Source organism: Pontimicrobium sp. MEBiC06410 (genome assembly GCF_053601615.1).
Genome location: NZ_JBSHNT010000155.1, coordinates 57672 through 173014 on the forward strand (window position 1 = coordinate 57672; position 115343 = coordinate 173014).

96 protein-coding genes (2 of these 96 cut by a window edge) are annotated in these 115343 nt (G+C 31.6%); 29 read left to right on the forward strand and 67 right to left on the reverse strand.

The features are described from left to right. From ACVC08_RS11335 to ACVC08_RS11355, 5 genes are all read right to left on the reverse strand, one after another. Positions 1–839 carry the 5' portion of a T9SS type A sorting domain-containing protein gene (locus tag ACVC08_RS11335; protein WP_452602109.1) on the reverse strand. It extends 733 nt beyond the left edge of the window, so only the first 839 of its 1572 coding nucleotides appear in the window; it begins with the start codon at positions 837–839; the stop codon falls past the left edge of the window. 107 nt (positions 840–946) lie between these two features. Then, positions 947–4837: a LamG-like jellyroll fold domain-containing protein gene (locus tag ACVC08_RS11340; RefSeq protein ID WP_452602110.1), complete on the reverse strand. Its 3891-nt coding sequence runs from the start codon at positions 4835–4837 to the stop codon at positions 947–949. 224 nt (positions 4838–5061) lie between these two features. Continuing rightward, positions 5062–5718 (reverse strand): peptide-methionine (S)-S-oxide reductase MsrA, encoded by a 657-nt coding sequence (gene msrA / locus ACVC08_RS11345; RefSeq protein WP_452602111.1) that lies wholly within the window; start codon positions 5716–5718, stop codon positions 5062–5064. A gap of 214 nt (positions 5719–5932) precedes the next feature. Continuing rightward, positions 5933–6712 carry a zinc ribbon domain-containing protein gene (locus tag ACVC08_RS11350; protein WP_452599354.1) on the reverse strand — a complete coding sequence of 260 codons (780 nt, stop codon included), beginning with the start codon at positions 6710–6712 and terminating at the stop codon, positions 5933–5935. 3 nt (positions 6713–6715) lie between these two features. Next, positions 6716–7810 carry a Nif3-like dinuclear metal center hexameric protein gene (locus tag ACVC08_RS11355; RefSeq protein ID WP_452599353.1) on the reverse strand — a complete coding sequence of 365 codons (1095 nt, stop codon included), beginning with the start codon at positions 7808–7810 and terminating at the stop codon, positions 6716–6718. A 67-nt stretch (positions 7811–7877) separates the two neighbouring features. Between ACVC08_RS11355 and lpxK the strand changes: the two genes are divergently transcribed. Beyond that, positions 7878–8891, forward strand: coding sequence for a tetraacyldisaccharide 4'-kinase (gene lpxK, locus ACVC08_RS11360; RefSeq protein WP_452599352.1), 1014 nt, complete (start codon positions 7878–7880; stop codon positions 8889–8891). Here the strand turns inward: lpxK and ACVC08_RS11365 are convergent. The 7 genes from ACVC08_RS11365 to ACVC08_RS11395 form a co-directional block, all read right to left on the reverse strand. Next, the gene (locus ACVC08_RS11365; RefSeq protein WP_452602112.1) at positions 8888–11098 is read right to left on the reverse strand and encodes an ATP-binding protein; all 2211 of its coding nucleotides are present in this window, start codon (positions 11096–11098) and stop codon (positions 8888–8890) included. The two genes, lpxK and ACVC08_RS11365, sit on opposite strands and share 4 nt — an antisense overlap. Before the next feature lie 49 nt (positions 11099–11147). Continuing rightward, positions 11148–12143 (reverse strand): type I glyceraldehyde-3-phosphate dehydrogenase, encoded by a 996-nt coding sequence (gap, locus tag ACVC08_RS11370; RefSeq protein ID WP_452599350.1) that lies wholly within the window; start codon positions 12141–12143, stop codon positions 11148–11150. Continuing rightward, complete coding sequence (gene lipA, locus ACVC08_RS11375; protein ID WP_452602113.1) at positions 12143–13024, reverse strand: lipoyl synthase; 882 nt, start codon at positions 13022–13024, stop codon at positions 12143–12145. The genes gap and lipA overlap by 1 nt, the downstream gene beginning before the upstream one ends. Before the next feature lie 77 nt (positions 13025–13101). Then, a complete protein-coding gene (locus tag ACVC08_RS11380; protein ID WP_452602114.1) occupies positions 13102–14349 on the reverse strand; it encodes an NRAMP family divalent metal transporter in 1248 nt (415 codons plus the stop codon). Beyond that, a complete protein-coding gene (locus tag ACVC08_RS11385; protein ID WP_452599347.1) occupies positions 14350–14898 on the reverse strand; it encodes an RNA polymerase sigma factor in 549 nt (182 codons plus the stop codon). It abuts the gene before it with no gap. Next, positions 14889–16001: a glycosyltransferase gene (locus ACVC08_RS11390; RefSeq protein WP_452602115.1), complete on the reverse strand. Its 1113-nt coding sequence runs from the start codon at positions 15999–16001 to the stop codon at positions 14889–14891. The genes ACVC08_RS11385 and ACVC08_RS11390 overlap by 10 nt, the downstream gene beginning before the upstream one ends. A 6-nt stretch (positions 16002–16007) precedes the next feature. Next, entirely contained in the window at positions 16008–16211 is a 204-nt protein-coding gene (locus ACVC08_RS11395; RefSeq protein ID WP_452599345.1) for a membrane or secreted protein, read from the reverse strand. Positions 16212–16417: 206 nt separating this feature from the next. Between ACVC08_RS11395 and aqpZ the strand changes: the two genes are divergently transcribed. Further along, complete coding sequence (gene aqpZ / locus ACVC08_RS11400; protein WP_452602116.1) at positions 16418–17104, forward strand: aquaporin Z; 687 nt, start codon at positions 16418–16420, stop codon at positions 17102–17104. Positions 17105–17177: 73 nt separating this feature from the next. Here the strand turns inward: aqpZ and ACVC08_RS11405 are convergent, their stop codons facing one another. From ACVC08_RS11405 to ACVC08_RS11420, 4 genes are read right to left on the reverse strand one after another with little or no spacing between them, the layout of a single operon-like run. Continuing rightward, complete coding sequence (locus ACVC08_RS11405; RefSeq protein ID WP_452602117.1) at positions 17178–17975, reverse strand: anti-sigma factor domain-containing protein; 798 nt, start codon at positions 17973–17975, stop codon at positions 17178–17180. An 11-nt stretch (positions 17976–17986) separates the two neighbouring features. Next, the gene (locus ACVC08_RS11410; protein WP_452599342.1) at positions 17987–18517 is read right to left on the reverse strand and encodes an RNA polymerase sigma factor; all 531 of its coding nucleotides are present in this window, start codon (positions 18515–18517) and stop codon (positions 17987–17989) included. A gap of 58 nt (positions 18518–18575) precedes the next feature. Then, positions 18576–19589: a UDP-N-acetylmuramate dehydrogenase gene (murB, locus tag ACVC08_RS11415; protein ID WP_452602118.1), complete on the reverse strand. Its 1014-nt coding sequence runs from the start codon at positions 19587–19589 to the stop codon at positions 18576–18578. Continuing rightward, positions 19589–20779 (reverse strand): pyridoxal phosphate-dependent aminotransferase, encoded by a 1191-nt coding sequence (locus ACVC08_RS11420; protein WP_452599340.1) that lies wholly within the window; start codon positions 20777–20779, stop codon positions 19589–19591. Before ACVC08_RS11420 ends, murB begins: the two co-directional genes overlap by 1 nt. A 200-nt stretch (positions 20780–20979) precedes the next feature. Here ACVC08_RS11420 and ACVC08_RS11425 point away from each other — a divergent pair, with 200 nt between their 5' ends. Further along, the gene (locus ACVC08_RS11425; RefSeq protein WP_452602119.1) at positions 20980–22242 is read left to right on the forward strand and encodes an aspartyl protease family protein; all 1263 of its coding nucleotides are present in this window, start codon (positions 20980–20982) and stop codon (positions 22240–22242) included. 71 nt (positions 22243–22313) lie between these two features. Here the strand turns inward: ACVC08_RS11425 and ACVC08_RS11430 are convergent, their stop codons facing one another. After that, on the reverse strand, positions 22314–22739 hold the full coding sequence (locus tag ACVC08_RS11430; RefSeq protein WP_452599365.1) for a DUF1573 domain-containing protein: 426 nt from the start codon (positions 22737–22739) through the stop codon (positions 22314–22316). 185 nt (positions 22740–22924) lie between these two features. Here ACVC08_RS11430 and ACVC08_RS11435 point away from each other — a divergent pair, with 185 nt between their 5' ends. Next, positions 22925–25558 (forward strand): valine--tRNA ligase, encoded by a 2634-nt coding sequence (locus ACVC08_RS11435; RefSeq protein WP_452602120.1) that lies wholly within the window; start codon positions 22925–22927, stop codon positions 25556–25558. Between the two features lie 162 nt (positions 25559–25720). Here ACVC08_RS11435 and ACVC08_RS11440 read toward each other — a convergent pair whose 3' ends face one another. From ACVC08_RS11440 to ACVC08_RS11480, 9 genes are all read right to left on the reverse strand, one after another. Further along, on the reverse strand, positions 25721–26302 hold the full coding sequence (locus ACVC08_RS11440; RefSeq protein ID WP_452602121.1) for a hypothetical protein: 582 nt from the start codon (positions 26300–26302) through the stop codon (positions 25721–25723). A gap of 4 nt (positions 26303–26306) precedes the next feature. Next, entirely contained in the window at positions 26307–28124 is a 1818-nt protein-coding gene (locus ACVC08_RS11445) for a S8 family serine peptidase (protein ID WP_452602122.1), read from the reverse strand. A gap of 1 nt (position 28125) precedes the next feature. Then, positions 28126–28860, reverse strand: coding sequence for a hypothetical protein (locus ACVC08_RS11450; RefSeq protein ID WP_452602123.1), 735 nt, complete (start codon positions 28858–28860; stop codon positions 28126–28128). A gap of 23 nt (positions 28861–28883) precedes the next feature. Continuing rightward, entirely contained in the window at positions 28884–30920 is a 2037-nt protein-coding gene (locus ACVC08_RS11455) for a M64 family metallopeptidase (RefSeq protein ID WP_452602124.1), read from the reverse strand. An 8-nt stretch (positions 30921–30928) separates the two neighbouring features. Continuing rightward, entirely contained in the window at positions 30929–31393 is a 465-nt protein-coding gene (locus ACVC08_RS11460; protein WP_452598192.1) for a hypothetical protein, read from the reverse strand. Positions 31394–31397: 4 nt separating this feature from the next. Next, positions 31398–34841 (reverse strand): T9SS type A sorting domain-containing protein, encoded by a 3444-nt coding sequence (locus tag ACVC08_RS11465; protein ID WP_452602125.1) that lies wholly within the window; start codon positions 34839–34841, stop codon positions 31398–31400. Between the two features lie 162 nt (positions 34842–35003). Next, entirely contained in the window at positions 35004–35813 is an 810-nt protein-coding gene (locus ACVC08_RS11470) for a T9SS type A sorting domain-containing protein (protein WP_452602126.1), read from the reverse strand. A 95-nt stretch (positions 35814–35908) separates the two neighbouring features. Next, the gene (locus tag ACVC08_RS11475; protein ID WP_452602127.1) at positions 35909–39928 is read right to left on the reverse strand and encodes a hypothetical protein; all 4020 of its coding nucleotides are present in this window, start codon (positions 39926–39928) and stop codon (positions 35909–35911) included. 97 nt (positions 39929–40025) lie between these two features. Further along, the gene (locus ACVC08_RS11480; RefSeq protein ID WP_452602128.1) at positions 40026–42143 is read right to left on the reverse strand and encodes a helix-turn-helix domain-containing protein; all 2118 of its coding nucleotides are present in this window, start codon (positions 42141–42143) and stop codon (positions 40026–40028) included. A gap of 280 nt (positions 42144–42423) precedes the next feature. On the opposite strand from ACVC08_RS11480, the gene ACVC08_RS11485 reads away from it, so the two are divergent. Beyond that, on the forward strand, positions 42424–43230 hold the full coding sequence (locus ACVC08_RS11485; RefSeq protein ID WP_452602129.1) for a DNA/RNA non-specific endonuclease: 807 nt from the start codon (positions 42424–42426) through the stop codon (positions 43228–43230). On the opposite strand, the gene ACVC08_RS11490 is transcribed toward ACVC08_RS11485, so the two are convergent. The 5 genes from ACVC08_RS11490 to gcvP form a co-directional block, all read right to left on the reverse strand. After that, positions 43231–44076, reverse strand: coding sequence for a glycosyltransferase family 2 protein (locus tag ACVC08_RS11490; protein ID WP_452602130.1), 846 nt, complete (start codon positions 44074–44076; stop codon positions 43231–43233). It abuts the gene before it with no gap. A gap of 34 nt (positions 44077–44110) precedes the next feature. Then, positions 44111–44959: a glycosyltransferase gene (locus tag ACVC08_RS11495; protein ID WP_452597318.1), complete on the reverse strand. Its 849-nt coding sequence runs from the start codon at positions 44957–44959 to the stop codon at positions 44111–44113. 70 nt (positions 44960–45029) lie between these two features. After that, positions 45030–45554 carry a methyltransferase gene (locus ACVC08_RS11500; RefSeq protein WP_452597319.1) on the reverse strand — a complete coding sequence of 175 codons (525 nt, stop codon included), beginning with the start codon at positions 45552–45554 and terminating at the stop codon, positions 45030–45032. Positions 45555–45623: 69 nt separating this feature from the next. After that, complete coding sequence (locus ACVC08_RS11505; protein ID WP_452602131.1) at positions 45624–46682, reverse strand: 3-oxoacyl-ACP synthase III family protein; 1059 nt, start codon at positions 46680–46682, stop codon at positions 45624–45626. Between the two features lie 112 nt (positions 46683–46794). After that, on the reverse strand, positions 46795–49644 hold the full coding sequence (gene gcvP, locus ACVC08_RS11510; protein WP_452602132.1) for an aminomethyl-transferring glycine dehydrogenase: 2850 nt from the start codon (positions 49642–49644) through the stop codon (positions 46795–46797). 175 nt (positions 49645–49819) lie between these two features. Here gcvP and ACVC08_RS11515 point away from each other — a divergent pair, with 175 nt between their 5' ends. Continuing rightward, positions 49820–50623, forward strand: a complete 804-nt coding sequence (locus tag ACVC08_RS11515; protein ID WP_452602133.1) for a hypothetical protein — start codon at positions 49820–49822, stop codon at positions 50621–50623. Here the strand turns inward: ACVC08_RS11515 and ACVC08_RS11520 are convergent. From ACVC08_RS11520 to ACVC08_RS11570, 11 genes are all read right to left on the reverse strand, one after another. Then, entirely contained in the window at positions 50579–50839 is a 261-nt protein-coding gene (locus ACVC08_RS11520; RefSeq protein ID WP_452602134.1) for a glycine dehydrogenase, read from the reverse strand. The genes ACVC08_RS11515 and ACVC08_RS11520 overlap by 45 nt on opposite strands. 2 nt (positions 50840–50841) lie before the next feature. Next, a complete protein-coding gene (locus tag ACVC08_RS11525) occupies positions 50842–51396 on the reverse strand; it encodes a sigma-70 family RNA polymerase sigma factor (RefSeq protein WP_452597324.1) in 555 nt (184 codons plus the stop codon). 37 nt (positions 51397–51433) lie between these two features. Further along, the gene (locus tag ACVC08_RS11530; protein ID WP_452602135.1) at positions 51434–52708 is read right to left on the reverse strand and encodes a methyltransferase family protein; all 1275 of its coding nucleotides are present in this window, start codon (positions 52706–52708) and stop codon (positions 51434–51436) included. 6 nt (positions 52709–52714) lie between these two features. Beyond that, complete coding sequence (locus ACVC08_RS11535) at positions 52715–53596, reverse strand: hypothetical protein (RefSeq protein ID WP_452602136.1); 882 nt, start codon at positions 53594–53596, stop codon at positions 52715–52717. Positions 53597–53607: 11 nt separating this feature from the next. Continuing rightward, complete coding sequence (locus ACVC08_RS11540; RefSeq protein ID WP_452602137.1) at positions 53608–54510, reverse strand: TIGR01777 family oxidoreductase; 903 nt, start codon at positions 54508–54510, stop codon at positions 53608–53610. A 4-nt stretch (positions 54511–54514) separates the two neighbouring features. Further along, positions 54515–55336, reverse strand: a complete 822-nt coding sequence (locus ACVC08_RS11545) for a hypothetical protein (RefSeq protein ID WP_452602138.1) — start codon at positions 55334–55336, stop codon at positions 54515–54517. 342 nt (positions 55337–55678) lie between these two features. Continuing rightward, complete coding sequence (locus ACVC08_RS11550) at positions 55679–56182, reverse strand: GbsR/MarR family transcriptional regulator (protein ID WP_452597329.1); 504 nt, start codon at positions 56180–56182, stop codon at positions 55679–55681. Positions 56183–56230: 48 nt separating this feature from the next. Beyond that, positions 56231–57010 (reverse strand): hypothetical protein, encoded by a 780-nt coding sequence (locus ACVC08_RS11555; RefSeq protein WP_452602139.1) that lies wholly within the window; start codon positions 57008–57010, stop codon positions 56231–56233. 61 nt (positions 57011–57071) lie between these two features. Continuing rightward, the gene (locus tag ACVC08_RS11560) at positions 57072–59102 is read right to left on the reverse strand and encodes a M3 family metallopeptidase (protein WP_452602140.1); all 2031 of its coding nucleotides are present in this window, start codon (positions 59100–59102) and stop codon (positions 57072–57074) included. 364 nt (positions 59103–59466) lie between these two features. Beyond that, positions 59467–59949 (reverse strand): 5-(carboxyamino)imidazole ribonucleotide mutase, encoded by a 483-nt coding sequence (purE, locus tag ACVC08_RS11565; RefSeq protein ID WP_452597332.1) that lies wholly within the window; start codon positions 59947–59949, stop codon positions 59467–59469. A 65-nt stretch (positions 59950–60014) separates the two neighbouring features. Beyond that, positions 60015–61169, reverse strand: coding sequence for a 5-(carboxyamino)imidazole ribonucleotide synthase (locus tag ACVC08_RS11570; RefSeq protein WP_452597333.1), 1155 nt, complete (start codon positions 61167–61169; stop codon positions 60015–60017). A gap of 126 nt (positions 61170–61295) precedes the next feature. Here ACVC08_RS11570 and ACVC08_RS11575 point away from each other — a divergent pair, with 126 nt between their 5' ends. Genes ACVC08_RS11575 through obgE form a run of 3 tightly spaced genes read left to right on the forward strand, consistent with a single transcriptional unit; the run spans position 61296 to position 63704 of the window. Further along, positions 61296–62405, forward strand: coding sequence for an adenylate kinase (locus ACVC08_RS11575; protein WP_452597334.1), 1110 nt, complete (start codon positions 61296–61298; stop codon positions 62403–62405). Positions 62406–62415: 10 nt separating this feature from the next. After that, a complete protein-coding gene (locus tag ACVC08_RS11580) occupies positions 62416–62646 on the forward strand; it encodes a PLDc N-terminal domain-containing protein (RefSeq protein WP_452602141.1) in 231 nt (76 codons plus the stop codon). Positions 62647–62705: 59 nt separating this feature from the next. Further along, entirely contained in the window at positions 62706–63704 is a 999-nt protein-coding gene (gene obgE / locus ACVC08_RS11585; RefSeq protein WP_452597336.1) for a GTPase ObgE, read from the forward strand. Positions 63705–63835: 131 nt separating this feature from the next. On the opposite strand, the gene ACVC08_RS11590 is transcribed toward obgE, so the two are convergent. From ACVC08_RS11590 to ACVC08_RS11610, 5 genes are read right to left on the reverse strand one after another with little or no spacing between them, the layout of a single operon-like run. Continuing rightward, entirely contained in the window at positions 63836–64561 is a 726-nt protein-coding gene (locus tag ACVC08_RS11590; RefSeq protein WP_452597337.1) for a LytR/AlgR family response regulator transcription factor, read from the reverse strand. After that, positions 64561–65598 (reverse strand): sensor histidine kinase, encoded by a 1038-nt coding sequence (locus tag ACVC08_RS11595; protein ID WP_452602142.1) that lies wholly within the window; start codon positions 65596–65598, stop codon positions 64561–64563. Before ACVC08_RS11595 ends, ACVC08_RS11590 begins: the two co-directional genes overlap by 1 nt. Positions 65599–65611: 13 nt before the next feature. Further along, positions 65612–66070: a hypothetical protein gene (locus ACVC08_RS11600; RefSeq protein ID WP_452602143.1), complete on the reverse strand. Its 459-nt coding sequence runs from the start codon at positions 66068–66070 to the stop codon at positions 65612–65614. A 39-nt stretch (positions 66071–66109) separates the two neighbouring features. Continuing rightward, positions 66110–66457, reverse strand: a complete 348-nt coding sequence (locus ACVC08_RS11605) for an SdpI family protein (RefSeq protein WP_452597340.1) — start codon at positions 66455–66457, stop codon at positions 66110–66112. A gap of 10 nt (positions 66458–66467) precedes the next feature. Beyond that, on the reverse strand, positions 66468–67577 hold the full coding sequence (locus ACVC08_RS11610) for an alpha/beta hydrolase family protein (RefSeq protein WP_452602144.1): 1110 nt from the start codon (positions 67575–67577) through the stop codon (positions 66468–66470). 132 nt (positions 67578–67709) lie between these two features. Here ACVC08_RS11610 and ACVC08_RS11615 point away from each other — a divergent pair, with 132 nt between their 5' ends. Continuing rightward, complete coding sequence (locus ACVC08_RS11615; RefSeq protein ID WP_452602145.1) at positions 67710–68231, forward strand: DUF4136 domain-containing protein; 522 nt, start codon at positions 67710–67712, stop codon at positions 68229–68231. A gap of 120 nt (positions 68232–68351) precedes the next feature. Here ACVC08_RS11615 and ACVC08_RS11620 read toward each other — a convergent pair whose 3' ends face one another. The 3 genes from ACVC08_RS11620 to ACVC08_RS11630 form a co-directional block, all read right to left on the reverse strand. After that, positions 68352–69260, reverse strand: coding sequence for an IS3 family transposase (locus ACVC08_RS11620; RefSeq protein ID WP_452602207.1), 909 nt, complete (start codon positions 69258–69260; stop codon positions 68352–68354). Beyond that, positions 69188–69565 carry a helix-turn-helix domain-containing protein gene (locus ACVC08_RS11625; protein WP_452602146.1) on the reverse strand — a complete coding sequence of 126 codons (378 nt, stop codon included), beginning with the start codon at positions 69563–69565 and terminating at the stop codon, positions 69188–69190. Before ACVC08_RS11625 ends, ACVC08_RS11620 begins: the two co-directional genes overlap by 73 nt. Before the next feature lie 204 nt (positions 69566–69769). After that, the gene (locus tag ACVC08_RS11630; protein ID WP_452602147.1) at positions 69770–70141 is read right to left on the reverse strand and encodes a DoxX family membrane protein; all 372 of its coding nucleotides are present in this window, start codon (positions 70139–70141) and stop codon (positions 69770–69772) included. Positions 70142–70411: 270 nt separating this feature from the next. Between ACVC08_RS11630 and ACVC08_RS11635 the strand changes: the two genes are divergently transcribed. Together ACVC08_RS11635 and ACVC08_RS11640 are read left to right on the forward strand one after the other, a co-directional pair. After that, entirely contained in the window at positions 70412–70888 is a 477-nt protein-coding gene (locus ACVC08_RS11635) for an Hsp20/alpha crystallin family protein (protein ID WP_452602148.1), read from the forward strand. A 113-nt stretch (positions 70889–71001) separates the two neighbouring features. Further along, positions 71002–71490 carry a hypothetical protein gene (locus ACVC08_RS11640; protein ID WP_452597345.1) on the forward strand — a complete coding sequence of 163 codons (489 nt, stop codon included), beginning with the start codon at positions 71002–71004 and terminating at the stop codon, positions 71488–71490. A gap of 136 nt (positions 71491–71626) precedes the next feature. Here ACVC08_RS11640 and ACVC08_RS11645 read toward each other — a convergent pair whose 3' ends face one another. Next, positions 71627–78031, reverse strand: coding sequence for an alpha-2-macroglobulin family protein (locus tag ACVC08_RS11645; RefSeq protein ID WP_452602149.1), 6405 nt, complete (start codon positions 78029–78031; stop codon positions 71627–71629). 238 nt (positions 78032–78269) lie between these two features. Between ACVC08_RS11645 and ACVC08_RS11650 the strand changes: the two genes are divergently transcribed. Both ACVC08_RS11650 and ACVC08_RS11655 read left to right on the forward strand, forming a co-directional pair. After that, the gene (locus ACVC08_RS11650) at positions 78270–79217 is read left to right on the forward strand and encodes a tetratricopeptide repeat protein (protein ID WP_452602150.1); all 948 of its coding nucleotides are present in this window, start codon (positions 78270–78272) and stop codon (positions 79215–79217) included. Positions 79218–79296: 79 nt separating this feature from the next. After that, on the forward strand, positions 79297–80652 hold the full coding sequence (locus ACVC08_RS11655) for a UDP-N-acetylmuramate--L-alanine ligase (protein WP_452597348.1): 1356 nt from the start codon (positions 79297–79299) through the stop codon (positions 80650–80652). Positions 80653–80665: 13 nt separating this feature from the next. Here the strand turns inward: ACVC08_RS11655 and ACVC08_RS11660 are convergent, their stop codons facing one another. After that, entirely contained in the window at positions 80666–81100 is a 435-nt protein-coding gene (locus ACVC08_RS11660; RefSeq protein ID WP_452602151.1) for a MarR family winged helix-turn-helix transcriptional regulator, read from the reverse strand. Positions 81101–81411: 311 nt separating this feature from the next. Here ACVC08_RS11660 and ACVC08_RS11665 point away from each other — a divergent pair, with 311 nt between their 5' ends. Beyond that, on the forward strand, positions 81412–82068 hold the full coding sequence (locus ACVC08_RS11665) for a hypothetical protein (protein WP_452602152.1): 657 nt from the start codon (positions 81412–81414) through the stop codon (positions 82066–82068). 117 nt (positions 82069–82185) lie between these two features. Beyond that, positions 82186–84156, forward strand: coding sequence for an ATP-binding protein (locus tag ACVC08_RS11670; protein WP_452597351.1), 1971 nt, complete (start codon positions 82186–82188; stop codon positions 84154–84156). Here the strand turns inward: ACVC08_RS11670 and ACVC08_RS11675 are convergent. Both ACVC08_RS11675 and ACVC08_RS11680 read right to left on the reverse strand, forming a co-directional pair. Further along, entirely contained in the window at positions 84143–84745 is a 603-nt protein-coding gene (locus ACVC08_RS11675; RefSeq protein WP_452602153.1) for an FMN-binding negative transcriptional regulator, read from the reverse strand. The two genes, ACVC08_RS11670 and ACVC08_RS11675, sit on opposite strands and share 14 nt — an antisense overlap. 10 nt (positions 84746–84755) lie before the next feature. Then, on the reverse strand, positions 84756–85199 hold the full coding sequence (locus ACVC08_RS11680) for a DUF1569 domain-containing protein (protein WP_452602154.1): 444 nt from the start codon (positions 85197–85199) through the stop codon (positions 84756–84758). Positions 85200–85290: 91 nt separating this feature from the next. Here ACVC08_RS11680 and radC point away from each other — a divergent pair, with 91 nt between their 5' ends. The 6 genes from radC to ACVC08_RS11710 all read left to right on the forward strand — a co-directional run bounded on the left by radC (position 85291) and on the right by ACVC08_RS11710 (position 90907). Then, positions 85291–85989: a RadC family protein gene (gene radC / locus ACVC08_RS11685; RefSeq protein WP_452602155.1), complete on the forward strand. Its 699-nt coding sequence runs from the start codon at positions 85291–85293 to the stop codon at positions 85987–85989. A gap of 79 nt (positions 85990–86068) precedes the next feature. Then, positions 86069–87367 carry a polysaccharide deacetylase family protein gene (locus tag ACVC08_RS11690; RefSeq protein ID WP_452602156.1) on the forward strand — a complete coding sequence of 433 codons (1299 nt, stop codon included), beginning with the start codon at positions 86069–86071 and terminating at the stop codon, positions 87365–87367. Continuing rightward, positions 87360–88046, forward strand: a complete 687-nt coding sequence (locus ACVC08_RS11695; RefSeq protein ID WP_452602157.1) for a YjjG family noncanonical pyrimidine nucleotidase — start codon at positions 87360–87362, stop codon at positions 88044–88046. The genes ACVC08_RS11690 and ACVC08_RS11695 overlap by 8 nt, the downstream gene beginning before the upstream one ends. A 47-nt stretch (positions 88047–88093) precedes the next feature. Next, positions 88094–88657, forward strand: coding sequence for a hypothetical protein (locus tag ACVC08_RS11700; RefSeq protein WP_452602158.1), 564 nt, complete (start codon positions 88094–88096; stop codon positions 88655–88657). Then, entirely contained in the window at positions 88654–90072 is a 1419-nt protein-coding gene (locus ACVC08_RS11705; RefSeq protein ID WP_452602159.1) for a DUF5723 family protein, read from the forward strand. Before ACVC08_RS11700 ends, ACVC08_RS11705 begins: the two co-directional genes overlap by 4 nt. Then, positions 90059–90907: a hypothetical protein gene (locus ACVC08_RS11710; protein ID WP_452602160.1), complete on the forward strand. Its 849-nt coding sequence runs from the start codon at positions 90059–90061 to the stop codon at positions 90905–90907. Before ACVC08_RS11705 ends, ACVC08_RS11710 begins: the two co-directional genes overlap by 14 nt. Here the strand turns inward: ACVC08_RS11710 and ACVC08_RS11715 are convergent. Then, positions 90904–92181: a replication-associated recombination protein A gene (locus ACVC08_RS11715; RefSeq protein ID WP_452602161.1), complete on the reverse strand. Its 1278-nt coding sequence runs from the start codon at positions 92179–92181 to the stop codon at positions 90904–90906. The genes ACVC08_RS11710 and ACVC08_RS11715 overlap by 4 nt on opposite strands. Positions 92182–92313: 132 nt before the next feature. Between ACVC08_RS11715 and ACVC08_RS11720 the strand changes: the two genes are divergently transcribed. Beyond that, a complete protein-coding gene (locus ACVC08_RS11720) occupies positions 92314–93087 on the forward strand; it encodes a rhomboid family intramembrane serine protease (RefSeq protein WP_452597361.1) in 774 nt (257 codons plus the stop codon). Here the strand turns inward: ACVC08_RS11720 and rlmB are convergent. The 12 genes from rlmB to ACVC08_RS11780 all read right to left on the reverse strand — a co-directional run bounded on the left by rlmB (position 93082) and on the right by ACVC08_RS11780 (position 110852). Continuing rightward, positions 93082–93816 (reverse strand): 23S rRNA (guanosine(2251)-2'-O)-methyltransferase RlmB, encoded by a 735-nt coding sequence (gene rlmB / locus ACVC08_RS11725; RefSeq protein ID WP_452602162.1) that lies wholly within the window; start codon positions 93814–93816, stop codon positions 93082–93084. The genes ACVC08_RS11720 and rlmB overlap by 6 nt on opposite strands. A gap of 68 nt (positions 93817–93884) precedes the next feature. Next, positions 93885–95504 carry an aryl-sulfate sulfotransferase gene (locus ACVC08_RS11730; protein WP_452602163.1) on the reverse strand — a complete coding sequence of 540 codons (1620 nt, stop codon included), beginning with the start codon at positions 95502–95504 and terminating at the stop codon, positions 93885–93887. Positions 95505–95577: 73 nt separating this feature from the next. Next, a complete protein-coding gene (locus ACVC08_RS11735) occupies positions 95578–96342 on the reverse strand; it encodes a hypothetical protein (protein ID WP_452602164.1) in 765 nt (254 codons plus the stop codon). Between the two features lie 16 nt (positions 96343–96358). Beyond that, positions 96359–97240, reverse strand: a complete 882-nt coding sequence (locus ACVC08_RS11740; RefSeq protein ID WP_452602165.1) for a hypothetical protein — start codon at positions 97238–97240, stop codon at positions 96359–96361. Between the two features lie 18 nt (positions 97241–97258). Further along, positions 97259–98785 carry a SusD/RagB family nutrient-binding outer membrane lipoprotein gene (locus ACVC08_RS11745; RefSeq protein WP_452602166.1) on the reverse strand — a complete coding sequence of 509 codons (1527 nt, stop codon included), beginning with the start codon at positions 98783–98785 and terminating at the stop codon, positions 97259–97261. A gap of 15 nt (positions 98786–98800) precedes the next feature. Next, positions 98801–101584, reverse strand: coding sequence for a SusC/RagA family TonB-linked outer membrane protein (locus ACVC08_RS11750; protein WP_452602167.1), 2784 nt, complete (start codon positions 101582–101584; stop codon positions 98801–98803). Further along, positions 101511–101912, reverse strand: a complete 402-nt coding sequence (locus ACVC08_RS11755; protein ID WP_452602168.1) for a carboxypeptidase-like regulatory domain-containing protein — start codon at positions 101910–101912, stop codon at positions 101511–101513. The genes ACVC08_RS11750 and ACVC08_RS11755 overlap by 74 nt, the downstream gene beginning before the upstream one ends. Before the next feature lie 401 nt (positions 101913–102313). After that, positions 102314–103387: a hypothetical protein gene (locus tag ACVC08_RS11760; RefSeq protein WP_452602169.1), complete on the reverse strand. Its 1074-nt coding sequence runs from the start codon at positions 103385–103387 to the stop codon at positions 102314–102316. A gap of 8 nt (positions 103388–103395) precedes the next feature. Further along, positions 103396–104205: a hypothetical protein gene (locus ACVC08_RS11765; RefSeq protein ID WP_452602170.1), complete on the reverse strand. Its 810-nt coding sequence runs from the start codon at positions 104203–104205 to the stop codon at positions 103396–103398. Between the two features lie 15 nt (positions 104206–104220). Continuing rightward, positions 104221–105753 (reverse strand): SusD/RagB family nutrient-binding outer membrane lipoprotein, encoded by a 1533-nt coding sequence (locus tag ACVC08_RS11770; RefSeq protein ID WP_452602171.1) that lies wholly within the window; start codon positions 105751–105753, stop codon positions 104221–104223. 4 nt (positions 105754–105757) lie between these two features. After that, on the reverse strand, positions 105758–108871 hold the full coding sequence (locus ACVC08_RS11775; RefSeq protein WP_452602172.1) for a SusC/RagA family TonB-linked outer membrane protein: 3114 nt from the start codon (positions 108869–108871) through the stop codon (positions 105758–105760). Between the two features lie 286 nt (positions 108872–109157). Beyond that, positions 109158–110852 carry a POTRA domain-containing protein gene (locus ACVC08_RS11780; protein ID WP_452602173.1) on the reverse strand — a complete coding sequence of 565 codons (1695 nt, stop codon included), beginning with the start codon at positions 110850–110852 and terminating at the stop codon, positions 109158–109160. A 179-nt stretch (positions 110853–111031) separates the two neighbouring features. On the opposite strand from ACVC08_RS11780, the gene rpsL reads away from it, so the two are divergent. The 6 genes from rpsL to rplD form a co-directional block, all read left to right on the forward strand. After that, a complete protein-coding gene (gene rpsL, locus ACVC08_RS11785; RefSeq protein ID WP_013869047.1) occupies positions 111032–111406 on the forward strand; it encodes a 30S ribosomal protein S12 in 375 nt (124 codons plus the stop codon). A gap of 23 nt (positions 111407–111429) precedes the next feature. After that, complete coding sequence (gene rpsG / locus ACVC08_RS11790) at positions 111430–111906, forward strand: 30S ribosomal protein S7 (RefSeq protein ID WP_452597373.1); 477 nt, start codon at positions 111430–111432, stop codon at positions 111904–111906. A gap of 6 nt (positions 111907–111912) precedes the next feature. Beyond that, on the forward strand, positions 111913–114039 hold the full coding sequence (fusA, locus tag ACVC08_RS11795) for an elongation factor G (protein WP_452597374.1): 2127 nt from the start codon (positions 111913–111915) through the stop codon (positions 114037–114039). Between the two features lie 11 nt (positions 114040–114050). Then, a complete protein-coding gene (gene rpsJ / locus ACVC08_RS11800; protein WP_007650482.1) occupies positions 114051–114356 on the forward strand; it encodes a 30S ribosomal protein S10 in 306 nt (101 codons plus the stop codon). A gap of 262 nt (positions 114357–114618) precedes the next feature. Beyond that, positions 114619–115236 (forward strand): 50S ribosomal protein L3, encoded by a 618-nt coding sequence (gene rplC, locus ACVC08_RS11805; RefSeq protein WP_452597375.1) that lies wholly within the window; start codon positions 114619–114621, stop codon positions 115234–115236. Next, positions 115236–115343, forward strand: partial view of a 50S ribosomal protein L4 gene (rplD, locus tag ACVC08_RS11810; RefSeq protein ID WP_452597376.1) — the 5' end (the start) only. 522 nt of this gene lie beyond the right edge of the window; the window shows 108 of its 630 coding nt (coding positions 1–108); it begins with the start codon at positions 115236–115238; its stop codon lies beyond the right edge, outside the window. The genes rplC and rplD overlap by 1 nt, the downstream gene beginning before the upstream one ends.

Sequence of the window (115343 nt, forward strand, 5' to 3'; positions counted from 1 at the left end):
GAAAAAGGCCGAGTGTCATCACAACTTGAGTTCCCATAATCCGAATTACTTGGAATGGCCCTATAGCCTGTAGTTCCATTTCGTGTGCATCCTGGATAATTTTGATTAGCATAAAAATCACTATTTGGATGGTAGTCGGCGTTTTGAAATAATTCTCCTAAGCTGTTAATACCTCTAATTAATTCTTCATGAGATAGGTTGGTAATATTATTAGATTCAAGGTTTTTAATCGTTGAATTAGTTATAATTGCTGCCGTGTTTAAGTTTGAAGAGTTTAATTGCGAAGCAGTAATATTATATCCTATTTCTATTCTTGGGATAGAATGACTTTGACCATGTAAATCTATATACAATCCTTTACCCCAATTAGTTTCAACTGCTGTGCTTGCTTGATCTATAAAGCTATGCCATGCATTCCAGTGGTCTAAAGCATCAGGATCTCCACATGTAGCTTCATTTTGTTCTCTGTTTGGATCTAGTTTTGAGCGATGTAAATTATTTATAATAACATGTGCATAGCATCCTGTAAGATTAAATATCTCTGTTTGGATTTCTCTTATTAATATATCTGTATTATCGTCTCTTTCATTAGTGCCACAATTTCTATCATTTAAACTACTGTCGTTATCAGGATAAAAAACACCGCCTACGGTTGCTCCAGATTGTTTTACTCCTCCATGTGGCGCAGAGATTATAATAGGGAGGTTTCCTGGGATATATTCTATATACTCTCTTGTGTCTCCTGAAAATTGTTCGTAGAATATAGATACTCCAGGGGTTTGAGCATATAATGAAATTTGGAATAATATAAAAAGGATAATGAGTAAGCTCTTTTTCATTTAATGTAATTATTGATTGTATAGAAGTTTTAAAGATACTTTTTATTTGATGATGAATTAATTTTATGTTTTGATCTGGTTTTATTAAAATGTAGGCCTAAAGAATGCTAATTGATAATTACTTTCTTAGCTAGAGCGGCTCCGTTTTCTAGCTCTAGATTTATAATATATACACCTGAACTTAGTTTGGCTGTAGTTAAACCTTGGTTTAATTGTTGGCTGTTTAATTTTCTGTACTCTACCACATTTTGACCTAGTATATTAACTATATGTAATTTTTTTACATTTTCGTTAAGCCCTTTAATATAGAGTTTGTCTTCTGTATTGTTTATATATACAAGTATAGAATCTAAATTGTGCTCTAGGGTTGATAGTGTTTCTTCTGCTTTAAACACTAGTTTAAATCGTGTTGTGTTTTCTTCTGTTAGTGCTGTAAAACTATAATCTCCAGTTCTTAAATTATGGTATATGTTTTCTTGAACATCCCATAAATAAATCTCTTGAGATTGATCTATGTTTTCAGTGTCTATCATACTAATTGTGTAACTTAAATTAGCATCGCTGTTTAAGGCTAAATCTATTTCTTTATCGTCATGAATTGGTGAAAATGCTTGAATAGCATATTTTTTGCCCTCTAGAATTGTTGCTAAATCACTTTCATTAAAGTTATCGATATTTGCATCGTAACCATAATCAAAATCATCAGAGGTACTGTCACTAAATCCTAATACAAGTTCTCTACTTAGATCGTTAGAAGTGTTAAACTGCAAGCGTATTTTTTGAAAAGTAATTGCTTCATTTACAATAGAATTGGCATTGCTTTTAAAGAATACAGATCCATTATTATATGTTCCATCTGCATCAGATTCTTTTATAAATATGCGTTGAGAGTTTTTAAACTTAAGCGTTCCACTATTCTCAATTTCTGTAAAAAAGCCTTGACCAACTGGAATATATCTTGTAGGTGTTTTTGTTCCATCTTGAGAACCGGTATCTCCTCCAAGGTTCCCCAGTATTTGATATGCTCTTACTCCTGCTAATTTATTTACAATGGCATAGCCTCCTTGATACTCTACTGTAACATGGCTTTCTCCTGCCCATTGTTCCCATAGATAGATTTCACCGCCAATAATAGAGGCATTGTCATCTATAAATTCATGTACATCTATAGCAGATGGATACGGATTTCCTAATAAAAAACTTGTTTTAGATACTCCAGGTACAGAACCAGAACCACCAGTATCCGTAGCAGTAATATTTATATCTCCATTATTTGGTTTTCCTTCAAATATGTATTGGCCACTTTGCCCTGATCCTTTTTGAGAGTAACCAATTCCTGAAGAGATAATAGATGCTTGATCAAGGTGATCCCAATCGTAATATGTAACTCCATTTTCGAATGTATAGGTCCAAGCAGTACTTATAGAAGCAGGTGTTGTTACTGATGGGGTATGGCTTGTTGTAAATTGAATATGGCCATTTGTGTCTTTTAACATATTTAAGCTAAAACCAGTATTGTTTGCTGTTGTGTTTATAGTGCTCACTGGAGCACTCCAATAGTTGTATCTGTAAACATTACTTTGACCTTCTTGACGCCTTAATATTTTTCCAGAACTTGATGTTGTTAGTTCGCTATTTGTAGTTTGGACTAATTGAGATTCTCCTTGTAAATCAATGATACCATTAAGGTCTAAATACCATGTATTAATTAATGGGTTATCATTATTTATAGTTAGTGTTTTGTCGTTGTCTATTATTAACCCCAAATGCTTGTGAGAGTTATTTGTATTAACATCATTTTTAATGTTAACAATACTCCAATCTTTATTAGAGATAACATCTTCTATATCCCAAACATCACCGTGTAGCCAAGTAGATTCATTAGTCCAGTCGCCATCTGTATTGGTTTCGTATGGCATTGGAGCAGTTTGATCCTGTAGTGTTGTAATATTACGTAGTAATAGAGTATTTGTATGCATCGAATGATCTTCTATCTCGCTATTTACAATATTTGTCATAGGAAAGTAAGCTAGTAAATTAGTCCATGCTATTTTTTGATTTGTAACCGCGTCAATAATATCTCTATCTATTACAGTTCCTTTAATAAAACTTGAGTTTTGCTCAATTTCTTGATATATAATACGTTGTATTTGATCTTCAGTTAAAGCTTCTCCAAATATTCTTAATTCATCTATTTCTCCATCAAAATACTGTTTGTTTATTGCTGTATTTGAATAACGACCAACTTCAAATTTTCCGTTCCAAGCTGCTGTATTTGAAATAACTTCTCCAATTTGACTAGAATTAGTATTCGTATCAATTAACTGTCCATCTATATAGATAGTTTGTGTTCCAGTTGTTGTGGAAAACGTCCCTGTTATATGGTGCCATTCGTTGTAATTAATATCTCCTCCGTCAGATATACTTGTAATATTAGCAGAAGTATGAGTTCCAAACAATAATTTATTTCCATCTTGCACATATAACCTACAGGCTAAATCTTCTCCAGCAATAGTGTTATTTGGTACGCCAGCATTAGCAGGGTCTATTTTAATCCATGCCATAATAGTAAGTTCTCCTAATCCATTTAGGATGCTATTTCCTGTTAAATAATCATCAACACCATCAAAATCTAATGAAGCTTCGTATTTATGAGTCCCTAAATCATCTCTATAATCTAAATCACCTCCATAGGTTAAGTCTGCATCTGTATCTGGTAAAATACTTAAATCTGTTGGGTCATCTATTTCATCGTTTGAATCGTATGGATCATTTATATTAGAGTTTTCAAAATTATCGTCTAGTCCATCGTTATCTGTGTCATTGTTGCTAGAAATATTAGTCATTCCATTTTCTTCAATATCAGGAGTCCCATCATTGTCAGAGTCTAAGTCTAAATAATCATAGGTTAAGTCTCCATCTGTATCTTCTGGAGTAATTCCAGTTCCGTAGTTGTTCCATAATCCTATATAAGGACCAGTAGTGTTTACTGTGCCACTTGGATATATGTAACCTGCTGTTGGTTGTCCTTCTATATTATCAGGAATTCCATCTTCGTCTACATCAATATCTATTTGAGCTTTACATAGAAAACTATAAGCAAATGTGTCTAAACCATGTGGATCATGTGTTGCAGTTGCTAAGTTCCCTGAAATGACGATGTGTTTAATTGATACCACACTAACGGGTTCGTTAGTAGCAAAGCCTACAGTAGTTTCTATATTCTGACCAAAGCCTAAAGCTCCCTTAAATATACCATCTGCATCATATAAGTCAACATTACCAATAGCATCACTACCTAAATAAGCATCACTAAAGTAAGCGACTAATTCTCCATCTGCATAAACTTCGTAATTGATAACGGCTCCATCATCATTTGTATCGTATGCATCAACAAAATCAAAGCTAAAAGAAGCTACTGGTTCAGTAAAATTGATATTAACGGTATAATAATCACCTGTTTGATTTCCAACTTCTGGGTATACATAAACAGCAGACCCAGCATTTCCTGAGATGAAAGACCCAGCAGTTGTAGCTCTAAATTCATCTACTTCATACGAGCGATATATGTAATTATCTTCAAAATCTAAAGTGCCATTACTAAATGTTCCTATACTTTCAGAACCAGAACCATCTACTGTTGAGCTTGCAGGAAAAAGATAATCATTAGTCCCATTTAAAACGGTTAAAGCTTGCCCTCTATTAAATATTTCTTGTTCGAAACCAGATTCTTGATAGCCTAAACCTGTAGTGTTATTTCCTATAGCAAAGACATCAAATTTATCTTTAGACCAACTTATGGCATCTCCGTGTGGTGTTGTGGCTCCAGTAATTGCTGGGCATTCTGTTGTGTCTAAGAGTCCATCATTATCATCATCTACATCTAACCTGTTTATAACACTGTCATTATCAGTATCTATTTCTTGAGAAAAACTATTAGCAGAAATAAAAGAAAGAATGAAATATAAAAATATAACGTTTAAATTGGGAGCTTTCATATACTTATATATTAATTAGAGTTTGAAATTGTCGTCAAATAAATTCGATGACAAAGATAATTCTTACGAAATATAATCTAGTAATAAGAATGTATAATCAGCAATAAATTCGATGAGACACTTTTTTTAACTGTTAAAGGGGGTGTTTTTTTAGGTGATTTTAATGTCAATAAGAAAAAAATAAGACTAAGAGGAGTTTTAGAATGCTATAAAAAAGCATTAGCTTAATGCTTATTCTTTTTTAATACTTCAGGCATTTTTGCTTGAAAACGTTTTAGTCTAGGGATAGAAACGCTACGTATGTACCCTTGATTAGGATGTAGTCTTTCGTAGTTTTGATGGTAATCTTCGCCGACCCAAAATTTTTGAAAAGGATAGACTTCGGCCGCAATTGTTTTGCCTAGTTTTTCTGCTAAAGCAGCTTTCTTTTCTTCTATAATTTTCTTTTGTTCATCATTTTGAAAAAAGATAATAGATCTATATTGCGATCCTCTGTCTGGGCCTTGTCCGTTAACTTGTGTTGGGTTTTGCGATGCAAAATAAACATCTACTAGAGTTGCAAAGCTTACTATGTTTGGATCGTAAATAACTTCTACAGCTTCGGCATGCTCTGTTCTTCCTGTATTGCTTGCTTCGTATGTGGGGTTTTTGGTGTGTCCGCCAGAGTAACCACTAATAGATTCTTTAACACCATTAACACTTTCGTAGATGGCTTCTACACACCAAAAACAACCGCTGGCAAAATAGGCTTTAGCTAATCCGTTTTCTAAAGGAACTTCAACTGGTGTTGCATTTTTTACTTGTTCTTGTTTAGGGTTTTGTGCTGTATTTTGGCAACTAAATAATAAAAGAATGATTATTGCTGGAATTATTTTTTTCATCTTTTTAAGTGTTTTTATTGGTCTGTATTTTTTGCCATAGTTTATCTTGTTTTATCGCAAGGTTTGTTTTGGCAGATTTATATTATAATTAAATAGTGTTTATGTATTGGTCGGGGATAAACGTAAAAACTTAAATGCTGAGAGGTTAAAATTATATTAAATAAAAAAGCCTTTACAAATTTGTAAAGGCTTTTAGAATATATTTTAAATAGAATTATAGTTTTCTAAACATTTTTTCCATTTTTTCTTTTTGCTCCATAGCTAAAAGTTCGTCTACTAGAATACGACCACTGTGCTCATCTGTAATGATTTTTTTACGAGCTCCAATTTCCATTTGTACTTGTGGTGGAATAGTAAAGTAAGATCCTCCAGATGCTCCTCTTTCGATTGGTACAACTGCTAATCCATTTTTTACATTGTTACGAATTCTGTTGTAAGCTTTTACTAAACGGTCTTCGATTTTCTTTTTGTAATCTTCAGACTTTTTAATTAAGGCTTCTTCTTCTTTTGCAGTTTCTGCTAAGATAGCATCTAACTCACTCTTTTTGTGTTTAAGGTGTGTTTCTCTATCTTTTACATGTTGTTTTGTTTTTTCAACAACTTCTTTTTTCTGCTCTATTTGCGCTCTGAATTCTCTAATGTGTTTTTCAGCTAGCTCAATCTCAAGTTCTTGGTACTCAATCTCTTTTGTAATAGAGTTGTACTCTCTGTTATTTCTAACGTTTTTTTGTTGCTCGCTATACTTTTTTATTAACGCTTTAGATTCTTCAATGCTATTTTTTCTAGCACTAATTTCGCTATCTACAGATTCTAAACTCGCGATAAGTTTTTCTAATCTTGCATTTAATCCAGCAACTTCATCTTCTAAATCGCTTACTTCTAAAGGAAGTTCTCCACGAACGTTTCTTATTTCATCAATTCTTGAATCGATTAATTGTAAGTCATATAAAGATCTTAGACGTTCTTCAACAGTTACTTCTTTACTCTTTGCCATAGTTTAAAAATACTTAACAGGATTGGTATTTATATTTGATAAAATGATTGCAAAATTAGTGAATTTTTTCTTAAGATGTGCTACTAAACCGTTTTTTGTGTACTGTTCACTTTCATAATGTCCAATATCTGCTAAAATAATTTGATTTTCGGCAGAGAAAAAATCATGGTATTTTAAATCTGCTGTTACAAAAATATCTGCTCCAGCAGCTTTAGCTGCATTTATAGCAAAGCTTCCCGATCCTCCTAAAACGGCTACTTTTTGTATTGGTTTGTTTAATAATTGAGAATGCCTAATGGCTTCTGTATTCATTTTTTCTTTTAAATAACTTAAAAATGTTAATTCTAGCATTGGTGTTGCTAATTCACCAATCATTCCCATTCCTATATTTTGGTTTTTATTTTCCAGTGTTATTATTTCGTAAGCGACTTCTTCGTATGAGTGACTTTTTAAAAGTGTGTTAACAATTTTAGATTCTAAGTGTTTAGAGAACGTTACTGTAATTTTAGTTTCTTCTTCGTAATGTGTTTCTCCTTTTATACCTTTGGTTGGGTTAGAAAATTTGTTACCATTATAACTACCTATACCATTTACATTAAAACTACAGTTATTGTAATTTCCTATAGCTCCTGCACCCGCTTGAAAAAGAGCATTTCTTAATGCTTCAGCGTCTTGTTTTGGTACATAAGTTGTTAATTTTTTTATAGTTTGCGATTGTGGAATTAGAATTTTTTTATGCTTCAGTTCTAACTGATTACTTATTATATCATTTACTCCATTTACATGGTTGTCTAAAGCGGTATGAATGGCATAAATTGCAATGTCATGTTTTATGGCTTTAAGTACTACGCGCTCTACATAATTTTTACCTGTTATCTTTTTTAAGCCTTTAAAAATAATAGGGTGGAAGCTCACTATAAGATTGCATTTATTTGCAATGGCTTCTTCTACAACAGCTTCTAGTGTATCTAGAGTAACTAATACTCCTGTTACTGTTTGCTTTTTGTCTCCTACCAATAGACCAACATTGTCAAAATCTTCAGCATAAGCTAAAGGTGCATAGGTTTCTAAATGATTAATGACATCTTGAACAATCATATTATTTTGTGAATTGATTTAGAAACAAATATAAAATATTTACTTTCGTTATGCTGAAACTGTTTAAATGAAGTTATTAAGATATATTACTTTTCCTTTTGTACCTATTTATTATTTAATAACGTGGTTTCGTAATTTGCTTTACGATTATAATATTAAGTCTTCAAAATCTTATGATTTGCCAGTAATTTGTGTTGGTAATTTAAGTACAGGAGGAACTGGTAAGACACCTATGGTAGAGTACTTAATACGTTTACTAAAAGATGAATACCAATTGGCTACTTTAAGTAGAGGGTATGGACGTAAAACTAAAGGGTATTTATTAGCTAATGAAAAAGCTTCTGCCGAAACATTAGGCGATGAGCCTTTTCAATTTTTTAATAAGTTTTCTAATACTATTAATGTTGCTGTTGATGGCAATAGACAGAATGGAATTGCTAATCTTTTGAAATTAACTCCAAAGCCAGAGGTTATTATACTAGATGATGCTTTTCAGCACAGAAAAGTAAAAGCAGGGTTTAATATTTTATTAACAACGTATGCTAATTTATATGTTAAGGATTGGGTTTTGCCTTCTGGTAATTTAAGAGAGCCTAGGCAAGGTGCAAAACGAGCACAGTGTATAGTGGTAACTAAATGCCCAAGTACTTTAAGTATAGAGGAAAAACAAACTATAATAAAAAAAATAGCTCCTAAAAATGGTCAGTATGTATTTTTTAGTACCATTGTGTATAGTAATAGTGTCCTTTCTTTAAACAAAGCGAGAGATTTAGAAGCGCTACCTAAATTTACTTTAGTTACTGGTATAGCCAATGCTAATACGCTAATTGCCTTTTTAAGAGGCAAACAACTACAATTTAATCATTTAGAATATAAAGATCATCATCATTTTACTAATGAAGATGTTAATACTATTGCTAAAAATAGTTTAATTATTACTACGGAAAAAGACTATATGAGATTAAAAGATTTTAACCAATTAAAAGATAAGTTGTTTTACTTGCCTATTGAAACACAGTTAGACAATGTTTTAACTTTTAATACTATAGTTAAAAACTACGTTTTAAATAATAGTAATTAGTCTTCGTCTGGAATTAAAGCATTGAATAATTTACGTTCGAAGTCTTCCTGTTTAAAGGGCTTGGATATAATATTGTTAAATCCTGCATCTTCAAATTCTTGCATTTTATCCTCTATAGTTACTGCTGTTAAAGCAAATATAGTAAGTTCTTGATCGAACGTTCGGATAATTTTTGTGGCTTCTATACCACTAATTCCTGGCATATGAATATCCATTAAAACAACATTGTAATCTGTTGTTTTAACTCTATCTACGGCTTCTTCACCGTTGTCGACAACATCACAATTAAGATTCATTTTGTTTAGAATCTTTTTTGTAATCATTTGATTGATTTTGTTGTCTTCTACTACTAAAATTTTAATATTGCTTAAATCCAAGTCATTAACATCATTAAAATAATTAATCTTTTTTTTCTTTACTACTTCGTCTGTATATTGCATTGGGAGTTCAAATATAAAAGTTGATCCTTTACCGAGCTCACTTTTAAGATAAATTTTTCCTTTCAAGATATCAATTAAACCTTTAACAATGGATAAACCTAATCCTGTGCCTCCATATTTACGATTAATTTGTATAGAACCTTGAGAAAAACTTTCAAATAAGTGTTCTTGCTTTTCTTTACCAATACCTATGCCATTATCTTCTACTTCAAAACGAATGTTATAAATTCCGTTCTTTTCACCAATTTTATTTGCTCTTATCCAGATGTCTCCATCTTTTGTAAATTTTATAGAATTACCAATAAGGTTAATTAATATTTGTGATATTTTTAATTGGTCTGCATTGTAGTTTAAAGGCAAAGTTTTATCGTACTCTAAATGAATTTTTATATTATTATCTAATGCAGAATTGTTTAACGCAGATATTACGTTAGTTATTTTCTTTTTTAAATTGAAGGTTTCAGGTTCTATGTCTACTTTATTTGCTTCAATTTTATTAATTTGAAGAATGTCATTTATAAATGTTAATAAGTAATCTCCTGAGAATTTTAAAGACTTTAAATGTTGTATTTGCTCTGGTTTAGGGTTTTCATCTAACAGCATATTAGTTAAACCTGTAACTGCGTATAAAGGTGTTCTTAGCTCATGTGTTACTGTAGATAAAAAATTGGCCTTTGTTCTAGACGCCAATTCTGCTTTTTCTTTCGCAACTATTAGCTCTGCATTTTTTTTATGTAAAACGTTGTTGGATTTTAACCTAATATTATTGTTTTTATAAAGTGATAATGTTAATAGCGATAATATTGTAATTAAAGCAATACTTAGTATTGTTGTTAATTGATTGAAAGTATTACTTTCCTTTTTTTGAGCTGTTGGTTGGACTTCTTTTTTTAAAACACCAGTCTTTTTTGGTTTAATAATAATTGGCTTTTGGGAAAAAGCAGATTGATTTACGGCTGCTAATGAATCTGATAGTTTTATGTGATACCTTAAATAGTCATTAGATAATTTTAAATTACCATCACTTTTGTGTAGGTCACTTAACACCATGCAGCCTTCTAGTAGTGTGGAGCTATAACCATTAGCCTTGGCTATATCGTAACCATCATTAGCATTTTCTAGAGCTTTTCCTAAATAATTTAGTTTATGTAGTGTTTTGCCTAATTGAATTAAACTACTGCTTAAAATAGGTGTTAACTGTTTTTTCTTGGCTATTTTTATAGCTTTTTCAAGAGTTTTTTTAGCTTTTTCAAAGGCATTATTTTCTAATTGTGCTTTTCCTTTATTTAATAATACTTCTGCTTCTAGGTTTGGCGTACTTTTTTGTCTAAATAATGTTTCTGCAGATTCGTAGTATGCTATGGCTTGGTCATAATCTTTTTTATCGGCGTATACGTTACCAATAATATTATAAGTTATAGCTAAGTTTTTAATATCATTTGTTGCGCGTTGAATATCTATAGCTTTTATAAGTGTATTTATAGACTTATCGGTTTCTTTAATTTTGTGCTGAAGTTTTCCTATTTTCGAATAAATAAAACCAATATTCTTTTTATTATCAATAGTATTTGCATGATTTAATGCCAGTTCTAAATCTAATAATGCTTGGTAATAGTTATTATTAGCTATATTTTTTTTGTATGAATCAAGTATAGAATCAATTTTAACTTGTGTAGTTTCAATATTGTTTTTAGGAGTATTTTGAGCATTTATAGTAATACCCATTACTAATAAAAATACACAAATAATCTTGTTATAAATAGGCATTTAGAGAGTTGTTTACTCACAAATATAATTATTTATAGGCTAAAGGCGCTTATTTTTTATACAAATTGAGGATTAGATCTATTACTCTATTAGAATACCCCGTTTCATTATCATACCATCCAATAATTTTTACCATGTTACCAATTACCGAGGTCATTTGCGCATCAAAAATACAAGAATGCGGGTTTCCAACAATGTCTATAGATACAATAGGGTCTTCTGTATACTCTAAAATATTTTTATATTTTGTTTGCGAAGCTATTTTAAAGGCTGCATTAATGTCTTCTATAGAAACTGTTTTTTTTACATTAAAGGTTATATCTGTTAATGAGCCGTTTGGTACGGGGACTCTAATACCACAACCTCCTATAACATTTGCTAAATCTGGAAATATTTTAGTTAATGCTTTTGCTGCTCCTGTGGTTGTTGGAACAATAGATTGCCCTGCTGCACGAGCGCGACGTAAATCTCTATGGGGCTGATCGTGTAAACTTTGGTCGGTTGTATAAGAGTGTATTGTTGTTATGTATGCTTGATTAATACCACAAAGGTCATTTATAACAGCAATCATAGGTGCTGCATTATTTGTGGTACAGGAGGCATTAGAAATAATGTTTTCCTCTCCAGTTAATATATGCTCATTGGTTCCTAAAACAATGGTTTTTATGTCGTCTTCTAAAGGAGGAACACTTAATATAACACGTTTAGCTCCATTGTTTATATGGTATTGTAGTTCTTGCGATGTTTTAAATTTGCCTGAGGCTTCAATAACAATGTCTACATTAAAGGGAGTCCAATCTATTGTTTTTGGATGTGTTTCATTTAAAAGTGGAACCAACTTGTCATTAATAATGATATGATGCTCATTATGAGAAATATTACTTTTAAATACGCCATGAATACTATCGTATTTTAATAAATGACTCAGGGTTTTTGTATCGGCAAGATCATTAATCGCTACAACAGTTATAGCAGAATGTTCATGTAATAACCTAAAAACTCGTCGGCCAATACGACCAAAACCATTTATGGCAACTCTTATCATTAATTAATGTGTTTTTGAGCTTTGTATGAAGAACGTACTAAAGCACTACTTTCTACATGACGAAATCCTAAATCTAGACCAATTTTTTTATACTCTTCAAATTGATCTGGCGTTATAAATTGTTTTACAGGCAAATGTTTTTTACTTGGTTGTAAATACTGACCAATAGTAACGACATCCACGTCGTTATTACGCAAATCATGAAGTGTTTCTATAACTTCTTCACGAGTTTCTCCTAAACCTAGCATAATGCCAGATTTTGTGCGGCGTTGTCCTTGTTGTTTTAAATATTTTAAAACGCTCATACTTCTATCGTATTTTGCTTGTATACGAACTTCTCTAGTTAATCGTCTTACAGTCTCAATATTATGAGAAACAACTTCTGGAGCCACTTTTATAATGCGATCAAGGTGTCTTTCTATACCTTGGAAATCTGGTATTAAGGTTTCTAAAGTAGTATTAGGGTTCATTCTACGAACAGCTTTTACAGTTTCTGCCCACATAATGCTTCCCATATCTTTTATATCATCGCGATCTACACTGGTTAAAACAGCGTGTTTAATGTTCATTATTTTTATAGAACGTGCTACTTTTTCTGGTTCATCCCAATCTACTGTTTCTGGTCTTCCCGTTTTTACGCCACAAAACCCACAAGAACGTGTGCATACATTTCCTAAAATCATAAAGGTTGCAGTACCTTCTCCCCAACACTCTCCCATATTAGGACAACTACCAGAGGTGCAAATAGTATTTAATTTGTACTTATCTACTAGCCCTCGTAACTCTGTGTATTTTTTACCTGTTGGTAACTTTACACGTAACCACTTTGGTTTTGGCTGTCTTTGTTCAGGTAGTATTACAGATTGTGTTTCACTCTTCATAAAAGCAATTGTTTTAGAGGTACAAAGATACGAAGTAAATGTTAGTTTTATGTAGTAATTTTAAATAGGGAACTAAGCTATATTATAGTAAGGTACCAAATACTAAAACCTATTAAAAAAACAATGCCTAACAAACTTAAAAAATGTAATCCTTTGGTTGGTCTCCATAGCTTTGGAGTATGCTTACCACTAATTAATATATAGTTAATTATAGCATAAAAAGGCGCTGTTATAAACGATAGAATAGTTGCTATTTCTATTAATTTCCCCATTTCTGAAAGGAAAAAGAAAAAAATAATTATTGTACCAAAAACGAGTAAAAGTATCCAAAATAAATAACCTCGTTTTATGGTTATATCTCCTAATAATTCAGTTGTTTTATGCATGGCTCTTGGGGAAGCATCTAGCGTTGTTAATGTGGTACTAAACATTGTTGTAAAAGCTGCAATACCAATAATAATGTAGGACCAATTTCCTAAACTATTAGTATACATTTGTATTAACTGGTTAGAAAAAACACCAGCTTTATTACTAAAGGTTTCGCCACTTTTATACATGACTAAAGCTCCTAAAAGAACAAAGCCAATCCCTAAAATAATAGTTCCAACATAACCAATATTAAAATCTAATAAAGCAGATTTTTGGGTAAATTCTGATGCTTCTTTTTGCTTTTCAATCGCCCATAGTGAGTGCCATATAGAAATATCTAAAGGTGCAGGCATCCATCCCATAAAAGCAATAAGAAACCCAATTTCTATAGTGTTTAAAGCTGTTGGTAATTTTTGTGATAATGTAATAGTTGTTTCATTTTTTAATAAAGCCATAGTTACTGCAACGAGTGTACTTATGGTGAGTGTTATAATAATGATTTTAATGAGCTTATCTAATAACTTGTATTTACCAATAAATAAAATTGATAGACAAATTAAAAGAATGATAACGGTCCATATTTGAATACTGTTAATTGTAATACTACCAATAATTATAGGAGAAAAGTCTCCAAATAAACTAGAGGCTAACCCCGCGGTAACAATAGTTACGGCAGTTTGTATAGTAAACATGGTTGCAAATGTGAGAATGAAGTAGGTAATTAAAACACCTTTGCCTAGTTTTTTATAACCTTGTAATAAGCTTTCTCCTGTAGCTGCAGCATAACGAGGGCCAAATTGAAAGAATGGATATTTAAAAAGGTTTACTAGCAATAAAGCCCAAAGTAAGCTTAAACCAAAATCGGCACCAGCTCTTGTAGACTGTACTAAATGGGAGACGCCAATGGCAGCACCAGCAAATAACAACCCAGGGCCTAGTTTTTTAATTGAAACCATTTAATGCTTTTTAATAATTTCAGCTAATAATTTTTTTGCTCGTAATAATTTTACTTTTACATTATTCATAGGCTCTTCAAGTTCTTGGCTAATTTCTTTATAACTAAGTTCTTGAAAGTAACGTAGATTAATAACTTCTTGATAGTGAGGTTTTAATTTTTTTATATCCCGAAGTAATTTCGCTAGATTTTGCTCAGTAATTAATTTGTCTTCTGGTGTTGGAGATTCGTCTGCTACTTTATAAACTTTATCATCTTCATGATCTGTGATTTTTGAGTTTATGGAGCTTTTAGCTTTTCGTAATAAATCTATATGAATATTTTTAGAAATGGTTATTAACCATGTTTTAAAAGTATACTGCTCTTTATATGTTTCTATACGATCGAATGCTTTAGAGAATGTTTGAATAGTTATATCCTCTGCATCGTTTTCGTTTTTTATGCGTTTTAATTGAAAACCATAAACACTATCCCAGAATTCATCTAATAAAAAATTAAATGCTTTTTGATCGTTCTGTTTTGCTTTTTTTATGGCGTCTTCTACTTCCAATATTTTGGTTTTGATATTAGATTGGATATAAATATAGTTAATTGAAATACAATTAAAAATAATTCTAAAAAAGGAAGTAAAAATAAAAGATCTATCTCATTAAGTTTTTTTGCTGAAAATCCTACAACCAGATATTGTGTTATAAGTCTTACAATAATTAATACAGTAACAACTTTCCAATAAAAGAGTGTTGTTAAGAGAATAATTGCAAATAGCCAGAATAATAATTGTGAGCTGTAAAACAGCGCCAGCAAACTTTTATGAATAAATTTATAATTGTTTGCTGTAGAAACATGTCTTCTTTTTTGAATAAACCAATCTTTAAAGCTTTTTTTAGGAATGGAGTAGGTAAAGCTTTTTTGATCGATACATATACTTGTGTTTTTTGAATTTGCTGCTTCGTTTATAAATAAATCATCATCTCCAGAGCGTATATTTATGTGTTTTATAAAACCATTGGTTTTATAAAATTCCGAACGATTGTAGGCTAAGTTACGGCCTACACCCATATATGGGATTCCTATTTTTGCAAAAGAAAAGTATTGTATCGCTGTTAAAAGTGTTTCGTAACGTATTAATTTGTTTAATAGGGAATATTTGGATTTTATGTAAGCGCCGTAACCTAAAACAATTGTATTAGTTTCAGAAAAATTACTAATCATTGATTTTATCCATTGATTAGAAACAGGTTCACAATCTGCATCTGTAAATAATAAATGCTCGTGTGTTGCCGCTTTTATGCCCAGTGTAAGTGCATATTTTTTATTACCCCAAAAGGCTTCTATATTTTTAACATTAACAATTTTTATGTTGTTGTGTTGTTCTGCAAAAGCTTCCATTATATCCAGAGTATCATCTGAAGAGGCATCATTAATTAAAACAATTTCAAAATTAGGATAGTCCTGTTTTAAAATGGAAGGCAAAAAACGCTTTAAATTCTCAGCTTCATTTTTAGCACAAATAATAAGGGAAACACTATGGTGTTTTTCTTTTTTATTTGTGATTTTATTAAAAGCAAAATTACCAAAGAGAACAGCATAAAACACAACTTGTATACATACTATAGCTATAAAGCTATAGAATACAATATCAAGTATTAGCATATTTTGTTACGAGTGTTGAGGTTCGTTACAATCTCCAAATTGCTCTGGAGTTTTTCCACAAAAACCACAAGCTTCCCCATCTTTATTTAACATAGGGTTCTGGCTAGCGCATGTTCCAGCAAACTTACCATCTTTTTTTGCCCATATTTTTATAGCAATTCCAGCTACAGCAATTCCTAATAATGCTAATGTGAGTAATAAGAGTTTCACGTGTTTTTAATTTTAATGTATTGGGATTACAAAGATAATGGTTTTAAAGTATTATTTATAGAAACTCTTTTATTATAGTTAAAATGTCGCTTTAGCAGATTTTTTTGCATTTAATCTAAAGTGTATGTTTAATACAGATGTTATTTTGTTTTTAAAAAAGTAGAATTAATACCTTTTACTATTATTAACCAATTAGTTACATTTTTATGAGAAAATTATTTGCAGAATTTTTTGGAACCTTCTGGCTTGTTTTTGGAGGTTGTGGTAGTGCTGTTTTTGCAGCTGCTTATCCAGAATTAGGTATTGGATTTGTTGGTGTTGCACTAGCATTTGGTTTAACAGTTTTAACTATGGCTTATGCCGTTGGGCATATTTCTGGAGGACATTTTAACCCAGCTGTATCTTTTGGGCTTTGGGCAGGAGGTAAATTCTCAGGCAAAGAATTGTTAGGCTATATTATTGCGCAAATTGTGGGGGCCATTGTTGCCGCAAGTACTTTATATTTAATAGTCTCAGGTAAAGAAGGTTTTACTAGCGTGGGCAGTTTTGCTGCTAATGGCTATGGAGAGTTGTCTCCAGATGGTTATTCTATGCTTTCTGGATTAATAGTAGAGTTTTTACTAACATTCTTTTTTCTGCTTATTATTTTAGGTAGCACAAGTAATAAAGTACCTAAAGGTTTTGCTCCTATAGCCATAGGGTTAGGGTTAACACTTATACATTTAATTAGTATTCCTATAACTAACACTTCTGTAAACCCAGCACGATCTACTAGTCAAGCTTTATTTGCTGGAGGCGATTATTCTGCACAATTATGGCTGTTTTGGTTCGCTCCTATAGCTGGGGCTATTGTAGCCGGTTTTATTCATAAAGCATTATTCGATAAAGAATAATGCTTTATTTATATACGCAGAACCCCGTTAATTAATTAACGGGGTTCTTAATTTATATACGACTATTTTTTAATTAGTCATTAATTTTTAATTCTATCTCAGCAACAGGTGTGTCTCCAGAAATATTTTCGCTACCACCTTTGGGTTCTATGGTAATGGTAAGACCTAGAGCATCTTCTGTGTAAGGTATTTTTTGTAAGCGTCTATCTGTTTCACTTAAAATACCTAAACTAACCATTCTGTCTTGCATTTCTGCCCAAATCTGGTAACATTTCTCTTTTGGTAATGTAGGTAATGCTACAACATCTATCATAGACGTTTTTTCTTTAGGGTTTATATATGCTACAGTTTTTAAATTTTTAGCTCTTTTATTTCCTTTAATAATGTATTTTTCTGTTTCTGGATTATTAAGTTGGGCAAACTGCTCCATTAAAGCTTCTAACTTAGAGTTGTTTTTATCTATATCGTTTCTTAAATCGAAAAGCTCATCAACAACTATTTGGTTTTCATTAGTTAATTTTTGATTTAAATTAAAGAAATAGAAAGAAGCACTTGCAAATAATAAGGCAGCAACACTGGCAGCAACACCAAATTTATACCATGATTTTTTTGAAGGTGCTGTGTTTAAAGCTACAACAGGTTTATCGTCTATAGATTCTAAAATAGATCCTAATAGATGTAATGGAGCTTCTTCTGCATTGGTTTGGGCTACAAGTTCCAGTTGATTTTGCATAGTATTGTATGCGGCTTTTACCTCTGGATACTTTTTAATGTAATCTTCTACCTTGAGAGTTTCTTCTGGGGTTGTCTGGCCTATTAGATAATTCTCTAATAAGTCAGAGTTTAAAAAAGTAGTTATATCAACATTCATTATACTTATAATTAAGGATGGTAAATTTTTTTTAATTCACGTAATCCTATTTTTAATCTCGATTTTATAGTTCCTAATGGAATCTCTAATTCATCACTGGCTTCTTGCTGTGTCATCCCTTCAAAATAAAGAGCATTAATTACAGTCTGATATTTTAAATCTAAGCTTCCAATATGTCGTTTTATATCTAGAGTATCCTCATTTAAGCTATCGGTAGTCAACTTATATACGTTAGAAGCTTCAATTTGGATTTCTTTATTTGTTTTGTTTGTTACAGATCTTATTTTATCTATAGCTGTATTGTATGCAATTCTGTACAACCAAGTAAATAATTTTGCTTTTTCAGGATTGTATGTTTTTCCTTTTTTCCAGACTTTTACAAAACTTTCCTGAAGCACATCTTGTGCTAAATCATCATCTGTAATTACTTTTTTTATAACACCTAATAGTGCACCAGAATAATTTTCATATAATAGTGAAATGGCTTTTTTATTACCATTTTTTAAAAATGCTACAATATCTTTTTCTACTGTTGTATTCAATGTTAGAGGGAGTGTTTATTGTTAGTTAACAGTTGTGTGCTTGAGTTATTGTGTTGAATTATAAAATATTAACTTCAGCTTCTATCGATACATTAAAGATACGATAAATAGTTTTTTGAATAAGTTTTGAGAGCAATAAGATATCTTTTCCTTGTGCACCACCATAATTTACAAGTACAAGAGCTTGTTTTTTGTGGACTCCGTAATTGCCAAATGTTTTGCCTTTAAACCCTGCTTTTTCAATAAGCCAACCAGCTGGAACTTTTACTTCTTTATCTGAAACTTTATAACTTGGTACTTCTGGGAAATTAGATTGTAGTCGCTTAAAATCCTCTATAGGAATAATTGGGTTTTTAAAGAAGCTACCACTATTCCCAATTTTTTTTGGGTTTGGTAATTTACTTTCTCGAATAGCAATTACAGCTTCCGAAATCGTTTTAATGGTAGGTTTTGCAATGTTCATTACTTCTAATTGGGACTGTATTGCGCCATAATTAGTTCGTAATACATGGTTCGATTTTGTTAGTTTAAAAACAACATTAAGTATAATGTATTGCCCCTTAGCTTGTTGTTTAAAAATAGAATTACGGTAGCCAAAGTTACAGTCAACTTTATTAAACGTTTCTATAATTAATGTTTCTAGGTTTAATACCTCACAGGATACAAAATGATCTTTTAACTCTACCCCATAAGCTCCTATGTTTTGAATTGGTGAAGTTCCTACATTTCCGGGAATTAGAGACATGTTTTCTAATCCTCCAAAGTCTTTATCTATACACCATAATACAAATTCATGCCAATTTTCACCAGCCTCTGCCTTTACTAGAACAGAAGTGTCTTCTTGAGAAATAATAGAAATACCTTTAAGGTTAATATGTATTACTAAAGCATTAATGGCTTTAGTGAGTAGCATATTACTACCACCACCAAGAATTAATTTATTAGGGTATTCTTTTAATTTTAAAACCGATTTTAATTCTGGTATAGATGTTACAGATACAAAATGCTTCGCATTAACATCTATACCAAAAGTATTGTAGGGCTTTAAAGATATGTCTGTTTTAATGTGCACTAATCTTTATAGACTTTTAAAGCTTCTTTTATAATATTTACAGCTTTTATTAAGCTTTCTTTATTAAGTACGTATGCAATACGTATTTGGTTCATTCCAACTCCAGGAGTCGAATAAAAACCTGCTGCTGGAGCTACCATAACTGTTTCTCCATCAACATCAAAAGACTCTAAAAGCCATTGTGCAAATTTATCGCTATTTTTTATAGGAAGTTCGGCAATACAATAAAAAGCTCCTTTAGGTTTTGCCACTTTTAGTCCTTCAATTTTATTTAATTCGGCTATTAAAGTATTTCGTCTTTCTACATATTCATCTATAACATCATCAAAGTAGCTCTGTGGTGTATTTAATGCTGCTTCGCTAGCAATTTGCGCTAGTGTAGGAGGGCTTAGTCTAGCTTGTGCAAATTTTAAAGCAGTCTCTATAACATTTTTGTTTTTAGAAACCATACATCCAATTCTTGCACCACACATGCTGTATCGCTTAGAAACAGAATCTATAATTATAGCATGATTGCTTAAACTTTCTTCTTGCAGAATAGAGTAATGTTTTGCACCATCGTAGGCAAACTCACGGTATACCTCGTCTGCAATTAAAAATAAATCATGTTTTTTTACAATTTCTGCGAGCTTTTGTATTTCTTCTTTAGAGTATAAGTAACCTGTGGGATTGCCTGGGTTACATATAAGAATCGCTTTTGTTTTAGGAGAGATTAATTTTTCAAACTCTTCAATAGGAGGTAGGGCAAAATTATCTTCTATTTTAGAAATTACAGGAACCACTTTTACGCCAGATGCTGTTGAGAAGCCATTATAGTTAGCATAGAAAGGTTCTGGTATAATAACTTCATCGTCTACATCCATAATAGTTCCAAAAGTAAATAGTAATGCTTCACTACCTCCTGTCGTTACAATAATATCATCATGCTTTACATGAATGTTATTTTTGGCATAGTAATTTGCTATTTTTTCACGGTATCCCTCAGAGCCTTCAGACCTAGTATATGCTAGAATATCTAAAGAATGTATTTTTACTGCATCTAGTGCTACTTGTGGTGTTTTTATATCTGGTTGACCAATATTTAAATGGTATACAGTTTTTCCTTGTTTATATGCTTTTTCAGCAAAAGGAACAAGCTTTCTTATAGGGGATTGCGGCATTAACTGGCCTTTCTTAGATATTGTTGGCATAACATTAATTTTAAAAAACAAAGTTGCGAAAAAATATCTTAAAATTTGTTTAAAAAACAAGCTTTTATGTGTCTAGTTTGCCAAAGTTGTTTAACTTGAAAGTTGCTATACACTTACTTATGCCATTTAAACGTTTTTTTTCTTTTCTTTTTTTATCAGTTTTCTTGATAACTTATTGCTCCTCACAGGGTAAATATAAAATGATGAATAAAAAAGGGACTGATAAAATTAAAATTCAGCTTATAAATAATGTTATTGTTATACCAGTTGAAGTTAATGGCGTGTCTTTATCCTTTTTATTAGATACAGGAGTGTCAAGACCTATAGTTTTTAATTTTTTAAAAGCTTCAGATTCTTTAGAGATTTTAAATGCAGAAAGAATATACTTAAAAGGGTTAGGGAATGATGGGCATGTAGAAGCTTTAAAATCATCAAAAAACGAATTTAAAATAGGAGACGCTATTAATACCAATCAAAGTTTTTATGTGGTTTTCGATTCTTCTATAAATTTTGCACCTCGATTAGGAATTCCTATACATGGTATTATTGGTTATGATATTTTTAAGGATTTTGTGGTTGACATTAATTATAGGGGTAAGTATATAAAATTAACAGACCCAGATAAGTATAAGCAGAAATCATGTAAAAGGTGCGAAGAGTATAATTTAGAATTCTACAATAACAAACCTTACTTTAATGTAGAAAGTGTTGTAAATAATAAAACTATCCCTATTAAGCTATTAATAGATTCGGGAAGTAGCGATGCTTTGTGGTTATTTGAAAATGATAGCATAGGTTTAACTGTTGGGGATAATTATTTTAAAGACTTTTTAGGATATGGACTAAGTGGAGTTGTGCATGGTAAACGATCTAAAATAGATGAAATTAAATTAAATTCATTTAGGTTGAAAAAACCTAAAGTAGCATTCCCAGACTCTACAATTATAGCAACAATTAGAAAAATTAAAGGAAGAAATGGCAGTGTTGGAGGCGAGATTTTAAAGCGTTTTAATGTAACAATGAATTACAGGAGAGCAAAAATGATACTAAAGAAAAATGCTAATTTTAGGGAACCATTCTCATACAATAAAAGTGGAATTCAGTTAGAGCATGATGGTGTACGTTTGGTTACAGAAATAAACAATGTTCCGACTTCTTCGTCGGCAAATGTTAAAGGGAATACTATACAAGTTCAAGCTGTTATAGCAACAAAGTCTAAATTTGTTATTAAACCAGCGTATAGTATAGGGAGCGTAAGACCTGGCTCTCCAGCAGAAAGAGTAGGGTTAAAAAAAGGAGATGTTGTTATTTCTTTTAATGGGAAAGATACTAAAAGTTATAGTTTACAAGAGATTATGAGCCGTTTTTATGAAGAAGAAGGGAAACGCATACGTTTAGTTGTAGAACGAAATGGCATTCCTATAAAAGTTTCTTTTTATTTAGAGTCGCTTTTAAAAGAATAGAAAATAATAGCATAACTAAAAAAGCCGAAGTATTTATTTTACTTCGGCTTTTTTAGTTATAAAATGATAGATTATTGTTCCATCACACTTCTCTTTTTACTTTTAAGTACGCTTGTTTTAGAAGGGTCTATTACTTTTCCTTTAATTTTTAAAGCGACATTAGGTGTCTCTGCATTAGAAACAACAGTAATTGTTTTTCTAATAGGGTTTACTCTATTAGTATCGTATTTAACTTCAATTTCCCCTGTTTTACCTGGCATAATTGGTTCCTCAGGTTTTTTAGGTACAGTACAACCACAACTAGAACTTACTTTGCTAATTATTAAAGGAGCGTCTCCAGTGTTTGTAAATTCAAAAACTCTAACACCATCAGCACCTTTCTCAATAGTTCCGTAATCTATTGTAGTTTGTTTAAACTCAATTTTAGCTACTTTATCTTGTGCGTTAACCGAAAGACTAATCAACCCGATAAACAATATTGTTAAAACTTTTTTCATCATTATTTTATTTTAATTCGTTGTAAATCTAACTACTTTTTATTCGTCCTGCAAAAATATTAGATGTAATACACTCTTGCAAATGCATATAGCATATTTAACTGTACATTAATATCTGTTATAATTTCGCAGAAACAGAAATATAAGTATTTTTGCTAATTATTATTCAAAAACTATTCCAAAGTATGAGCATTCCATCAAAATATGATGCAAAACAGGTAGAGAGCAAGTGGTACGACTACTGGATGAAAAATAATTATTTTCATTCTACACCAGACGACAGAGAACCGTATACAATAGTTATACCTCCACCAAACGTCACAGGAGTGCTACATATGGGACACATGTTAAATAACACCATTCAGGATGTATTAATTCGTCGTGCACGTTTACAAGGTAAAAATGCATGTTGGGTGCCAGGTACCGATCATGCTTCTATTGCTACAGAAGCAAAAGTAGTAGCGAAATTAAAATCTCAAGGAATTGATAAAAATGATCTTACTAGAGATGAATTTTTAAAACATGCTTGGGATTGGACAGAAGAGTACGGAGGTGTTATCCTAGAACAACTTAAAAAGTTAGGCTGTTCTTGCGATTGGGATCGTACTAAGTTTACCATGGATGACGATATGTCTGAAGCTGTAATAAAGGTATTTGTAGATTTATACGAAAAAGGATTAATTTACAGAGGTTACCGTATGGTTAACTGGGATCCAGAAGCAAAAACAACATTATCGGACGAAGAGGTAATACACGAAGAGCGTCAAGGATTGTTATACTATTTAAACTATAAAATAGAAGGAAGCGACGATACATTAACTATTGCTACCACAAGGCCAGAAACTATTTTTGGGGATACGGCAATATGCATCAATCCTAACGATGAACGTTTTACACATTTAAAAGGTAAAAAAGCCATTGTACCTATATGTAACCGTGTTATTCCTATTGTAGAGGATGAGTATGTAGATGTAGAATTTGGAACAGGGTGTTTAAAAGTAACACCTGCACACGATGAAAATGATAAAGTATTAGGAGATAAACACAAGTTAGAAGTTATTGATATATTTAATGACGATGCGTCGTTAAATAGTTTCGGGATGCAGTTTGAAGGGCAAGATCGTTTTGTAGCCAGAAAAGCAGTAGCTAAAGAACTAGAAGCCACTGGTGTTTTAGCAAAAACGGAAACACATACAAATAAAGTAGGAACTTCTGAAAGAACAAAAGCTGTTATCGAGCCAAGATTAAGCGACCAATGGTTTCTTAAAATGGAAGAATTAGTAAAACCTGCTATAAAAGCTGTTCTTGAAGATGAAGACGTAAAATTATTTCCAAAGAAATTTGAAAATACGTACAGACATTGGATGGAAAATATTCGTGATTGGAATATTTCTAGACAACTATTATGGGGGCAACAAATTCCTGCTTATTATTATGGTGAAGGTAAAGAGGATTTTGTTGTTGCAGAAAATATAGAAGATGCTGTAGTAAAAGCACAAACAAAAACAGGAGATTCTAATTTAAAGGTAGAAGATTTAAAACAAGATACAGATGCCTTAGATACTTGGTTCTCATCTTGGTTATGGCCAATGAGTGTTTTCGATGGGATTAGAAACCCTGAAAACGAAGAAATAAAATACTATTACCCAACTAACGATTTAGTAACGGGGCCAGATATTTTATTTTTCTGGGTAGCACGTATGATTATTGCTGGTTACGAGTATAAAGGTGAAAAACCGTTTAGTAATGTATACTTAACTGGATTAGTTCGAGATAAGCAACGTCGTAAAATGAGTAAGTCTCTTGGTAATTCTCCAGATGCATTAAAATTAATAGACGATTATGGAGCAGGAGGAGTACGTGTTGGTCTATTACTAAGTAGTGCAGCAGGAAACGATTTAATGTTCGATGAAGCACTATGCGACCAAGGAAAGAAATTTGGTAATAAAATATGGAATGCCTATCGTTTAATAGATGGTTGGGAAGTAGATGAAACCATACCGCAACCTAATGCTAGTAAAATAGCAATTGAGTGGTACGAAGCTAAATTTCAGAAAGCATTACTAGAAATTGAAGATCATTTTAGTAAGTACAGATTAAGTGATGCTTTAATGACAACTTATAAATTAATTTTTGATGATTTCTGTGGTTGGATGCTAGAAATGGTTAAGCCTGGGTATCAACAACCAATAGATGCTAAAACATTACAAAGTGTCATTACTATTTTTGAAGATAACTTAAAAATAGTACACCCGTTTATGCCGTTCTTAACAGAAGACTTATGGCATTATATTGCAGATAGAACGCCAGAAGAAGCATTAATAGTTGCTAAATGGCCAGAAGCTAAACCTATAAACGAAACCTTAATTACTGAGTTCGATTTTGCTTCGGAAGTCATTTCTGGGATTAGAAACATTAGAAAACAAAAAAATATAGCGTTTAAAGATGCTATAGGTTTTTCTGTGATAAATAACGAAAATGTAAAGACTACATTCGATAAGGTTATCGCTAAGTTGGGTAATTTAGAAGCAATAAACTATGTTTCTGAAACTGTAGAAGGAGCATTAACCTTTAGAGTGAAAGCTAACGAATATTTTGTGCCAATGGCAGGAAGTATAGATGTAGAGGCAGAGATTAAAAAACTAACTGAAGAGTTAAATTACACAGAAGGCTTCTTGAAATCTGTGCAAAAGAAATTGTCTAACGAACGTTTTGTTGCAGGAGCGCCAGAGCAAGTTGTTGCTAGTGAAAAGAAAAAAGAAGCAGATGCTTTATCTAAAATAGAAACAATAAAAGCAAGTTTAGCGAGTTTGCAGTAAAATTGTTTTGTATAGTATTAAAAAGCCTTTCTATTAGAGTATAGAAAGGCTTTTTTTAGTTTGATTAATAGTGATGCAGATTTAACAATTATTAGTCCTTTTTAAAAGGTGTTTATAAAAAGTGAGTTTTGTTACCCAGCCATGTTAGCAAATAATAATTTTTTAATATACGTTGTAGCTAACTTGGGCAAATAAATATCTTGTACAGCCACCACATAATGTTTGTGTTTTATAAAATGTAACATAAGCAATTAAATAATCTGTGTAGTTTGCATCTCCATAAGCTTTTGCTTCGCATGCAAAATGTTGTTTAATCTGGTTTGATATAGCTGGGGTAATATTATCTGATAAATAATCGTATGTTCCTGAGGTTGGGTTCTCGTCATCAATAATGTTAAATGTAACCGAGCAAACTTGAAGTGGTTGAGGAGCTCCCATACAGGTGCTAAAATCTTCATTACAGTAAAAGATACTTTTTAATTCTTCATCTAGATGATTACTACCGAGGCTATCGTAAGATAGATTAATTGTAATATCGTCTAAGGAAAATGTGTCTGTACACGCATTCATTGCAGAAGCATCTACAGTAGCTGTTTCTGCATAACAAAGTTCTACAAAATTTGGGTTTTTATTACTATGTGTAGTTGCTTCTGTATCGGTATTTAGTTCTTCTGTATTAGAACATGAGTGTAACACTGGAATTAATAGAAGTAGTAAGATTGTATATTTAAATATGCTTTTCATAAGTTTATATTTTTATAATTTTTTTCGTGTATGTAGTATTGTTTTTAGTTGTAATTTTTAGGTGGTAAATACCTGTTTTTAGATTAGAAATATTGATTTTATGTTGTTTTAAGTTATCGTATTTAGTAATTAAAACACCTTGAATATTGTATAATTCTACAGAAGTTATGTTTTCTGATTGTTTTAAGAATTCAATACGTATTTCATCTTTTGCTGGATTAGGATGTAATAAGATCCTTTTATCTCTAATTTCGTTAGATTGAGGTTTTGCGTTAAATTTATTAGTAGTAGTTTGAGGTATGTTACAATCTAGGGCCAATCCATTATCTATATTTAGACTTATATAACCTCCAGGTTGAGGTGAATAATCTCCACTTAAAATTTCAATATTATTCCTTGCTATAAATTTTAATTTAGATTCTCCAGTAACATCATTATTGGTCATTTTAATTTCATAAGGAGCAGTTACCAATTTGTAAAACCAAGGTCTGTATAAAATTCTGTCTTTAACCTCTACTGTACCAAGCGGATCTGCCATATCTTTTGCCATTTTCACGGCTTCATATGCATCTAGTTTGCCAGCCCCTAGCTTACCAAAGTAAGGTAAGTTTTGAGGCAAATGGTCTATTCTTACTGCGGTAAGCTTCAATATGGTTTCTACTTCTTTAGGATCTAGACAATAATTTTGATCAAACATTAAAGCAATAGTACCAGATACTATTGGCGAAGAGAACGATGTACCACTGCCGTTATCACCATAGCCTGTAAGCCCTCCTCTTGGATCTACAAAAGATAAACCCATAGCAGGAGCAGCAATATCTACCGAATCATTGTGTTGAGTGGATACCCATTCTCCATTTCTTTTAAATTCGTGGTAATCTAAAAATATTTCTCTGCCTCCAAATACTTCATTTTGATGCCCAATTCCTGTTACGGAAATAACGTTCCTAAAAGCAGCAGGATAAATAAGGGATTCACTGGAACCATGAATAGCAGCGCCATTACCAGCAGAACCTACTACAACGACACCTCTATCTTCTACTATTTCATTATAACTATCTTGTAAATAAGTAGAAGAACTAGAGATCCAAGCTGTATTTATTACTTTAACTCCTTCAATTTGAGATAGTATGTCTACACCATTAGTGCGCCCTCGATAATGGTATATAGACGAATTGTAGCCCGTTGCCGAAAGACCAAGTCCATTATCTGTATTGGCTGCCGCAAAAGATGATACCCAACTTCCATGCTGATGACTCCCAGTTATTAAATTGGGGGCATTATTTCCACCAACTTGAGTCACTTTATTTTCAAAATCTTCATGCATAGGATTTATACTATTATCTGAAACACCAATAATTACATTCTCAGATCCTGTAGAGATATCCCAAGCTTCAGGAGCACGTATGTAATTAAGTTCTTCTTGGTCTACATTCGTATAGCCTCCAGTAGTTCCAAAGTCGTTGGGAAAAACTAATGTTTCACTATAAATTTCAATAAGTTCAGGGAAATAATTACTGAAACTCTTTTTTAGATTATGCATCAACTGCATATCATTACAAACGATCATATACATGTTTTGTAAAGATGATTTTTTTGAATTTTTAAAAACACGTTCTACACTATATATCTCATAAGAGTTTATAAGAAAGTCTAATCTAGAATCTCCAGTGTTAGATGAGTTTATACGATTCCCTTTAAAATCATGTGTTATTACAGGTGTATTATGTAATAGGGGTACCTTGGCATAAAATGAAGGATAGTCTTGAGCAAACCCTAAATTTGTACAAAACAGGATAAGACAAATTATTAGAATCTTCATTTTAGTCTATTTTAGATTTAATTAACTCTATTTCTTTCTTCAATTGAATCGTATACAGTGTAAGCTCTTCAATTTTTTCAAGTAACTTAGCATTCATAGCTCCTAATTCGATACCGTTTTCCAATACTTCTGCTTCTGAAGGAACATTGGGTAAGTGTCCATTTTTGTTAATAAAGGCTTCTACTTCGTCTAATGGTTTTAGGTTGTAATCTGCTTTAAAAACATAATCTGCCCAAGTGGTGTATACTTTTACACCGTGTGCACGTACTTTTCCGTTTATAGATAAACGATAAGTATCATCACCATCAGTAAAGGAATTAGTGCCAATACCCACGTTTCCATTAGGGAATAGAATATTATCAATATTTAATCCAGACCCTCTATTAATGGTAAAGGCTTCTTGTATGGAAGTCATGTCGTCCGATTCTGTAAAGATTTTAAAATTCCCGTTTATTATGGATAAAGCCCATAACCTTTCATTAGTAGGTCTAGAAGCATTGTTTAAAAATAATTGTGTTGCAAAATCACCTTCTACCCAAGCGTTTACAAAAGCTGGAATGGTATTTTTATTTCCAACAATTAATTGGGTGGTTTTAGTCGTTCCGTTAACGTCTAGTTTTTGAACAGGATTAGTTTCTGAAATTCCTACATTTCCCGATGCTAAATTCTCTGTAATGAGTTGAGCATTACAAAGGCATGTTGCTAAAAATGTAAGAAGTAAGATTGTTTTTTTCATGGTTTTAAGTTTTTAATTAATAGTTATTGTTTTATGATTTTTTTAGTATAGGTTTTATTATTAGTAGTTTTTATAGTAACGAAATAGATACCCTCTTCTAATTGTGATACATTTAAACGATTTTGCGCTATAGTATTTTTATTAAGCATTAATTGCCCTTGTGTATTGTACACCGTAACAGATTGTATTTTATCTTCTGTATTGGTAAGCTTTATATTAATGTGCCCATGACTTGGATTTGGATGAAGTGTTACACCACCAAAAGCTGTATCTAGAGTGTTTTGACTACTAATTTTATTAGGAGCGGTGCTTGCGCAGAAAATATTAATATCATCTATGGCTATATATCCATCATTAACAGGATTATTAGGATCTGGATGTAAAGGAAATTGTAATGTTAAGGTTGTCGATGTGGTTGTTGCGTCAGTTGTAAAGGTCATAGTCCTTTTATGCCAATAATTATAGTCGTCAGTATAATAGGTGTCAGGACCATTCCATTCTTGACCAGCAAAAGAGACTTTAGTATTGTAATATAAATTAGCTGTTTGTCTACCAGGAGCATGTGTGCGAACTGGTAAATCATAAAATTCTATTTGATATGTTGTATTAGGTTCTAGATTATTTACTTGAGTATAAACCCCCGATAAATTGGTGTCTGTATGTTTAGATTTATTCCAGTACGCCATAACACTTTCATGACCAGAAGGCGGTGTTTTTATACGGTGTGGTCTCATCCAGATATTTGTGCCAGTACCTTGATTTAATAAAACATCACAATTGTAATCATTATAAAAATCTTCTGTTAGTAATACATGATAAGCAGCATAATAAATGGTGGCTTTCCATGGAAAAGGACCGTTGCCTGGGCCGTAAAAGTGCGTAAATGGAAATGCTGTACATTGGTTATTGTCTCCAAAAGTAACATCTGCCGTATCAAAGTCGTTATAAACATCAATACTACATTCTGGAGCCTGTAGAGTCCATGTTATTGTATATTTATGGTTGGTTGAGTGATTATCTACTCTTAATTGAGATGAAACATCTTCTACGTGTACGGTTAATGTGTTTGTTCCCGAATTTAAATCGGTATCATTTATAGTCAAGGTCTCTACATTATTTGCAATTGCGGTACCATTAAGTTCCCAGTTAATAGCTAATGTGTTTGTGGGGACTAGGTTTAACTGAAAGTTTTGACTAGAAGATATTAATATACTTGATGCTTCTGGAGAGTAGCTATCTATTGGTGAAACTAATTCATGTATTACTTCTATAGTGCCTTCCGAACAAACTGAACAGAAAGGGTCGTTTAAATCTTCCATCATACAATTTTGATGCGGTTTATACCAGCCACAAGATCCGCAACTGTGTTGATAAATATCTACATTGTTATCGCCTACCCAGTTTTTCCATCGTACTAGAGTAGGGTTTGTTTCTTGTGTCATATTTATACCTTCTTCTGCATAAAAACTACCTGCCCAGTATTCATCTTTTAAATTCACAAAGGAATGTCCTAGTTCATGTATAGCTATAGGGTTGGCTCTAAAATGTAATGACGCTGTAGGGAACTCGCCTCCACTACCACCATATTCAGGGTCGTTTACTAATATCATGGCTTGATCGTAGTTTGGAAAATGCGTACTCAATACATTAGTTATTGCATTAGTATCTGTAGCCACTAGTAGTCTATGAATGTTAAAATAATCGAATGTAGAACCAAAGTAATTGTCTACTGTTTTAATTGGACTTGCTGGCTCACCAACATCTGTTGCTGTACCAGGATGATTTGCGCCACTTTCGTTAGATGCTACTTTAATAGCATAAACATTAAAGTAGCTTGCATATTCTAAGTAAGGCGATTCTGCAAAGAGTTCATTTGCAAGACTGGTAGCATCGTTTATAAAGTCGTCTTGTTGACTGCTTGTATAACCATCTGGAAGAATAACTAAGTTAATACGATTCTCTTGTGGACCATTTTCAACTATAGTTTCGATACCTAAAACTTGAGAATAGCCATGTATTGCGCTTATACAAAGCGCTAAAATTATAATATAATGTTTCATAATAAGTTTTATTTAATTTTTGTAACGACTGCGGTTTCTTTTTCCCTTCCTAGAATAGCTACAGAAATAAATTCGGTAGTATCTTCTAAAGGTATTTTAAGATGCAATTCTGTTTCATCCAATTGGACTTCTTTAACAGAAAGATTGCCCTTTTCGTTAGTAGGGTATTCAACTAATTGGTTTAAAGGATCTGCAATGACAAAACTTTTTATAGGTTTTAAGTTTTGATCTAGTTGAGTGCATTTTAAATGCCCTATTTTAGATTTTATGTTTTTAGTTAACCGTTTTTTAAACTTCCCTTCTATAATTTTTTTGTCTAAAAAATTAAGGGAACTCTCTCCTCTTGTATTTTTTTGAATAGAATAGCTTACAAAAGCTACTCTAGATTTTAACCTATTTTTATTTTGAGCGTTTGTTTGATGTGTAAACAGAATAGCTATAAACACATATATAACCGTTTTTAATAGTTTCATAATATTATTTTTTTATAATTTTTGTGGTAATATCTTGCTGCTTATTTAATGTGGTTTTTACAAAATAAATTCCGTTCTTAAGTTTTGAAATATTAATATTTTCTCCTCGGTATTGTGGAATACTCATTACCAATTGCCCTTGAATATTAAAGATTTCTATTTTAGTAATAGTATCTCTATTATTAGGTGTTTTTATATTAAATATATCTTTAGTAGGATTTGGGTATAGTGTTATTTGGTTGTCTATTATGTTGCTACTGTATTTGTTAGAAGAATTATCTACACAAGTAATTTGTATATCGTCTATAGCTATATATCCATCATTAACAGGGTTATTAGGGTCTGGATGTAAAGGAAATTGTAGTGTTAAGGTTGTCGACGTGGTTGTAGCATCTGTTGTAAAGGTCATAGTCCTTTTATGCCAATAATTATAATCGTCAGTATAATAGGTGTCAGGGCCATTCCATTCTTGACCAGCAAAAGAGACTTTAGTATTGTAATATAAATTAGCTGTTTGTCTACCAGGAGCATGTGTGCGAACTGGTAAATCATAAAATTCTATTTGATACGTTGTATTAGGTTCTAGATTATTTACTTGAGTGTAAACCCCCGATAAATTGGTGTCTGTATGTTTAGATTTATTCCAATACGCCATAACACTTTCATGACCAGAAGGCGGTGTTTTTATACGATGTGGTCTCATCCAGATATTTGTGCCAGTACCTTGATTTAATAAAACATCACAATTGTAATCATTATAAAAATCTTCTGTTAGTAATACATGGTAAGCAGCATAATAAATGGTAGCTTTCCATGGAAAAGGCCCATTGCCTGGACCGTAAAAGTGCGTAAATGGAAATGCTGTACATTGGTTATTGTCTCCAAAAGTAACATCTGCTGTATCAAAGTCATTATAAACATCTACATTACATTCGGTAATACAGGATACTGTTATTTCTATATTATCTATAAAGTCTAATGTTTCTGCCTCAGGAATAGTTACAGAGGCTATTAAACCATTAGTTTCTGTATAATGTAATCCTTCAGTTGCTTTCATTTTTCGTCTAAGCTGGTAGATGTTTGTATCAGAGACATTAGTTATATTTAACTCAGAACCATTTCCAGTTGGTGTAGTATTATCTGTAGTTATTAAATCGGTTGTGTTTTGGGTAAGTTGTATGTCGTCGCTTGTTCCAAAGGTTGAATCTGCTCCTGCTGACCACCATGAAAACTCCATGCCTCTTAATGTACATAGGTTGTCTCCAATAGTAGTTTCTGTTTCGCAAACAACTTCTACTTGAGTTGGAATCTCTTCTATACGATCTTCAATAACTTCTACATTATCAAAATATACTCTGGTATTTGAATGTCTACCCGAAACGAATAATGCTTCATAGTTTTTATCTGAAACAAAAGAATATACCTGTTGGGAAACATTAAATCTATTGGCTATAAGATTAGTTACGCTTTCTGCGTTGTAATAAGGAGAAGTATCAGGATAATTAGTACCATTTTCAATACTTTCTATAAATCCGATACGGTATTGATAATGAGTTTCAGGGAGTGATGTGTTTTGAGCGTTTCCTTTACTGTAATGACTAACAAGATAGCGTTTGTTAGCTTCTAATGGTGTTTTTAATTTAGTCATAGCGGCTCTTCGTCTCTCTAAGTATATAATAGGGTTATTAGTTATTATAGTAGAAGTTGGATTTGTCATAAATGGGAAAGTTCCTGGTTGGTAGACATTAAAGAAATACCTTAATCTATCTGTAAGCGGATACCAACCAGGTACATCATTATAACCAATGCCATAGCCCATTAAAGGGAAATCATTAATCATGTTATGGTTGCTAGCAATAAATTCTGAATTACATATTAAATTACAGGAATTGTTAGATTCATTACAGTTAAAGTTTGTGAGATAATCATCGCATGGTAATATTTTTAATGATACTATACTTGTATTACTTATAGCACCAGTAGTATTTTCTTGTAGTTGATAGCGAATTTTATATTCTCTCCCAACAATAAGTTCATTTGTTGGTGTTATGTTTATTGTATTATTTACAAGTTGTGTTGTTATTTGTAGGTCATCATTAATATAGTCTGACGAATTTATTAAGTTAATAACCTCTACATTAACAATACTGTGGGTATTAAAATTAATATCGTTAGCAATACTGTTTATAGAAAAGGGCGCTTCGCAAATATTAAAAGTTTCGTAGGTTTCACAGGGATCATCATTAGTATATGCAACATTTAGAGTGCTTACTGGGTAGTTTATGTCTCTATTTGGGTTAATAATGGTTGGCGTCTCTACTAAGTTTTCTGTACCATATATACCTGTAGAGTTATAACCTAATTGATATAGAATTGAAGCCTCATCATGTCTTAATCGTTTATACTCTCTAAAATTATAGGTAGGAGACATTATATAATTAGTACCATTAAAACAGTTACCAATATCATTAATGTGAGAAGGCATTATAAAGTTTCCGTCACTATCTGCACTGTGCAATGAAAAAGAATCTGTTAATGTAGTAATAGTATTAGCAGGACAAGGTGATAAAAAATCGGTGTTAGTATTTATTCCAGAAGTAATACTCCATTCGTAAGGTACAGAAGTATCTACAAAAGGAGTGTTATTATGTTCTAGAAGCGTATCGAACACGCTAATAAAATGATCTATACCATTACCGTTTTGGTCTAAAAAAGAAATAAACCCCATAGCATGAATTGCTTCATGAAGTATTATACCATATAAATCATAAACATCATCGGTGATGTTTATACCATTATAATCCATAATACCATCATTATTTACGTCTGCTACAAACCCATCTGCAAATAATTGATTCATGTAGTTTTGGTTAATTGTTATCTGTGCATCACTGGGTTGATTGGTTGTTTTCTTACCTGTATTAATTCTATGCCATAAATCTCCTCGAAGTATTTTTCCCTTTTTAGTATCTGTTGAGTAAAAAGAAGTACCTGTAGCAATAGGTTGTTCGTTTAAAGGTGTAGTGCCTCCTTCAGATAGGTCATCTAACATTATTTTTATTTCTATTAATGGTATAGTTCCATCGCAGGAAGATTGAAATACTAAAAATTGTTCTAAATCTTCAAAAACTTGATCTATAATTATTTTAAATTCTAAAGGGACTTCTCCAAAGTAAGCTGTCTTAAAATGACCTTGAGAGGTAATTTTATTAAAGCTTGGTTTTTGCTTAGCTTGTTTACCTGTTTTAATTGCATCACAATAGTAATTTCCTAATCGGTCTATTGCTAATATGTTTTTTTTATGTGTTCCGAAAGCATCAAAATGAGATGCTTCTGTACATTTAATAGTTGTTTTGTTTGGCTTAAACGATTTACATTTAACTTGGGCGTTTAATACGCTAGTAATGAATATTATAAATAGAAAGAGTAATTTGTTATTATTTTTCATTTTTATAATTTTTAGCGTGAGTTCTATTTCTTAACTATAGATTAAATTTTAGGTTGTTACATGTTAAATACTCTACGATTTAGGTACTATTAGTTGTGTGTATTTACTTAACGATTGATAAATCATCATAGCCTTAAAACACAAAACATATACTGAGAACCGTTATTTTTTTATGATTTTAATCGTCTTTTGGCTGTTTTTAGATTCTAACTTTATAAAGTATAGGCCACTAGCTAATTTGTTTGCATTTATGGTTTCCAGATTGTCTTTTTTGGTTAAAACAAGTACTCCATTACTATTGTAAAGCTCTATTTTATTTAGCTTTTCTTTAGGACTATAAATAGTAATGACATCGTTAACAGGATTTGGGTATACTGATAATTCTAAGAGTTTTGTGTTCTCTTTAGTATTAAAATTATTGGATGATTTTTCAAGTGCTTTAGACGTTTTTGAATCTATAACATTGGTAAATGTCCACATATTATCATTTATGGTATCTGCTGTAAGATAGCTTTGTAATGCAATAACTTCTATTGCTGTTTTAGAATTATTTTCTAATAAATATATACTTTCTTTAGTGTGTTCTCCAAGTATTTGTAAGGTAACTATATCTGTAGCTTTATTACTTGAAGGCGCAGGTAGTTCAATAGCGTTTGCTAATGTTCCGCTAATTAAGTAACCATTAAACTGGGGTTTTTTAATCTGTTCTCCGCTAAAAAAAGAAGCAGAAGCTGTATTACCGAGTGAAGAAGTAATACTTGCTTTAACCCCTTTTGGTAAAATAATTGTGAACCCATAACTTTGTACTGCTGTTTTAAATGTTCCTGTATTTGAATTAGGAATAGCACTTACCGTGTAGCTATTCGATTCATTACTTCTTAGGGTGTAAGAGTAGCTACTTTGCGCATTTAGTTGAAATTTAATTAAGAAGAAAAAGATTGTAAATGCTATTGTTGATTTATATGTTTTCATGCGTTTAAATTTTATAATTTGTTATCTCATGTAGTTGGTTTATTTGTTGTATTGTAAACTAACTGACTAGTTGTAGATATTTATTTGTATAATCTTTATGGCAACTGCTCGATAATTTGATGCGTGCTAAAATTGAGGAAATTGCTTGGGTGCGCTAATACATTTTGTAAAATAAAAGGGGTGTCTGGAGTTGTGCCACTATATTGAGTATTACCATCCATATTAATATCTTCGTTGTGGTAACCAGTAACGGTATATGTTGGGAAATTTAAAAAGTTTCCAGGGGCATTAAGTACGAGTGATAAAATACTAGGTGAATCTGGCGTAGTTCCCGAGTATTGTACAACAGTATCACCATTAGCATTGCCAGCCCACATGGCAATTTTATTAGCAGGCATACCAAAAGTTGTTTGTGCATTATTACCGTAAGTAATTTGATTTGTTGCATCTGTAAAATCGATAGGTACTAAATTTTCAGATAATGAAACTGTATTGGCTGTTGTAACTCCAAGATGATTACGGTGTTTTATAGCAATGTAGTAATCACCATGAGGTTGGTTGAATGATAGCGATGATGTTCCATCTACAGCAACGATATCTCCATCTCGTTGTAATAAAGCTGAGGTACCGTCTATAATAACGGTGTTATCAGTTGCACTACGAAGTTCTACATATATCCAATCTACAATAGCATTAGCTCCAGTAGTATTAAAAACACTAGAATTACAAGAAAGTATATCGCTATATGGGCTAGTTGTTGGTATGTACGAGTTTGCTCTTAAATTGTCTCTCATTAAGTGTTCTTCTCCTGTATTTGGATTTAATGCAGCACCTTGCAACATTACTTTAGGAGCTATTTTAGTACCAAACCCTACCCATTCGTGAGACGTTACTTCCCAACCTTTGGTAACTGTTAATCCTTCGGTTGGTTTTATATCTAAGAGTAAGTTATTTTTAAAGACAATTTTTCCAGTTCTATTTTCTATATAACAGAGAACAGGATTCCCGTTTTCTATTATTTTAGTTCCATTATCGTCATAAGCTTGAAAAGTCCAGAAGTGCTTAATATAATTGCCGTTTATTTTATTATTCTCGATATTAGGTCCATTAGTAAAAAAATCTGTAGAAGAATTTTTAAAATAATATTTAGTTAAATTATCTGTGCCTGTTAATGTGAATTCAAAGTCTTCCCATAGTTCATCTAATCTAGATTCTTGTTTTATAGAAAAGTATACATTAGTATTTATTTCAGTATGATCATTAACAGTTTCTTTTGTAACATCATATCCTTGTCCAGTTATATTATTATGAGTTACGGTATGTGTCCAGTAAGTTGTATCGTCACCTTCTAAATATACAATTTCGCCATCTAGTCCAGGAGTACCAGTTGGATCTGAGTTTACATAATATTTATCTATAGGGTTTCCAGATAAAGTAGAACCTATTTCTATAAGTCTATTTTGTAATGGATCTATTTTAAATTCAATAACTTCTCCGTTATGTCTTTTTCCAGATGTTTTTAATACTAGATTGGATAAAGTTGTATTACTCCTTTTATTGTTTAACCCATTAGTAGAATAAAATGGATTTAGCCTTACATAGTCATCTTGAACAGTAAGTGTAATATTACCATTAACATAAGCGCCATTTCCCCAATCTATGCCGCCAAAACGAGTAGGTTCATTAGTTATATCGTATAAGTTTTCTATAAATGTTGGATTAATAATTGCTATATTTTTATTTGTTATAGTAAATTGATTAGATTGTAATACATCACAACCAACTTCATTTAAATCGGAATGATCTAAAAAATAAGGTATTGAATAGGTGTGAAAGAGTCTAATACGATCTTTAAACACACCTCTTGGAGCTCCACTATTTACAGTAGCCATTCCATTATTTGGATGATTGGAATCAAAATAAGGTCTTATTAATCTTGCAAAGCCCAATGTGTTACTAAATTTAAAGTTATTAAATTCCACAGTAGATCCTTGAAAACCAGGTCCTAGAAATAAATTGACATTTGCAGATGAATTAAAAGTACAGTTTTCAAATATTAAATTGGTGTTTTCTGTAAAGTACGTTTGATATAGAGGATTAGGATAATGAAAAGCCCAAGGAAGTTTATCGTTAGTATCGACATTATCTAAATAGTGTAAAGTACCATTAGGAACAATGGGGAAAATATGTCGATCTAACATTGGTGTTGTTCCGAAATCTGTTCTTTTAAATTGAACAACAACTCCTTCTTTTAGAAACCGTATTAAGGTTGCATTATAGGAATCATTATCACTAATAAAATCAGAGTTATAAACGTCTACAGTCCTGAATTTAAAATTATTTCCACTTCCGCTAGTTAAACTATTTAAGTATAAGAACTCTCCCGTAATTTCAGTATTTGTTAATTCTAAATTCCCAAAAATTCTTCTGGCTTTTATAGTACTACCAAATATTTTTAAAACACCTCTAGTTGCATCTGCAATTATTCTATTGTCTCCAGCTTGACTATAATTTTCAAATTGTAACCCAGTCCCAAGTATTGTAGACGTCCTAATTGTTGAAAAAAGAGGTTTTCTATCTGGAACTATGGATCCTGCATATTGATCACTGAAAGCATAATATCTCCAGTGTCCAAATTCACTTGTAACATCTTCAATATCAAAGGCAACATCTTGATGAACATAGTTTGGATGCCCATAAGTTTTTACCCAGCTAGGGTTTTGGTTAGTGTGCGTTGGTAGCACTAAGGAGTTAAAGTCATTATGAAATTGAATAGTAATAGTGTGATTTGAACCATTAGCTAAGGTTGTATTGGAAACGTCTAATTCATAACCATTTAAAATAGTAGCAAAAGCAGGATCGTTTAAATGAAATTGATAAAAAGGGCCGCCATCAATACTAACACCCATTGTTCTAGAAGGGGCTACATAGTCGTACCATGAAAAATCTATAGTGTTCATTGGTTTTAGTTTACCATTTACAATTTCAAAATTGTTAAACTGCCAACGTCCACCGTCATTTTCTGTATAAATTCCCTCTGTGGTGAAATCTCTTCCACGTTCTCCTAAATAATGCCCACTATAATCGACTCTTAACTTTTTAATAAATATTTGAGAGCCACCTCCAAATTGAGAGATGCCTCCATTTCGTGTTCTTATGGTGGCGTTTGGGTCTGTGTTTTCTATAAATATTCTTTGAAAATTAGCGTTGTCTTCTAAGCCTCCTAGCACGCCATTAAAATAACTATTCCAAAAGGCGTCTATATTCATCATATTAAGATCCTCGACTAATGGTGTTGTATTAAGTAATCTAATATCCCTAACAGAACTTCCAGCTCCATGACTAGGGCTTAATAACCTTGTTGAGAAAAATGAACATTGTCCTCCCCATCGTGTTGTGGCCTCGTCTGGAGGAATACAAGATACGTCCACTGTTATATTATGATTTGAGGCAGAACTAGTTTGATTATTGTTAGGTAGAGAAGTAGCAAATAAAGCAAAGCTAATATCCCAGTTAATATTTTCTGCGCATAGCTTTATTCTTGCATTGTTTGTATTTCTAATGGTTATTGCTCTGTCGTGAGGAAAAACTAAAGCTTTATTTGTTGGTTCTAAATTATTACAATCGTAAAAAGGATTTACACCTATAATGCCATCTTGGTCTAGTGTAATTACTCCATCGGTATTAGTATTCATTGCATGTTGTAATGCGCTATAGTTATTGGTGTAAACATAAGCTTTTGTCGTAATATTTTGGTTTGGCGTAATGTTTATTGTGGCTTGTGTTCCATCTGTAGAAACATTAGTAATTTCGGCAGTAATAGTTACTATACGTCCTGGGGTTGTAAATGGCAGTACTGTACCAACTTGAGGGTCTGAGGCATTATGAAAGCCTTTTCGTATTGCTATTAGTTTACCAATATCTGCATTTGTAAATGCATCTGTAGATTCTGGTGTATTATGTATTGTAATTTGGTTGGATCCCGGAGTAATGGATACATTAAGATAGCGTAAATCTGCAATTATATCTGTACATGTAGTATTAATTGAGCCTAAAGTATTAGCATTTAAAAATAAGCCTATGAGGCATAAAATTAGTGTTGTTATTTTCTTCATAGTATCACGGAGTTTATACTATAAAGCACACAAAAAAAAAGGCTTAAAACAACAGTGAATACCCTATTTTCCCAAAAATAGGGCGTCTTTTTGTATTTTAATTAATTGATTTATAGGTTTTTGTGCTGTTTTGTGTATTTTGAGAATTTAACCGTTTTATATAATAAGAAGGCAATAATCCAGTACGTTTTTTAAAATATTTAGTAAAGGAATCTGGACTTTTATAACCTATTTCTTCAGATATAGATTGAATAGAATAAGCTCTAAATTTAGTGTCATTTTTTAATCTATAAACAGCGTAGTTTATTCTTAAGTTATTTATATAAGTATTAAAATTACTTTGGTAATGGTAACGTATTACCTTAGAAAGGTATGTTGTATTTGTTTTTATTTTTTTAGCAACATTAGTAGTATTGCAATCTGTACTTAAATAATATTGGTTTTTTTCTAGTTTTATTAAACCATTTAAAATTTTCTCTATGGTTTCTTCTGTTATATCTAGCTTCTGTTTAGCTGGTGTTATACTATCAGTATTAGGATTCTTTTCTTTTTTATTTAATTGCTCTATTAGAGCTTTAAATTTTTGTTTATTATTTCGTTTATTTCTTACAATGTATAGGAAGCCCAAAGCAACTAGTACAGATAGAGAAATAAGGCCATATAAAAAGTAACTTTCGTTTTCTTCTTTCTGAGTTTTTAGGTTTTCGAATTCTAATTTAGATCTTTTTATCTCTGCTTGTCTTAGATTTAGTACTAATGTATCTTTTCTTTCTTTTGAGTTAGATAAATATTCTATATGCTTTTCAAGATATAAATTAGCTTTATTTAATTTATTAATTTTTTTGTATGCCTTAGCAAGATACCAATAGTAATCTTCTTGCCATATTTTGTTTTCATCATATTTATATTCTTCTAAAAAGTTTATTGCGTCATTATAGCTCTCTTCCATATAGGCAATTTTACCTAAATAATAATTTTTTTGAAAGTTTCTAGAGTCATAATCTATTTCTCTTTCGTATGCTTTATTAAAAAATAATTTAGAAGAATCATAATTTTTATTGATAAAACTTATTTCTCCTTCATTGATGTAATATTCTCTAAGCCAAAAAAAATAAGACTTGCCTTTTTTTTCTTGTAGATTTTTATATGTATTTATATTATATTTTTCAGCGTTCTTACTATCATTCAAAAAAATGTAAGCTTTTGTTATATAGTTATATGATTCGCATAGTGATAATGATTTAGTTTTTATTAAATTATTGTAATAATCTTGATTAGTTTTTTTTATTATCTCTAGATTATAAACTATTTCTTTTTGAATTTTAATAAATTCTTTTTTCTTTCCTGAAGAAGAATAAAAACTAGAGAGGTAATTTAAAAAAATTAATTTTGAGTCTAAATCATCTAATTCAATAGATGTGTTTATAGCTATATTGAAATCCTCTAATATTTTTTCAACAGAAAAATCATTTTTATTAAAGTTAATTTGTGTTTTAAAATCGTAGAGAAATAAGAGATCCTTGTCTTTAGCTAATTTAATAGCTTTATTTAAATAATATAAAGAGCTGTCATATTCTTTTTTTTGAATGTGATATATTGATAAAGAATAATAATGAAGCCAGTCTTTTTTTTTAGTTTTTTTGTTATTTTCGGATGTTTTATTTACATGTTGTAATAACTTCCCATCAATAGTAATTTTTATTTTGTCTACCCAAACTTTCCCCATTCCTGATAATAAGGCTCCAAAAACAATTTTTTCTGCTCTTTCATGAATATTTAATTCTAATTCATAACATTGCCAATCTGTGGTTTTGATTATACCTTCTCTCTGCATATTATTAAATGCCAAATGCGGATCTATCCTTAACCATAAACCTGCCCATCCTTCAGTTACATTCTCTGTTTTGATATAAGCAGAAAACTTTATTTTTTTTCCTGTAAAATTTGCTGGAATACTATATGTTATTGGTTGAAAATCTTCTCGAGATTTAGCATTTGTACTTTCAATTAAAATGGAATGCTCTCCACTATATTTAATACTTTTATCTATAGTTACTCTATAGCCTTCTTTTTCTTTACACCACCAATCTTTAGCTTTATTATTCTCAATATCTTCAAAATCAAAATTATAATTTTGAGAGAATGATTGGGTTGAGAATAAGGAAACTAGCGATAATGTTAATAGAAATAGAGGTAATTTATTTTTTATAGTCATTTAGTGGTTTCAGGTGGTTTATAGTAAAGATAAACGGGTTAAGTTTTTCAGAAATAAAAAAGAATTTATTTAACAATTAATTAATTATAAGTGTTATAAAAAACTTAAATATTGCAAAATAAAGTCATGTTTGGTAATATAAAATACAAGAAATAAACTACTCAAAACAATACTTATTGTCTGGATTTTATAAAATTGCGGCATCTTTTTTATACGAAGTATTACTTTTAGTACTTAATACAATTAGTAATAGTTATTTTAGATGTTTTAAATTATAATAATGTCCAAAAAAACGATTTACTCTATCCTATCTGCTATTTTATTGATCGCAGTATATTCCTATAATTTATATGCAGAGAAGGAAGAACAGCAGCAGATAATAACAAAAGGAGCATCGCAAAAGGAAAATACAAATGAGTATTTTTTACCAACAAGTACAACAGGACAAATTGTACATCATGGAGGCTATTCGTTAAGTTACAGCGAACCACATGAACAAGCAGAATGGGTGGCATACGAATTAAAAAAATCACATTTATCTAATACGCACTTTAAGCGCCCCTATTTTGAGGTAGATAAAGCTGTAAAAACCAAGGCAGCACATTGGCGTAATTATAAAAAGTCGGGATACGATAGAGGCCATTTATGCCCAGCAGGAGATAGAAAGTATAGCCAAACAGCCCATGATGAGACCTTTTTAACAAGTAATATAAGTCCGCAAACACATGCTTTTAATGCAGGTGTATGGAATAGGTTAGAACAAAAAACAAGATATTGGGCTAGTAAATATAATGGTGTTTTTGTAGTATCTGGAGGTGTACTAAAAGGAAATATGAAAACAATAGGAGAGGAGCAGGTTGCAGTACCTAATGAGTTTTATAAAGTTATTATAGATAATAATTCAGGTAAAACAAAAATGCTAGCTTTTCTGTTACCACATAAAGATTCTAATAAACCATTATATGAATTTGTAGTTTCTGTAGATAAAGTAGAACAATTAACAGGAATCGATTTTTTTCCAGAATTAGAAGACGCTAAAGAAAAAAAACTGGAAGCTTCCAGTAGTTATAAAGATTGGAGTTTTTAATTAATTCCTATTTAATATGCCTTGCCAGCGTAATTTACGGATAAATTTGCCTTGTTTTTTGGTAACTAAACGTTTAGGTTTATTAAAAACTGCTTTACAATAGCCAATAATGTAATTATTAAAATACCTAAAGCTTTTCTTTTTAATCCCCATTTTTAATGCCGTTAAAAGATTTAAAATAAAACCATAACGCATTTTATACATAGCTTCTCCCTGTAAGTACTTTGCCGATTTGTTATAACTTACTCCAGTTGGTTTTAAATGTTTTACGTGTAAAGTCTCGTCTGTAAGTAACTCCCAATTATAAAACTTAGCCAATAGCTCATCTACAGTATCCCAACCCATAGCAGGTTTTAATTGACCTATGTCGTTAAAGCAATTTTTTCTGTAAGCTTTTAAAGCACCTCTAATATGATCCTTTCTTGTTAAGTTTTCTAAAATCCAGTTATTATTCTTATTAACGTAGCAGAATCCAGCAGCCATTCCCAATTTAGAATTAGCTTTAAAGTGGTTAACAATACACTCTAAATACTGTTCTGGAAAGATTAAATCTGCATCGAATTTACAGATTATATCATAATCTTCATCTAATGTATTAAAACCTTTATAAAAGGCATTTATAATTTTAGAACCAGGTAAATGTTTACTTGAAGATTTAGAATTTATTAAAGATATCCATGGATGTTTAGAAGCAAAAGATTCAACTATTGCTTGTGTATTATCTGTAGAATTATCATTAACAATAACAAGCTGCTTAGGTTTTAAAGTCTGATTTACTAGGGACTCTAATGTTAAACCAATACAATCGGCTTCGTTATGTGCAGGAATGACAATGTATATATTCAAAATTGAAAAATTATAAATTCAAAGTTACAGTCTTTTAAATAAATTTCCTTCGTAAACTTTTCCAAAGTTGTTTACGTATAAAATCTCCTTCCGTTTCAGTGACTATATAATCTATATGCTTAGCTTTTGCTTTAAAAAAACCAGTTATAGTATTAAAAAAATAAGATAAACTTCGTTTGCTAATAGTATTTCGTATAGAAAATAAACAAGCTAATACAAAACTAAAGCGCATTTTGTATAAAGCTTCACCTTGTAAATAGCGACTATTTTTAGTATATGTTTTTCCTGTAGGTTTTAGGTGTTTTACTTTAAGAGTTTTGTCAGTTTTTATAGTCCAACCATTATATTTAGCTAGTAAAACATCTACAGTGTCCCAGCCAATGCTTTCTTTTAATCCTCCAATAGCATTAAAGCAAGCCTTTCTGTATGCTTTAAAAGGCCCTCTTACATGGTTTTTAGAAGCTATAGTTTCATAAACCCAAGTCTCTCCTTTTTTTATGTAGGCTAAACCTCCTGCAATGCCAATGGTTTTATCTAAATTAAAAATAGAAACAATACTTTCTAAATAATTATTGGGTAAAATAATATCAGCATCGAATTTACAGATTATATCATATTCATTATCTAATACTTTTAAACCTTGGTTAAATGCATTTATAACTTTGCTACCAGGAATATGCTCGCGGGAAGAGCTAATAGAAATGCAGGTAATCCAATCGTGCTTTTTAGTAAAAGATGTTATTATTTCTTGTGTATTATCTGTAGAGTTGTCATTAACAATTACAACTTTTTTTGGAAGTAAAGTTTGTTGCACTAAAGCATTAAGCATTAATGTAATGCAGTCTTCTTCGTTGTGTGCAGGAATGACGATATATATATTCAAAAAAGACTAGGTTTAAAAACCAAAGTTAAACTTTAAAGATTAAAATAAACAGTAAAATAAGGTGTAATATTTATTTAATGCGTTCAGCATAAATAATATAGTATCTGGGAGTAAACCATCTTAAAATGGGTCTTAGTCCAATTTTTTTAGTTGGGTTGGTCCATTTTTTACGATCTATAATTTTCCAGCCTGCTTTTTCTAAAAGCCAATCGAATTGCCAATCTTCAAATTCATGATAATGCCTGTCCCACTTATCGGTTTTACTTCTATATGCAGGAGCAAACCATAAACGCATAGGAATACTAGCTACTATTTTGTCTGCTTTTATAGATTTAAGTACAGTAAAAGGAGATAATAAGTGTTCGAATATTTCGAAGGCGGTAACGACTCCAGCATTCGATTTTTCTATTGTAGAGGTATCTATATCTAAATCTTCTCCAGATGTATTCTCTACTTTGTACCCATTTTTTATCATAATTTCTGTAAACGGGTTGGTTACGCCTAAGTCTAAAATAATCTCAGATTTTGAAATATGTTTTTCTAAAAAATGATAGGTATGTTTATATCTTTTATGAGGAAACTGCTTTTCGTACATAATCGTTTTCCACAAATGTGGAGTTTTTGTTGCTATTAAACCAAATAACGAATATAATTAAAACACTAATTAATATCTATAAACAATAGCATTAATATGCATTCCAGACCCTACGCTTGCAAATATAATAATATCTCCTTTTTTTAATTCTTGATCTTCTATTTTGTTGTTTCTTATTAAATCGAAAAGAGTAGGGACCGTAGCTACAGAACTATTACCTAATTTATGAATGCTCATAGGCATAATGCCTTTAGGAACAGGTGTTTTGTGTAACCTGTAGAAGCGCTTAATAATGGCTTCATCCATTTTTTCGTTAGCTTGATGGATTAATATTTTTTTTACATCTTTAATAGAAACACCACTTTTGTCTAAACAAGCTTTCATTGCAGCAGGCACATTATTTAATGCAAACTCATAGATTTTGCGACCATGCATTTTAAGGTACTTTGTATTTTGCTTTAAATCCTGATTGTTAGAGTTTCCGTAAAATAAATAATAGGCTTCATCATAAGTGTAACTAGCTGTTTCATGCGCTAATATCCCGCCAGCTTCATCTGTTGCTTCAATAACAGTTGCTCCAGCTCCATCTGAGTATATCATGGAATCTCTGTCATGTTTATCTACGACTCTAGATAATGTTTCCGAACCAACAATTAGGCATTTTTTTGCCATGCCAGCTTTTATAAAGGCTTGCGCTTGTATAACGCCTTCTATCCAACCTGGGCACCCAAATAAAATATCGTAGGCAACACATTTAGGGTTTTTAATACGCAAACTATGTTTTACTTTAGAGGCCAAACAGGGTAATACATCACCTTGGTTTGAGTTAGAACTAACATCTCCAAAGTTGTGCGCTACTATAATGTAGTCTAATGTTTCTGGATCTACATTGGCATTTTCTATCGCTTTTTCGGCTGCAAAAAAAGCTAAATCTGAAGAGTTTAGATGTGCTTTAGCATAACGACGTTCAACAATGCCTGTAATAGCTTTAAATTTTTCAACAATAACTTCGTTAGGGTGTTCTATTCTTGAGCCGTCAACATTTAGAAATTCGTGTTGATGAAAATCTTCATTCCTCTCTATTGTAGCTGGGATATAGCTTCCCGTGCCAGTAAACTTAATATTCATAAAAAAAATAGCCTTTAATTATTTGGAGACTTTTGCTAATGTAGCGAATATATATCCAAATAATTAAAGGCAAATTTTATTTTATTCTAATTTACGATGTTCAATCGTTAAATTAAGCTTCCATGTATGCTTCAATAGGCTCACAAGTACAAATTAAATTTCTGTCTCCATAAGCATCATCTACACGACGTACTGAAGGCCAAAACTTATTGTCTCTTACATAGTCTAATGGATAGGCAGCAGTTTCACGGCTGTAAGGAAAATGCCACTCATCGTTTGTAAGCATAGCCATTGTGTGTGGTGCATTTTTTAAAACGTTGTTTGTTTCTTCTTTTGTAACGGTATCAATTTCTTGCCTAATAGAAATCATGGCATCACAAAAACGATCCATTTCTTGTTTGCTTTCACTTTCGGTTGGCTCTATCATCATCGTTCCTGCTACAGGGAAAGATACAGTTGGGGCATGAAAACCATAATCCATTAAACGTTTAGCTATATCTACAACTTCTATTCCATGAGCTTTAAATGGACGACAATCTATAATCATTTCGTGTGCTGCACGACCACGTTCGCCAGAATATAAAGTTTCAAAAGAACCTTGTAATCTTTCTTTTATATAGTTTGCATTTAAAATTGCTAGTTCTGTAGATTGTTTTAAACCTTTAGCACCTAACATTTTTATGTAACCATACGAAATTAAACAGGCTAATGCCGAACCGTATGGTGCAGAAGAAATTGCAGTAATGGCTTGTTCTCCTCCTGTTTTTATTATTGGGTTACCTGGTAAAAAAGGTACTAATTGTTTTGCTACACAAATTGGTCCAACACCAGGGCCTCCTCCTCCATGTGGAATTGCAAACGTTTTATGTAAGTTTAGGTGGCAAACATCTGCGCCAATACTTCCAGGGTTAGTTAACCCCACTTGTGCATTCATATTTGCACCATCCATATAAACTTGCCCTCCGTTATCGTGAACAAGTTGTGTGATTTCTTTAATGGCAGACTCATAAACACCATGTGTAGATGGGTAGGTTACCATTAAGGCTGCTAAATTATCTTTATGTAATTCTGCTTTTTCACGTAAATCGTTAACATCTATATTTCCTTCTTCTGTTGCTTTAGTAACGACTACTTTCATTCCAGCCATTACTGCACTTGCAGGATTTGTTCCGTGTGCAGAAGATGGAATTAAGCAAATGTTTCTATGATGATCTCCACGAGATTCATGATAGGCCTTTATAACCATTAAACCAGCATACTCTCCTTGTGCTCCAGAGTTTGGTTGTAAAGAGGTGCCTGCAAAACCAGTTATTTCTGTTAATTGATTTTCTAGCGTTTTTAACACTGTTAAATAGCCTTTTGCTTGCTCTACAGGAACAAAAGGATGAATGGCTCCCCAATTTGGGGAACTTAATGGCAGCATTTCTGCAGCAGCATTTAATTTCATTGTACAAGATCCTAAAGAAATCATAGAGTGATTTAATGATAAATCTTTACGTTCTAAGGATTTTATATAGCGCATTAATTCTGTTTCAGAATGATGAGAATTAAAGATGTCTAGGGTTAAAAATTCTGTTTCTCGTTGAATAGTATCTTGAATGTTATTTGCTTCTATAATACTTTCAATATTTATGGTTTCTTTTCCTAAAGTTTCAGCAAAAATGGATACAATTTCATTGATGTCTGAAAGTGATGTTGTTTCATTAATAGCAATATTTACAGTATCTGCATCTGGGTAATAGAAATTAACCTGATGTTTTTCAGCTATATTTTTTACTTCTGCGGCATTAGCTTTTAATTGTATAGTATCGAAAAAAGATGTATTAGTTTGTTCTACACCTAATTTTGATAATGTATCTGCTAAAGTAGAAGCGGTATTATGCACTTTATTAGCTATAAATGTTAACCCTTTTGGGCCATGATATACAGCATACATTCCAGCCATAACAGCTAATAATACTTGCGCTGTGCATATATTAGAGGTGGCACGATCGCGTTTTATATGTTGTTCACGAGTTTGTAAAGCCATACGTAAGGCTCTGTTACCGTTCATGTCTTTAGTTACTCCAATAATACGACCAGGAATATCTCGTTTGTAGGCTTCTTTTGTTGCAAAATATGCAGCATGTGGTCCTCCATATCCTAATGGAATTCCAAAACGTTGTGTAGTACCAACAACAACATCTGCTCCAAATTTACCTGGAGCTTCCAATTTAACTAAGCTTAAAATATCTGCGGCTACTGCCGTTTTTATTCCAGCGTCTTTTGCTTTAGTAATAAAGGTCTTTATATCACTAATCTGTCCATTTTTTCCTGGGTATTGTAGAATGGCTCCAAAATACTCTGAAGAAAAATCGAAGTCAGCTTCATCTCCAACTACAAGTTCTACACCAATTGGGGTTGAACGCGTTTGTAATAAAGAAAGTGTTTGTGGTAATATAGTGTTAGATACAAAGAACTTGTTTACTCCTGCTTTTTTTTGTGCACGTTCGCGAACAGAAAACAATAAACTCATGGCTTCTGCAGCAGCTGTACTTTCATCTAAAAGTGAAGCGTTTGCTAATTCCATTCCTGTAAGGTCGGTAACTAATGTTTGGAAATTAAGTAAAGCCTCTAAACGCCCTTGTGCTATTTCTGCTTGATAAGGTGTATAAGCTGTATACCAACCTGGGTTTTCTAAAATATTACGCTGTATAACTGCTGGTAAAATTGTTGGGTGGTACCCTAAACCTATATATGTTTTATAAACACTATTTAATTTAGACAATTCATTAATATGAGATGAGTACTCATACTCACTCATTGCTTCATCTAAATTTAAGTCTTGTTTTAGACGAATGTCGTCTGGCACTGTTTCGTAGATAAGTTGGTCTATAGAGTCTACTCCAATAGCTTTAAGCATTTGGTTTTTATCGTTCTCTCTAGGTCCAATATGGCGCAGTGCAAAAGCGTTTGTATTCATTATTATGTTGTTGTTGTTGTTTATTTGCCGCTAAAATAATGAAAACTTAAAGTATTATTTGTGTAAAAATTGAAAGTTTTTAACCAATTAAAGTGGTTATTAACAGTTTGCGTATTTTTGTTTAATGCAAATATTAAAACAGCTTTTTAATTTTTATCTTAATAGTAGTATACATGTGGCTTTAGCTGTATATGCATTATCATGGATTACATTAAAAACATTCAACGTTATTTACGATGAAAATATATTGTATTTTAATTTTTATGCAACCATAACTGGGTATAATTTTGTAAAGTATTTTGGTGTTGCTAAATTTCATCATAGAAGTTTAACAACTTGGTTAAAAGTAATACAGGTATTCTCTTTAGTTTGTTTTATATTATTATGTTATTACGCCTTGCAGCTAGCCCCTAAAATTTTACTTTACATAGCAAGTTTTGCTTTAATTACATTTTTATACGCTATTCCTTTTTTGCCAAAACGGTTATATATGGATAGTCAGCAAAACTTAAGAAGTATTAGTGGCTTAAAAGTTTATATTATTGCTTTAGTTTGGTCTGGGGTTACTGTTTTACTACCTCTTATAAATAATAGTGTGGCGTTAAGTGCAGATGTATGGATTATGTTATTACAACACTATATATATGTTATTGTTTTAATGTTGCCTTTTGAAATACGAGATTTACGTTATGATAGTTTAAAACTTTCTACAATACCACAAAAGATAGGAGTAAAACGCACCAAATTTTTTGGGGTTTTACTTTTAATACTATTTTTTTTATTAGATTTTTTTAAAGATAATTTAACGCATCAGGCAGTTTGGATTCGCCTAGTAATTACATGTATTACTGGTTTGTTTTTAATTTTTACAAACAAAAAAAGGAGCAAATATTACAGCTCCTTTTGGGTAGAAAGTATTCCTATATTTTGGTTACTAATCTTTATAATTAGCCAATTCTTTTTCGAAAGTAGACCTTAAATTTTCTTTAGCATTAGCATTTAAAGTTTGCGGTTTCTGTTTTTTTAACAATTTCGTTAAAGCCGAATTGTTTTTTGTGTATTTTCTACATGCACTACAATAAATTAAGTGAATGTTTAGTTTTATTTTTTCCCATAATGTTGCCTCCTTATATTGTGTTTTATCACAAACATGATTTGCTTCATCACAAGGGATTAATATTTTGTTCTTACTCATAATTAAAACCAATTTTTTTCTAGACAACTTGCCATAGCTGTTCTTGCTCTATGGATAATTACCCATAGGTTAGACGCAGTAATATTTAATTCATTACAAATTGCTTCGGTTTCATAATTTAAAATTGTTTTCATTTCGAAAACATTGGCTTGTTTTTCTGGTAATTTACCAAGGCAGTTTTGTATTGCTGCCGATAATTCTGTATTCTCGATATTGTCTTCCGCAGTTCTATCAAAAGGGTCAGCAACGCGCTCTTCTAGCCAATCGCCTTCAGTTTCAGAGTCGCTATTGTAGTTCATTCTAACTTCAGCTTTTCCTTTATTAGAGTTTATTTTGCGATAGTAATCAATAATTTTTCTTTTTAATATAGAAATTAGCCATGTACGTTCGCTAGCTTCTCCTTTAAAATTTTTCATTGATTTTAAACCAGCCAAGAAGGTTTCAGAAACTAAATCTTGGGCCATTTCTCTATCACTTACACGAGATACCGTGTAGTTAAATAGATAATCAGAATACAAAGTAATCCATTGGTTTGGATCTATTTTGTGATTTGGCATTTCTAGTAATTTTTTTTCAAAAATAGCTAAAATAGATTTAATTGTGGTTTGTTTCGTTAAAAATGCATTGGTCCTCCTTCTCATCAAAGTACATTGTATCTATAATGTACTGCAAAATAGCATTAATTAATGGGAGTCTTATAAACCAACCTAGTGTTGCATAGGCTAAATTAATATGTTCTAAAGCATGCGCTATTGCTTTAACGCTTTTGTATTCTGTTCCTAAATAATCTATATAAGTAACTTGTAGCAGTGTTGAGTTTAAGTAAGTATTAGAAAATTTTATATCTAAATGTTGCGTGCTCTTGTTAGCAAACCATTTTTTTATTTGTTCGCATTGGTTACAATTTTTTTTGAAATAAATGGTGCCTTTAGGTATTGCTTTTGGTTTCCATAAAAAGCGCCAATTTGGTACTGTTTTTTTATAATTAATCCAATCTGCTCCAAATCGTTTTTTCATATCATTATATTCTTGATAATTAGAAACCCCTATAGTATATGCTATAGAAATAGCAATGCCTAATAATAGTAATGGTGAATTATAATAATAGCTTATAGGTATAAATAATAATGTAAACGACCACTGTATTGGGTTTTTACAGTAGGCATAAACTCCATTTTGTACTAGATGCGAAGTTTTGTCGTAAGGAAAAGGTGTCCCTTTTCCTTTAGTTGTTAAATCTATAACGGCTATTAATGATGGCAATGCTATTATAAAAATAAATTGGAGTAAATAAAGAGAGGCAGGTTTTATATTAAATAATTGATTATTGTGGGTTTTAATAGTAAAAGGAATAGTAATAAATAAAAATAGTGTCATTGTTATTACTTGAAATAGGCTTCTAAACTTTAAATGTGTTTGGTTATAATAGAATTTAGCCCAAAGATACGAGGGGAACCAAACAAATAATATTAATGCAATTTCTCCAATAATCCAGTGTTTATTTAATTGTAAAACACCTAAAGCCTCTAATTGGGGCATAAGTAGTAGGTCTAACCAAAATAGGGATAAGCTGAGTATTAATGTGTGTTTTCCTTTGAAAAAATAGACAGGTATAATTCCCCAAAGAACAACCCAGATAAAGAAAAAATCTAAAGGCATGTTTATAGTTAATGAAACATTAGAAGGAAAGCGCCATAAATTTTTTTCTACCAAAAAATAGTTTACAATAGCTAATGAAAATATAACCCACAAGGTAGCATAAAATATAGCCCAATTAAGTTTAGTTTTCTGCGTTTTAAAGACAAATACTACTAAAAAAAGGAAGCATAATGCAACCAGACTACTTCTAATTATTGTAGCGTGTTCCATTTGTATTTAGTTTAAAAAGTAACTATTAATTAAATGCGTGTTCATTACTTGTACTCCATATTTTTCTGTAGGTTTAAAATACCAAGAAGGGCCTAGGTCGCAGGTAAAGAAAGTATTCCATGTAATGGTAGAGGTGTTGTTTTTATTATGTTTAATGGCTACTTTAATATATTTCCAACTTAACCAATGGTGTATGTGTGTATTATCGTTAACCACTTTAAACGTTATGCTGTTTTTTGTTTTTTCTTGTATTTTAATATGTAGTATTCCTATGCCTTTGGTTTTAGATCTAAAATGTATTTTTCTGTAATCGCCAACATTTATGCCTTCTCCCTCTATAGCAATTGGTTCTGGAAAGCCTATTTTAAAAAAATTAGGGTAGTTTTTTAAAAAGTCTGGAGTTTTATTAAAACGGTTTAAGTTTTGGTGTCCTTTTACGTCTATTACTGTTTTAACTTGTAACAGTTCTGGTGCTGAATTTATTTCATAACCTTGCGCTAGAATAAACAAAACAGGAATTAAAACATAGGCGTTTAGTTTATTTTTATCACGCTTCTTTAAAAGGTTAATTATTAGTACAATAATTCCTGCTACCATATAAAAAATAGGCGCCATAATAATAATGCAAACCATGCCTTCTCCCAATAAAATTGAAGAGAGTAATAGAAATAATGTTACTGTACTAAAAACGACTCCTGCAGCAGATTTAGGGGTGGTATTGTACTTAATAAGTAGTATCGTAATTAATGCAGGAATTCCAACAAATAGTATAGCTGTTTGTTCTATTCGCATTTCGTTTAAGAGTCTAAAAGCAAAATTTGCGATAACTAATACAATCACAATGCCGTATAATACATTTTTTCTGTTGTTTGTTTTTTTAGTGGGCATGATACTAATTTTTAATTTTTTAATAAATCTTGTAATGCTAAATCAATGTCTTCATATAAAAACAGAAAGCCTTCTTTTAATAAACGTTCTGGGATAACATTTCTACTTTTTAAAACTAATTCTGCTTCTGTACCAATTAACCAAGCTCCAAACCGTATTAACCAAACTGGGTGAGAGATTCCAAAAGGCACCTTTAATGTCTTCCTTATGGTTTTCATGAGTGTTTTATTATCTGTGGGCTTTTTAACTGAAAGATTAAAATTACCTTTCAGTTCATTGTTTTCTAATAAAAAAGACACCGCTCTAGCAAAATCCAATTCATGGATCCAACTTACTTTTTGGTTTCCTGAGGCTTGTTTACCACCTAAACCAAATTGTGTTAATCGTTTTAAAGGAATTAATCCACCACCTTTTTTTCCCATAACTATAGAGGTACGTAATGCTATTTTTCTAGTTTTTGGGTTAGTAATATCATAAAATGCAGCTTCCCAAGATTTAGCAATATTCATAGAAAAGTCATCACCGATATCTCCATAAGCTTCAGTCATTTGTTTTTGTAATGAATGTTTGTAAATGGTAGCGGTAGAGGAGTTTATCCAAACTCTTGGTGGTACATCGCATAAATTAATAGCTAAGCCTAATAAATTGGTAGAGTCTATTCTAGAATTGTATATTTTCTTTTTATTAGCAGCGTTGTAGCGACAATCTACAGATTTTCCTGTTAGGTTAATTAGTACTTCTATGCCGTTTAAATGATCTGTTAAATCGCCTAAATCTTTTGCATTCCAGTAAATATCATTTTCGCGTATAGGATTACGTGTTAATATTTTTATTTGGTATCCTTGTTTAGAGAGATGTGTTTCTAGTATATTGCCTAAAAAACCTGTTCCTCCTGCTATAACTATTGTTTTCATTGGTTTAAGAATTAATTAAAAATGGAAGTAATATTACTCTGTAAAGTACCCATGTGTACTTTAGGTATTTTGGTAGTTTTAATAGGTTTATTCTTCTGTAATGTTCGTAAAACATAGTAATTACTGTAGCGCCAAACCATAGTATAAGTACTGTTTCTGAAATATTTATATAACTATTTATTATTAATATAGGTAGTAGCATTAGTGAACCCATTAAAGAAACGGTTGTTAAATGACCAATATAGTTTAACCTGTCTTTTTTGTTATAATTTATAAGAAATAGTAATTGAAACAGAATTTGTCCAGAAGCTAATAATGTTTCTCTTGTAACAGAAGCCTGAGGCAAAAATGATAGGGTTTTAGAGAAACTAAATAAAACAGCTATGGTAACCAATATTGCAAATAGTATGTATAATATTCTGTATTTAATGTTAAAACTAGGAACGCATTGTAATTTATGTTCGGGTTTTAATGCACTTGGAATTATTACTTTACGATTGTAAGAAATAAAAGAGTATAGTTTTTTTAAACCATAGTGTATAGGCTTTAAGTGGCCTGTTTTTTCTATCCAAGGGAACGAATGGCCTAATATTTTTAATAAACTATTTATACCATAAGTAACCGTATTAGTTTTAGTGTCTATTAAAGCAATTTCGTTTGTAGCTTTTTTAAGGTCTATAAATGACGCCTCTTCTTTAGCTATTTTATTGAAAGGTTTTCTGCCATTTTTATCTAACATTCTCGTTTTTAAAAATCCCGAAGTATACACTTGACAAAGTGGACAGTCTTCATCATAAAGTATAATGTTATTATTTAATGTTTTCATGATGTTAGTTTTTGATTGTAAATAGTATAAGTCAAAAAAAGTATTAGAAATAAAGGCAAAACGAATAATCCATTTATACTATATGCACATGCATTCCAGGCTATAAAGAAGACTGTTACTAAGGCAAAGTAGATATATATTAATTTGTTTTTAGGAAACAGAATAATAAATAAGACCGCGGAAATAAATTGTAGGAGTCCAGTTACAGCAATACCGTAAGGGCCTAATAGAAGAAATAATAGCCCAATGATATTTATGACTTTTAGTAATTTGAATGTTAGTTTCATAATTTTTGTTTTTATAAAACTTTCAGAAAATATTGAAAGTTTAATTTAAATTTTTTTATTTCAAGAGTTTAAGTAAAGATTTTGTAATCCAATTTTGCTCTTGGTTTACAATTTTGTTTACCATTGTATCTGCTGTTTCAGACAAATCATGTAATGCTTTTGTTTGTTTTATAAGTTCTTGTGTTTTTGCAGTATTATCGTTTTTAATACTAGATATTTCTTTTAACACTTTTAATACAGGTTTTATTTCTCTTCTGCTACGTTCTTTAGCAATAATTCTTGCTAGTTCTTGCACATCCTTTTCGGTAGTAAAAAACTCTTTGCGTTCCCCAGCTACTAATGTTTTTGAAACAATACCCCAATCCATTAATTGTCTTAAATTCATGCTGGTATTACCACGAGATATTTTAAGATCTTCCATAATATCTTCCATAGAAAGTGGTTTTGTTGAAATAAAAAGCAATGCTTGTATTTGAGCCATTGCTTTATTGATGCCCCAAAGACTACCTAGACTTCCCCAGGTACTTATAAATTTTTCTTTTGCTTCTTGATATTCCATACAGCAAAGGTAATTAAATATTTTAAACTTTCAATAATTATTGAAAGTTTATTTTATTTGTAAATGTATATGGTCATCATGGCGTACAGCTTTACAGCCATGAAACCTTATTTTGCCATTGTTTAGGTGCAATTCTTGTTTTAAATAGGGTTCTATAAAAATCTTTTCTGTAGCTGAGTGCGTTAGAAATTCTTTAATAATTGCTCTAGTTGCATTTTTATTAAACTGAAGCGATCTATCTATACCAAACGTTAGATATTTAGGTAAATGATATTGCCAATACCCTTTTTTTATGCAGTTTTCTGTAGTATAATTAGTCGCTTTTACATAAGCACCATAACCAGAAGAGGATGGTTTTTTGCTTGTAAGTAACCCAGTGTTGTCTGTATACATAAAAGCAATATCTATTTTTTTACCATCACTATGGCTTCTGTGTGGTAATAAAGGGAATCCATTTAAAAATGGAAAGTTTGCATCTAAATAAGTAATTTGTATTTGTTTTTTTGAAAGTGTTTTTGCAGATTCTTTTAAAACTGTGTGTAGATTTTTAGCTACATATTTCCTAAATAATAAAGGATAGATAATATTTACAGGTTTTATATCATCATTAAACATAGGGAGTTTTTCTCTTCCAAATACAGACGCTATTGGTGATATTATTAAAAGGTTACACATTAAATATATAATAGGGAAGGTGTAGCGTTTTTTTTGTTTTAACTTATAAGAAATAATTACAGCTAAAAACCATAGTATTCCTCCAACTTGTGTAAATACAGTTAATACTGTAAAACAAACAATATGGAAGAATACTATTTTAGTTTTTATCATATATGCTTAAACATATATAGAATAAAATTATTGTGTAGTTAATACTGTGCTTTATAAAAACTTATTTAATAAGCCCAGCACGTTTTAATAAGGCTTCAGGTTTTGGTTCTTGGCCTCTAAAACGTTTATATAAAACCATTGGGTTTTCTGTACCGCCTTGCGATAATATATGGTCTTTAAATTTTGTAGCAATAGTTTTATTAAAAATACCTTCTTGCTTAAAATAATCAAAAGCATCTGCATCTAAAACTTCTGCCCATTTATAGCTATAATATCCAGACGAGTAACCGCCTTGAAATATATGAGAGAAAAGTGTACTCATACAACTTGTTGGAGTGTCTGGGAATAAATTAGTGTTTTTAAATGCTTCTTTTTCATGCATTTTAACATCTTTAATTTCTGAAGGGTTTATGCCATGCCATGCCATATCTAATAGCCCAAAACTTACTTGTCTTAATGTTTGCATTCCTTCATGAAAAGATGCAGACTCTTTAATTTTATTTACTAATTCCATAGGAATCACTTCGTCGGTTTTATAGTGTTTAGCAAATAACTCTAAAGCTTCTTTTTCAAAACACCAATTTTCTAAAACTTGACTTGGTAGCTCTACAAAATCCCAAAATACATTTGTTCCCGATAAGCTTGGGTAAGTAGTATTTGCTAGCATACCGTGAAGTGCATGACCAAATTCATGGAATAGGGTAGTAACTTCTCCAAACGATAATAACGAAGGTTTACTTTTTGTTGGTTTAGTAAAATTGCAAACAATAGAAATATGAGGTCTTTCGTTAATTCCATTTTCTATATATTGGTGTTTATAGGTCGTCATCCATGCACCATTACGTTTGCCTTCTCTAGGAAAAAAATCTGCGTATAGGATAGAAACTAACTTACCATCTTCGTTAGTAACTTTATAAGTTAAAACATCATCATGATACTTATCTATATCGTTAATGGTTTCAAAAGATAATCCAAATAATTTGTTAGCAACAGTAAAAGCGCCGTCTATAACATTTTCTAATTTAAAATAAGGTTTAAGTTGCTCATCGTCTAAATTAAATAACTTCTGTTTTAGTTTTTCAGAGTAATATGCAGAATCCCATTTTTGTAAAGCTTCAATACCATCTAGCTCTTTAGCAAATTGCTCTAAGTTTTTAAACTCTCTTTCTGCAGCTGGTTTTGCTTTTTCTAATAAATCATTTAAAAAGTGTGTTACTTTTTCTGGTGTTTCTGCCATTCGTTCTTGTAAAACAAAATGCGCATGTGTTTTATAACCTAATAGTTGGGCGCGCTGGTAACGTAACTTTATTATATCTAAAATAATAGATGTATTATTAAAGTCATTATTTTTAAAAGCTCTGCTACCAGAGGCCATAGATAGTTTTTTTCTTAAGTCTCTATTGTCAGCATAAGTCATAAAAGGCATATAGCTTGGATGGTCTAAAGTAATTAACCAGCCCTTTTTATTTTTGCTTTCTGCTAAAATTTTTGCGGCTTCTTTTGCACCTTCTGGTAAACCAGATAAATCAGATTCGTCTGTAAGATGCAACTCATAATCATTGGTTTCGGCTAAAACATTTTCTCCAAATTTAAGGGTGAGTTTAGATAGCTTTTTATCTATGTCTCTTAGTTTTAACTTATCTTCATCATTTAAGTTAGCACCGTTTCTTGAAAAGTTTTTATAATTTTTATCTAATAGAGTCGCCTGTTCGGTAGTAAGTTTTAAAGAAGCTTTACTATCATAAACAGTTTTTACACGTTTAAAGAGCGTTTCGTTTAATTTAATATCGTTAGAAAACTCAGATATTAAAGGAGAGATTTCTTGAGCAATTCTTTGAATTTCGTCATTAGTTTCGGCAGAATTAAGATTAAAAAAGAGACTTGTTACACGATTATATTGTTTTCCACAAAAATCAAGTGCCTCAATAGTGTTCTCAAAAGTTGGAGCCTCTGGGTTTTCTGTAATGGCGTTTATTTCTGCTTTAGTATCTTTAATTAATTGAATGATAGCGGGTTTAAAGTCTTCATTTTTTATTTCTGAAAACGGAGCGGTATTATATTTAGATTGAAAAAGATTAACCAAATTTTTCATAATGAATGTTAAATTTTAATTTTTTTTTATAAAAAATGTAAATTAATTAGCAACAGATAATTAATTTCATTAATTTTGACTCGATTTTTTCTTGTGAGCTGGTTACTCACTTAAAAATTATTGATTAATAGCGATGAAAAGCCTCAACACCTGTTGGGGCTTTTTTTTTATAAGCTATTTTTTGCTTTTTATCGGTTATAAAGCACTTTTAGTCGAATTTTTAATTTTTTTTGATCTCTTACATCTCATTTAGTATGATTTTACTGACATTTGCTGTAAGTTTTTTTGTTGTGGGCATTTAGCTCATATATAGAAGATTAATAGCGACTAAAAGCCCTGGAGACAGGGCTTTTTTGATTTATCACTATTTTAAATCTTTAGCAGCGTTTTCCACTTTAAGTTTTAAGCCTTCTTTATAGGCTATTATTTTGTCTAATACACAAGTATCGCTAGTTCCTATAATTTGTGCAGCTAATATTCCTGCGTTTTTAGCACCATTAAGAGCAACTGTAGCAACAGGAACACCTCCTGGCATTTGTAAAATGGATAGTACAGAGTCCCAACCATCTATAGAGTTACTACTTTTTACAGGAACACCAATAACAGGTAAAGGCGATAACGATGCCACCATACCTGGTAAATGTGCGGCTCCTCCTGCACCAGCAACAATAACAGAGATGCCTCTTGTATGGGCATTTTTACTGTAATCGAATAATTTTTCTGGAGTACGATGCGCAGATACTATATCTACTTCGACCTCAATATCAAATCCTTTTAAAATATCTATAGCATCTTGCATTACAGGAAGATCACTAATGCTCCCCATGATTACGCCTACTTTACTCATTTGTTGTGTGTTTATGTTTTTTATAATTGCTAATAAAGGTGGAGTTCGAAAGTATGAAAAAGTCCTTATTCCGAAATAACTTTTATTGTCTTTTTAACATTTTCGGCAATTTGCCTTGCTGTATTTAAATCTTCATGAACTATAGTTACATGCCCCATTTTACGAAAAGGGCGTGTTACCTTTTTTCCGTAAATGTGTGGTGTAACACCATCCATTTGCATAATAGTGTCTATGTTTTTATAGATAACATTACCTGTGTAACCTTCTGCTCCAACCAAATTTACCATAACACCTCCAACTTTACTATCTGTTCTTCCTAATGGTAAATTTAAAATGGCACGTAAATGTTGCTCGAATTGAGAAGTATAACTAGCTTCTATGGTTTGGTGTCCAGAATTGTGGGGTCTTGGTGCTACTTCGTTTATTAAAATGTTATCCTCTTGTGTTTGAAATAATTCTACAGCTAATAAACCAACATGGTTAAAGGCTTTAGAAACATTTAAGGCTACCTCTTGTGCTTTTTTAGCAACAATTTCCGATACTCTTCCTGGGCAAATAACATATTCTACTTGGTTGGCTTCTGGATGAAATTCCATTTCTACTACTGGATAGGTTTTTACTTCTCCATCTGGCGTTCTAGAAACTATAACCGCTAGTTCATTTTTAAAATCTACTAGCTGTTCTGCAATACATTCTCCTTTTGGAAGCCCTTTTAAATCGTCTAGCGTTCGTATAATTTTTACACCATTACCATCATAACCAAATTGAGCACTTTTCCATACAAAAGGCAGAGTTAAACCTCCGTTTATAACTGCATCTTCAATCTCTGAAGCATAAGCAAAACGAGAAAATGAGGAAGTTGGTAAATTATTATCAACGTAAAATAATTTTTGAGCGGCTTTATTCTGGATAATTCTTAAATTACTAGATGAAGGATACACTTTAATCCCTTCTTTTTCTAAAGCCTCTAAAGCATCTACGTTAACATTTTCAATCTCAAAGGTTAAAATGTCTACCTGTTTTCCGAAGTTAAAAACGGTATCGTAATCCATTAAATCACCTTTAGTAAACACGTTACAAGCAATTTTACATGGCGCTTCGTCGCTAGGGTCTAAAACATGGGTTTTAATATCAAATTTTCGTGTTTCGTTTAGGAGCATTTTTCCTAATTGGCCGCCTCCAAGGATACCTAATTTAAAATGGGATGAGAAGTAGTTCATTTTATGTGTTGAAATTAGTGGTACAAAAATACATTTTAAAACCCAAATTAGTAATAAAATGCTAAGGTAAAAATCGTATATCTTTTAACAAATCCGTATCTTTGCCTCTTTCATAAAACCAAAGTAATGATTAAGCTTCACGACAAATATTTTAAGCCTTTTATTTCTGCCAAAGAAATTGAAGATGCGGTTACGCAAATGGCAAACGATGTAGCAAACGATTTAGGAGATGAAATTCCTGTTTTTATTGGGATTTTAAATGGGTCATTTATGTTGGTGAGCGATTTTGTGAAAAAATACCCAAAACCTTGTGAGGTTACCTTTATTAAACTGGCTTCTTACGAAGGCGTTAAATCGTCTGAAGATATCCAAAGACTTATTGGATTAACACAAAATTTAACAGGGCGAACGGTTGTTATTTTAGAAGATATTATTGATACAGGTAATACCTTGCACGAAGTGCATAGAATATTTAAAAATGAAGGTGTAAAACAGCTATTAATTGCCACTTTATTTTATAAACCAGAGGCTTACAAAAAAGATTTTAAATTACATTATGTTGGTAAAGAGATTCCTAATAAGTTTATTGTAGGCTACGGTCTAGATTACGATGGCTTAGGAAGAGATTTACCAGAAGTATACCAATTAAAAACAACACAACACATGACTAATATTGTATTATTTGGTCCTCCGGGAGCAGGTAAAGGAACCCAAGCTAATTTTTTAAAAGAAAAATATAATCTAGTACACATTTCTACAGGAGATGTTTTTAGATACAATATAAAGAACGAAACAGCTTTAGGAACATTAGCAAAATCTTATATAGATAAAGGACAGTTAGTGCCAGATCAAGTAACAATAGATATGCTTGAAGCAGAGGTAGAAAAAAATGCAGATGCTAAAGGCTTTATTTTTGATGGATTTCCACGTACTAATGCACAAGCTGAGGCTTTAGACCAATTAATGCAAAGTAAAGACTCTCAAATTGATGCTATGATTGCATTAGAGGTGGAAGATGAAGTATTAGTAGAACGTTTACTAGAGAGAGGAAAATCTAGCGGAAGAGCTGATGATGCAAATGAAGCTGTAATTAGAGATAGAATAACAGAATATTATAAAAAAACTGCAATACTAAAAGAGTTTTACGCAGAACAAAATAAATATTACGGTGTAGATGGTATTGGTACTATTGAAGCCATTACAGAGCGTTTATGCAACGCCATAGATAATTTGTAATATAACTATTATGGAAGTATTAGAAGTTCCTTTAGGGATAATAGGCCCATTTCAAATTATACTTATACTTATCGTTATATTGTTTTTAGTTTTATTGCCAATAATAACAATTATTGATATTGTGAAGCATAATTTTAAAAATAATGATAAGTTAATTTGGGTTTTAGTAACATTATTGTTGCCCTTTTTAGGCCCGTTATTATACTTTATAATAGGAAGAAAATCTAGGCTAAAAAACTAGTAAAAAATAACCGTAAGGGATAATGAGGTTTTTGTTACCACTTACATTTTAAATTGATTATGACTGAAGGGAATTTTGTTGATTATGTAAAAATGCACGTTACTTCTGGAAACGGAGGTAAAGGTTCTACGCACTTACATCGCGAAAAGTATATTGCAAAAGGTGGACCAGATGGAGGAGATGGTGGTCGTGGAGGACACGTTATTATTAGAGGAAACTCTAACCTTTGGACATTATTACACTTAAAATTTAAACGTCACATTCGTGCTGGTCATGGTGCTCATGGAAGTAGTGGGCGTAGTACAGGTGCAGATGGAGAAGATGTATATATAGAAGTGCCTTTAGGAACGGTTGTTAGAGATACAGAAACAAATAATGTACTTTTCGAGATAACAAACAATGACGAAGAAGTTATTATTGCAGAAGGAGGAAAAGGAGGGCGAGGAAACTGGCACTTTAAAAGCTCTACGAACCAAACACCACGTTATGCACAACCTGGTATTCCTTTAGAAGAAAAAGATATTACTTTAGAGCTAAAGGTTCTTGCCGATGTTGGTTTAGTAGGGTTTCCAAATGCGGGGAAGTCTACATTATTATCTGTAGTAAGCTCTGCAAAACCTAAAATTGCAGATTATGAGTTTACCACTTTAAAACCTAATTTAGGGATTGTAAAATATCGAGATTACCAAACCTTCGTCATGGCCGATATTCCTGGTATTATTGAAGGTGCGGCAGAAGGTAAAGGTCTTGGACATTATTTTTTAAGACATATAGAACGTAACTCTATTTTATTGTTTATGATTCCTGCAGACGCAAAGGACATTAAAGAACAATACGATATTTTATTAGATGAATTACGTCGCTACAATCCAGAAATGCTAGATAAGGAGCGTATTATAGCTATATCTAAATGCGACATGTTGGACGACGAGTTAAAAGCTGAGCTAAAAGTAGAGATGGATAACGAATTACCAATTCCGTATTTCTTTATATCGTCTGTAGCACAACAAGGTATTACAGAGCTTAAAGATGCGCTATGGAAGTTGTTAAATGATTAAGGCATTCCTGCGAAGGCAGGAATCTTCTTGAATGATGAGTTACGATTAACGATTTTTTGATTTAAGAGTTTACTTACTCTAGAGAGACTCAAGCTTTAAATAATTGGAGTCCTGCCTGCGTAGGAATTTGGTTAAAACTCTAAGTCCTGTTTAAATTTTTGAGATTGACGTCTAGAAACTTCAACATCTATAGCATTTATTAAAGTCATTTTTAATTTACCATTAAACCATGGGGTAACATTTTTAATGGCTTTTAAATTAATTATCTGCTGTCTGTTTACTCTAAAAAAATCGTACTCTGGTAACTTAGTTTCTATTTGATTAAGTGACTTATATATAAGTGGTTTTTTGTCTTTAAAGTAGACTCTTGTATAATTTCCTACAATTTCAAAAAGGACAATGTCTTTTAAAAAAACCATCCAGCAATGTTCTCCTTCTTTTATGAAAATTTGAGAATCGATAGTTAATTTTTTACTTTTATCGGTACTGTTTTTTTCATCTAAAGTTGGTAGTAATTTTGTTATAGTTTTAGCAAAACGTTCTTTATTTATTGGTTTTAATAAATAGTCGAATGCATTATACTCAAAAGACTTAATAGCATAGTCGTCATAAGCCGTAGTAAATATAACTATTGGTATCTCATCTAGTAATTCTAATAACTGAAATCCATCTTTTTCGGGCATGTTAATGTCTAGAAATAATAGTGCAGGATTAGTTTTGGATATTAGTTTATAGGCATCATCTACATTTTCGGCTTCTCCAATAATTTCAATTTCTGGATGGTTCTTTACTAATTCCTTTAATTCTTGCCTTGCTAGACGAGAGTCTTCAACAATTACAGCATTAATTTTTTGCATTACAGTGGTAGTTTTATGGTTGCTATAACGGTATTGTTTTCTGCTTTTAAATTAAAAGAGGCATTTGCTTTATAAAGTAAAGCGAGTCTCTTTTTTATATTTTGTATACCTACATGTGTAGAAGTGTTATTTTCTGTTAGTGTACCAGAATTACTAACAACTATTATGAGTTGTTTTTGTCTTTCAGAAATTGATAAATTAATGCTTCCGCCTTGTCTTAAACTAGAAATACCATGTTTAATAGCATTTTCAATAAGCATTTGTATAATCATAGGTGGGATTTCTACATGTAATAATGTATCGTCTACCTTAGCGCTATACTGCAAACGGTCCTCAAATTGAATTTTAGATAATTCAATATAATTATCTACCATTTCTAATTCTTCTTTTAGTGCTATAGTATCTACTTTGTTTTTGGTTAGAGAGTAACGTAGCATTTCAGACAAACGCGTTATCATATCTCTAGATTTTTCTACATCTTCTAGCATTAACCCACGAATGTTATTTAAACTGTTAAACATAAAATGCGGGTTGATTTGGCCTTTCAGCGTATTTAATTCAGAATCTTTTAAAGCGGTTTCTAATTGTAAGTTTTTAATTTGATTACTTCTATATTGTCGGGTTAACTTTATTGAAAGATAAAGTACTAACCAGAAAAACATAAATATAAAAGCATTAATTATAGAGCTAAGAACTAATAGAGAAGATACCGTAATATTAGTTTCATTTAACAAGTTTCCAAGAGGAATAGCTAAAAACATTGAACTCGAGAAAAGTAACGATGTGCCTATGTAACCTATTACAATATGTTTCCACTCTTTTGTATTAAACGTATTAAAGGTTATGTTATGTTTTAAGTAGCTCCTTAATAAGGAAGATGTTATAATCCCAGATATAATAAGTAGCAAAGTTTCTGCTGTAACATAAATGTTATTTAATTTAGGGCTACTATATTTTGCAGATGCATTAATAACTATAGGAGCGCCCCAACCTAAAAGTTGTAAAACCCAAAATAGAATGGTATTAGAGATTTTCATATAAATTTTAAAGTTACAGTTTTTCTGTTTTTAAACTGTTTAGAATATTATAGATTTTCTCGAAATCTTCAGTACCTACAAAAAAGGTTTTAGTCTTAGATTTTATTTTAATAGCATGTCCAATTTTTACATTATATAACCAACCATGTGGTGTTAACCTAATGCCTATACCGTATAAAGCTGGTACTTTAATTTTTTCTATCGAAGCATAATTTATATCCTTAATATTCAATTCTTTTTTTATAATACCTATTCCAAGCTTGGCTGTAATAGTGTTTTTAGTAATTATAATGGTTAGTTTATAAAATGATAGTAAGGCAAACAAAAATATAAGAGAGATAAAGCAAAGAACTGGCCAAGGTATAGGGTTTGTTCCTGCTTGAAAAACAAAGGCAGCAATTGTAGAAAGTAATACAATACTTAAAATAACAATAAGTAATTTACCATATTGGGTATGTTTATAAAGTATCATAGTTTTAAAGGATAAGGCTGTATTAGAATTTTTGATTGGTTATTTAAATCTTTTTTTTAGTTGAGTTTCTGTATTGTAAAGTAATATAATTAAACATAATGTAGTAAGAATAATAGCGCTATAAATGCCTGTAGATTTTTCTACAGGTATTAGTATAGATAAAAGCCCTATTGCTATTAAAAATAAACCACAAAACAAAAGTTGTTTAGAGGAGTATTTTTGAGCAAAATCCCAACGTTCTTGGCTTTTCATTGACGCTTTTGTTCTATAACCATAAATATAATTTATTTTTTTTGGAGGAAATTTCATGGTTATTAAGGCCGCAATAACAAATGGCAAACCCGTAATAATTGTTATAAATAAAAAGGTATTATCTGTCCAGTTCATAATTATAAGTTTAAAAGCGTTTATTAATCCAATCTGTTATTAACTTTAAAGAAGCGGGAGCATGTGTTTCTTCAATAGTTCCGTATTCTTGTATACTACCAGTATTCGCCGTTTGCATTAAGTGGTTTAAACCCGCTATTTCTTTTATAGTATAATCTTTATTACCAGCAGCTTCTAGCCCTTTTCTAATGCCTTCTAAATTAAGTTTAGGTAGCACTTGAATGTCTTTACTACCATTTATAGCTAAAACAGGGCAAGTTGTTTTAGATAAAAAATCGTGAGGTTCGCTTCTAATAAAATACATTAACCATTTAGAGTTTAATATGCTTAATTGTTGGTTAATCATTTGTGGTGTTATCATAGGCGCTAACATCGATTCAGGGTTATTAGCTTTATAATCGTTAAGCCCTTTGGTTATAACGTCTGTAATTTTAGCATTGTCTTTATATGTTAAGATGGCTTCATATATAATAGATGTTAGCTTTTCGTTTTCATTTAATTGAGCTTTGGGTATACCTTGTAATTCGGCTGCTTTTCTAGATTGCGTTTCTAAAACGGTAGCACCATTAACACCTGTTCCTGCAATTAATACAGCAAAAGCAACATCTTTAGTGTTAGATGCAACCATTGGAGCAATAAGGCCGCCTTCGCTATGGCCAATTAATCCTATTTTTGAAGGATCTATATCGTCTCTAGTTTTTAAATAAGCAATAGCAGCTTCAACATCTGTTGCAAAATCGGCAGAAGTGGCCGTGCCATGATTGCCTTCACTTTCAGCAGTTCCTCTGTCATCATAACGTAACACAGCAATGCCATGCCTTGTTAAATAATCTGAAAGGACTAAAAAAGGTCTGTGGTTAAAAGCTTTTAAATTAGCATCTCTGTCTTGTGCGCCTGATCCAGAAATTAAAATAGCTACAGTTGGCTTTTTCCTATTATTGGGTAGCGTTAAAGTTCCTGCCAATTTTATATTATTAGCTTTTGGATTTGTAAAATAAACAGTTTCAGATTTATAACTCAATGGTAGTTTAGGATCTTGAGGTCTTGGTGTATTTTGAGCAATAGCCGAAACTATAAAAATAAGAGAAGGAATAATAATTTTGAAAATAAAACGGATCATAACTGCTTGCTTTTTGATTGTTATACAAAAGTAGCGGACTAAAAGGTTAAAAAAGTTAAAATTATGATGAACGGTTTTCAGACTACATTAAATGGTATAATTTTCGTTATTTTTATATAAAAAGAAAATACTATGAAATATATAAAGGTCTTTATTTTAGTTTTATGTATAGTGTCTTGCGCACCTATTTATGTTAATTACGATTATGAAAAGCGTACAGATTTTTCGGCATATAGAACATATAATTTTTACGATGATATGAAAACTGGGCTAACTGGGTTAGATGAAAAACGATTGCTGTCTATTTTGGAAACAAAATTAAATAGTATGGGGTTTTCTAAATCTGAAACACCAGATTTTCTAATTGATATTGCAAGTCATGAGTTTGAAAATAATCAAAATAGCACAGTTGGGGTAGGTCTAGGTGGAGGAAGTAGAGGTGTAGGTGGTGGTGTATCTATAGGTATCCCTGTTGGGCAAGCTAAAGTAAACAGAGAAATTATTATAGAATTTGTAGACGATTCTAAAACAGGGTTATTTTGGCAAGCTAAAAGCGAAAGTGCATATAACCCAAAAGCAAAACCGCAACAACGAGAAGCTAAATTAAAAGCTATAGTAGATAAAATAATGACACAATACCCACCTAAAGGTTAAGTAACGCTTTTAATAAATATACTTATTTAAGTTATTTTTTTAGCAATAGAAGTTGTTAGTGAAAGTAAAAAGAGGCTGTCTTAAAAATGGAGTGCACCCCAAAAGTTGGACTGATTAATATTAAATTTTAGATAAATGAGCTCGATATTGTATCGGGCTCATTCCATTTAAAGCCAACGAAATTCGTTCGTTATTATAGTAACTAATATATTGTTTAATTTCCTTTTCTAGTATTTTGATGCAATTATATTTTTTCAAGTAAAATAATTCAGATTTTAGAATACCAAAAAAGTTTTCAATAATAGCATTGTCTAGGCAGTTCCCTTTTCTGGACATACTTTGTTTTATGTTATTTTCCTCCAATAATTTTTGATATTCTTTCATTTGATATTGCCAACCTTGGTCAGAATGCATCAATATTTCATTTGTATTGTGTTTTTTAAAAGCTTTTTTAAGCATCTGGATGATTTGTTTAAAATTGGGGCTTTTAGATAGTTGATAACTAATTATCTCTCTACTACATAAATCTATGATTGGGGATAAATACAATTTTTCACCATTGACCTTAAATTCTGTAATATCCGTTGCCCATTTTTGGTCTGGAAAATCAGTTTTAAATTCTCTCTGAAGAATGTTAGGAGCTATTTTCCCTTGTTTTCCTCTATATGAACGGTATTTCTTTTCTCTTACTAAAGATTTTAGCCCCATAGATTTCATTAATCTTAAAACAGTTTTGTGATTGATTAAAACCCCTTGATTTTTTAATTCCAGTGTTATTCTTCTGTAGCCATATCTGCCTTTGTGCTTATGGTAAATTTTAGATATAGATACTTTAATAGCTTTATATTTATCAGGTTTCTTATTTTCTTTTAAGTGATAATAAAAACTACTTCTCGCCATTTTCATATGATTTAACAACAATGATAAATCGTGTTCATGCCTTAGCTCATCAATGACTATCGATTTTTCCCTCGGGCTTGAGCTAAGGCATGTAGCTTTTTTAGCAAAGCAAGTTCGGCTTTTAAAGATTTATTCTCTATAAGTAACTCTTCCTCTCTGGTAAGAGGTCTCGATTTTTTATTTGGAATCTTACTCTTGCTCATTGGACTACGCCTGCCTTTAGGCTTATCTTTTAACCCTTCTAAACCTAATAATTTATAACGTTTTCTCCAATTTAAAATAACCGATTCGCTACCAATATCATACACTATGCAGGCTTGCCTTACGGAAAGATGGTCTTTGGTAATATGATTTAAGACCTTGAGTTTAAAAGCTACAGAATAACTATTGTTTTTCTTTGGTAACAAACCAACATAATAGGTCTTATATCTCATTAACCAACGTTCAAGTATTGATTTGTGTAACCCTTTTTCTTTACTAACACTTAAACATGTTTGGTGATTCCTAATGATTAAGTCGATACATTCTTTCTTAAATTCAAATGTGTATTTTAATTTTCTAGACATAAAAATACCCCCAAATTGTGTCTAACATTTTGGGGGCACTCTAAAATTAGCCTCTTTTTTATAATATAAAGCTTAATTAAGCAATCCTTTATACTTATCCCTATATCCATAAAGTACAACTATATTTAATACTAATAAAATAACAGCACCAGCACTATTTGCAGGATCTAAAGTAAGGTGGAATAATAAGGCATTTACAGATACACTCATTAAAATTAAAGCTAATAAAGCACCAAACTTATTAAAAATAAGGGCTAAACCAGCAACAATTTCTACTATAGCTACAAGCGCTAATGTTTTGGATTTCATTAAGGCTCCAAAATAGGCGCCAGCATCTCCGGTAGGAGCATCCATAGGGATAAAGCTGTAAAACTTATTAATACCGAATACTAAAACAAAGACTCCAAGTAATATTCTTAGAACCATAAAAACTTTTGAATTCATATTTATTTAATTTTGGTTAGTTATTAAATGTATGAATTTTTTTTGTGTATAATGTTATTTTTCAGTGTATTAATAGTGTTTTGGTTTTTCGATCTGTGTGGGTAATAATATGACAATTATTCATAATTCTGACAAAATTACATTTAGTAAAGGGAAGAGATTGCATAAAAATAACCTTTAACTATTTTGGTATTTTATTTGCATAATTAATACCGAAGTCTAGAAAGATTTCAATTTTGAAATAATGTTTAATTTAAAAATTTTGTAATTATGAGCAATTTAGTAAATGTTCCTAAAAACGGAAGTTTGTCAAACACTAATTCAAATACAAACTTTCCAATATTGTCTAATTGGTTTGATGATCTTTTTAATAGAGATTTACCATCTGTATTTACCTCAAATTTTAATACAGGAATAACTTTACCTAAGGTAAATATTAAAGAAACTGCCGATGCTTTTATGGTAGAAATGGCTGTTCCAGGTTTAAAAAAGTCAGATTTTCATATCGATCTTGATAATCAAGTATTATCTATTTCTACAGAGACAAAAGAAGAAAAAGAGCATAAAGAAGAAAATTATACGCGTAGAGAGTTTGGTTACTCTTCGTTTAAAAGAACTTTTAATTTACCAGAAACGGTTAATGATGAAAAAATTAATGCAAGTTATAAAGATGGTATTTTAAACATTCTTTTACCTAAAAAAGAAGAAGCTAAACAAAAACCATCTAGAACAATTAAAATTTCGTAATCGTACCCTTAAAATTTAGAGCAAATTTTAAGAAGAGGCTGTTTTTTCAGCCTCTTCTTAATAATACCTATGTTATTAAGTATTAAAAGATGTCTAACTTAAATTTTAAAACAATGAAACAGTATATTTTAATAGCTGTATTAGCTTTTGTTTGTATTAGTTGTAGTGGGCAAAAAAACAATACAGAAGAAGTAGAGATAAATACTGACGAAAAAAATATAGTAAAAGAGCCAAAAGGGACATGGAAAGTAGATAAAGAGTTTGATGAAAATGGTAATTTAATACGATACGATAGTATTTATTCTTGGTCATCTAATTCCGAACTCGATAATTTATCTTCTTTAGATAAAGATAGCTTAATGCAATCTTTTAAATCTAGATTCTATACTAATTTCTCAAAGTTTGAAAATGAAGGATTCGAGGCTGTTTTTTCTCAAGATTCGCTTTTTAGTAAGCATTTTTTTAATGATGATTTTTTTGACAGTAGCTTTGGAAAGGATTTTATGGATATAGATAAAGTGAGGGAACAAATGATAGCAAGACAAAAACAATTTTTAAAAAAATACCAGTCGCAAATTATAAAACCTGAAGCAGAGGATTAAATTAAGATGACGTTTTTAAATTTAAAAAATCGGTTTGTGTAAAGACACAAAACCGATTTTTTATTAATAATATCCTTTTTTAATTACACGAAAGTATTGTTATTTATTTTATCGTTGTTAATTAACTGTTATTAGGCTATTCTATAGTTACTCTAACCCCCTCACTATGGCTGGTAAATTCTGGTGCGTACATACTTTGTATAGTAGTGATACCATTACTCATATTACCTGCATTGTTTACACGTAAATCGTATTCAAATACATAAACGCCTTTTGGGAGGTAATCGAAAAAGAAGTTTGTAGACGCATCTTTTGTACTCTCGTAATAGCCCAATCCATCTTGGTATTTATAACTAGATAATACATTTATAGGTTCCATACCAGCGGCACGCATATCTTTCATGTGTACAAACTCCATAGCACGGTCGCTTCTTAACTCTATACGAACTCTTACTAAATCGCCTACTTTTAAAGGTGTGTCTTTGTTAATTTCTGTGATGATTTCACCTGTATCACCATTTGTTTTCTTAAAGAGTTTTTTCTTTAATTTAAGAGGTGTTTCTGCTGAGGTGATTTTATCTAAATCCTCAAAGTATTGCCAGTACACACTTCCCCATGCAATCCCTTTTCCTTTTTTTGTTAATGTAACTTCTGCTTGTTCTGGTTTAATTTCCGAACCATTCCATGCCGTTTTATAGTAGCCAGTTCCAGCTTCTACTTTTACATTTTCTAATTTGTTCGGTGCTATAGGTTGCCCTCCAATAATAACTTCTACCATCTCTGTAACACTTAGCCAATCGCTACCTTGTAATAATAGCGCATAAACAGCATCGGTAGTTGCTTTTGTAGTTTTCCATTGGTTGGTTTGCTTATTTTTTAATAACCAAACCTTTAAATTGTCTATAGTTTCTGTATCATTTTCAATTTCAGAAAAGGCTTCAATTAGCAAGGCTTGTGTTTCTATTGGTGCTTGATACCAATACCAAGAACTGGTGTTTGTTTTCCAATACATCCCTAACTCCTCTGAGGTAATACTGTTTTCTTTTAACGATTTTAATATTTTATTTGCAGTCGTGGTTTCATCTGCTCGGTGCATAATTAAAGCCATCATTCCTTTAGAGTATAAAGAACGAGATAACCAGTATTTTTTTATTTGCGATTGATAATATGCAATAATTTTATCTACCTCTTTAGACGTTTTTATATCATTAAAAAAGCTACGCATGTACAAATAATGTAATTGAGTATAACTTAAGTGGTCTAAACTTAAATCTACATTTTTATTGTATTTTCTAATGTCTTTATATTCTTGTACAAACTCGGCATCTAAGTAACGTAATGCTTTTTCTATCATGCTAGCGGTGTCCTCTTTACTAGCTTTTACATTAAGTTGTTTTAAATGGCCAAATCCTGTAATAATATGTTGTGTTATAAAACGATTCTCTCTATTATTAGCAAACCAAGACCATGCTCCAGACCCCATTTGGTTAGCTTCCAGTTTACGTTTGGCTCTTGCTAATTCGCTATCCATTTTGTTTAAATCGAATAATAAGGCAATGCGCTTTTTCTGTTCTGTTTCGCTTTGTGCATCTCGTAACCAAGGTGTTTCTTGTATTAATAATGATTTTAATTCTTGGTTTTTTTCTAAGTTACTTAATAGTGCGTCTGTATTTTTCCATTGGTTAAATACGTCTTGAATGCGCGGATTAGAATTTGCAATATGGCTTGCTAATGCATTAGCATAATAGCGGGAAAATGTTTGCTCATTACATTCGTATGGGTATTCCATTAAGTATGGTAGTGCTTGTACAGCGTACCATGCCGGGTTACTAGTTATTTCTAAAGTTAATTTATGGTTTTTAAGTGTTGTTGAGGTATTTGTTTTTAATTTATCTAATGTAAATGTTTTAGTCTCGTTACTTTTTATCCACATTGGTAAGGTTTCTGTAACCAACATTCTATTCGTTAATACTGGTAATGCATTTTGCTCTCCATCGCTATAATCTCCAGATTTAGCAATTATTTTATATTGCACAGCTTGTATACTTGTTGGTACATTTAAGCTCCATGTTACTTGAGTATTCCCTTTAGCACCTACAGTAAACTCTTTTCTGTTGTTTGCATTATTAAAATTGGTATCTATAGCTTTACCTGAAAGCGCATCAAACAGTTGTAAAATGGCCTGTCCGGATAATTGCTTTTTAGTAAGATTGGCAATTTTAGTGCTTATTTTAATATTATCGCCTTCTCGTAAAAAACGGGGGGCATTTGGTAATACCATTAATTCTTTTTGGGTTACCGTTTCTAAGGTTTTAGTAGCACTTTCTAAGGTTTTAGTATGCGCTAATAATTGCAGTTTCCATTTGGTTAATGCTTCAGGTGTTGTAAAGTTAAAACTTACATTACCGTCTTTGTCCGTTTGTAATTGTGGAAAGAAAAATGCTGTTTCTTGAAGGTTTTTTCTGATGCTTACTTCGTTAAAAGATTCTTGATTGTCTCTTTTATGATCGTTAAATGTTTTTTTAGAATATTTATTTCCTCTATAGTAATTAAAATCATTAAATTCATCATCATTTAATACAGTTGCACTTTCTTCTGCTGCTTCCATTTCAATTTGCATACCTGAAACTCTAGCTCTTAAAGGTGCTGCAGCACTTTTAACTTGCATACTTCTCTGTACACTTTCATCAGCCATAACAATAACTTCTTCTAATATAGCATTATCTTCTATTAGCGTGACGGTATAATAATTATCTTTTGTGACTGGGACATTTAGTGTTTTATAGCCAATAAACGAAAACTGTAATGTTTTTCCATTTTTTACTTCTAATTTAAACTTACCATCAAAATCTGTAAGCGTACCAGTAGATGTTCCTTTTAATAGGATGTTTGCTGATGGTATAGGCACTTTATCATTATCTAAAACAACGCCCTCTATATACCCTTTTTTAATTCCAGATTTATGTGTGCTTGTATACGATGAAGGTGTTTTTGTTTGTATAGATCTTAAATAACGTTGTCTTTGGTAGTGAAAGTTTCCAAAATTAAATCCAAACCAATGCCAGCTATCGTATTGTTGCGTAGATGGGTAGTTTTGTGCATAAGTTTTACGAATGATTCTAAAGTTTTGAGTATTATAACTTAACCTAGAATTTTTAACAAAAAGCGGACGATACGTATTACGAACAATTGGGTTAAAATTATAATTATGTGCTTTAAATTCATCTAAAGACGCATCGTACATACTTGCTAGTAATTCTGCCGAAACTTGTTCGCCTTTAGGGCCTTTTATTTTAAAAGACCAGGTTTCGTCTGTACCAGGTTGTAACTTATCTCTAAACGTTTTAGTTTCAATAGTTAATTCTGTTTTTGGGTAAGGGACATTTATAAGCGTAGCTCCATTTTGAAAGCTATTAAAAGCTGAAAAACTATAAGCCACAGCAAAACCTCCTAAATCGTCTTTAGTTACGGGAACTGTTATTGTTTTTTTATTATTGTTTAGCGTTAGTGTATGTGTATTAATAAGTTTTCTATCTTTTTCTACAGTAAGTGTTACAGTAATATTTTCTGCAGCAGATGCTACAGTTATAATAGCATTATCTCCAGCTTTATATTCTTTTTTATCTGTAGTAATACTAAATAGTTGTTTGTCTGCGAGTACTTTATCTTGGTTGCTGTATAAAATGGTTTTAGTCTGGTCTTTAACCAATTGTCCAAATCTGTCTTTAGTTTCTAATTCAATAATATATTCGCCAGATTCCCAACGTTTCATATTACCTAAAGCTATTGTTTTAGATTTTTCGGTATTAAATGTATCGTCTAAAACTAGCTTTCCTTTTTTCCAGTTATTACTATTGTCTTCATCGTTATAAGCATCATGAGGAAACAGTGTTTTAAATTCTGTTTTAGTATAATTGTCATAATCTGGCGCAGTCCATGGTCTAGGTCTTAATACATAATCTGGTGCTAATAGTTTATATATTTTAATAGCGCCTTTTGCTGCAACAAATTCTCCATTTAAGTTTTTAGTGTCTATACTAAGGGTTTGCTTTTTGTTTGTTTTGTCTAGTTTTGGGTCTACCGTTACTGTTGCTGTTAATGCATGGTAACCAACTTTTACTATAGTTGTAGTGCTTCTAGTTTCTCCATTAACATCTGTAACATCGGCAGTAACTTCATAATTAAAAATTGGTAAACTACTTTTATCTACACTTTCATCCGGAATAGCTTTAAACGTAATTTGGTAGTGTCCTTTAGCATCCGTTATTGTTTCTCCTTTTGTAATTTCTTGTGCCTCGCTACTGTACGCATGTCTGTTATACCAATAGTACCAACGCGGGTATTGTACATTACGTTTTACACGATAGACTACTTTGGCGTCTGTAATATTACTTCCTGCAAAAGCTAAGGCTTCTCCTTTTACTGTTACACTATCGTTTATTTTTATAGTTTCGGTAATGGGGTTAAACTTAGTTTCAAACTTTGGGCGTTTATACTCTTCAACACTAATAGAATGGTAGGCGCTAATGTTATCACCATTTAATCTAATACTAAAATTACCTGTTAAACCATCGTTTGGTAAAATAAACGTTTCAGAAACCGAACCAAATTCGTTCGTTACTAAGTCCAGTGTTTTTATCTTTTCACCATTAACATTACTTAGGGTTATTGCTACCTTTTCGTTAGCTAAAACTGTAGATTTTTCATCTTCAGTTTTCATAATAATACCTTTAAAATATATGGTTTGCCCGGGTCTGTAAATACTTCTGTCTGTAAAAATAAAACCACTATTGTATGATTTTTTTGTATCGTTATTATAGGTATAGCCTCTATAAATATTATAATTTCCAAAATAACCTACATCGTTTTTATGTACCGCTTTTAGCTTTAAATTGGTTCTTCTTTTTTTAGAATATTTTATTTTAATATGTCCTAAAGCATCAGTTGTAACATGCTCTGTTATTTCCTTTTTACCATAATTATGATACGTTAATTCTATTGCCGTATTAACTAAAGGTGCTCCAGTATTTCTATGTATAAATTGAAAGTATTTATAGTTATCATCTTGATACTCTACTGTAGCAATATTAGTAACTTGTATAATGGCAGTAGATAAAAAGTTTGTTTCTAGTTCTAATGTTTTTGCTGTAATTAAATAACGACCATTATCTAATTTAGGAACACTAACCTCTATAGTATGTTTTTGGTAGTCTCCTTCGTTTATTAAATTCGCATTCCAGTTTGTGGTAGCATTTAATTTTTTTATAAATTTTTGTTTTTCGTCTTCACGATAAATTGTTTTAAAAGTTTCGTATTGTTTTTCAGATATTTTATAAGCTTGAAATAAAAGGTGGTCTAAGTTACTATACTTTAATAGTAAACGCGCATTGGTTTGTATTGGTAAAAAACCTTCTGTAGTAATTTCTAAGCTAGGATTTAAAATACGTGATTTTAAAACAGTACATTTTTCTGCTCCTTTACTCTTAGGAAAAGTATTAATAGCTGTATTGCATAGCGCTAATGCTTCTTTTAGTTTAAATCTGTTTTCTGGTGCTGTTTTTGGGTTATAGGTTTGCCCTTGTTGGTAATACTTATTGGCAATTTCAAAACTATACAAAGCAGATACTTCATGCGAGCTGTGTTTCACTTTTTCTGTATGTAGTGCTTCTAAAAACAACCTATCTTTATTGTTAAATATTGCATGTTGTAATACATACTTTAAACGTTTAATATTAACATCTGCAAGTGCATAAGGCGTTTTGTCTTTTATATGAAAGGCCATTAACTCTTGATATATTTTAAGTGCATTAAGCTCTTGAGAGGTCGTGTCTTTAGAGTTTATGTTTAGTTTAGAAAAACGTTCTGCTTCTACTAAAAAATGCGGATTATCTATTTCAAATTTATAAGCTGGTTTAGTTATTTGATGTTCTGAAGTGCTGTAGAAGGATAAAGCATTATGGCTTAAAAAATCGAACAAAGTAGGTCTGTAAGTTTTAGAGCCTTCTTGCGTTATAAGTAATTCATCGAATACCTCTAATTTGGTTTGCTGTAGTATTAAACCGTTTTGTAAAGAGTTTGTAAAATGTAAATGAATTTCATTAAATAAAGTCTGTAAATCCCAGGTTCTAAAATCTACGGTATCTACTTTAGTTTCAGTTTTGGTTCGGTTATAAAACTTATAGCGATTTTGCTGATAATATTGCCAATATAAATTGGCTAATATATTTTCTAAAACATTTTTAACTGGTATTTCACTTGTATTAATTTCTGCTTTAAGGTCTGTTATAACTTTAAGTTGAGCATTTTCCTCTAAAATTAAAATAAACTTACTTTTATAGAGTAATGTTTTTATGCGCTGCGAATGGTTATTATCTGCTTTTGCTTTTATTGCAATAGCATCTACTTTTTCTAAAGCAGATTTTGGTAACCCTTCTAACTCAAGTTTTTCTACAGCCTTCCATAACTTATCGTAGTTGTTATTTTGAGAAAGAGAAGTATTAGCAAAAAGAATAATCATTAATAATGTTATATATTGTTTCATTTATATATGGTTTTACCTGTAAACGTTTTTTACTTATTATAATACGAAAGGAATTTAATTCGGTTTCGTCCAATTGTAATGCAATGTATGTTTAAAAGCTACTTTAAAAAACACTAAATATGTAAAAGCTACGTTTCAATGAGTAAACAAAAGTATTTTTAAAGTTAGCAAAAACTTTTTTAAATAAATCAAAAACAATACCAAGAGAATATTATTTTTGTTTTAACTATTTTACTCTATGCGTTTACTGCTTTGTATATTCTTATTTCCATTACTGTGTTTTAGTCAAACAATTGATGAGGCAGAGTCCTATATTTCTCAAAAAAACTTTATAAAAGCAGAAACACTTTTAGCGCCTTTTGTATACAATAATCCAAAAAACTTAGAGGCTATAGAGTTATTAGGTGATGCTTACGGACACCAAAAAAAATGGGAAGCAGCTGCAAACGAATATAAAAAGTTAGTAAAAGCTAAACCTAATACAGCAAATTACCATTATAAATATGGCGGTGCTTTAGGCATGAAAGCATTATCTATAAGTAAAATTAGAGCTTTAGGTATTATTGGAGATGTTAAGTCGTCTTTTATTAAAGCGGCAGAATTAGATCCTAAACATATAGATACACGTTGGGCTTTAGTAGAATTATACATGCAGTTACCAGGTATTATTGGCGGTAGTAAAAAGAAATCGTTTAAATACGCTAACGAGTTAGAAGCCCTTTCTAAAGTAGATGGTTATTTAGCCAAAGGCTATATTTATGAGTATGATGATGAGCCTGAATTAGCTGAAAAATATTATAAAATGGCCATTAATGTTGGAGGTTCTATAACGTGCTACGATAAGTTAACAAAGTTATATGAAGCCGAAAAAGAACCAGAAAAGGCTATAAAAACTATTGAAGCTGCACATAAAAAGCATCAACGAAATGCGATGCATTACCAAATTGGTAAAGTTTGTGCAGAATATAATTTGCATTTAAATAAAGGCGAACATTGCTTAAAGACTTATTTAAAACATTACAGTGCAAAAGATGGTGTGCCTAAATCTTGGGCATACTATAGGTTAGCACAAATTTATAAACATAAAAAGGACAAAACAGAAGCCTTAAAATGGATTGATAAAGCCATTGCTGAGAAAGATTTAAAGCCATTTCGTGAAGAAAAAGAAGCTATAAAAAGTCTATAAAAGCACTATTATTTTCTAAAAAAAATATAGAGGAGTTCGCTCTAAAAAAGTATCTTTGAAACATCTTCAAAACAAAACCATGAACGTACATTTTATAGCTATTGGCGGAAGCGCAATGCACAATTTGGCTTTAGCATTACACAATAAAGGATATCAAGTAACAGGAAGTGATGATACTATTTTTGAGCCTTCAAAATCCAGATTAGAAGCTAAAGGACTATTGCCAGACACATTTGGTTGGTTTCCAGAAAAAATAACAACAACGTTAGATGCTGTTGTTTTGGGTATGCATGCAAAAGAAGATAACCCAGAGTTATTAAAAGCACAGAAATTAGGCCTTAAAATATATAGTTATCCAGAGTTTTTATACGAGCAATCTAAGCATAAAACCAGAGTTGTTATAGGAGGAAGTCATGGTAAAACAACTATAACGTCCATGATTTTGCATGTTATGCATTATCATGATCGAGATGTAGACTATATGGTTGGTGCACAATTAGAAGGTTTTGATGTTATGGTAAAACTAACAGAAGATAATGACTTTATTGTTTTAGAAGGAGATGAGTACTTAAGCTCACCAATAGATAGGCGCCCTAAGTTTCATTTATACAAACCTAATATTGCGTTATTAAGTGGAATTGCTTGGGATCATATAAATGTGTTTCCTACCTATGAGAATTATGTAGAGCAGTTTAGCATTTTTGTAGATAGTATTGTTAATGGTGGAAGTATTAATTATAATGAAGAAGATGCAGAAGTAAAACGTGTGGTGGAAGCTAGTGAAAACCCTATTCGTAAAATAGCATACCAAACTCCAGAATATACTGTAGAGGGCGGCGAAACATTATTAGAAACTCCAGAAGGCGCTTTACCAATAGAAGTGTTTGGTAAACATAACCTTAATAATCTGGCAGGCGCAAAGTGGATATGCCAGCACATGGGAATTGATGAAGACGATTTTTATGAAGCTATAGCTACTTTTAAAGGCGCTAGTAAGCGTTTAGAAAAAATTGCAGAAAATGCTACGAGTGTTGCCTATAAAGACTTCGCACATTCGCCAAGTAAAGTAAAAGCAACAACAAACGCGGTCAAGGAACAATATAGTAATAGAACTTTAGTGGCTTGCCTAGAGCTACATACATACAGTAGTTTAAATGCTGAATTTTTAAAAGAATACAAAGGTGCTTTGGACGCTGCCGATGTTGCTGTTGTTTTTTATTCTCCTCATGCCGTAGAAATTAAAAAATTAGAAAAAGTAACACAAGAGCAAATTGCAACTGCATTTAAACGCGAGGATTTAATTATTTATACCAATCCAGAAGAATTTAAAGCGTTTTTATTCTCTCAGAATTTTGAGAATACCTCATTATTATTAATGAGTTCAGGTAATTATGGCGGTTTAGATTTCGAGGCTGTAAAGCGTTTAATAAAATAACAATAGCTTAACTCTAATTACAATTAGTCGCTATCTTTTTTAAAATAGTTTCAACCTGTATTAACTCTTCTAGTGTAATACCATCTAACGCTTTACGCCTGTTTTTTATTATAATAGGGCTTAAGCTTTCTAAAACAGATTTACCATTATCTGTTACAATAATTGTAGTTTTTGTACTATCAGCATCCGTTTGTTGTTTTAAATAACCTTTTTCTACCATTATATTAATAGACTGTAATAATGAAACTTCATTATCATCTGTAAAAGTTAAAACAGCAATATCTTTAAGCGGTAATGTAGGATTTTCTTCAATAAAAGCTAATATGTTAACCTGATCTATAGTTATTTCATCTATTACTTCCGAAAGTTTTCTTTGTGCGAGTTTTCGGTAAGATTTTATGGCTTTTTCAATACTATAAAAAAGGGTTTTTGAAGGTATAGCTCTCATTTAGGGATAGTTATTAAATACAATAATAATTGATACGCTATTTATTTGCAAGCGTTTTTATAAATTATACGTTTTTAATGAGGTATAAAGCCTAGCATTGTATGTTTTATAGGCAAAATGTGTGTGTATCTGGCTCTAAGCTTTTATTATGCAGGCAAAAAACAGAAAATAACGGTTTAACTCTTTTATAAAATTAGGAGACTAGTTAATATAATAAAGTAAAAAAACTAACGTTTGCTTAGTTAACTAACCAAACAATCTTTAAAATATAGAGCACAATTACGTTTTTAACCAATTTAACAAACTTTTTTATGAAACGTATTATTTTATCTCTTAGTGTATTTGCGCTATTTTTTTCATGTACTAATGACGACGATAATTCTGTGGGGACCACAGGGAACTCCCAAGCAGAAGCTGGCTTTTATGCCTTAACAGTAGGAAGTTCTTGGGTATATAAAAATTATGTATACAATGCTAATAATCAGGAGTATGACTATTCTGGAGTTATAGATTCTGTTAAAATAACAGGAGTAGAAATTGTTAATAATAAAACCTATTTTAAGTTTACAACAAAGACATCTGGAAACGATAATAACAATTTAATATTAAACCCTAATGGAACATCTACTGAATTGCTGAGGGATTCTTTAGGATATCTAGTATGGGAAACAGGTAAAATTAAGTTTGCAAATAATGATTTTTCTGAACGTATAATTAATGAGTATACATGGGGAACAACTTATGAAACCTTACAAGCAGGAATTAATGACTTTACTGTCGAGGCAGGAACTTTTTCATGTATAAACTCCGAACGTTATGCTAAAAGTAACCCAGATGAAACCTTATTGCCCGCTTTAGATAAAGTGTACTATTCAGATGGTGTAGGCTTAATTTACGAAACGATTTCTTTTGTAAGTTCCAATATACCCGCAGCACAAAAACGTCTAGATACTTACAGTCAAGAATGATGATTTAGTTAATGAAATGTATAATCATTTGAAATACAGTTTTTTATAAGGGCAAGCGTTTTTTTATATTAAAAAAAGTTTAAAAAATCATATATTTAAAAACTTTTGTCCCTAAAAATGAATTATTTAGAAACGCATTTAACGATAGTTAAACACCTCGTAGAACATACATTTAACCATACTTATAAAAAAAATAGTATAGATGACATACTGTGGGATATAGTTACAAACTGCGTAGATTCATTAATGTTAGAAGACTGTGTTATTTATATCTATGATAAAAGCAGCGATAGACTTATACAAAAAGCAGCATATGGCCCCAAAATTATAGATGAAGGTATTATAGCTAATCCAATTTATTTAAAGCTAGGGGAAGGAATTGTTGGGGCAGTTGCACGTTCTGGCATAGCAGAAATAGTTAGAGATTGTACAAAAGACCCTCGTTATATTATAGACGATATGTCTCGTAATTCTGAAATTGCTGTGCCTCTTATTTTTGAAGGAAATTTAATAGGTGTTATAGATTCTGAACACTCTAAGAAAAACTTTTTTACACAAGAACATTTAGATATTTTTAAAAGTATATCCTCTATCTGTGCAATAAAAATTGCAGAAATGAGAGCAAGTCAAAAAAATGAAGTCTTAGCTCGTTTTTTTAATGAAAGTTCACACCCAACGATACGAATAGATGAGTTTGGAAATGTTTTAAATAATAATAAGGCTTCAGAAAAGGTATTAAAACAATGGGAAACAGTTAATGGTAAAATAGGAAGTAAAAAAGTATTAAAAATTTTAGATAAAGTAATAAAAAATAATATTGAAAAAACACAAGAAATAACCATATTAGACAGAACCTATAATTTAAGATTTAATCCAGTAGTAGGGCGTAATTATGTAAATGTTTACTCTAGTAATATTACAGATATTAAAAAAGCGCAAGAAGAAGCAGAAAAAGCGAATGAAATAAAAGATAAATTTTTATCTGTAATAAGCCATGAAATACGAACACCTTTAAATGCAATAATTGGAACTTTAAATTTATTGAAATCTGAAAATTTAAATGAAAAACAATTAGAATATTTAAAAACAACCGATTATGCAAGCGATAAACTATTAACGTTATTAACTAACGTACTAGATGTAGAGAAAATAAAAGCAAATAAAATTCAAGTAGAAAACCTTCATTTTAATCTAGGCGCATTACTTAATAATTTGCATAATGCATTTACTTTCGATACCCAATCTAAAAATAACGATTTAAAATTTGTAGTAGATAAAAACATCCCTCAAAACCTATATGGTGACGAAACAAAGCTTTATCAAATTTTAATAAATCTGCTTAATAATGCTGTTAAGTTTACCAAAAATGGGCATATTTCGTTGCATGTTAAACAAGAACAGCTAAAAGCAGATAGTTGCAGAATTAGATTTGAAATTTCAGATACAGGTATTGGTATCCCAAAAGATAAAATAGAAAGCATTTTTAATCCTTTCCAACAAGCAGAGACTTCTATAACAAGACGCTTTGGAGGAACAGGGTTAGGCTTATCTATAGCTAAAGATTTAGTAGCATTGTTAGGAGGAACTTTAAGTGTAGAAAGTGAAGTGGGAGAAGGGACTACATTTATTGTTTTATTAGAGCTTATACTAAGCAAACAAAAAGCAAAAGAAAAAACGCAGAATTCTTTTAGTTTTAATGCAACATTACTAGAAGGTATTAAGGTTTTGTTAGTAGATGATAATAAAATTAATTTAAAAATAGGAGAGCAGTTTTTAAAAAAATGGGGTGCAACAATTGTAAAAGCAGAAAATGGAATAGAGGCTTTTAAGGCTTTTAATAAAGAACCATTTGATTTAATTTTAATGGATATTCATATGCCAATATGTAATGGGTATGAAGCCACAAAAAAAATAAGAGCTACCCAAAATCCTCATAAAAATATCCCAATTATTGCTATCACAGCAGATGTTACAGACCATAGTAAAGTATTAGCAAAACAAGTGGGCATTAATGCTATAATTTCTAAGCCTTATAAACCTGAAGATTTTATAGATAAAATAACCAATGTACTTTTTAACGAGGACTAAAAACAGTATCTAAAAAAGAAGCAATATGTTCTTGATTGGCTCGAATTAATTCTGCTCTTGCACTATTTATATTGCTAGGCTTTTTATCTTGAGATAATTTAAACTTCCCTTCCCAATCAGTAATCTCTATTTTAAACCCCTTAATGTAATGTATTAAATTATCCATTCTAGAATTATTAATATCTAAACTATATTTAGGATTAGGTTGCTCAAAAAAATCCGTCATTTTAACCAAAGATTGCTTTATAGAATCTACATCTGTAATAGCAGAAACCTTACCTTTTAAATGAACCTTAATATAATTCCATGTAGGCAACTGTTTAGTACTATAAATACTTGGCGAAATGTAGCACTGTGGTCCAGAAAATATAACAGTAACCTCGTTATTATTGCACAATAACTCAGCTTGAGGATTATTATAATCTATGTGTCCAACAAGTATCTTATTTTCATTATAAATTAGCGGTAAATGAGTAATTAAAGGCGTGTTGTTTTTTACAGAAATAATTGTTGCTAAAGGGTACGATTTAATAACACTAATCATATGATTAATGTTGTCCTCTAGATGATGTTTAGGCGGGTAACTCATCCTTAGCTAATTAAACTCCAAATTGTTTTAAGTGATGATCTAAATGTTTGTATTGCATTTGTCCCCATTGCTGAGCTGTAAATTCACCAAAAACGGGGTGAGGCTGCCAATTAGTTTTAGCTTTAGACTCATGCAGCTCATTTATTAATGTAACAAGTGCCTCTTTTTCGGTATTAAAAACTTTATGGTCTACAACTTTTAATCCAGGTGCAGTTGGTAAGTTTTTACGCCAAGGTTTATCGTTATATAAAGATTTCTTAAAAAAGGTTTTAATAAGCCAGTTAGGTTTTAAACCATAATCTATTTTTTGCATCATAATATTTAAAGGGGCTTGGCAATGATGTACCATTTGGGCAACATCCATTTTACCCCATAATGCAGAAGATGTTTCGTTTAATGTTTCTATTCTATTTAATAACTCTTTATGAGCCTCTGGATTGAATATTGATTGCATAATTGATAGATTATAAGATTACCCTTGAAATTTACAACATTTTTTTACTGAGTGAATTTATAAATAATAAAAAAAGATGTAGATTTATAAAATGCATAAAAAACTAGCCTCATTTTCAATAAAAAATTGGTCGGAAGGAGACCAACCGCGTGAAAAACTATTAAACAAGGGGAAAGAAGTGTTAAGTGATGCCGAGTTAGTTGCCATTTTAATTGGTTCGGGTAATAAACATGAAAGCGCTGTAGATTTGTGTAAGCGTATACTAGCAAGTGTAAATAATAATTTAAGCGAGCTAGGGAAGTTAACAACCAAGCAACTCATGAATTTTAATGGAATAGGAGAAGCAAAAGCTGTCTCTATAGTAGCAGCTCTAGAGTTAGGACGAAGAAGAAGAGGTAGCGAGGCTTTAGACCGCAAAAAAATAACGTCCAGCAGATCGGTTTTTGAGTTAATGCAGCCAATAATAGGAGAGTTACCTCATGAAGAATTCTGGATAATTTATGTTAATAATTCCAATAAAGTCATTCAGAAGAATCAATTAAGTAAAGGAGGCATTACAGGAACGTTAGTAGATGTACGCTTGGCTCTTAAAATTGCACTAGAAGTAGGAGCAATAGGAATTGTATTAGCACACAATCATCCTTCAGGAACATTAAGTCCTAGTAAAGCAGATATCGCTTTAACAAAAAAGCTAAAACTCGCTTCAGAAAGTTTAGATATAAAAGTTCTAGATCACCTTATTATAACAGAGAAATCTTATTTTAGTTTTGCAGACTCAAATCTTTTATAAGATATCTATAAACGTACAAGGAGTCATTGTCTAATTTCTTATTTTTGAAAGATAGGAACAGTATAAGTTTTCCTAAATTATGCTTTTAGTTTACTCACATAAAATAACGCCTAGATTAAAATATACATTTAAACAAATATGTACTAGAATTCTAGGAATTCCTGTAAGGTTTACTACAACTATAGAAGATTTTATAGCGCATAATAGTTTAAAAATGTCCTATACCAGACAACCTTTAAGCAATGAGATTTTTATTCGTTCTCATGAGTTGTTGTTTGAACAGGGTTTAAATGATTTGGATATAAATGTTTCGACTTGGGAAGACACAAAATGTTTTTTTACTAATGGAGAGAAAAGTGCTTTGCCTTTCGACATCTTTGCAGCTTCCTTTTACCTGTTAAGCAGATATGAAGAGTACTTACCACATGTAAAAGATGAATACGGACGTTTTATGGCTAAAGATAGCCTAGGGTTTAAATCTAAATTTTTACACCAACCAGTAGTAGATATATGGGCCTATAAATTTAAAGCACTTTTAAAATTACAATACCCAGATTTTGATTACCCTAAAAGAGATTATAAAATATCCCCTGTTATAGATGTTCCAACGGCTTATAACTATAAATTAAAAGGAGTAATGCGTACAATTGGAGGAACTTTAAAAGATGTTTTTGGTTTCCGGTTTAAAGAACTCTATACTAGATATGCTGTATTATTTGGGTTTAAAAATGATCCTTTTGATACATTTAAATACATTATAAATAAACAAAAACAAACCAAATTTAAATTTGTTGTATTTTTTTTAATAGGAGACTTTTCAACCTATGATAAAAATATAAATGTTCAAAAACGAAAATTTGTCTCCTTAATAAAACAAGTGGCAGATTACTGTAATATTGGATTGAAAGCCAGTTATTTTGCTTTAGAAAATAAAGAAACCCTTAAAAAAGAAAAATTAAGGTTAGAAGCAGTAACTAATAGAGCTATACATGCATCTAGACAATCGTTTTCTAAGCTTAATCTACCTGAAGCATACAGAAACCTTGTAGAATTAGAAGTGCCAGAAGATTATACTATGGGGTATATAGATTATTTAGGCTTTAGAGCTGGTACATGTACGCCGTTTTTCTTTTATGATTTAGATTATGAAATACAAACACCTTTAAAAATTAATACTTATCACGTATTAGATAATGCTTTATTAAAAACACAATCGCTATTAGATAAAAAACAGGCGCTTAATAACCTTATTGCTGAGGTTAAAAAAGTAAACGGAACATTTGTTTCTGTTTTTCATAATTATACATTTAGTAATAACGAAAAATGGAAAGGCTATAAAGACCTATTTAATATAATTATAGACTCTACACATGAATAATACAATAACAGATATCTTTTTCGATCTGGACCATACCCTTTGGGATTTCGATAAAAATTCTGGCTTAACTTTCGAACTAATTTTTAAAAAAAACGGTATAGATGTACAGTTAGAAACCTTTTTAAAATATTATGAGCCTATTAATTTAAAATATTGGAAACTTTATAGAGAAGAAAAAATAAACAAAGAAAATTTAAGATTTAAACGATTACAAGAAACATTTAATGCTATAAATGTTAATATTGAAGCAGCAATGATAGATAAACTATCAGAAGATTATATAACATATTTAACAACTCATAATCATATTTTTGATGGCACAATAGAGTTGTTAGAGTACCTAAAACCAAACTACAGATTGCACATTATAACAAATGGTTTTGAAGAAGTACAAAAACATAAACTAATAAAATCTAAAATAGATCATTACTTTAATACGGTAACAAACTCTGAGATGGTAGGAGTAAAAAAACCTAACCCTAAAATATTTCATTTTGCATTAAATCTAGCTGGAGCAACTAAAGAAAATAGTATTATGATAGGGGATAATTATGAAGCAGACATATTAGGAGCATTAAATATAGGCTTAGATGCTATTTGTTTTAATTATCATAATTCAATAATAGATTCAGGAATAAAACAAGTAAATAATATAATAGAAATAAAACGCTTTTTTTAGTAATAATATATTTTTTAAGTCATTTTAATATTAAAAAGCGATTAAAAATGTTAAAAAACGTGTTTATATATGTGGTTTTTTGTTTTCTATCATTCTCATGTGTTGAAAATGTCGATTTTGATCAAGCAGAAAACATTATACTTACTCCAACCCTAGAATCTAGTCTATTATTTTTTGAAGAGCCAGCCACTACATTTGTAGACAATTCTGGAGCCGAGGTTTTAACTATTACAGATAGTGTTGTAATAGAAATTTTTAACGATGAATTTGTAAAAGATAATTTACAAAAAGCAATTCTTCTATTTGAAGCAACAAATAGTATTAAAAGAACTTTTGAAGCAAAAGTAGATTTTTTAAATGAATTAGATGAATTGCAACATACCATAACATTTACAGTTACACCATCTATAAATAATGAAGCCGTAATAACAGAAAGTACAGAAGTTTTTGAAGGCGATAACTTAGAAGCGATAAAAACAACAAATAAGCTATTTTTAACGCTAACAATGCTTGCTAGTTCTGATGGATCTACACTAAACAATAACTCAAGCGGTACATTAGGCTTTAGGTCTAAAGGCACTTTCTTTTTTAACATAAATACAGGAGAATGAAGCAGACTTGCCTGTTATTTATGATTGTAACTTTTGTTTGTGGAGCACAAAACAAGCAGATATTATATGGCTTTAACGAAATTCCGCAGAATTTGTTGATTAATCCAGGAGCAGAAGTTGATAATGATTGGTATGTAGGCATACCTTTATTATCCCATATTCATGCTAATGTTGGTTTCTCTGGAGTATCTCCGTATGATCTTTTTGTAAAAGACGGTAGAGACTTTAATTCTAAATTAAAAGATATAGTATATAGTATGGATAATAAAGATGTTTTTGCTATAAATCAGCAATTAGAAATATTATCCGGAGGCTTTGCTTTTGGTAATGGTTATGAAAAAAATAAATACCTATCTTTTGGTTTATACGAAGAGTTAGATGTCTTTGTATATTTTCCTAAGGACTATGCTGTTTTGGCTTACGAAGGAAACTATAATAATATTAACAGAAAATTTAATTTGGGAGATTTAAATGCAAGTGGAGAATTGATTTCTGTTTTTCATGTAGGGTACAATAAAAAAATAAATAAAAAATTTACAATAGGAGCTAGAGGCAAAATATATTCCAGTATTATTAATATAAACTCGACTAGAAATACAGGAACATTTGTAACAGTACCAGGAACAGAAAATTTTTACAGGCATATTTTTAGTTTAGGATTAGAAGCTAGAACTTCAGGCTTATCTAGTTTAATAAACGATGATAATTCTGAAGTTAATAATGATATTTCAACAATAAAAAAGAGAATCCTATTTGGTGGTAATTTAGGCTTAGGTTTAGATATAGGGTTTACCTATAAATTTAAAAATAATCTAACATTAGATGCAAGTATACAAGATATAGGTTTTATTAGACATAAAAAGGATGTAGAAAATTATAGTCTAAGAGGACGTTACGAATTTGAGGGAATTAACCCGCTTTTTTCGGGAAGTAACGGTGAACAAACTGCTCAAGAATATTGGGACGAAATAGCTAACCAATATGATAATTTATTTGAATTAAAAAAAGATAATCAAGCCTACACAACATGGAGACCATTAAAGTTAAATGCAGCTGTAAAATATGCATTTGGAGGAAATAACAAAGAAATATGCGATTGTAAATCTAACAAAGATGGCTATACTAATGCTTTAGGAGTTCAACTATTTATGATTAATAGACCAAAGCAACCACAAATAGCATTAACAGCCTTTTACTATAAAAAAATCTTTAAGCAATTACGATTAAAAGCAACATACACAGCAGATTCTTACTCAAGTTCTAATATTGGTTTAGGACTGTCAGCACATTTAGGAAACGTAAATTTTTATGCCATGGCAGATAATTTATTAAAATTTCAGAACTTAGCACAAGCACAAAGCTTATCTTTACAAGTAGGATTCAATTATATTTTTACAAAAAATGAAAACAAATAAAACAATTTTTGCCTTGCTGGCTTTTTTTATAATCTCATTATTACCTGCTCAAGTTAGTTTAAATGAATATAAGTATGTTATTGTACCTAATAAATTTGAGTTTTTAAAAGAAGCAGATCAATATAGGCTAAATTCTTTAACTCAATACTTATTTCAAAAAAATGGCTTTATAGCTGTAATGGAAGAAGGCAAATTGCCTGAGGAAATTGTAAAAAATAGTTGCTTAGCATTAAAGGCAGATGTGTTAAGTAATTCTGGAATGTTTAAAACAAAACTAAAAGTAGAACTTAAAAATTGTAATGGAGAAGTTGTTTATACATCATTAGAAGGTACTTCAAGAGAGAAAAAATATGCAGTAGCATACAATAATGCTATCCGCGCTGCTTTTAATTCGTTTAAAGATTTAAACTATAAATATGAGCCAAATGAAAAGACTTTAGCAATGGCAGAAGCAGAGACTAAAAAAGAAGAAGAAATTAAAAGATTAAAAGAAGAAATTAAATCTTTAAAAGCAGTTGAGGAGAAAGTAAAAGTAGTTGAGCTAGTAAAAACAGAGGTAAAGAAGCCAATTGAAAAAGAAGTAGAAAAAGAGATTAAAAAAGACAACATTAAAACATTTAATAAAGATGTATTATACGCGCAACCTACAAACACAGGATTTCAATTAGTAGATACAACACCTAAGGTTGTATATACCCTATACGCTTCTGGGCAAGAACATATTTTTATAGTAAAAGGAAGAGATGCTGTAATATATAAAGTCGATACAGCGTGGGTAATTGCTGAGCAAAAAGGAAATAGATTAGAAAAAAAGAACTTAAATATTAAGTTTTAATACCCGTACTTTTCTTTCCAACGTGCTTTTAAAAACTGACGCTGTGCATTTTCACGGGCATTATTACCAGGTTCGTATAATTTTGTGTTTTTTATTTTTTCAGGAAGAAATTCCTGATTAGCAAAATTATTTTCGTAATCATGAGAGTATTTATACGCCTCACCATAACCAATTTCTTTCATAAGTTTAGTAGGTGCGTTCCTAATAGATAAAGGAACAGGCAAGTCTCCCGTATTTTTAACCAATTGTTGTGCAGTACCAATGGCCATATATGCTGCATTACTTTTAGGAGAGCAAGCTAAATATGTAGCACATTGACTTAAAATTATTCTCGATTCTGGATATCCTATAGTAGAGACAGCTTGAAAAGTAGTATTCGCCATTACCAAAGCAGTAGGGTTAGCGTTTCCAATATCCTCACTAGCTAAAATAAGTAAGCGCCTAGCAATAAATTTTACATCTTCGCCACCCTCTACCATCCTAGCTAAATAATATACAGCAGCATTGGGATCACTGCCACGAATAGATTTTATAAAAGCAGAAACAATATCATAATGTTGTTCACCAGTTTTATCATAACGTACTGTATTGTTCTGTACTTTGTTTAAAACTAGTTCATTGGTAATAGTGACCTTATCTGTGTTTTCAGAGTTTATAACAAGCTCGAAAATATTTAATAATTTTCTAGCATCACCCCCGGAAAGACGCAATAAAGCTTCGGTTTCTTTTAATATTATTGTTTTTTTAGAAAGCAACTCATCCTCTTTTATAGCACGCATTAAAAGCAATTCTAAATCCTTTTTATCAAAAGGCTTTAATATATATACCTGACATCGTGACAATAAAGCAGGGATAACCTCAAAACTCGGGTTCTCTGTAGTAGCACCAATTAATGTAACCCAACCTTTTTCTACAGCTTGTAATAAAGAATCTTGTTGCGATTTACTAAAACGATGTATCTCATCTATAAAAAGAATAGGATTTTTAGTAGTAAATAAACCTCCACTACTTTTAGCTTTTTCAATGACTTCTCTAACATCTTTAACGCCAGAACTAATAGCACTTAAAGTATAAAAAGGTCTTTTAGACTCAGTAGCTATAATATTAGCCAAAGTAGTTTTCCCAATTCCTGGAGGTCCCCAGAGAATTAAAGAAGGAATTAAGCCTTGCTCAATTTGCTTAGTTAACGTACCATACTCACCAACTAAATGAGTTTGGCTAATATAATCTTCTAAAGTTTTTGGTCTTAATCGTTCAGCTAAAGGTGCATTCATAGAACAAAATTAAAGCAATTATTATAAAAATTAAGAGTCGTAGAACTAAAAATTTGTAAGAGCATTATGTTTTATCTGCCATTCTAGCACAAAAAGAATTATTGGATAATAATTTGTTATACTAACTAACCTATGAAAAAGCAGCAAGAATCTTTTAAGTTTTCTAAAGAAGTCATACTTTATCCATTACTTTTTGTACTGCTAATATGGACAGTATTTATTTTCGAAGTACGTTTTGGTTATAGATTTAATAAGTATGGTATTTACCCGCAAACGGTGAAAGGGTTAAGAGGTATTATTTTTAGTCCATTCATACATTCTGGATTAAAACATTTATACTCTAATACAATACCATTATTTGTACTATCATCTGCATTATTTTATTTCTATAGAAATATAGCCTGGAAAATCATTATATATGGTATTTTGCTTTCAGGTTTTTTTACATGGTTAATAGGAAGGCCATCATACCATATTGGAGCTAGTGGATTAATATACGTGTTATTTAGTTTTAATTTCTTTAAAGGTATTTTTGCAAAACATTATCGTTTAATAGCTCTCTCTCTATTAGTAATATTTATATACGGAAGCATGTTTGTTTACGCGCTTCCTATAGATGAAAAGATATCTTGGGAAGGACATACAGGAGGATTAATTGCAGGATTGTTATTTGCCTTATTCTTTAGAAAAGAAATAGCTAAACCTAAGAAATATGTTTGGGAAAGAGAAGATTATAAAGAAGAAGACGATGAGTTCTTAAAACATTTTGACGAAAACGGAAATTTTATTGAAAAGCTAGAGCCAGACGATAACGAGTTGAGTGAAAATAATTTTGAAAACTCAGAGACTACTACTAGTTCTGTAAAAGTGAGTTATAACTTTAAAGAAAATAAAAAAGAATTATAAGCGTTGTCTAACAGCCTCATAAAGGAAAGCTCCGCAAGCTACAGATACATTTAATGACTCAATATCGCCTAGTAAAGGTAATTTAGCCTTTGCATCTGCCAATTTTAATACAGAAGGGTTAATACCTCTACCTTCAGAGCCCATTATTATAGCACAAGGCTCCTTGAATGAAACATCGTAAAGAGTATTATTAGTTTTTTCTGTAGCAGCTATTACTTTAACCCCCGAAGCTTGTAGCAAAAACATAGCGTCTTTAATATGGTCTACTTTACAAATAGGAACTTTAAAAACAGCACCCGCACTAGTTTTAATAGTATCACCATTTACTGGAGCACCACCTTTTTTTTGCACTATTATTCCATGAACTCCTGTGCATTCAGCAGTTCTAATAATAGCCCCAAAATTCCTAACATCACTTAATTGATCTAACAGTAAAAATAGGGGAGTAGCATTGGTTTTTAATATATCCTCTATTAGTGTTTCTAAATCATGAAAAGGAATTGGAGCAATTTGTGCAACAGCTCCTTGATGATTATTTTTAGTTAATCTATTTAGTTTTTCTGCAGGAACATAAGAAAAATTAATGCCTTTTAGTTTTATTAAGGACTCTAGTTCTGAAAATAAATCGCCTTTAATTCCTTTTTGTAGAAATACCTTATCTATAGACTGCTTAGCATTAATAGCTTCTATTACTGCCCTTAAACCAAAAATTTGAGTGTTTTTTTCCATTGAAGCAAAGGTATAAAAAAAGAGACTGAAAAAATCAGCCTCTTCTATGTATAATACTAAAAAGATTTTTATTGCTTAATAATTTTTTTAGTAATTAAACTCTTATTAGAGTATAATTTTAGTAAATAAATACCAGGTTTAATAGTATTTAAATCTATACTAGTTTGATTTAAGTATGTAGCCATTAATTGACCCTGTATGCTGTATACTTCAACTTTTTCGATAGTATTTTTAGAATTAATATTTAAAATATTTTCTACAGGGTTAGGATACAGTTTAGTAGATGCATTTAATAAATCATATTCAGTTACACTCAAAAGATTACAATCAGATGGATTTAATTCAATAGGTGTTCCTGGTGTTAAATCTACTCCTATAAAACCAGAATAATCCATTGGGTATTTAAAAGCTCTAAATACAATATTTTGTGTTGCTGTGTCTCCTTGAGATACAATACCAGAAACAGTATCAGGATTTATATACTCCCATACAATATTATTACTAGAATCGATTTCAAAGAAATAACCAGAATCACCATCACAAATTAAAGTATTACCATTGGGTAATCTTTGACCACTTGATAGTATAGCAGAGAAAAAATCAGTAGGAGGTGTAGCCATGTATTGCCATTCGGCTGCTGTTGGACCATAACCATTTGTTGCGTCAAAGACATAGACACCTGGAGCAGACGTTACAGGTGCAATTATGTCTACTGAAGAAGCAGAGGTTGTATTACCGTTGTTATAGATCATCAATTTACCAGCGTCTGTTAATCCATCTGGTATCCAGTGAGGATAATGTTGTCCATCTAAAGTTCTATCTGCGGCAGTCCCTTTATCATGCGATTCTGGGTTGCCCCATCTATATAAAAAATCTCCTCCTTTACCATATGTTCCTCCAGTATTTGATGCAGCTTCAACAGTTGTTGTAGAATGATCTATTATAAAAATTTCACTTAAATTACGAGAACTTAAAACGATCTGGTCTAATGTTTCATTATATTGAATAGAGTTAACATGTAACCAATTTGCATTGGAGGTTGATAAGTTTAAAAAATTAATATCTAATAATTGAGGGTTATCTGCGATAACACCAAAGTTACTTTTTGTAGCATCAAAATCTTGTACTAAATGGTCTTTTATATTCCATTCCCAAACAATATTTGCTTGATCTGTACCAACAGGTTCTAACTCTAGTATTTGTTCATTAAACAATTTGTTTTCTGCTAATTTTGAAGGATCTCTTCCCGCTTCTATGGCTTCATTCATATCCATGGTGGTAACTGCTAACATTAATATATTACCGTTAGGAAGAGGGAACACATCGTGGTGTTGAGAAACTGTTGGGCTGGAGTAGGTATATTCCCATAATAAATTTCCATCCCAATCATAAAGTTCTACCTTACCGCCAACCCCTCCAAAAGTAATATCAGCGTTGGCAATTTTACCAGCACGTAGTAAATTTCCATTTTCTAATAAGTATACAGCGTTTCCTGCTGTTACAGTACTAGACCATTGATTTATTACTTCACCACAATTGTTTATTAAATAAGTCTCTGTAGACCTTACAGGTGTAAAAAGAGTAAGGCCATCATAGGAACTATTTTCATTTGTTATAACACCAACTGTATTTTGTGCATGCAAACTATTAAAAGATAGTATAACTAATAAGCATAATATTTTTTTCATTTCCAGTTTTTTGTAAAAATAAAAAAACCACCTCAATTGAGGTGGTTTTTACATTTATATTTTAATGGTTTTCTTAGTTAGAACATCCATTACTAGTACCACTAGTTATTTCTCCAACTGTAGGAGAAGGTCCTCCATTAAAAACGTTTCCGTTTGGATCAGTGATTTCGTAAGTGATTTCACCATCCCAGTCTCCACTTGAAAAAGCAAAAGAGTAAGTAGAACCTGTTGGGATCGGGATAAAGAATTCTTCTGTATCTCCTTCAACAGCATAACTAGTTGTTGTACCATCTACAGTAACATCAATAGATGCTCCATTCCAACCATCTCCGTAACTATCGTTACCAACAATTTTCCATGTTGGTACATTAGGAATAGTTAAATCGATAAGATACCCATTACTAGATGGAGTTATAGCTGTTCTTACTCCAGCAGCAGTTATTTTAAGCTGAATGTTTTCATCAGACTCACAGTTTGTATCAAGCATTGCTGATACAGGGATGTCAAAAGTACTAACATAAGCAGGAACAGTAATTTCAAAACCTACATGAGGAATTCCTGTATCTGCATCAGTATCTTGATCTCCACTAGAGATATCGTCTTGAGTTCCGCTTCCTCCTACAAGTTCAATTTTAAATTGAGAAGGTACAGAAAGAGCTCTACTAAGTGTAAATGGAATTACATCAGACTGCCCTTCAAGAACAGTTAAAGCTGTCACTGAAGTAGTAGCAGTAGGTTTAGGCTGAGCATCTAAACCATCTAAATCGTCATCTACACAAGATGTTAACATAAAAGCTGAAGCTATGAATGTTAAAAGTGTTATTTTATTTAATTTCATGATTTTCATTTTTAAATTATAATCTAGTATATACTACGTTATCTAATTTTCTACAGTCTCCAGAAGCACATACATCAAAAGTTACATGTATATCACCTGTAATTTCATCAACATATCCAGCAGGGTTAGTAGAACCAGCTCTACCTTCAACCGTGTTGGAGTAGAAATTACCTAAGTTCTGAGATACAATAAATACATCTCCACAAACAACATCCATAATATATCCATTTCTATCAGCAGGTGGTGCTAAAGGCGTAAATAATCCATTTGGTCCCCATGGTGGAGTACTATCAGATAAGAAACTATTTGGAACACCAGTACCAGTAAAGGTATGAACATCATTAGCATTGTATTGTAATAAATCTCCATCTAAATTAGTGTAATCAAATCTTAATGAATAAGAGAATTGATCTATAGTTGCTAAACAACCTACAAATTTTATTTCAATAGTTTTGTTAATATCAGATATCTGTGTACCAGCTTGATTAGATGTTAAATCTATAAAAACTGAAGTTGGTGTTTCTGAATCAAAACTTCCTGTGTTTATGTTTATAGGAAACTGAACAAAAGTTGAACCTTGTGGTAAAACAAGAGTACCTGGTAATGGTAAATCAAATTCAACACCTTCTGTAGCAGTTGATAATGCAGTATTAACTGCAAAGTTTACTGTTATATCTCCAGATGGTAATGTCCCACTTTGCCCTCCTAAAAGGTTTACAGGATATTCTTTTGTAACAACACCTTCGTCAGCGAAATAACTGTTTGTAGCAGTTTTTTGAGCGAATCCTACAGTGTAAATACTAGATTGGAATCCATTGTCATTTTCGTCGTCTACAATACACGACACACTCACTAGCGCAGCTAGTAACAGTACTGATAATTTTTTAAAATTTTTCATATTTTTCATTTTTTTTTGTTAGTTAACATCCCAGAAAATCTTGCTAGAGAAAGCCTCAGAAGATGGTTGATTAGGAACGTTAGCAGAATTTGTTGAATACTCAGATGCTGGGTATAACATTCTATATGGTAATTGAGATTGTTCTGCAATTAAAGATAAAGGAACAGCTGGAAAACCAGTTCTGTTATAATCAATAAATGATTCAATAGCATTAATTCCACAAAGAGCAATCCATTTCTGAGTCATTATAGCTTCTATTTTATTAGAAGAACCAGACCAACCTACTAAATTAGTATTTTCTGTTGAACCGATGTAAGCAGCAGCTCCAGTTGCACCAAGTAAGTTAAACGAAGCAGTAATTCCACTGTGGAATAAAGCTTGTGCGTTACCTGTGATGTAACCTTTGTGAGCAGCTTCAGCTTGTAAGAAGAAACTTTCAGCAGCAGTAAAGAAATAACTATCTTGTTCTGCAGAGAATCTTAATCCAGGACCTAATTCAGAAAATTCAGGACCAGAAGTTGCTCCTTGAACAACACCATTAATATCTCCAGCAGTATATGAACCTTCAGCAGGATCACCTACTGGCTCATACATTCTTACTAATCTTGGATCTAAAGTACCAGTAGCAACACCATCTTGAGTAGCTTCACCTCTTAAGAACTTAACCATGTAGTCTGATGGTACAATGAAGTCGTTATCAAAAGTTGGTTCACCTGTAGCAGTTGTTCCATAGTTATTCCAAAATGGGTTTTGTTGACCTGCAGCAGCAGCATAACCAGGGTTTAATGTTGCATCTGTTGTTAAAAAGTTAGTTGATAATGCTGCAAATTGCTCTGTTAAATAAGTTGCAGTTTCAGCATCTGTACCAGCTAATTCAGATTGTCTTAATAAAATTCTTAATTTTAAAGTATTTGCTACTTGAATCCAACCATTAGCATCTCCATTAAATATAGTATCTTCAGTTCCAACTGGAAGATAATCACCTGAGTTTTCTAAAATTGCAATAGCAGCATCTAATTGCACTATTAAATCTCTGTAGATAGATTGTGCATCATCATACGCAGGAGATATATTTAATCCAAACTGTAAAGCTTGAGAGTAAGGTATATTTCCATATAAATCTGTTAATACTTGGAAGTAATAAGACTTATTAATCATAGAGATCGCTTTGTAATTATTAAAAGCTGAATCTGGATTATCAATGATCGCTTGGAATGTTCCCATTCCTCTAAATAAATCTCTCCATATAATAGATCCTGGTGTGAAATTTTGAGTGAAGTTTAATCTAAACTCATCTTGAAAACCTCCAGTTACGTTATTAATATCACCACCCCACTGTTGCATTAATATACTACCCAGTTCGCTGGTTGTTACTTCATATCTAGCTCTTGGGGCTTGAATAGCTCCAGCTAAAAGTAATTCTGGACTAACTAAGTCTGTTGTTGCGTCTACTTCAGATTCGTTTATATCTAATGTACTCTCACATGAAACAACAGATAAACCTAAAGCAAATAGGAATAGTCCTGTTTTTAAATATTTTTTCATCTTTTTCAATTTTTATTAAAATGTTAAGTTAAGTCCTATACCAAAAGTTCTAGTTGGAGGTAAATTAGCTCCTTGTGTAGTAATACCTTGAGCATTACCTGTTGAGAAACCTGATTCTGGATCACCATATCCTCTGTTTTCAGATGGTAAAATAGTAATTGGGTTTCTAGCTGTAGCGCTTATTTTAAGACCTGTAATAAACGTGTTTTTAAAGAAATCTTTATTAACATCATAGCTTAAAGTTAATTCTCTTACTTTAAATGCAGTTGCATCTAATACTTGGTTTTCACCTACATTTCTGTAGTTACCAAAGAAGTTAATGTAAGAACCAGCTCCTGTACTAGCAGAAGGAACACTTGTATTAGCTTCATATACTCCTGGAGATGTTTCTATTGCCGAGTTAGGGAATATGAAAGCACCACGACCACCTTGAGCTGTTTCAACAGCATGACCAGCCCAAGTTAAAGCAGCCTTAGTATCTGAGTAAAATACGTGACCAGTTCTGTAGTCCATTGTTGCAGATAATGTAAATCCTTTATATCTAAAAGAAGTATTTAAGTTTACAATATGCTTAGGTGTAGTTCTTCCCATTATTTTAAGTCCAGAAGCTTCAATTGGGTTACCATTAGATGGGTCAATTAAAACACGTCCTTGAGGATCTCTTTCATAATAGTTAGATTGAATTACTGGGAATTGCTCTCCTTTGATAGCAAAAACTTCAGCAAAACCTGTGAAACCACCTAAAGATACTTGATCAACTTGATCAGTAACAGCTACTACTTCGTTTTTAGTAGTACTATATCCAATATTTACATCAAAGTTAATATCTTCTGTTTTGATTACTTTAACACCTAAATCAAATTCTAAAGCTTGACCTTTAGTTTCTGCAATGTTAATTCTAGAATTAGCAATACCTGATGCTGCTGACGCAGATACATTTGTAATTTGGTTTTCACCTTGGAATACAGAGTAACTAGCATCTAATGTAATTCTATCTTTAAGGAATCCTGCATTAAGACCAAATTCTTGAGTTGTTAAAAACTCAGGCTCTAATAATGGATCTGTAATTGTTTGGTCAACAACAAAAGAGTTTTGTCCTCCAATAGGGAAGCCAGGAGCTTGATTAACTGTAGACTGTATTTCGTATGCTCCAATACTACCATCATTACCTACTTTTACGTAAGCAGCAGTAAGTTTTAAGTAGTTTAATACATCGCCTCCAAAGTTTTCAAACGCTTTTGTAGGAACGAAGGCTATACTTGCAGAAGGATAGAAGAATGATTGGTTAGACTTAGCTAAAACTGAAGTCCAGTCATTTCTACCAGTTATGTTTAAGAATAAGAAATCTTTATATCCAAAATCAATATTTGCAAAAGCAGCTATTCTTGAGCTAGATCTTCTATCATCATCAGGAGTAGTGTTATTTAAATCATTAACATTAAATGAAGAGTAGATTCCAGGAATAGTTAACCCAGAACCTGCAACTTGTGCAAAACTAGATTTGAAATATTGGTTGTTAATCCCTAAGTTGGCTGCGAAAGAAAGATCTTCAGTTAACATATAATCTAAATTAACGAATAAATCAGTATAGTACTGAGAACTTCTTCTATTATTATACACAAAAGAATTTCCTGTAGATCTATCAGCTCCAGTATTATCTATGATTTCTTGTGGTTCAGCATAAGCGTTTTGATAACGTAAAAAACTAGAGTTATTTATTCTAGCATTACTTAATAATTTAAAAGAAATGTTATCATTTACTTGATAACCTAACTCTCCCCCTAAACTGATGTTATTACCTTCACCTTTAGATCTTTGGTTTTGTAAATTCCAATATGGGTTTGTGAAATAAGCATTCCAGTGTCCTTCATTTCCTGAATTAGCAAAACTTTCAATAGGAATGTTAGTAGCAGACTGTAGTAATTGAGTATAGAGTCCTGCGTTATTTCCACTATCGTGTCTCTCTACAGTAGTGTTAGTGTAAATTATGTTAGCAGCAGCAGACCATTTACCAGCTGTTTTACCAGCGTTAAAAGTAAAAGTATTTCTTTTACGGTCATCACCTTGAATGATAAATCCTTGTCTTACATTTCTTCCACCAAGAGTTAAGTAACCGTCAGCGTTTCCTGAAGAAACAGAGAAAGAATTTTGTCTAGTTAAACCAGTGCTAAAGAATTCTTTAACATGATCACTTCCTCTTGAAGAGTAAGGAGCAGTAATGAATGTACCATCAGCTTGTGGTAAACCTACAGGAACAATTTGTCCATCGAATTCTGGTCCCCATCCTCCATTTTCATAGATTACGTTTTCAAAACCATTTCCTAAATCCCATCCTTGTCCATATCTTGTTTGTTTTTCAGGAACAAAAGCAACTGTTTCGATATCTAAAGAACTACTTATTCTAACAGTCATTTTTTCTCCTTTAGTTACTTTTTTAGTAGTAACAACGATAACACCATTTGATCCTTGTGAACCATATAATGCAGCACCGGCAGCACCCTTGATAACGTTTACAGTTTCAATTTGGTTAGGATCTATTGCATTTAAGAAAGTAGTACTAGATATAGCACCATCAATAACTACTAATGCTTGGTTATTACCAGATATAGAACGGTCTCCACGAAGAACGATTCTAGTTCCTCCACTTACACCATTAGAGTTTTGTGTAATTTGTAAACCAGATACTTTACCAGCTAAACCATTAACAACACTAGGGTTGTTAGCTTTAACTAATTCTTCTGTTTTCACTTCTTGATAAGCAGAAGTTACTTGATCTTTCTTTCTTTCTTTTAATACCAAGTGCTGTAATTACAACTTCATCTATAGCTGTAACATCAACCTCCATACCAAAACTGATATTATTTGATGCTCCTACTGTTTTATCTACAGTCTTGTAACCTATAGAAGAGTATTGTATAACATCTCCTGTACTTGCAGATAATGAGTAATTACCATCAAAATCTGTTTGTGTACCGTTACTTGTACCAACAACAAGAACACTTACTCCAGGCATCGGTAATCCGTTTTCATCGGATATCGTTCCTGAAATTGATTTTTCTTGTGCGAACGTTAGTTGCACAACAAACGCTAGAAATAGCGTTAAAATTCCACTAAACTTTGTTTTCATTTTATAATTTATTTGAATTAGTCTAGGCCAAAAATCCTAATTTAATGTTAATAAAACAATTTTTTTAGTACATTTTTTTGATATCGAGTGTTAATTTTAGCAATAAGCATCAATAATGCGCCTAAAACTAATGCTATTTAGGGTTTGTTAAAGTTTTGAAAATAATTTAAAACTCTACAGGTTATTCTGAATAGCTGTCATTATTAAGGGTTTTTATGCTAATAAGTGCTAAAAATGGATAGTAGTTTTATTAGCATTTTCAAATAACTGTAGTCAAAGGTCTTTATTGAGCAAGTTTTATGTAAATTTTATGAAAAAGAATACCCCCAAAATTAGTATTCAACTTTTGGGGGTATTGATAAAATTAAGTCTTATTAGCTATAAAAACTAAATTAAGATACTTATTTTTCTTTTAAATCTTTCTTTTCTTCAATAGAAATGGATTGTAACGTTTTTCCAGATGCTACTAAAACAGCATTTGGATCTTTAATAATATATGTTGCTCCTTCTTTTTCGATAAAGAAAGATGTTATAGCATTAGTGTTTCCATCATTAAGGCCTCCATTATTTATTATGAATAAGCTAGAAAGATCTTGTTGATTATTAAAGGCTCCAGCTTTGTTAAATTCTAAAATAGCAGGAATATTACCGCTCGCCATGTTTCCATTTGTTGTCCATAAGCTTGCGTCTATTCTGTAAAGAGCATCAGGAGCATTTGCAGGGATTGTTATAGATTCTGGGCAATCATTATAGCTAAAGGCTACGAAAGTACCATCTAAATATAGTTCTAAATCCATATCTATACCATTATTTATATCGCAAGGGTCTGTGGTTCCTAAATAGTTTCCATCCCATTTAAGATTCATAATTAAATCTTCTACAGGAGCATCTTCTATATTAACTGTTATAATTTCATCTATAATTGCTTCTAAGTTAGACGTAGATGATATTCTAAATTTAACATACCTAGCTCCATTATCTATTAAGTCTCCTTTGGTTTTTATGTTTAATTGCAAATTCTCTTGAAACGGTTCATAACAGGTGTAATAGCCTGAACCGCCTAAATATCCAAACGAGAATTCTCCTCCTCCAAACCAACTTCTAAACATTGTACCTGATAACTCACTGCATGGAGCTACCTGAAAATTAGCTTCATTTGGGTGAATAGGGAAATCGATATTGTCAAGGTCGAATAAGTTAAAACCATTCCCATTTAATACTTCTCCAACTGGTATAGGATTATTGTTTTCATCTAAGACATCTATTCTAAGGTCTATTTTTGTGTCAACAGCATAATCTAATACCATATTAAAAACTGCAGTTTCACCTTCTGTAACTGTAACTGTGTTGTTTTGAAGTACTAATTTAGGTTTGCCTTTCTTTTCTAGTGTATCATCATCTTCACAAGAGTATAATGAGATAGCAATAACAGCAAAAGCTGTTAGTGTCATAAATTTTGTTATAATATTTTTCATAGTTGTTTTTATTGAGGTGTATATGTAGAACTGCCTAAGTCGAACCAAACATCATCTGGATCTACAGTGGCACCATTATAAATGATTAAATTGTCTATTGTTATTTCACCTGTTGTATTGTTAAGCGATACATTGCCCGATAATGCTGTGTCAAATTGCCAACCAGTAAGTGTAATATCTCCGCAAATATCAACTAATGTCATAGAAATAGGGTTGACACCGCCGCCAGTACCTAAAAATGGCATTGTAAAAATGAAATTGTTAGGTGCAGTTTCTGTGAAATTAGTAACACCTCCTGCTCCAGATGGTAAATCGGGGTTTGTATATGTCCCAGCAATACCAGATTGACACCCTATGAATATTAGTTTTATAGATTGCTGAGCATCTGTAGTTTCTGCAATATCTTCTGGTGCTAAGTTTAATATAAGTTCTGTAGGTGAGTCTGGATTGAAATTACCAGTGTTGACATTTAGTATTAACTCTCCAAAATCTCTTTGAGCTGGAAGCGTTATGCTAGATGTGTTTAAATTAAATTCTACACCTTGTTGTGCTGTGCTTGCAGGGTCAATAGTAAAAGGAATATTTAAATCTGTTTCAGCGAAACCTTTCCCGCCTCCTAGAAACGACATTCGGATTATGTTTTCAATAGTACCTATGTCTGAAAAATGACTTATAGTTACTACCGATTCTGTAAAACCTACAACAATAGGAGTGTTTGCTTGATTAACTTCTTGTTGTGATTGCTCATCGTCTACAAGACATGAGGTTGTCAAAGAAGACGTTATTAATATAATGAGTAATAATTTTATTTTTTTCATGATTTTATTTTTTATTTATAGATCCCAAAACACTTTGGTATTAAATGCAGATTCAACGGTTTGATTAAATGCATTTACATTTTGAGAATTTCCAGTATATTCAGAAGTAGGGTATAATAATCTATTTGGCCTACTAGGTCTGGTAGCAATGTCTGGAAGCGGCATATTGCTAGGAAATCCTGTTCTTGTAAATTCTATCCATGTTTCTATACCATTAGTTCCTCCTAGATCAAGCCACTTTTGAGTGATAATTGCTTCCAACTTATTTGAAGTGCCATCCCAACCAATTTTATCTACAGTATTAGAATCTGTAAGATAACTACCTAAAGTAGCTCCAAGTCTATTGAAAGAAGCTGTAATTGCAGATTGAAACAATCCTTTTGCATCTCCACTATTTAAAAGTGATTTATGTACTGCTTCAGATTGTAAGAATAGAGATTCTGAAGCTGTCATAATATAACCATCTTGATCGGGAGAAGATAACAAACCTGGTCCTATACGAGAAGGCTGTCCATTACCTCCTTGAGTATTTCCTTGTATTGTGATTTGCGAACCTCTAAGCGCATAAAGTCTATTTAATCTATTATCTATTACATTTGTGGTTGTGCCATCTAAGAATTCAACTAAAAAAGTTGTTGGGCCAGCTCTTCTATTAGAAAATGTTGCACTGGCATCATTTCCAAATTCACCAGGGTTATAGCCAAATGTAGCTGCAAACGGATTCATTCTTCCTGCTTGGTCTGCGTAACCAGGATTTATAGTAACATCATCTCCTATACCAAGAAAGTTAGTGCTAGGATCATTTAGTTTTACAAATTCACTATTAACAAATGCTAGGATATCATTTTCGTTAGGATTAGCTACTGCATAATCGTTTACACGTAATAACATTCTTAATTTAAGACTGTTTCCAAACCTAATCCATTTATCTATATTACCATTCATTATAACATCATTTGATCCTAAAGGAATTACTGAAGCTGCATTTGTAGTATTTATTTGATCTATAGCATCGTTAATTTGAGTAATTAATGAGATGTATATTTCTTCTTGCTTATCATACTTAGGAAATAGATTTCCACCTCTTTGATGAATTTCGGAAAATGGAATATCTCCATATAAATCAACTAAATATTGAAAGAAAAATGCTCTATATATCTTAGAAATACCTTTATGATAATCGTAATTACCTGGTATTTCTGTATTGATTATTTGGGTTAGGTTACCAGTTCTAGCCATTAAACCATCCCAGATATCGCTATAAAAATCTGTAGATAGTTGAAATTGAAATTCACTAAAATAGGGTGCTTGAATTTGTTGGGTGTTTCCAGACCATGTGGCAATCATGGTGTTACCTAATTCATTCATTCGTGTCATAAATACTGCGGCAGGAACTGTTTGCGCTCCAGGGAGTATAACTTCTGGTGAGAGTTCGTTAATGACTGTGCCGTTGGGATCTTCGTTTACTAAAACGTCTTCACATGCTGTTGAAATTGAGATAACAATTGCAATTAGAAAGATTTTGTATATGGTATTTATTTGTTTCATTTTTCTAGAAATTAAGTTTTACATTCATTGAGTAAAATTTGGTAGGAGGAGTTTGTCCGAATCCACCAATTCCAGATCCAATTTCAGGATCATTATAACCTCTATTCTCTTTTGGTGTGACTACAAGTAAGTTTCTTCCGCTTACACCAAGTGAAAGTCCATTAATAAATGTGCTTTCTAACCACTCACTAGGTAAGGTGTAGCTTAATGCAACTTCTCTAAGTTTAAAAGCTGTTGCATCTAAAATAAAGTTTTCATCAACTCCTAAAAAGTTTGGACTTTGTATAAAAGATTGATATGCTCTATATGGATTTGAAGCACTATATGATGGACCAGTTAATACGGTTGTATTTGAAACACCAGAACCAGCTACAGATGAGTTTGGGAAAATAAAATGTCCTCTGCCATTTTCTGCGGTTATAAACGAGCGCCCTTGTCCTGTTAAGTTGTTGTATATTCCAGAATAGAAAACATGGCCAGTTCTGTAATCTGCAGTAGCGCTTAATCTAAATCCTTTATAAGTAATCTCTGTACCAAAATTTAGAATATAATCTGGTGTTGTTTTACCTAAAACTTTTAAACCAGAAGCTATTCTTGGAACCCCATTTGCATCTATAAGGACTCTTCCTTGTTCATCTCTTTCGTATGCACTACCTTGTATTAAAGGAAATTCTTGACCTTGTATAGCGTATATGCCTGGAGAACCAGCTCCTAATGTGTCAGAATCGTCAGTTATTTTAGTTGCTATTGTTTTTTGTGAAGCATAACTAACATTTAAATCCCATCTAAAATCATCAGACTTAATAGGAGTTAATCCCAAATCTAACTCATAAGCATTAGTTTCTGTTTTTCCTACGTTTATACCAGCGCTAAATACACTAGTTGCGCTAGAAACAGAAGCACTTAGTATTTGGTTGTTATTTGTGTAAAATGAATAGCTACCATCTAAAGTAATTCGAGGTGTGCCTTTACGTCTTAAGAACTCTAAATTAATATTCGCCTCGTATGTATTAATAAATTCAGGCTCAATTGCATTGTCAAATGTTGTAGTGGGAATTAAAAAAGAATTCACGCCACTAGGGAAAGGGAATGCTCCAGGTCTAAAACCTGTATCGAATAAGTCGTGAGGTCCTAGAGCAGAAATATTAGCTACTTTTACATAACCTCCAGAAACTTTCATTTTATGTAAAATGTCTCCTTTTAACTCAGGAAATGCCTTTGTAGGTATAAAAGATATTCCAGCAGAACCATATAAGAAGCCTATATCTTCAACAGATCTTCCAGGAGACTGTAATCTAGAATCCCATTCTTGTCTAGCTGCTAAGTTTAAAAATAAGTAGTCTTTATAGCTAAAATCTGCATTTACATATACAGATTGTTGTCTGGATTTTCTTGTAAAATCAGTAACATTGATTCCGTTAGATATATTTTCTACAGTATATAGTCCAGGCAGCGTTAATTGAGAGCCATTAGTAGATTGACCAAAAGCATTAGCTTCGGTAGCATTAAAACCTATTAACGATTTTAAACCAATATCTTCAGTTAATTGATAATTGAAATTGGTTATTAAATCTGTATATAATGTTCTCGAATTATTACTATTTACTGTTAGGGTAGATTGTATATCCCTACCATCACCAGTTACAGTATAGGTCTCTACATAATCATTAACATATTGTATACCGTTTCCGCTGTTAGTTACAATATTACTTCTTAAGATAGTACTAATATTGTCATTAAACTTGTAGCTAATTTCTGCGGATAAATCTGCTCTAATGTTTCTAGATTCTGCTCTTTGGTTGTTTCTTACCCAATAAGGACTGTTTCCAAAAGCTGTCCAATGATCGGCGTTGCTTCCTGATGAAAATTGAGAAATATCTATATCACTTGGAGCTTGAGATAATTGAGCGTAAACGCCATTGGAAACATTTTGATCTTCGTTAGTTAAACGCGCATTTCCTGAGAGAGACAGTTTTCCAAATGTTTTACCAGCACTTAATGCAAAAAAATCTTTTTTATAAGTATCCCTGCCTATAATACCATCTGTTTTTCTTCTGTTAGCAGTAAGTGAGTAAAAACCTTCGCTATCTCCACCAGAAACAGTAATTGTATTTTGTAGAGCAGTACCAGTTTCGAAAAATGCTTTTATATTATCTTTTTTAAAAGAGTATCTTTCGTATCTAAAATCATTAACAGTGGGGTAGGGTAAGCCAACAGGTTGTAAGGAACCATCGTATTCTGGTCCCCAAGAACCTTGATCGAAAGCATCAATTTCTCCCCAATAACCTTTTCCGAATCGATCTTGTAATTGAGGTAAAAACGCAATGTCTTCAAACGTAACTGTGCTAGATAGGCTAACATTTACTTTTCCTTTGTTTTTGGTTCCTTTTTTTGTAGTAACTACTATAACTCCATTACCACCTCTAGAACCATAAAGGGCAGCACCATTAGGGCCTTTTATTACATTGATAGATTCTATAATTTCTGGATCTAAATCTGAAAGAATCCCAGCAGAAGAAATAACGTTATCTATTACTACTAATGCAGAGTTTGATCCAGATAAAGATCGTGTTCCTCTCAATCTAATCGAGGTTGTAGGGTTTACACCTGTATTGGTTGTGTTAATTTGTAATCCCGAAACCTTACCTGCTAATGATTGTACTGCATCTGGGTTGTTAGCAGCAACAATTTCTTCAGCTTTTACATTTTCGTATGCGGTTGTTATTTCGTCTGGTTTTCTTTTTATACCTACCGCTCCAGTAATTAAAATTTCTTCTAAAGCTGAAGCTTCTTCTGTCATAGTTATATTAATAACGCTAGACGCTCCTACAATTTGCTCTATTGTTTTGTAGCCTAGAGAAGAGAAAATAATAGTTTTTCCTACACCAATATCTAGGGTGTAGTTTCCATCAAAATCGCTCTGTGTACCATTACTGGTGTCCTTTTCAATAATGTTAACACCGGGAAGGGGTATTCCGTCTTGATCGGAGACTACTCCCGTGATTTTTTTTTCTTGTGCTAAAGATAATTGCACAGCTAACGCTAGAAATAGCGTTAAAATTACACTAGTTTTTGTTTTCATATTAGTTTTTACTGTTTTACCTCGAGTCTGATTCATACAATAAATAGAGTTGTATAAATGCTAGTTTTGTATGCTAAAATTTGGTGTGTAAGCATACAAACAGACAAAATCTGTGTAGTTAAGATGTAATAAGATTTTGAAACAATACTATAATAAGGGTGGTTAAGGGGAATAGTATTGTAACTCGCTTTAAATTAATTGTTTAATTAATCAAACTCGGGTTTTATGTGAAATAGTCCAGTGAAAAATTACATATAATAACTAAATAAAACAAAGTTTTGTGTGTTAAATTTAATATTAAGAGTTATTTTTTGAGTAATTCTTAAAAAATAGCGACTAAACTTAAATGAATCTTAGAGTTTGAGAATTTGAATTTTTGATCTTGAGTCTTTCCATTAGCAAAATTAAATTTAAGTAACCCGGCTTTAGTTATAATACCAAATCCAAGACCGAACCCATATAGATTTTCATTTTGAACAGTGATTTTATTTTCTAGTCTAGAATAATCTATAATAGAATGCACATATATGCTATTGCTTAATTTGTAACGATACTCTGTATTTAATACTCCAAATAGAGTAGCGGCTAAGCTGTTCTCTTGAAATCCTCTAATTGAGTTAATGCCACCAAAACGAATTAATTCATTTTCTAAAAAAGAATCTGAAGTGAGTAAGGCGCCATTAAGCCTTAAAAAAATACTATTGCTTTCATTTAAATTAAAAATATGATGGGCATTCAGTGCAACTTTAGTTTGTTGTTCTGTTGTATTATTTAAGTCTCTGCTTCCAAAACCAACTTCAATATTTACAAGAGAATTAATTTGAAAAAGTCTGTTGTAATTGCGCCTATTTTCAAAATCATATTTTAATATATAAAACCTTGATTTATAATCATCAATGTTAAAAGAATTTTCGCTATCAAGAAGATTATTAGATTCTGTAGTGTCAATCCCTAGAAATACTTTGCTTTTTGCGTCTAACTGATAATAAAGCTTAGCTTTTTGGTTAACAGTTGTAAAAGAAGAATCCTTTTTAAAAATGTTTAATTCTAATTCGGTACCAATAGGAGTGCTAAATAAATAAGGGAGATTTAATCTTACTTCGAAGTTTTTTTGTTCGCTTTCATCACTTTTATATAAAAGCCTAAAGGACTCACCATAATTAAAATTATTATTTAATTCTAGGTTTAAATAACCATTAAACTCTATATTATTTGTTTCTTCATTTGTACTAAAACCTAAAAAACCATCAAAAGTATTACTGAGAGTTTTTTCTATGTATAAATATAAATGGGTAGAATCGTTTGTAAATAATACCTCGGGTTCTTTAATGGTATTAGCAAAGCGTAAATTGTCTAAAGTTTGGATCCTTTTTTTTATGTCTTCAATATTAAAAACGGTTTCAGGTTTAATCTTTAAAAACCGCTTCAAGTAAGATTTAGGAAACTTTTCATAGCCTTTAATAATAATTTTATCAAGGCCTCTTTGTTGTTTATCTTTAATAATAACAATATTAGCTTCAAGTGTTTTACTATCTTTTATTTTTATTTCAGAAAGTTTAAGTTTGGTAAAAGGGAAACCTTTCTTTGCTATTTCAGAATTAATAAAATTTAAAACACTTTCGGTGGAAGTAAAAGGAATAGTAAAATGAGTGTCTGAATTATCATTTGAGACTAAATCCGTTATGCTTTTGTCTATTTCATTATTATTATAATGAAGTATTATTGTTTCGTACTTTGTGTTAAGGGCTATGGTAGAAGTGAACAAACTATCATTTGCTCGCTTTAAAGATAATAGCCTGTTTTCAATGTAACCAGCTTTAAAAAGTGTTTTTCTGAGAGAATCAATTTCTCTAGTAATGGCATTATAATCCGCTAAAGTTTTGTTGTAGCTGTATGAATGTAATACTTTTGTTTCAATGGAATCATTTCCAGTAATCTCTAGATTTAGATTCTGTGAATGAGTTGTTTTGAAATAAAAAACAACAACGATTAATAAAAACAGAGATTTTTTTTGCACTACAATTTTATAAATTAAGGTTTGTAAAACTAACGCAAAAACAGTACATATAATATATAGATTTAAGTAATTTTGAAAAACTACTGAAAATTAATCTTTTAGGATTTGAATTTTTAATTTTAATTACTACCTTTGCAGCCCTCTTAGAAGAGGTCAATTAAATTTATATATAAATATATATGCCAACAATTTCACAATTAGTAAGAAAAGGAAGAGCCAAAATAACCAAGAAGAGTAAATCGGCTGCTTTAGATTCTTGTCCACAAAGACGTGGTGTGTGTACTCGTGTGTATACAACGACACCTAAAAAACCTAACTCAGCAATGCGTAAGGTAGCAAGGGTGCGTTTAACAAATGGAAACGAGGTAAATGCATACATTGGCGGTGAAGGACATAACCTACAAGAGCACTCGATAGTATTGGTTAGAGGTGGAAGGGTAAAAGATTTACCAGGAGTTAGATACCACATTGTACGTGGAGCATTAGATACCGCTGGTGTCGATGGTCGTACACAGCGTAGATCTAAGTATGGTGCTAAGCGCCCTAAGAAGTAATTTTAAAACTTTAAGAAGAAGACATGAGAAAAAGAGCAGCCAAAAAAAGACCGCTTTTGCCGGATCCACGTTTTAACGATCAGTTAGTAACTCGTTTCGTTAACATGATGATGTGGGATGGTAAGAAGTCAGTGGCTTTTAAAGTGTTTTACGATGCGATTGATATTGTAGACACAAAGAAAACAGATGAAGAAAAAACAGCATTAGAGATATGGAAAGATGCCCTGTCTAACGTTATGCCTCACGTAGAAGTACGTAGTCGTAGAGTTGGAGGTGCTACATTTCAAATTCCTAACCCAATACGTGCAGACCGTAAAGTTTCTACAGCAATGAAATGGTTAATAAACTATTCAAGAAAAAGAAATGAGAAATCTATGGCGCAACGTTTAGCTTCAGAGATTTTAGCAGCAGCTAAGGAAGAAGGAGCAGCGGTTAAGAAAAGAGTAGATACTCATAAAATGGCTGAAGCAAATAAAGCATTCTCTCACTTTAGATTTTAATTAGAAATGGCAAGAGATTTAAAATTTACAAGAAATATTGGAATTGCGGCTCATATTGATGCTGGTAAAACAACAACAACAGAGCGTATTCTTTACTATACAGGAGTTTCTCACAAAATTGGTGAAGTACACGATGGTGCTGCAACAATGGACTGGATGGAGCAAGAGCAAGAACGTGGTATTACTATTACTTCTGCGGCTACAACATGTGAGTGGAAATTTCCGATTGAAAACGGAAGTCCAACACCAGATACAAAAGGATATCACTTTAATATTATTGATACTCCTGGTCACGTAGATTTTACCGTAGAGGTAAACCGTTCTTTACGTGTATTAGATGGTTTAGTATTCTTATTTAGTGCAGTTGATGGTGTAGAACCACAATCTGAAACTAACTGGAGACTAGCAGATAACTATAAAGTACCTAGAATTGGTTTTGTTAACAAAATGGACCGTCAAGGATCAAACTTTTTAGGAGTTTGTCAACAAGTAAAAGACATGTTAAAGTCTAATGCTGTGCCAATTGTATTAAATATTGGTGATGAAGCTGACTTTAAAGGAATTATCGATTTAGTGAAAAACCGTGCTATTGTATGGCATGATGAAACTCAAGGGGCAACTTTTGATGTTATCGATATACCAGAAGATATGAAAGAAGAAGCGCGTAAGTACCGTGCACTTTTAATTGAAGAAGTGGCAACTTACGATGAGAATCTTTTAGAAAAATTTATGGAAGATGAAGATTCTATTACAGAAGAAGAAGTGCATGCTGCACTTAGAGCTGCTGTAATGGATATGGCAATCATTCCAATGATTTGTGGTTCTGCGTTTAAAAACAAAGGAGTACAGTTTTTACTAGATGCTGTATGTCGTTATTTACCTTCTCCAACAGATAAGGAAGGTATTGTAGGGACTAACCCAAATACAGAAGAAGAAGAAATACGTAAGCCAGATGTAAATGAGCCTTTCGCAGCTTTAGCATTTAAAATTGCTACAGATCCTTTTGTAGGACGTTTAGCATTCTTTAGAGCTTATTCTGGACGTTTAGATGCAGGATCTTACATTCTTAATAACCGTTCAGGTAAAAAAGAACGTATTTCACGTATCTACCAAATGCACTCTAATAAGCAAAATGCGATCGATTTTATTGAAGCAGGAGATATTGGAGCGGCAGTAGGATTTAAAGACATTAAGACAGGTGATACAATGTCTGATGAAAAACATCCTATCGTTTTAGAATCTATGGACTTCCCAGATCCAGTAATTGGTATCGCGGTTGAGCCTAAAACTAAAGCAGATGTAGATAAATTAGGGATGGCTTTATCAAAGTTATCTGAAGAAGATCCAACATTTACAGCTAGAACAGACGAAGCATCAGGTCAAACAATTATATCAGGAATGGGTGAACTTCACTTAGATATTATTGTAGATCGTTTAAAGCGTGAGTTTAAAGTAGAAGTAAACCAAGGTCAGCCTCAAGTAGAGTACAAAGAAGCAATTACAAGACGTGCAGAACACAGAGAAGTTTACAAAAAGCAATCTGGTGGACGTGGTAAATTCGCAGACATTGTATTTACATTAGAGCCAGCTGAAGAAGGTAAAGTAGGATTAGAATTCGTGTCTGAAATTAAAGGAGGTAACGTTCCTAAAGAATTTATCCCTTCAATTGAAAAAGGATTTAAAATGGCGATGGTAAATGGACCATTAGCAGGATACGAAGTAGACGCTATGAAGGTGACATTAACAGATGGATCATACCACGATGTGGATTCAGATCAGTTATCTTTCGAATTAGCAGCTAAGTTAGGATTTAAAAATTCAGCAAAAGCAGCTAAGGCGGTAATCATGGAACCAATAATGAAACTAGAAGTAATCACTCCAGAAGAAAACATGGGTGATATTGTAGGAGATTTAAATAGAAGAAGAGGACAAGTAAGTGACATGGGAGACAGAGCAGGAGCAAAAACTGTAAAAGCTACCGTGCCATTATCTGAAATGTTTGGATATGTAACAACATTAAGAACATTATCATCAGGGAGAGCAACATCTACTATGGAATTTTCACACTATGCTGAAACACCTTCAAATATTTCAGAAGAAGTAATTAAAGCAGCAAAAGGCGTTGAAGCTTAAAACTAAAGAAAATGAGTCAAAAAATTAGAATAAAATTAAAGTCTTACGATCACAATTTAGTTGATAAGTCTGCTGATAAGATTGTAAAAACAGTAAAGAGTACTGGTGCTGTAGTAACTGGACCAATTCCATTACCAACACACAAGAAAATTTTCACTGTATTACGTTCACCACACGTAAACAAGAAGTCTAGAGAACAATTTCAATTAAGCTCTTACAAGAGATTATTAGATATTTACTCTTCATCTTCTAAAACAATTGATGCTTTAATGAAGCTTGAATTACCAAGTGGAGTAGAGGTTGAAATCAAAGTTTAAGTAAATGAAACTTCACTTTCATTTTAGAAAGTGTTTAGTTGAATTTATCCCAAATTTATTTTGGGATCTCGTGAAAGAGATTCCTGTTTACACAGGAAGTAAACATGTCCTAAGCTGCGAGCGAAGGAAAAACGGTAAAAATACAATTCAAGGCTGAAACGTATTTTCAGCCTTGAATATTTTTTAAATAAATAATTATTAATAATTGATTGGTAAGTTTTAGAACATATCTAAAATTAACAATCGTAAATCTAAAATTAAAATGTCTGGGTTAATTGGAAAAAAAATCGGTATGACCAGCATCTTCGATGAGAATGGAAAAAATATTCCATGTACAGTAATCGAAGCTGGACCATGTATCGTTACCCAAGTCAGAACTGAAGAGGTTGATGGTTATGAAGCTATTCAACTTGGTTTCGATGACGCGACAGAAAAAAGTGCTACTAAAGCGGACTTAGGTCACGCTAAAAAAGCAGGAACTTCTGTAAAACGCAAAATCGTAGAATTTCAAGGTTTTGAGGAGGAGTACAAGTTAGGTGATGCAATCACTGTAGAGCACTTTGTAGAAGGTGAATTTGTTGATGTATCAGGAACATCAAAAGGTAAAGGATTCCAAGGAGTTGTAAAACGTCATGGATTTGGTGGTGTAGGTCAAGCTACTCACGGTCAACACAACCGTTTAAGAGCGCCAGGTTCTATTGGAGCGGCATCTTATCCAGCTAGAGTATTCAAAGGAATGAAGATGGCAGGAAGAATGGGTGGAGACACAATAAAAGTTCAAAATTTAAGAGTTTTAAAAGTAGTTGCAGATAAAAACTTACTTGTAGTGAAAGGTTGTGTGCCAGGTCACAAAAACGCTTATGTAACGATTAGAAAATAATGAAAGTAGCAGTTTTAGATATAAACGGAAAAGAAACAGGTAGAAAGGCAGACCTTTCTAACGATGTTTTTGCTATTGAGCCTAATAATCACGCTGTATATTTGGAT

Coding starts and splice junctions, on each gene's coding strand:
- ACVC08_RS11340 (WP_452602110.1), bottom strand. CDS start 4,837: ATGAAAGCTCCCAATTTAAACGTTATATTTTTATATTTCATTCTTTCT.
- msrA (WP_452602111.1), bottom strand. CDS start 5,718: ATGAAAAAAATAATTCCAGCAATAATCATTCTTTTATTATTTAGTTGC.
- ACVC08_RS11350 (WP_452599354.1), bottom strand. CDS start 6,712: ATGGCAAAGAGTAAAGAAGTAACTGTTGAAGAACGTCTAAGATCTTTA.
- ACVC08_RS11355 (WP_452599353.1), bottom strand. CDS start 7,810: ATGATTGTTCAAGATGTCATTAATCATTTAGAAACCTATGCACCTTTA.
- lpxK (WP_452599352.1), top strand. CDS start 7,878: ATGAAGTTATTAAGATATATTACTTTTCCTTTTGTACCTATTTATTAT.
- ACVC08_RS11365 (WP_452602112.1), bottom strand. CDS start 11,098: ATGCCTATTTATAACAAGATTATTTGTGTATTTTTATTAGTAATGGGT.
- gap (WP_452599350.1), bottom strand. CDS start 12,143: ATGATAAGAGTTGCCATAAATGGTTTTGGTCGTATTGGCCGACGAGTT.
- lipA (WP_452602113.1), bottom strand. CDS start 13,024: ATGAAGAGTGAAACACAATCTGTAATACTACCTGAACAAAGACAGCCA.
- ACVC08_RS11380 (WP_452602114.1), bottom strand. CDS start 14,349: ATGGTTTCAATTAAAAAACTAGGCCCTGGGTTGTTATTTGCTGGTGCT.
- ACVC08_RS11390 (WP_452602115.1), bottom strand. CDS start 16,001: ATGCTAATACTTGATATTGTATTCTATAGCTTTATAGCTATAGTATGT.
- aqpZ (WP_452602116.1), top strand. CDS start 16,418: ATGAGAAAATTATTTGCAGAATTTTTTGGAACCTTCTGGCTTGTTTTT.
- ACVC08_RS11405 (WP_452602117.1), bottom strand. CDS start 17,975: ATGAATGTTGATATAACTACTTTTTTAAACTCTGACTTATTAGAGAAT.
- ACVC08_RS11420 (WP_452599340.1), bottom strand. CDS start 20,779: ATGCCAACAATATCTAAGAAAGGCCAGTTAATGCCGCAATCCCCTATA.
- ACVC08_RS11425 (WP_452602119.1), top strand. CDS start 20,980: ATGATGAATAAAAAAGGGACTGATAAAATTAAAATTCAGCTTATAAAT.
- ACVC08_RS11430 (WP_452599365.1), bottom strand. CDS start 22,739: ATGAAAAAAGTTTTAACAATATTGTTTATCGGGTTGATTAGTCTTTCG.
- ACVC08_RS11435 (WP_452602120.1), top strand. CDS start 22,925: ATGAGCATTCCATCAAAATATGATGCAAAACAGGTAGAGAGCAAGTGG.
- ACVC08_RS11440 (WP_452602121.1), bottom strand. CDS start 26,302: ATGAAAAGCATATTTAAATATACAATCTTACTACTTCTATTAATTCCA.
- ACVC08_RS11445 (WP_452602122.1), bottom strand. CDS start 28,124: ATGAAGATTCTAATAATTTGTCTTATCCTGTTTTGTACAAATTTAGGG.
- ACVC08_RS11450 (WP_452602123.1), bottom strand. CDS start 28,860: ATGAAAAAAACAATCTTACTTCTTACATTTTTAGCAACATGCCTTTGT.
- ACVC08_RS11455 (WP_452602124.1), bottom strand. CDS start 30,920: ATGAAACATTATATTATAATTTTAGCGCTTTGTATAAGCGCAATACAT.
- ACVC08_RS11460 (WP_452598192.1), bottom strand. CDS start 31,393: ATGAAACTATTAAAAACGGTTATATATGTGTTTATAGCTATTCTGTTT.
- ACVC08_RS11465 (WP_452602125.1), bottom strand. CDS start 34,841: ATGAAAAATAATAACAAATTACTCTTTCTATTTATAATATTCATTACT.
- ACVC08_RS11470 (WP_452602126.1), bottom strand. CDS start 35,813: ATGAAAACATATAAATCAACAATAGCATTTACAATCTTTTTCTTCTTA.
- ACVC08_RS11475 (WP_452602127.1), bottom strand. CDS start 39,928: ATGAAGAAAATAACAACACTAATTTTATGCCTCATAGGCTTATTTTTA.
- ACVC08_RS11480 (WP_452602128.1), bottom strand. CDS start 42,143: ATGACTATAAAAAATAAATTACCTCTATTTCTATTAACATTATCGCTA.
- ACVC08_RS11485 (WP_452602129.1), top strand. CDS start 42,424: ATGTCCAAAAAAACGATTTACTCTATCCTATCTGCTATTTTATTGATC.
- ACVC08_RS11500 (WP_452597319.1), bottom strand. CDS start 45,554: ATGTACGAAAAGCAGTTTCCTCATAAAAGATATAAACATACCTATCAT.
- ACVC08_RS11505 (WP_452602131.1), bottom strand. CDS start 46,682: ATGAATATTAAGTTTACTGGCACGGGAAGCTATATCCCAGCTACAATA.
- gcvP (WP_452602132.1), bottom strand. CDS start 49,644: ATGAATACAAACGCTTTTGCACTGCGCCATATTGGACCTAGAGAGAAC.
- ACVC08_RS11520 (WP_452602134.1), bottom strand. CDS start 50,839: ATGAGTAAGAACAAAATATTAATCCCTTGTGATGAAGCAAATCATGTT.
- ACVC08_RS11525 (WP_452597324.1), bottom strand. CDS start 51,396: ATGCCAAATCACAAAATAGATCCAAACCAATGGATTACTTTGTATTCT.
- ACVC08_RS11530 (WP_452602135.1), bottom strand. CDS start 52,708: ATGGAACACGCTACAATAATTAGAAGTAGTCTGGTTGCATTATGCTTC.
- ACVC08_RS11535 (WP_452602136.1), bottom strand. CDS start 53,596: ATGCCCACTAAAAAAACAAACAACAGAAAAAATGTATTATACGGCATT.
- ACVC08_RS11540 (WP_452602137.1), bottom strand. CDS start 54,510: ATGAAAACAATAGTTATAGCAGGAGGAACAGGTTTTTTAGGCAATATA.
- ACVC08_RS11545 (WP_452602138.1), bottom strand. CDS start 55,336: ATGAAAACATTAAATAATAACATTATACTTTATGATGAAGACTGTCCA.
- ACVC08_RS11550 (WP_452597329.1), bottom strand. CDS start 56,182: ATGGAATATCAAGAAGCAAAAGAAAAATTTATAAGTACCTGGGGAAGT.
- ACVC08_RS11555 (WP_452602139.1), bottom strand. CDS start 57,010: ATGATAAAAACTAAAATAGTATTCTTCCATATTGTTTGTTTTACAGTA.
- ACVC08_RS11560 (WP_452602140.1), bottom strand. CDS start 59,102: ATGAAAAATTTGGTTAATCTTTTTCAATCTAAATATAATACCGCTCCG.
- purE (WP_452597332.1), bottom strand. CDS start 59,949: ATGAGTAAAGTAGGCGTAATCATGGGGAGCATTAGTGATCTTCCTGTA.
- ACVC08_RS11570 (WP_452597333.1), bottom strand. CDS start 61,169: ATGAACTACTTCTCATCCCATTTTAAATTAGGTATCCTTGGAGGCGGC.
- ACVC08_RS11575 (WP_452597334.1), top strand. CDS start 61,296: ATGATTAAGCTTCACGACAAATATTTTAAGCCTTTTATTTCTGCCAAA.
- ACVC08_RS11580 (WP_452602141.1), top strand. CDS start 62,416: ATGGAAGTATTAGAAGTTCCTTTAGGGATAATAGGCCCATTTCAAATT.
- obgE (WP_452597336.1), top strand. CDS start 62,706: ATGACTGAAGGGAATTTTGTTGATTATGTAAAAATGCACGTTACTTCT.
- ACVC08_RS11590 (WP_452597337.1), bottom strand. CDS start 64,561: ATGCAAAAAATTAATGCTGTAATTGTTGAAGACTCTCGTCTAGCAAGG.
- ACVC08_RS11595 (WP_452602142.1), bottom strand. CDS start 65,598: ATGAAAATCTCTAATACCATTCTATTTTGGGTTTTACAACTTTTAGGT.
- ACVC08_RS11600 (WP_452602143.1), bottom strand. CDS start 66,070: ATGATACTTTATAAACATACCCAATATGGTAAATTACTTATTGTTATT.
- ACVC08_RS11605 (WP_452597340.1), bottom strand. CDS start 66,457: ATGAACTGGACAGATAATACCTTTTTATTTATAACAATTATTACGGGT.
- ACVC08_RS11610 (WP_452602144.1), bottom strand. CDS start 67,577: ATGATCCGTTTTATTTTCAAAATTATTATTCCTTCTCTTATTTTTATA.
- ACVC08_RS11615 (WP_452602145.1), top strand. CDS start 67,710: ATGAAATATATAAAGGTCTTTATTTTAGTTTTATGTATAGTGTCTTGC.
- ACVC08_RS11625 (WP_452602146.1), bottom strand. CDS start 69,565: ATGAGATATAAGACCTATTATGTTGGTTTGTTACCAAAGAAAAACAAT.
- ACVC08_RS11630 (WP_452602147.1), bottom strand. CDS start 70,141: ATGAATTCAAAAGTTTTTATGGTTCTAAGAATATTACTTGGAGTCTTT.
- ACVC08_RS11635 (WP_452602148.1), top strand. CDS start 70,412: ATGAGCAATTTAGTAAATGTTCCTAAAAACGGAAGTTTGTCAAACACT.
- ACVC08_RS11640 (WP_452597345.1), top strand. CDS start 71,002: ATGAAACAGTATATTTTAATAGCTGTATTAGCTTTTGTTTGTATTAGT.
- ACVC08_RS11645 (WP_452602149.1), bottom strand. CDS start 78,031: ATGAAACAATATATAACATTATTAATGATTATTCTTTTTGCTAATACT.
- ACVC08_RS11650 (WP_452602150.1), top strand. CDS start 78,270: ATGCGTTTACTGCTTTGTATATTCTTATTTCCATTACTGTGTTTTAGT.
- ACVC08_RS11655 (WP_452597348.1), top strand. CDS start 79,297: ATGAACGTACATTTTATAGCTATTGGCGGAAGCGCAATGCACAATTTG.
- ACVC08_RS11660 (WP_452602151.1), bottom strand. CDS start 81,100: ATGAGAGCTATACCTTCAAAAACCCTTTTTTATAGTATTGAAAAAGCC.
- ACVC08_RS11665 (WP_452602152.1), top strand. CDS start 81,412: ATGAAACGTATTATTTTATCTCTTAGTGTATTTGCGCTATTTTTTTCA.
- ACVC08_RS11670 (WP_452597351.1), top strand. CDS start 82,186: ATGAATTATTTAGAAACGCATTTAACGATAGTTAAACACCTCGTAGAA.
- ACVC08_RS11675 (WP_452602153.1), bottom strand. CDS start 84,745: ATGAGTTACCCGCCTAAACATCATCTAGAGGACAACATTAATCATATG.
- ACVC08_RS11680 (WP_452602154.1), bottom strand. CDS start 85,199: ATGCAATCAATATTCAATCCAGAGGCTCATAAAGAGTTATTAAATAGA.
- radC (WP_452602155.1), top strand. CDS start 85,291: ATGCATAAAAAACTAGCCTCATTTTCAATAAAAAATTGGTCGGAAGGA.
- ACVC08_RS11690 (WP_452602156.1), top strand. CDS start 86,069: ATGCTTTTAGTTTACTCACATAAAATAACGCCTAGATTAAAATATACA.
- ACVC08_RS11695 (WP_452602157.1), top strand. CDS start 87,360: ATGAATAATACAATAACAGATATCTTTTTCGATCTGGACCATACCCTT.
- ACVC08_RS11700 (WP_452602158.1), top strand. CDS start 88,094: ATGTTAAAAAACGTGTTTATATATGTGGTTTTTTGTTTTCTATCATTC.
- ACVC08_RS11705 (WP_452602159.1), top strand. CDS start 88,654: ATGAAGCAGACTTGCCTGTTATTTATGATTGTAACTTTTGTTTGTGGA.
- ACVC08_RS11710 (WP_452602160.1), top strand. CDS start 90,059: ATGAAAACAAATAAAACAATTTTTGCCTTGCTGGCTTTTTTTATAATC.
- ACVC08_RS11715 (WP_452602161.1), bottom strand. CDS start 92,181: ATGAATGCACCTTTAGCTGAACGATTAAGACCAAAAACTTTAGAAGAT.
- ACVC08_RS11720 (WP_452597361.1), top strand. CDS start 92,314: ATGAAAAAGCAGCAAGAATCTTTTAAGTTTTCTAAAGAAGTCATACTT.
- rlmB (WP_452602162.1), bottom strand. CDS start 93,816: ATGGAAAAAAACACTCAAATTTTTGGTTTAAGGGCAGTAATAGAAGCT.
- ACVC08_RS11730 (WP_452602163.1), bottom strand. CDS start 95,504: ATGAAAAAAATATTATGCTTATTAGTTATACTATCTTTTAATAGTTTG.
- ACVC08_RS11735 (WP_452602164.1), bottom strand. CDS start 96,342: ATGAAATTAAATAAAATAACACTTTTAACATTCATAGCTTCAGCTTTT.
- ACVC08_RS11740 (WP_452602165.1), bottom strand. CDS start 97,240: ATGAAAAATTTTAAAAAATTATCAGTACTGTTACTAGCTGCGCTAGTG.
- ACVC08_RS11745 (WP_452602166.1), bottom strand. CDS start 98,785: ATGAAAAAATATTTAAAAACAGGACTATTCCTATTTGCTTTAGGTTTA.
- ACVC08_RS11755 (WP_452602168.1), bottom strand. CDS start 101,912: ATGAAAACAAAGTTTAGTGGAATTTTAACGCTATTTCTAGCGTTTGTT.
- ACVC08_RS11760 (WP_452602169.1), bottom strand. CDS start 103,387: ATGAAAAATATTATAACAAAATTTATGACACTAACAGCTTTTGCTGTT.
- ACVC08_RS11765 (WP_452602170.1), bottom strand. CDS start 104,205: ATGAAAAAAATAAAATTATTACTCATTATATTAATAACGTCTTCTTTG.
- ACVC08_RS11770 (WP_452602171.1), bottom strand. CDS start 105,753: ATGAAACAAATAAATACCATATACAAAATCTTTCTAATTGCAATTGTT.
- ACVC08_RS11775 (WP_452602172.1), bottom strand. CDS start 108,871: ATGAATCAGACTCGAGGTAAAACAGTAAAAACTAATATGAAAACAAAA.
- rpsL (WP_013869047.1), top strand. CDS start 111,032: ATGCCAACAATTTCACAATTAGTAAGAAAAGGAAGAGCCAAAATAACC.
- rpsG (WP_452597373.1), top strand. CDS start 111,430: ATGAGAAAAAGAGCAGCCAAAAAAAGACCGCTTTTGCCGGATCCACGT.
- fusA (WP_452597374.1), top strand. CDS start 111,913: ATGGCAAGAGATTTAAAATTTACAAGAAATATTGGAATTGCGGCTCAT.
- rpsJ (WP_007650482.1), top strand. CDS start 114,051: ATGAGTCAAAAAATTAGAATAAAATTAAAGTCTTACGATCACAATTTA.
- rplC (WP_452597375.1), top strand. CDS start 114,619: ATGTCTGGGTTAATTGGAAAAAAAATCGGTATGACCAGCATCTTCGAT.